Below are 115343 nucleotides of genomic sequence, written 5' to 3'. Positions count from 1 at the left end.
CGGGCCCGATATTTATAGTTTTGTTTATCCTTATTACTTGGTTTCAGCTGGGGAGGAATCGTGAACTTTGACTTTTTACCGAAATTACCTTCTTCCAACTTAGACGATCGCGCCTTCGATGATTTGGTGGAAGAATGTATTATGCGTATTCCTCGCTACTGTCCAGAATGGACAGACCATAACCTTAGTGATCCAGGGATTACGCTAATTGAGTTATTTGCTTGGTTAACTGACCAGATGTTGCTCAGATTTAACCAAGTACCTCGAAAAAATTATGTAGCTTTCTTAGAATTACTAGGTATTCGTCTCCAGCCTGCCGCCCCAGCCCGCACGGAATTAACTTTTTATTTAAGCGCTGCACTGCCTGAAGCCTACACTATTCCAGCAGGATTAGAAGCTTCAACTATCCAAACTGAAACCACAGAAGCTATTACCTTTAGTACAGATTCTCCTCTAATTATTGGCATACCCAGGATACAGCATTTCTTAACTGCCCAAATCGCCGAAGACATTCCCCAAACTCTGCGAGAAAGAGTCACAAGTTCATGGACTCGTGAATCTGACGGTTTCTGGACAGGTAGTGAACTATCGATATTTGAAGAGGAACCCCAGCCTGGTAACTGCTTTTATTTAGCGATCGCTTCTGATGATCCAATAGAAGGTAATGTTCTAGATATTACTTTCCAAGGAGCCGCAGCTACGCCTGCTGGTATTAACCCCAATCAACCGCCTCGGAAGTGGGAAGCCTGGGATGGAGAACATTGGCAACCAGTTTTATTGCAAGAGTCAGATGATGACACTCGTGGCTTCAGTTTTTACGAACTAGCTGAACAGGGCGGAAACCCGTCTCAAGGAGCAGATGTCCGTCTGCATTTACCGCAAAATTGGCCTGTTACCAACTTTACCTCTTACCGGGGTCGCTGGCTACGCTGTACCTTTACTGTCACAGAAACTAATCAATCTGGTTACAATCGTCCACCACGAATTATTGGTTTAGCAGTGCAATCAATGGGTGGTACGGTACGGGCTAGTCACAGTACTTTCATTCAAGATGAGCGTCTAGGAATCAGTGAGGGTAAACCCGGACAGACTTTTGAATTACAAAGCGCACCGATTTTAGAACGTAGAGAAAATGAATATATCTTAGTTACTCCGGCTGGTGGATTGCCTCAGAAGTGGACTGAGGTGAGAGATTTTGCTGATTCAAGGTCGCATCACTTTCATTACACCATCGATTCGATCACTGGTACAATCCAATTTGGGCCGCTGATTCGTGAACCTAGCCAACTTAAACAGCAAACACAGGTGCGAGGCCTGCGGCAGGCTCCGCCAACACGAATCCAGCAACCATCACTAAATGATACATTTGTACAAGTTAGTACCCTGGAAAACAATCAATCTGAACACCAGTACGGGGCGATTCCTCCCCGTGACTCAGAGATTAAAATGGTTGCTTATCGTACAGGCGGTGGTAGAGAAGGCAATGTTCAAGCTGGAACAATCCAGTTTTTGAAGTCTGCATATCCGTATATTACTAGTGTGATCAATCATGTACCAGCAGTCAATGGTGCGGATGCGGAATCATTGGAGCAAGCTGTGATCAAGGCTCCCCGCATCCTCCGCACCCGCGATCGCGCCGTCACTGCCGAAGATTTTGAAGTTTTAGCTCAACAGGCGGGGAATGGTGCGATCGCGCGTGTCCGCTGTTTGCCAGCAAATTCTCAAAGACAAGCTGGTATAGTTAGTTTGCTGATAGTTCCATTCGCAAATACAGATGCGATCGCCCAAGGCAAAGGGATGACACCAGAAGAGTTTGCTCTGAGTAATGCACTTCAAGAGCAAATTATGAGTTATTTAGATGAAAGACGGTTATTAGGGGTACAAATAGAATTAGAAGAACCGAATTACGTAGGTGTTTCTGTACAGACAGAAGTTGCTTTAGAGCCTGCTTATGATAACCCTTTTGCCAGAGAAGAAATTCGCAGCAATTTAAGGCGATCGCTCTATAAATATTTAAATCCATTAACTGGAGGAATCGATGGCAAAGGTTGGCCATTTGGGCGACCTGTTTATACATCGGATATTGTGGCATTATTACAACAAACCCCGGGCGTGCGTCATTTAGGCCCCGTTTTGCTGTTTCCCATCCGCAAGCAAGGAGAAAATTGGCGACGACAACCATCGCCAGAACAATTGATTGACCCAGGATCGGAAGGTTTAATATGTTCTTGGGCTAATACCAATCTGCGTTCAAATCATGATATCCAGATCATTAATCGCTGATACTAATAGCTAGAATAATACCTAATTTAATTAACCACAGAGGCGCAGAGAACACAGAGGAAGAGAAAAAGAGGAATTGGGTAATCTTGCACCGGGAACAAAGTAATCCAAAATCCAAAATCTAAAATCCAAAATTGGTAGAGGAGTTATGGTTCAAAGTCGCTCTAGTCCATCTGTACGCATTCAATTAACGCCAATGCAAATTCCTGAAGCTTTACCTGTGGCAGGTTTAGCATTTGCAAATGCGGAAAATATGGATGTATCTGGACGTAGTTTACTCTTGCATCCTGGGCATCCGAGCGAGATGATTGTGCAAGTGCAAAACTTAGAACAACGTCCTTTGCAGGTGAGCTTAAGCGTTGACGGAAATTTTCCTAGTGAGTGGTGTCAGATTGGCACAGAAGGTAGTGAGATACCACCTCGCGGACAAATGGATGCTGTCCTTTACTTCTCAATTCCCGACACATTTTTTGAAGACCAAGAAGCGATCGCTCCTGGAAAAAAAAACAAACTAACTCTCAATTTTCGCAGCTTAATTACTCTACATATAGACCGAGGCACTGACAACGAACAAATCGAGAGAAGTGAGTATTTTGATTTATATATCCGTCCTTACACAGCCTACATGGAATTCTTGCCAATTTTGTATCGGGAGGTAGACTTTATTGGTCGCTTCATCAAAATATTTGAGCAAGCTTTTCAACCAATAGTTGATAGTTATAACGTCATGTGGGCAAACCTCGATCCCTTAACAGCACCACAAGCACTGCTACCCTTTATGGCTCATTGGGTTGCTTGGCAAGTAGATTCAGTTTGGGATCTCCAGCAACAGCGGCGTTTAATTAGCCGGGCTGTAGAACTTTATCGCTGGCGGGGAACTCGTAAAGGATTGCGTCTCTATTTACATCTTTATACTGGTTTACCTCTAGACGAACATTTACCTAATGAAGCTGATAAACATATTAGTATTACAGAACCTTTTGGTCCAAGTTTCATTATCGGAGACGCACAACTAGGAAATGCAGTTTTAGCAGGTGGGCAACCATATCACTTTATAGTACGTTTGCGTTCAAATATTTCTAGTGGCATCATCAATGAAGAACTTATTAAAAGAATCATAGAACAAGAAAAACCTGCTTTTTGCACCTATGAACTATCTATAGAAAATCCTTCTAATTAAATAATTTGTAATTTGTAATTTGTAATTAAGTAAGTAAAATTAAATTGTAGGGTGTGTTATCGCCAAGAGTACGGCATCATCAAGAATTAAAAGTGCGTTAGCCTTTAGCAGAATACAACGCCAGTTGCTACAACTCTATAAACCAAAGCAACACATTGGCTTTCCTACATTTAATTTAAAATCCAAACTTGAATAGTTAGTATTGTTGGAGATTCCTGGAACAGGCTTTTAATCCCAAATCCCAAATCTAAAATCCCAAATCTAAAATCCCAAATTGATATGTCCCATCCTTTCCCACCCCCACCAATTAAATCCTTTGAACGCCTGCAAGCCGCAGACGGGTTACTAATCAATGCGGAACGCTGGCGCACAGCCCATGATTACCACCGTAATCGGCAAAATGCCCAATATCAAAGTTTAAACCAACCAGGAATTGTCTGCGGTTTAGGTGTCCGAGATGTGACTGCCCCAAGCCAAGTTGAAGCTAAATATCGAGATGGGCGCTGGGTGCAAATTCAACCTGGTATTGCAATTGATTTAGCAGGTAATCTAATTGTTGTACCGACTTCTTATGATTTTCCAATTGATATAGAAGTAGCAACTTCTGAACCAATCATGATCTACTTAGTAGTTAGCTATGTAGACCCTGATGAATTGCGGCGCGGACAGCAAAGAGATATTGTTCAAGAAACTTATCGAATTGACCAAAGAAACTCCATACCAGGCAGTTCAGAAATAGAAATATGCCGGATACTTCTACAACCCGGACACACTGATATTAACCAACCTGCGGATGCTTTCTTTCCTGGATATAACAATATTGATTTGCGTTATCGCCGTCAGGCACAAATGCGTCCCCAAGCACTTGTGTGTATGGCGCAGGCGAATCATAGTGATCCTGAATGTGCGCGTAATTTTTTCAGCCTTTCTTATTTGTTACAAGCAGTAGAACCCCTATATCCCAGTTTGCGAGGGGCTGATGAACCAGGTCAGGTTTCTTTGGGAGAAAATATTCAAGACTATGACATACTTTATCTGACAGGTGGACAGGCCATATCTTTAAATAGTCTCGAATTTGAATCTCTAAAAAATTACTTAAATTTAGGTGGTGTGCTTCTCATTGATGCACCAACAAATGCTACTGCTTTAATTGAGAGTACTCAAGCATTAGCACAACAGTTAGATAGTCCTTTAAGACCTTTAGAAGAATTGCAACGGAGTCATCCTTTAAGGACAAAACCTTTCTTATTTGCTGCCTTGCCAATGGTTAATCAACATCAGATTAAACTATTAATTGGTGGAGGAATTATTCTAGCAATTGGTGATTTAGCAACTGCTTGGGGACTGGATAGAGATTTGAGTTTACCTAGATTGACCATTCGTACAGCTCAGGAACTCGGAATTAATATTCTTCATTTTGCTTGGAAGCGGCGACAGTTGATAGGTTTGCAACAGGAAGATAATTCAGGGCAGTGGTGAAAGCCAAGTTAGTAGAGTGGGCATTGCTTTAAATAATATTGCACCTATTCCACATTTTTTGGCAATGCCTACTCGATAACCATATCTTGTACTTTGATATCTAATGCTGAAGCTGTTATGCTTCAAAAACACAATATTTTGCGATCACACGTGCGGAATGCGGGTTACTATGCTAAATCCAAATTATCAGAGAACTGTTGAGCAACTGCGTAAGTTAGCCTCTATGTTTTGGCCTTCAGAATTATCTAGACAAGAAGCTGAACTTAGCATAATTCCAAAACTCATTGAAACTCAAGACCAATTTATTGCCATTTTGAGCGTTGACGTGTCTAGCTTAGAGGGATTTTTTCAAATTGTTAATTCTTCAAATATGTCAGCAAATCTATTTCTAAAACATTTACTGGTGCTAGCTGACTTTGGCGGTGAAATGCTTCAGCGATTAAACAGTCAATTTAGCTCCATCTTTCCTTTAGGAAAGTTAGATTATTTATGGAATACACAAAATTATAACTATAGTTTTCGAGTTTTACCTGTGCTGGGTCAACTCAATAACAGTAAGCTTGGCATCAGTGGCAAAAAACTACTAGAGAATCAACCTCTTTCGGAACTGCATAAAGACATAATAGCCGTAGTTTTGTTTAGTAGTAGTTCTATTGATGAAAAAACAGCAGAAATACTAGCAAAGTGTGAAATCGGTAACTACATCGGTCTACCAGATAAATTGCAAAAATTTATTAAGCAAAGATATATATGGGTTAGTCGTATCACTGCTGGCTCTCAATCAAATACTTTAGGGCAAATTACTCAAACTTTGGTTAAAAAGTATTTAGAAGACAACCTTGATATTCCTAGTGTTAATATTAAGGCAAATGGTCATTTACCAGGCATAAGCCATACCGAAGTTAATGATCGTCCGACAACGTTTGATATTGTAGCTTCTAATGAAGATAAGTATGTAGGAATAGAAGTCAGCTTTCAGGTAACTACAAATAGTGTGATCGAGCGTAAGGCAGGACAAGCTAAATCTCGCTTTGAGCAAATTGAAACACTTGGATATAAAATAGGTTATGTCTTAGATGGTGCTGGCAACTTCCAAAGAGAAAATGCCCTGAGAACAATTTGTTCATATAGTCATTGTACAGTGGCATTTTCTCTTAAAGAGCTTGATGTACTTTGTAGTTTTTTAAAGGAATATTTTTTGTAAAAACAAGTAATTATACGTAACATATTAAACTTTGGGATAAAAGTAACTTATTATCTATGCATAAAATTCGGTTTGTGGATTTATTTTCGGGGATAGGGGGAATTAGATTAGCCTTTGAACAGGCTGCTGATTTTTTAAATATAGAAAGTGAATGTGTTTTCAGCAGCGAAATCAATTCAGATGCTCAATTAGTTTATGAAAAAAACTTTGCTCAAAAATCCTTAGGTGACATTCGATTAATTGATCAATTACCAGAACATGAATTTTTATTAGCTGGGTTTCCTTGCCAGTCTTTTTCTCATGCTGGCAAAAAAGAAGGGTTTCTCGATACACGAGGCACACTATTTTTTGAAATAACAAGATTACTCGATACCTATAAACCACAAGCTTTTATTTTTGAAAATGTCCGAGGGCTTTATAGTCATGATCAAGGACGAACCTTAGCAACAATTAAGCATGAAATTCAAAAAAGAGGTTATAGTTTTCATGCTTTTTTACTCAATAGTGCAAACTTTGGCTTACCGCAAAATCGTGTCCGCATTTATCTGGTAGGAATTTTAGATGCTTCTCCCACTTTTGAATTGATTTCTGACGTGGGGCCTAAAGACTCACATTCATATAATCCTCAGCAGTTATCTTTGTTTTATCCACCACAAAAATCTGTGACTGTTACCGACATTTTGGAAAGTAATCCAGATGAAAAATATAATTGCTCACAAAAGTTTATCAATGCGTTGAAACGAATATTTAATAATGATTTAAATCGCTTACATGGGATAAGGCTGATTGATTATCGGGGTGGAAACTCTATTCATTCCTGGGATTTAGGATTGCGTGGCGAGTGTAGTGCTGAGGAAATTGAACTAATGAACCGTTTCATATTAAAGAGACGAAATAAAGAATTTGGACAAGAACAAGATGGCAAACTATTAACTCATGAGCAAATAGCTAGCTTTTTTGAACATCCCAATTTAGGGACAATTTTGAATTCACTAGTTACCAAAAAATATCTAAAACTTATTAATGATAAATATAAACCTCTATCGGGTAACTTTTCATTTGAAGTTTATAAGTTTGTAGATCCAAATAAGATTTCGGTAACGTTGGTTGCTAGTGATGCTAATAGATTGGGAGTTTATCACAATCAGAGAGTGCGGCGACTAACTCCGCGAGAAGCTGCAAGGCTACAAGGTTTTCCTGATAGCTTTATACTTCATCCCAATGATGAGAAGGCTTACCATCAACTAGGAAATTCTGTGAGTATTAATGTAGTGAAAGCTGTGGCTCAGGAAGTGATCATGAAAGCCTTATATTATACTCAAAAAAGAACAGATAAATCTAAGCTTACGCTTGCTCAATCTTTGAATTATGTTCCTTAACTGGTAGTCAGTCCAACAGCTTGGTCTTAAGTAAGTGGCATTCTATTGTAAAGTAAATAAATAAGCAGGAATAAACAGAACAATTTTTTTGGCAATCAGTATCAATCTTCTGCCCGTAATAACCAAAAGCCGCTATAAGTCATCCCGGAATCATCTGGTTGCACTAACAAAAAATGCAATCCTCGGCTTTGCTGTTTCCGTTGTTGATATGTTTGGGCTGCTGTTGTCACTTCTGAATCTTCAAAAGTGGCAACAATCCACCTATCTACCAAGCCAGTTTCTAGTACCAAGCCATCTGGTGCGCCAGATATGTAGTTCAAAGCTACAGGGCGGGCTTGCTGCAACCACCGTGCTAGGCGCATCGATTGGCGTCCACCATAAATTACCACACCAGGGACGGGCACTGTTGACGCTAAACCCAAGTTGATGGGTTTCAAAAATTCTGGGATGTGCAAAATGGGAATGGGGCGATCGCTAAATCTGGTTTCCACATCACTAGCAGCCATCGCAAAACGCCATTTTTCTCCCCAGAGGTTTTCTGGTAATGGTGCTGGGGGTGGTTTATCCAGCGCTGAGGGATACTGCTTTTCCTGCAACCACTGCTTCAGTGCCAAAGTGTGGCGGGTAGGTTCGATATTTATACTTAAATTGCGTCCCGCCGCCTCAATTAAACTTAGAGACTGAGGACGAAACACCTGAATCACATCTGGCAATTTTTCACCAGCAGCCAATTCAAGTTGAGTCGCAACCCAATTAGAATTTGCTGCTGATTGGAGACAGGTGGCTTCATACTCAAAGCTGCGAGTTGCGTCACAAATCAACAACTCCCATAAAATTTGTCCAGATGCATCTTGTAAGGGACGACGATAAAAATCAGCCTGCCAAATTTTCATACGCTGGAAGTGGGAAGAGGTGGGGAGTGGAGTTCAAAAACTCATTCACGAGTATCAAAGACTCGTCAGCGAGTATAAAAGACTCATCGGCGAGTATAAAAGACTCATCGGCGAGTATAAAAGGCTCGTCAGCGAGTATAAAAGACTCGTCAGCGAGTATAAAAGACTCGTCAGCGAGTATCAAAGACTCATCGGCGAGTATCAAAGACTCATTCACGAGTATAAAAGACTCGTCAACGAGTATAAAAGACTCGTCGGCGAGTATAAAAGACTCATTCACGAGTATCAAAGACTCGTCAGCGAGTATAAAAGACTCATTCACGAGTATAAAAGACTCGTCAGCGAGTATCAAAGACTTATCCCCTATTCCCCATACCCAATTCAAAAAGCTTGAATCCACTCTTTGACAGAGTATTCAGTCCAGATGCCATTTTTCCAGTAGGGGTCATTTTCAATCAACTGGCGCACGGTGGTTTCGTCTTCAGCCTCGTAAATTCCAAAAACTTTCGTAACATCTTTGGTGGGGCCAATAGTAATCAACACACCGGATTCTTTCTGTTTTGCTAATCCGTCTAAATGAGCTTGACGGTGGGGGACGCGTTTTTCGAGAACGTCTTCGCAGTAACTTCCCCAGACTACATATTTGGGCATGATTCCTTGTAACTCCTACTGGTTAATAAGATATTGTGCCAAAAGCTTGAGTCAATCTCCTTCTAAGAGGATGTTTGAAAAGTCATGATTGATGTATCAAATATTTTTATCCCACCCTAACCATCCCCGATGTATTGGGAGGTAACTAAATTTTCCGGTTTCCCCCCTTGTAAAGGGGGGATTAAGGGGGGTAAGAATTTAATTAAAATCTAACTTCTCAGGTTAACGCCGAATTTTTCCACCAAAGCTTCACGGACTTTATTGTGTACTGGTTCAACTTCAGCCTCAGTGAGAGTGCGATCGCTAGCCCGATAAACTAAACGGAATGCTAAACTCCGCTGTCCTTGGGGGACATTTTCGCCACGATATTCATCAAATAATTCCACCGATTCGAGCAAATCTTTACCCGCTTTGGTAATTACTTTTTGAATTTCGCCAACTGAGATTTTCACGGGTGCGAAAAAGGCAATGTCGCGATCGCTAGCTGGATAAGTAGAATAAGGCTGGAATGTTGGCACGAGAACTTCATCTTCTCCTAGAGAATTTAAAAGCACATCTAGATCCAACTGGAAAACATAAACGGAATTTGGTAAACCTTTTTCTCGTCGCAATTGGGGATGGAGTTGCCCAAAAATACCCAGGCTGTTACCCTGAATCCACAAAGAAGCGGTACGTCCTGGATGTAAGCGATCGTCGCGGCGATCGGGTTGAAATTCTACCTGCAAGCCAAGTTGCCGAAATACACTTTCTAAAATGCCTTTGGCTTCAAACCAGGTGATGGGTTCTTCGCGTCCACTTTTTGACCATTTGCCAAGGGAAATATCCCCTCCCACAATCCCAGCAAGGGCTTCTGTTTCTTGCAAGCCGTCTTCTTCTCGCCAGAAAATTTGCCCGATTTCAAAGCCGTTCAGGGCACCATTACCTTGCTCTAAATTGTATTGAAAGGCGTCAATCAACCCAGATATCAAATCGTTTCGCAGCGCTGAATATTCGACAAATAACGGGTTTGACAATACTATCTGTCTATCTTCTCCTGGTTTGACTAAAGAATAGTGGATTAATTCTGTCAACCCTTCAGCCCGGAAAAAAGCTCGTAATTTGCGAATCAGTTCCTCATCTAAAGGCAGATAACCAGCTTCCGCTTTTTCTGGTAAAGTATCGCAGAATTTGTTATAGCCATAAAGACGGGCAATTTCTTCAATTAAATCAATTTCTCGCTCTAAGTCGCGGTAACGATAAGGTGGCACAGAAACTGACCATGTAGGTTGATGGGTGGTATCTTCTCCTGGAACATTGTCTGAAGGAGTCAACTGACATCCTAATGCAGTCAGGATGCGCTCAACATCTTGTTCTTGGAGTTCACCTGTATCCTCTCCCAACTCGATTGGCCCCAATATCTGATTAACTCTGTCTAAACGCAGTGCGATAGAACGACGCCAGGTAGAGGGTTCCGGGCGGGTGTCGGCAATTTCCTGCTGGACAAGAATTCCACTAGCTAATTCGCTAATTAAGGATAAGGCGCGGCGATTAGCTACTTCCAACTCAGCCCGGTTAACTCCCCGTTCATATCTGCCAGAAGCTTCACTTCTTAAGCCTGCACTCCGGGAAGAACGGCGAATTGCCACCGAATCAAATAAAGCTGCTTCTAAAATTAGACTTTGAGTCCCTAGATGGACTTCTGTTTCTTCTCCACCCATGACTCCCGCCAGTGCAACGGCTTTGTCGTTGGCGGTAATTAACAAATTTTGGGATGCTAGGGTGCGAGTTTGTCCATCCAGGGTTTTGAGGGATTCTCCATGATTGGCGAAGCGGACGCCGATGGTTAAATCGCCATCTGCAACAGATTGTAGGCGACTCAAGTCAAAGGCGTGCAGTGGTTGTCCCCATTCCAACAAAACGTAGTTAGTAATATCCACGACATTACTGATGGGACGGACTCCAGCAGCCCGCAAACGCTGTTGCAACCATTCGGGAGACGGAGCAATTTTTACCTGTTCAATTACCGTACCAATGTATGCAGGACAAGCTTGGGTATCAGCAATTTTTAAAGCTAAATTTCCGGGATTTTTGGGAATAGAGACTTCACCAGGTTCAGGAATGCTTAATTTTCCACCAGTTAAAGCTGCTACTTCTCTAGCTACGCCTACCATACTCAAAGCATCAGCACGATTCGCAGTTGCGGTAAGGTCTAAAATTACATCATCTAAACCCAACAACGGACGCACATCACTACCTAATGGTAAATTTCCCTGAGTGAAAATATGAATTCCGTCTACATCGGTGGGCAAACCGAGTTCCTTTAAGGAGCAAATCATCCCCTGAGATGGGACACCACGGAGTTTTGCAGGTTTAATTTTTAAGTCGATGTTGGGTAAGTAAGTACCCGTAGTTGCCACTGGCACATAAATATCTGCCTTCACATTGGCAGCACCACAGACAATATTTAAAGTCTCATCCGCACCGATATCTACTTGGCAAACACTTAATTTATCGGCGTTGGGGTGGGGTTGACGCTCAAGCACTTTCCCGATAACCACGCCATTTGCCCAAGTGCGGCGGTCTTCAATCTCTTCAACCTCAAACCCTGCCATTGTCAGGGTTTCAGCTAATTCTTCTGGACTAAGTTTTATCTCTACTAGTTCGCGCAGCCAATTTAGAGAAATACGCATGGAATGTGATTATTTTAGGAATCGTCTTTTGTTCTCATTTTAGGGTGCCTACTAGCGATCGATGGCTACTCATCGCGCAAGGCGTACCCTTTCACTTGAACAATCCTACTACGTTAGACTAGCAGAACAATCTCTGATGCTAATCTTTTCTTAGCATCTTGGCTTCTCTGAATGTGGAAGATATGTTTGAGCCAACTAGATACACTGTTTCTAAATTTTGGAAAGAAAGAAGTTAACAGCATCAGCGATCGCAAAACTTAAATCTTTAAAACTCGATAAAACCTCATAGGTAATATTTTGTCACTCCAAAAACTACAAAAATCAAGCTTTACTCTTTTTTGTAGTGTAATTGCATTCTATTGTAGTACTCAAAAGAGGTAAATTTGCTCTGTTTGAGCCGAAAAATTACTACCAAAACTACCTCTAAAGCATTCACCAGAAGGATTATCGGGCAATTTTGCTGAAATTTGCATAAACAATATCAAAACAATGGCCAATCCAATCTAAATTTTGTTCATTTTAAATGCAAATCTGATTTTCTATAGTTTTACTAAGTGTGGTACTTGCTGTTTTTATTCGTATTTCTTTTTTGAAGATGAAAGTCAAAAAATGCTTTCATTCATATCGTATATCTTCCTCTTGATAGAGGAATTTAAGTTTGAGTAATAGGAGTTTAATTCTAATGGCAACTTCTAACAATAGCAATCAGACTACTGGGTCACAAGGTAGCAGCAACAATTCAACTGGTAATGGCAATTTTTCTTTCAGTGATGGCAAATGGCAGTCCACCGATGGCAGCAGTTTAGATGGTGGCGGTAGCTCTGGTAGCGCTGCTAGTGATAGTAATATCTTCGCTTCCTTCATTGGTGGTGGCAACTCATCCACAATCAGTAAAGATGGAAAGTACGCCTACAATTACGAGCGACCACTTGACGAGCGGGCTTTAACTGATACTAATAATCCGTTCAATCAACTCATCGGAGTCCTTGGCGGTGATACCAGCGCATTAGGTGGTAGCAACCCCCTTGCTGGTGGTAGCACATCTGGTGGCGGTAGCAAGCCCCTTACTGGTGGTAGCACATCTGGTGGCGGTAGCAACCCCCTTACTGGTGGTAGTACCTCTAGTGCTAACAATACCGCCGCTAGCGGCAACCTCCCTGGTAACTTACCATTTGGCAGCACTCCTCCCTCCAAGGAGAGTGGTAGCAACCTACCTAAAACAGGCAACGGTCTACCTGTACCTTATAACAGCGACAACTGGATATTTGATATTCAAAACTTACATGGTGTAAATGCTACTAATAACAGTGGTCAAGGTAACGGCAACTGGTTATATGGTAGTAACAACACAACCGATGGTAATGGTAACTGGAATTTTGGTAGTAGCAACACAACCAACGGTAACGGTAACTGGAACTACGGTGATGGTGGCAAAACCAAAGGTAATGGCAACTGGGGCTTTGGTAACGATAACACAACAGATGGTAATGGTAACTGGAACTTAGGCAATAACAACGACATCTTTGGTAATGCCAATACACAGACTCATAGTAACAATGACATCTTTGGTAACGGCAACACTGCCAGTGTAAGTAACAGCAATCTCCTTGGAAATCGGATTGAAGCCAGTGGTGATGGCAAAACACTCGTTGGTAATGAAGGCTGGAATTTCTCTGTTAGTGGTAAACTGATATCGCTAGGTAGTACTACGCCCAATCAAGCTATCGGCACTGATGTCAGCAGTTTACTCAGCAGTCCTGACCTTATAACATCCGCCATATCAAATCCAGGCTACAACAACCCAAATTATAATTTCTCTGCCATATCCTAAAACTTTCTAGCAGACAGGAGCCAGTTTTTGCATCGGCAAGCCTGTCTATAGTGGCAATGGGCCTTTTGTCAACTTGAGTTGATTACATTTTGAATACAATACTTCTCCGTTAAGGTAAGGTACATTCCTGTTCAAACTCACGGACACTATAGCGGTTACCGCATGGGTAAGGTACAGAAAAAATAATTAACCGCAGATGAACACAGATACTCGCACACCTAACCCATGTACCTCATTAAAATGAGAATCCCTATATTCCCTTTTCACTCTACAAGAGATTTGAGCGCATGTAGTAATTGCTGTTTAGTAAAAGGCTTAGTTAAATAAACATCTGCACCTTGTCGCATTCCCCAAATTCGGTCAATTGGCTGATTCTTAGAACTACAAATAATAATTGGTACTTTTTCAGTCGCTGGATTTTTTTTGAGTTGACGACAGAATTCAAAACCGCTAATTTCTGGCATTACCACATCAGTAATAATCGCATCCAAACGATGAGTTATTGCCTTACTCATCCCATCTTTGGCATCATAAGCTTTAATTACCGTGTGTCCATTCTCTCTTAAAAAACTATTGATTAACTCCAACTGAGAAGGAGCATCTTCAACAACTAAAACTGTAGCCATATTGATTGATTCTCACTAGCTCAAATTTGTTATATTTTGTGGTTAATTTAAGTCAAATGCATGAAGACTGTTTTCAGCAATTCGGCGCGTGAAAACGGTTTAGTGAGATATCCAGATGCCCCTACCAGTTTCGCTTTTACTTTGTCTACAATTCCTTTATTCCCAGTGACAAAAATGATCGGAGTTTTTTGAAAACTTAAATTATTTCGTATAATCCGGCACAACTCATAACCATCGATTCCTACCATATTTAAATCCAGCAAAATTAAGTCCGGTTTGTGCCTTATAATTGACAAAATAGCTTTTAGTGGATCGTTAATAGTCACTACAGAAAAGTTTTCATTTTCTAAGAAATGGCTAATTTCTTTGAGAATTGTGGGGCTATCATCTACAGAAACGATTTTGTGGAATTTTTGTGCCGTTACAGTAGCAGCTGTTACTCTTTGGTAAGCAGGATTTATATTATTTGATATTGTTGGTTCCTGAAAGTTTTCTTCTGGAGGAGCAGAAGTCTGTGGTAATCGGTGAACAGGAGCTACATTCTCTTCAGAAATATCTGGGTATGGCTTGACGGTGGTATTTAGTTTTTCTTTGGTATCAACTAATGTAACTAATTTTGAGAAAAGCGTAGGCGTAGCCCGTCGTAGACATCGCTCTTCAAATATCTTTGGTAATTTATCAAATGGTGGATCAGGTTCATGCAATATAATCCTGCCCTGAAGTATGTAAGGGTATAAATTACGAGCCAGTTGGATTTCATCTTGATTCAAAATTACCGCCAGATGACACAGGCTAAAACCCTTCATCCAATTAATTAAATCTGGCTGGAGTGTTGGTAAATCTTTTTCATCAATTTTGCTGTTAATTAACAGATATGGACGTTGATATGGAGAAGAAATTTGGGGAACAAAAGTTTGCCAATTATGTAATCTTACTTGGCAACGTTCGAGAATTTTTTCTACATCTAGCCTGCAAATTTTTGGCATTATATTCAGTGGTTCTATTAATTCATAAGTACCTTCTTTGATTAGTGAAAATGATTCAATCACCTCTTTAACCAATTCTTGAATTAGCACTCCTGCTTGTGTAGAATGTAGATGTTGTTGACTAACAAGCCAGGATATAGCTTGATACTCAGGAGGGTGGTTTCTCAAATTGCTGTCATGTTCGATTAACTGACTGTGTGAGTCAGGTTCAAACATCAAACGTAATTGAACACGAACCTCAGTAGTCAGTAGTGGAATTTGGTGGCTGAGGCGACGCAAATGACGTTCTAATCGATCAAACGGTTCCACTGAATGGGTAGCGTAGGTTATTTTGCCTTGTTCTAAGTAAATCGACCAACTGACTGAATTACTCAATGCTTGTAAACAAGTAGTATCAGAGCAATTGGATAACTGTCTTAACAAACTTAAAGGACGTAGTTTAGTGAATGCACCGGAATTATTCATATTCTTTCAGTTTTTTGCGGAATCAACAACCGAACATTTGTAAATGGAAAATATCAGCTATGAAGTATTTTCTTCTTTGTAATTTTTCTCTATGCAAAAATTATTTGTTTTAAAATATGTAAATATATTAAAACAAATAATTTTTATAACTTTTTTGTTGTCTTTAGCACATTCTACTTAATTTATCTCAAAAAACTAGTAAGTGAGTATGAATAAAGGTAAACACATATCATAGCTAGACTATCAGTAAATGCTAGTTACTTCTAGATTTTACTCACTAGCGACAACTCTTGGCTGAAGACCTGAATAACGACGTTTATTTATACCCACTTACTGAAAGAAGCAAATTTGAATCCAAATTCAGGCAGCTACACTGGTATACTTCTAGAGTTAATGATCTTGATTGTGGTTAATCACTTTCCTATAAAAGAACAATTCTCCTATATAGAATCTTTAAAAACTTATTTAGGAAAGTTTAGGTATTTATTGTACTGTAGGTTTAAGGGATATAAATTTTTGGTAGATACATTACAACAGGTAATTCTGGGTTTTGATAAACTATTTTTTGCTAAACTAAGCTGTACTCAAGTTCTTCTTAAATATATAGTGAACTTCATGAAAATAATTTGTTTAATAAAGATTAGAGCATCTACCACTAAATATTATATTCTGTAGTCGTCTCGGCGACTGAAATTATATACTCTGAGAAAAGGGAAATAAAGCATTGGACTTTAACATAACACAAAAAGTTATGCATGATACATTAAGACTTGATGAAGTAGTAGAATTTGCTGAGAATCCAGAACCACGTTGTCCTTGTGTGCTATTGCTAGACACATCTGGCTCGATGCAAGGAGATCCGATTGAGGCTTTAAATCAGGGTTTACTAAGTTTAAAGGATGAATTAGTCAAAAATTCCTTAGCCGCAAGACGAGTGGAAGTGGCGATCGTAACTTTTGATAGTAATATCAATGTAGTACAAGACTTTGTGACTGCCGATCAATTCAATCCGCCGATTTTGACAGCCCAGGGCTTGACTACGATGGGTGCAGGAATTCATAAAGCTTTAGACATAATTCAAGAGCGTAAATCTCAGTATCGTGCCAATGGGATTGCTTACTATCGTCCTTGGGTATTTATGATTACCGATGGAGAACCCCAAGGCGAGTTAGAGCATGTGGTAGAGCAAGCAGCCCAGCGTCTACAGCGAGATGAAGAAAATAAGCGTGTAGCATTTTTTACAGTAGGTGTAGAAAATGCGAATATGACGCGTTTAAATCAAATAGCTGTGCGTACCCCGCTGAAACTCAAAGGATTAAATTTTATCGAGATGTTTGTCTGGCTATCAACTAGTATGTCATCTGTTTCTCATTCGCAGGTGGACGAACAGGTAGCATTACCGCCGATTGGTTGGGGGACTGTTTAATTAAAGATTGCAGCTTGATGTTTACACAGCTAGCTGTTGGAAAAAAATCTATGAATATATCAAAACAGATTGCTCAATGGCGAATTGTGGCTGCGTCTGTATGTGGTACAAGTCACTTAAAAAACAATCAGTTATGTCAGGATGCTCATCACTGGCAGATATTGTCAGATAATGTTTTAGTGGCGGCCGCAGCAGATGGCGCAGGTTCTGCTAGCCTTGGGAAAGTGGGAGCGATGGTTGCTGTGGAAACAGCAATCGAAAACATTTCCACTAAAGGACTCACCCGGAAAATTCTGACTGATGATGCCTATGTGCGATCGCTCTTAAATGATGCCATAATAGCCGCCAAAAAAGCCGTGGAGGATGAGGCGGCTACTTGTGACAAACAGCCTCAAGATTTAGCAACTACCTTAATTATGATGGTTGCCACACCAGAAGTTGTAGCTGTGGCACAGATAGGTGATGGTTTGGCAGTGGCAAAAGATCGGATGGGCAACCTCCTGGCACTTACCATGCCTGACAGTGGCGAATACATTAACGAAACCACTTTTTTAACTTCGCCTACTGCCTTAGATGCAGCGCAGATGAGAGTCTGGCGCACAGACATAGTAAATGTTGGCATCATCACCGACGGACTACAAATGCTGGCTTTGAATATGGTTGTTGGCGAACCTCACAAACCCTTCTTTTTTCCGTTGTTTGAATTTGTAGCCAATACTGACGATAAGACAGTAGCCAAGGAACAGTTGATAAAATTTTTACGCTCAGAGCGGATTACCCAACGCACTGATGATGATTTGACACTCATTATAGCTGCATTCAACGACTCATGAGCAATAAATCTACAGGTTTGACATCTTACAATAACTCCCGTTAGCGGTAATTTCATTATGCAGGTACTACGTTGTTCCCCTAGAAAAGAAATCCTCAGCCTCAATGTCAGTTTGGGGCGTGGCGGTGAAGCTTGTGTTTATGCAGTGCCATCTGATAACAACTTGGTGGCGAAGATTTACCATAAGCCAACGACTGCCCATGCTGCAAAACTCCAGGCGATGCTTGCCAACCCGCCAGAAAACCCTACGGCTAGTTTGGGGCATATCTCTATCGCTTGGCCAGAGGATTTATTACGGGCAGCAGATGGCAAAAATAGCATCGTGGGATTTTTGATGCCACGGATTCAAGGGATGCGTCCAATCATCGACTTTTACAACCCCAGAACCCGTCGCCAACACTGCCCCCTATTCAACTATCAGTACCTGCTCCGCACGGCTCGCAACTTGGCGGCAGCTTTTGCAGCTTTGCACGCTAGTGGATATTGCATTGGCGATGTGAATGAGTCAAATATCCTCGTCAGTGACACAGCACTGGTGACTTTGATAGACACAGACTCTTTCCAAGTACTCGACCCAAACAACAATGTTGTTTATCGCTGCCCAGTAGGTAAACCAGAGTTTACCCCACCAGAACTACAGAATAAAACTTTTGCCCAGCACGATCGCGAAATTTCTCACGACTTGTTTGGGCTATCGGTGCTGGTATTTCAACTTTTAATGGAAGGCACCCACCCATTTTCTGGGATTTTCCAAGGCGCTATTGAGCCACCATCCTACGAAGCCCGAATTGCATCGGGTCATTTTACTTACAGCCAAAAGCGGTACGTACCCTACCTTCCTACACCCATTGCACCCCCTTGGGAAATTCTCCATCCCAGCTTACAGGAACTATTTGTCCGTTGTTTTGAAGAGGGTCACAACAACCCACAGCTGCGCCCCAGTGCCCAGACTTGGCTCTCAGTAATAGCTGAAGCCGAAGATTCTCTGATTACCTGCACTACAAATCCCCAGCATCGCTACAACAACCATATGCGTAGCTGTCCGTGGTGTGAACGGACTGTGCGATTAGGCGGACGCGACCCCTTCCCATCACATCGGGCTATAGAAGCAAGAGAACATCTACAACCGCGAATCAAACCGAAAAAGCGCTACACTCAGACACCGTATTTGCCACAGCGAGCGACGGCACCGCACTTAGCTAATTCTTGGCAGCCAGTAATTACCCCAAGCGGTTCATCTTATAAACGTTCCAAGAAGTCAAAATTGTACCCGATTATTTTTTGCTTAATGGGTTTTGGTTTATTGGGATATGCGGACGTAATGATTAAATTTACTCAGCCGTTGGTTTCCCAAAATGCTTACACCCAACAAACATTGAATTCTCGCCAGACAAATAACAAACTTAGCTTCGCTGATTATTATCAGCAGGGTGACGCTGCTTACAAAGACCGAGACTATGAAAAAGCAATTGTCAACTTTAGCGAAGCAATTAAACAACAACCTACACATGCCAGAACTATTGTGAATCGTGGGAATGCCCGCTATAACATGAAAGACTACGAAGCAGCAGTTGTAGATTATAGCCAAGCTCTCAAAATCAACCCCAATCAAATCAAAGCTCTTGTGAATCGCGGTAATGCCCGCTTTATGCTTTCCGAATATAGCAACGATCCTGATCAAGAATATAATCTAGCGATCGCCGACTATAATCGGGCCATCGGCCTGGATAATAATGAAGTTGAAGCTTATATCAGACGGGGAATTGTCCGCACCCAAATGGCTAAATACAGCGGTGAATCTCAACAAGCTTACAAAAATGCGATCGCAGATTTTACTCAAGCGATAAAACTTAATGTATCCAAAGCAGAAGCTTACTTTCAGCGGGGTTTTGTCTATTATCAAATTGCCCAATATAGCAGCAATTATGAGCAAGAATATAATCTAGCGATCGCTGACTTTAACCAAGCACTAACTATTAGCCCCAGATTAGCAAAAGCATACCTCAAACGAGGTATGGTTCGTTATGAACTGGCACAATATGGCGGTAGTGAATCTACCAAAAACCAGACGAAAGCTATCGAAGATGTACGGATATCTGCCAAAATCTTTCTTGAGCAAGATGATATGGAAAATTATCAACAAGCACTCAATAATGTATGCGTAGTTGTGGAAAATCAATGTGACCCTTTATTCCAAGGCTCAAGTAATCTCCAAAAAACTAACTAAAAAAAAGTAATTTTTTTACTGGCATATTATTGGTTTTGATCAACTAAATCATATCATGTCAGGTAAACTACTTGTGATTTCTCAACAGGGGAGCATCCCACATGTGTAAAAACATAATTTTTCATTGCGTAAGGTACAGAACACACTCAACCAAAGCAATCGCTTTGTACAGATGAAGCGAATTGCAACATTTGGGCTAGCCTACCGATTCTGGGTTCGCAAAGCGTCTGGTAAAGTTGGAGTAGGCTTCATTCACAATTGACTTGTAATGATTTTGGTAAATTTGCTTGCATTGGGATGCTCCCCCTCTCAAGAGCAGCCCCTCTCTTAATAGCTACGGTGTACAAGTCAAATTACCCCCCTTAATCCCCCCTTAGAAAGGGGGGAAACAGGAATCTAGTTCCCTCCCCTTAGAAAGGAGAGGGTTAGGGTGGGGTAAAACTGACGTTAAAAACCAGGTAAATAAACTATTTCAGACTTGTGTATACACCGTAGCTCTTAATAGGGGAACTCGTAGCCCCTACGAAGTGGGGATTAGGGGAATAGAGCTTGTAGCTTTAGCTGTAGGCTTTTTAAGGTTATTTTATTATAAGTAATTCAACGGACATTATATCAAGCCTGACTAGGATTAGCGTAAGCTAACCCTAGTTATTTATTGGGTAACATTATTTATTTAATTCAGTAAGTTATTTTCACTTTTATAAGTATTCATAGAGCTTTTATATAGAAAAGATTTTATTTCATATCACCTTCATAATTTTGCCAAAAATTACAGTTAGATTATTGACGGAGAAAAAGAAATCAAAAACAAATTTTTCTCTATCTAAGTGCATCCTCTTCATGTCGAGAAAGTCAAATAATTTTGGATTTTAGATTTGTGTTAGTGAGTCTTGTCTGCAACACGCTACTCACGAACGAGCAGATGAGTAGATTTATTTTGCCCACTTTCAGAGTGGAGCATGTATCAAAAAACTCTTTTAATCAAAAATCCAAAATCTAAAATTGGCACGGCACGGTTAAATAATAATATTCCTACAAATCTCCGAGGTAATTGCATGAAAGCGGTGATTTTGGCTGGAGGGCTTGGTACACGCCTCAGTGAAGAAACTAGTATCAGACCCAAGCCGATGGTTGAGATTGGTGGTAAGCCAATTCTCTGGCACATAATGAAGACTTACTCCGCCCACGGTATTAATGACTTCATCATTTGTTGCGGTTACAAAGGTTACATAATTAAAGAGTATTTTGCTAACTACTTCTTACACATGTCAGATGTTACCTTTGACATGCGATTTAATCAGATGAACGTGCATTCTGGTTATGCTGAACCCTGGCGTGTTACCTTAGTAAATACGGGTGATAATACCATGACAGGCGGACGCTTAAAGCGGATTAGCGAACATCTTGGTAATGAGACTTTTTGCTTTACTTATGGTGATGGTGTAAGTAATATTAATATCACCGAGCTAGTTAACTTTCATAAAGAACAAAAGACCTTAGGAACACTCACAGCCGTTCAACCAGCAGGACGTTTTGGTGCCATTTCCTTAGGATATGAGCAAACTAAAATTACCAGCTTTCGGGAAAAACCTGAAGGTGATGGAGCTTGGATTAATGGTGGTTTTTTTGTGCTAGAACCAGAAGTAATTAACTTAATCACCGATGACTCTACGGTATGGGAGCAAGAGCCATTAGAAAAGCTAGCTGATATGGAACAGCTATCAGCTTTCAAACATAATGGTTTTTGGCAACCGATGGATACTTTACGTGATAAAAACTACCTAGAGGGGCTATGGAAGAACAGTCAAGCTCCTTGGAAGGTATGGTAAAGGAGAGTTATGAGTTATGAGTTTTAACTTCTAACTTCTAACTCCTCACTTTTTTGTAATTTAAAATGCGATAATACTAATGTATGATTTTGCGATTATAGGTGGGGGAATAGTTGGACTCTCGACAGCGTTGGCTTTAGGAAAACGCTATTCTAATGCGCGTATTTTAGTACTAGAAAAAGAGAGCCAATGGGCATTTCACCAAACAGGCAATAATAGCGGGGTGATTCATTCTGGTATTTACTATCAGCCAGGGAGTTTCAAAGCTAAATTTTGTCGTGACGGTTCTCGCTCAATGGTAAAATTCTGTCAAGAGCATGAAATTGAGCATGAAGTTTGTGGTAAAGTAATTGTTGCAACTGAAGAACAAGAGTTACCACGCCTAGAAAATCTCTACAAACGCGGCTTAGAAAATGGCATAGAAGTTAAGAGAATTAGCCCCGAAGAAGTTAGGGAAATTGAACCTCACGTAAAATGTGTAGGTGGACTTCGGGTATTCTCAACTGGTATTGTTAATTACAAGCAAGTTTGTTTGAAATACGTCGAGCTAATTCAACAGCAGGGTGGGGATTTACACCTCAACAGAAAAGTTCTGAAAATCTCCCCAAGTGGTAAAAATCAGGTACTGGAAACAAACAACGGTAGCTTTGAAACACGCTTTGTAATTAATTGTACTGGATTGCATAGCGATCGCACTGCCAAATTAGGTCAAGTTGAACCCCAAGCAAAAATCATCCCATTCCGGGGAGAATATTACGAACTCACACCAGAAAAACGCTATCTGGTCAAGACACTAATCTACCCAGTTCCCAATCCAGATTTCCCCTTCCTGGGTGTTCACTTTACCCGGATGATTGATGGTAGCGTCCATGCAGGGCCAAACGCGGTTCTATCGCTCAAACGCGAAGGTTACAAAAAAACCGACTTTGACCTGCGGGATTTTGTTGAGGTCATCACCTATCCTGGTTTCTGGAAGTTAGCAGCCAAACACGCTGATGAAGGCATCCAAGAAATCATTCGTTCGTTTAGCAAAGCAGCCTTTACCAGAAGTTTGCAAAAACTAATTCCCGAAGTCCAAGCAGAAGACTTAGTTCCCACCCACGCAGGAGTCCGCGCTCAAGCCTTAATGAACAATGGCAAGCTTGTAGACGACTTTTTGATCGTTTCCGGTCAAAACTCCATCCATGTTTGCAATGCTCCTTCTCCTGCGGCCACATCTTCTTTAGAAATCGGTAAAGCCCTTGTGGCAGAAATTCCCCAATTCTCGCATCTAGACAGTGTAGTAACTGCATAGATAGCATAGTTATTACTTCCGGAACTGCTGAATTAAGGGATGAATCTTGTATGGTGGGCATCTTTGCCTGGAAATACAAGGGACGGGCAAGATACCCATCCCACAATAAAAAAGTGTAGTGCATCAATTAAGAAATGCTATAGAGTGCTGCTAGCCAATGGGTAAGTCTGCAACAGGTTCTAGTAACTACGTAATGACTGTTAGCTTCATATATAGCGCTTCTGTGTTGAATCCAGTAACCTAACCCCCAACCCCTTCTCTACTAGCGTTGAGGAGTAAAATTCAAAGCCTCTCTCCTAAGAAGAGAGGTTTGGAGAGAGGTTATTGCATACAAAGGAAAAATATAGCGGTTCCCTTTTCGATGCAACACGCTGTAGGGCGTACATCTGTGCGCCCCTACTAAACGAAGAATTTAACTCATCAATATAAAGGCATTAACCACAATGAAAATATTAGTAACTGGAACAGAAGGCTATTTAGGTTCGTTATTACCACCTCTGTTAATTGAACGGGGACATGAAGTTATCGGTCTAGATACAGGTTTCTATAAAGTTGGTTGGCTGTACAACGCTAATGGGGTGACACCCAAAACCCTCAACAAAGATATCCGCAACATCAACCCTGAAGATTTAGAAGGTATCGAAGCAATAGTTCACATGGCGGAACTCTCCAACGACCCAGCCGGACAATTAGCACCCAATATTACCTACGAAATTAATCATGTAGGTTCAGTTCGTCTAGCTAGTCTGGCTAAAGCTATGGGTGTGCGTCGCTTTGTATATATGTCTTCGTGCAGTGTCTACGGTGTTGCTACCGCAGGTGATGTCACCGAAGAATCCCCAATTAATCCCCAAACAGCTTACGCAGAATGTAAAATTTTGGTAGAACGAGATGTCAGACCACTCGCTGATGATGACTTTTCTCCCACCTTTATGCGGAATGCCACTGCCTTTGGTGCTTCTCCCAGAATGCGCTTTGATATTGTTTTAAACAACTTAGCAGGCTTGGCATGGACTAGCAAAGAAATCAAAATGATTAGTGATGGTACACCTTGGCGTCCATTAGTCCACGCATTGGATATTTGCAAAGCAATAGTTTGCACCTTAGAAGCACCACGGGACATTGTACATAACCAAATTTTTAACGTGGGAGATACAACAAACAACTATCGCGTCAAAGAAATCGCTGAAATTATTGCTGATATTTTCCCAGATTGTAAATTGTCCTTCGGTGACAACGGCTCAGATAACCGCAGCTATCGGGTATCCTTCGAGAAAATCAACACAATTCTGCCCGGATTTAAGTGTGATTGGAATGCCCAACTTGGTGCCCAGCAGCTATTTGATTTGTTCAGTCAAATACATATGGCTGAAGATACTTTCTTATTTAGAGGATTTACCCGCTTAAAACAGCTAGAATATCTGATTCGTACTGAGCAAATTGACAAAGATTTCTTCTGGAATAAAAAGTAGCTAAAGTAGCCTAGCAGCAGCGAACAAATAATCTAAGCCTCCGAATCAAATATTGTTGATTCGGACTTATTTACCCTATCGAATTATTTGCAATTAGTGAGTTGAAGTTTATGGCGATCGCAAAATGTCGATTCAGTGGTCAACCTCTACACAAAACTTTTATTGATCTAGGAATGTCACCTTTAGCCAATGCTTATCTGACAGCAGAACAGCTAAATCATGCAGAAAAATTTTATCCTCTGCACGCTTATGTCTCTGAAGACACTCTTTTAGTCCAATTAGAACAATTTGAAACTCCAGATCAGATTTTCAGTGACTATGCTTACTTTTCTTCTTACTCAACCAGTTGGCTAAAACATGCCAAAGCTTATACCGAGATGATGGTAAAAAGGTTTGGTTTTAATCATCATAATCAAGTTATTGAAATTGCCAGCAACGACGGCTACTTACTGCAATATTTTTTAGAAAATGGAATCCCAGTTTTAGGAATAGAACCAGCCGCAAATATAGCCAAGGTTGCTGAAGCCAGAGGCATTCCTAGTATCAACAAGTTTTTTGGAGTTGAAACTGCTAAAGAACTTGTGATACAAGGAAAACTCGCTGACCTTTTGATAGGCAACAATGTTTTAGCTCATGTACCGGATCTAAATGATTTCATAGCTGGAATGAAACTCATCCTCAAACCCAATGGCATCTTGACGATGGAGTTTCCTCATATTTTGCGACTCATTCAACAAAATCAGTTTGATACTATTTATCACGAACATTTTTCTTATTTCTCACTCCTCACTGTCGAAAAAATTTTTTCAGCCCACAAATTGCAACTTTTTGATGTAGAGGAATTACCAACTCATGGCGGTTCTTTAAGAATTTATGCCAAACATAACCACGCTGATAATCACAACATTAGCGACCGAATAAGCCATCTCAAAGAGAAAGAAATTGCCGCCAGACTGGATCGCATAGAAACTTACATTACATTTGCTGAAAAAGTCAAAGAAACAAAGCACAAGCTATTAAATTTTCTCTTGACGGCTAAAGCAGAAGGTAAATCAATCGTGGGTTATGGCGCACCAGCTAAAGGTAACACCTTGCTTAATTATTGTGGAATTGCTAAAGATTTTATCGATTATACAGTAGATTGCAGTCCCTACAAACAAGGCTTATTTTTACCTGGGACTCATATTCCCATCTTCAAACCAGACAAAATCCGCGAAACTAAACCAGATTATGTCCTAATTTTACCTTGGAACCTCAAGGAGGAAATTATGGAACAAATGGCATTTATTGGCGAGTGGGGTGGACAGTTTGTTGTGCCGATTCCTGAAGTAAAAATTTATCCTTGTCCTATTCCGGATAGGCTTTTAATAGCATCGTAATTACTAATTATAAGCAACAAAGCTGCCTATTGTTACTGTTTTTATATTGTCGCTATGATAATGGGCAATATAGTTCAGTTAAAGCTTAATTCTCCTAACCATCCTTTTGAAGTAGGGAATTAAAAACCGTAACCAAAAGTGGGCAAAATCATCATTCTACAAGATTGGATAACTTATTTTTCGGGAATCAATAAAAAGTAATTAAAAGGTGTATCTACTATAAAATTTTGTGGTTTGGCGACAAAAATTAGACTGGAAAGCAGTTGATTAATTACTAATACCAATTATTTGTGAAACTGCACAAAATCAAGTTTGTGCTTAAGTCCTTTGTTAGCAACCTCACAGATAATCGTTATCATCTGCTGCTGCTAGTACCTTCTTAACTACAGATTTGAGCTTAATATGAATAAATTACTTACCATCGGTATTCCTACATTTAATCGTGCCCAGCTTTTAGATAAACAACTTACTTGGTTAGCTAAAGCTATTAAAGGGTTTGAGTCTGAGTGCGAAATATTTATTTCTGATAACTGTTCTACAGATAATACCCAAGAAGTAATTAAAAAATGGCAGATAATCCTTAGTAATGTTACATTTACATCAAATAAAAATAGTGAAAATATAGGCGTAATGGGTAATATCGCTTGTTGCCTAAAAGCTGCAACTAGCGAATATGTTTGGACAATTGGTGATGATGATCCAATTCAGGAAAAAACCCTAAATTATGTGTTAACAACACTAAAAAAATATTCAGATTTAGCACTAATGTTTTTAAACTTCTCTGGTCGCCAGAAACGAACAGGTCAACTTGTTGTAGAACGCTGGTTGAATAGTGATAATGACGAGCCAAGAGTTGACGGAAAAGCTGTATTTCAAGGTTATCTGAACGAAAATTTTGGTGGTGTACTTTTTATATCAGCAGCAATTTATCGAACAGATTTAGTGCAACGGGCTGTACAAAAATGGCCATCTGCTACTAGTAATTGGGCATCTCAAGCATATTGGACTGGGTTTTGCGCTGCTTATGGAAGTGTGATTGTTACTAAAGATATTTATTTAGAATGTACTATGGGCGCTAGTCTTTTGGATCTTGATCCAACATGGAACTTCAGAATGCGATATGCTTACATACCTGAAGTTTATATAAAACTATTAAGGGTAGGATATCCTCAGAAATTTTGTCAGGAAATGATTTGGCAAAATTTCCAACAAAAAACTGACTGGAAAATCTTATTAGGTGCTTTAAAACGTTGGCCTTTCTTGACAATAAAGATATTTATTCCTTACCTCCGTTTGCTAAGTATATCAGCTTGGGCAATTCTTTTTCCACCCAAGCAGCTAGAAAATAGTACAGCACGGCTTAAATCCACCTAGCATCTCAATTAACAAGACTTGGCACAAAATACCCTAAAGGTAGGTAAACTTCCACCACAGTCTACTAGGCGATAATTTAGTATGTTAATTGTCAAGAAATTTATTGTTAATCCCAATTATTGACAATGACTACTCATATACGAATTTAATTAATTACTATTTATTCCCATGCAAAAATTACTGACCATTGCTATACCGACTTATAATCGTGCTGAGTTACTTAATAAACAGTTAGCATGGTTGGCTCAAGCTATCAAAGCTTTTGAAGATGAATGTGAAATTTTAGTTTCTGATAATTGTTCAACAGACAATACTCAGGAGGTGATCCAAAAATGGCAACTAACACTCAGCAATATTACATTTAAATCAAATAAAAACTCTAAAAATTTAGGCGTAGTCAAAAATATTATGTATTGCCTAAATTCTACTACAACAAAATATGTTTGGACAATCGGTGATGATGACCCAATTCAAGATAAAGCCATTGCTTATGTCATTAATAAACTCAGACAACATGAAAATTTATCATTATTGTTCCTTAACTTTTCCGGTCGGAACCAGATTACTGGAGAACCAGTCCATCCACCAAAAATTGTTGGTAATCGCTGGTTTGATATTGATAGTGAAGGTGGTGATGGTGATGGTAAAGCCATATTTGAACATTGTTTTTCAAAAAGTGTTGGTGCAGTAATTTTTCTGACTGCTACAGTCTACCGCACTGACTTAGTAAAACGCGCTCTCAAAAATTGGCCAGACGCTGAGAATAACTGGATATCTTTAGCATATTTAGCCGGATATTGTGCTGCTAATGGCATTGTAATTGTCACTAAAGAGATTTATTTAGAATGTGTTGTTGGTGTGAGTTATTGGCAGAAAGAACCAAAGTCTGCACTGTTAATGCAATACAAACACATCCCCGAAGTGATTTTGAAATTAGAGCAGAGTGGATATTCTAAGAAGTTTTGTCGGCGGATGCTTTTGCAGAACGGCAAAGAAGTCAACTTGAAAGTTTTCTTGGGTGCTTTAAGAAGATGGCCGATGTCCGCTATCAAAACAGTAGTTCCATTTTTAGCTTTAGTCAGCTTGTGTGCTTTGGACGTGATGGTTTCTAAAGAGTTTAGGTTAGCAGAATCAAGTGAAATATCTACTCAAGAAGTGCAAAGCTATAAGCCATAAACTACTAAATTACTGATAAATATACATCGAAACTAGAAGGAATGTACGACATGTTTAGTGTAATTAAACGCAAAATAGCTACACTGTCTTCTGACTTTGAATATTACGTAGCCCGTTGGAAGCATAGCAAAAATCTGCCAGCATTGGAAAGAAGCGATCGCCATATCCTTAATGCTCTCAATAAAGATGGCGTTTGCGTTACAACACTGGCAGATTTAGGGTTAAACTCTAGCTCAGAACTGCTCAAAGCTGCTTCTCATCAATTGTCTCAGATGGAAAATCTAAACAACGACCATCTAGAGCAAAAGTTGCCACAAATTTACACAGTTACAGGTTTACCAGAATTTTATGCCTGGGGGATCGAGAAAAGGCTGATAAACATCATCGAAAATTATATTGGTCTTCCCATTGCTTTTCATGGTGTACATTTACGCAAAGATTTTAATAATAAACATCAGTTTGGAACGCTACTATGGCATAGTGATGCAGAAGACCGCCGGATTATCAAAATCTTTATTTACTTGAATGATGTAGAAGAAAAAACTGGGCCTTTTGAATACATTCCCCGCTCTTTAACTCCCTTATTTAGTTGGAATTATTTTCAGCTTTACTACAAACTTTGGAAGTCAGGCTATATGGGTATCGATGATGAAGAAGTAAAACCAGTCATCCCCAAATCTGCTTGGAAATCTTGCCCAGGCCCAGCAGGTACAGTCATTATTGTAGATACGAAAAACGCTTTGCATCACGGCACAGTCCGCACAGAAGACCGGTCAGCACTATTCTTTTGTTACACCGCTAACCCTCCCGAAAGACCAGACCTCTGCACCCAATACTGGGATGATACTTATCCTAGAGCAGAATTACGTTCTTCATCAGATGCAGTTAAAATTCCGACTTAGTACCCTTTCATAAAAGGAAAGGATGTTTTAAAAGTACTTTTAGATCCCCCTGGCTACCGTGTACACACAAGTCGAATTGGTAATCAAATGGACGAAAAAGAACGGAAAATTATTTTTAACCCTTTTGATTTTCTGTGAGAACTCTATCAATAAACTGACGCTAATGATAATCAGTTTGCTCAACTCAAAACTTTGCCAATATACGGCTTGTATCTTACCAGGCAAGGATTTTAGTACTTGTGTGTACACTGTAGCCTTTGGGGGATATTGATATTTTCCAAAATCCTCTAAGGTGCGTTACGTTCCTAACGACCCCTACAAAATTGTAGGTGATTAAATTCACATTCATTACTGTTATCTTCTGGTGCAAATACTAAGCAGTTAGCAAGCATTTTCTGTAATCAACATTAAGGAATCATATGATTTTCACTGAAACCGCACTCAAAGATGCACTCATTATTGATTTAGAAGAAAAACCAGACCACCGTGGTTTTTTTGCTCGCTCTTTCTGCGCTCAAGAATTTGAAGCACATGGCTTAAAGCCAACAGTTGCCCAATGTAACCTGTCTTTTAACTACAAAAAAGGCACTATTCGGGGAATGCACTATCAAGTTCTACCAGCAGCAGAAACGAAATTAATTCGCTGTACTAAAGGCGCTATCTATGACGTAATTATTGATATGCGTCCTGAATCTCCTAGCTTTTTATCACACATTGGTGTAGAACTAACTCCAGAAAACCGCCGCGCTTTGTATGTTCCAGAAATGTTTGCTCACGGCTATCAAGCACTCACAGATGAGACTGAAGTCGTATATCAAGTAAGTGAATTTTACACGCCAGGGTATGAGAGAGGTTTACGCTATGACGACCCATTCTTTAATATTGATTGGCCTCTAGATGTAACTGAAATATCTGAGAAAGATTTAAGTTGGCCTTTGTTGAGAATGATGACTGTTGGCGGTACAACTTCAAGATAAATATAGCAATATTGAAAAATTCGTGAAATTACTTTTTTAACTAAGTTAAAAGTACGTAAATAGTGTAACTTAAACAAAAAACTATTTCATGAGTGAATTAGGATTGATGTATATAGAACTGTAAGTGCTAATTAACATCTGAGATATTAACTTAATCAAATTGGGTAGAAATAAATGCCAAATAGTATTCTATCTCGTGTCGGTGATACTATCTCTTTTGTCTCCAAAAAAATCCAAACTCGGATCAACTATGCCAAGACCTTACAAGTTGTTTCACTGAAGCCCAAACAGCCTTCCAAAGGAAATGTACTTCTTTCTTATCGGATTGAGCCATTCCTGATAAAACCAGGTCAGCCTATCCCCAATGACCAGAGTTGGAACTGGGAATGTCTACTAATCGCACAAACTTTTTTAGACATGGGCTATAACGTTGATGTTATCCAGTTCCATAATGATAAATTCGTTCCTGAAAAACACTACGCATTTTTCATTGATATCCGTCATCGTCTAGAAGCACTTGCACCAAAACTGAATAAAGATTGTATCAAGATTTTCCACGTTGACATTGCTAATATGGTGTTTCGCAATGCAGCTGAATGCAATAGACTTCTAGAACTCCAACAGCGTCGAGGAATTACCTTACGTCCACAGCGATTTGAAACGCCTAACTTGGGAATTGAATATGCGGATTACGCTACCATATTGGGCAACAATTTCACAGTTGATACATTCAAATATGCCAACAAAGCAATGTATCGTATTCCGATTTCTTCGTCACTCGTTTATCCCTCTCCTGACGAGAAAGACTTTGAAGCGGTAAGAAAGCGTTTTCTGTGGTTTGGTGGTAGTGCTTTAGTTCTCAAAGGATTAGACTTAGTTTTAGATGCCTTTGCCCAAATGCCGGAATACCATTTAACAGTTTGTGGGCCGGTAAGTAATGACAAAGAATTTGAGCAAGCTTTCTATAAAGAACTGTATGAAACACCTAACATTCATACTTATGGTTGGATTGATGTTAGCAGTCCTGAATTTTTAAAGATTACAAATAATTGTTTGGGACTTGTTTATCCTTCCGTTTCTGAAGGACAGGCAGGAGCAGTTATAACTAGCTTACAAGCTGGGTTAATTCCGATTTTAAGTTACGAATCTGGTGTAGATGTTCACGATTTTGGTGTGATTTTTGATAACCTTTCCCTTGAAGAAATTAAGGCGAAAGTTAGAAGTATTTCCAATTTGCCTGTAGAAGACCTAAAGCTGATGTCTCGTCAGGCATGGGAATATGCAAGAACAAATCATACTAAAGAAAAGTTTGCTCAAGCCTACAAAAATGCTGTGGAGCAAATTATCGAAAATCACAGCCAGAAAAAACAGACTGATTCCGTAGCATCTAGCAAACAGCTAGTTAGTACCTAGTTCTGGTGATTAGAAATCGCAAAACCATACAAACTGCGTCTGTCGGCGTGGACTGATGAAAATTAATAAGGGCAAAATCCCCTTGTTAAAATTCGCGCAGGTGGGTTTTGCCTGTACAGCCATGATTTATAGTCGCTTGGTGCAAGCTAATCCTAATTCCCATGAAAATGTACTTAATATTTAGCTGTAACAAATTATTAAGTGCAAATTTATAGAGAATTTGTATCACAACCAACAGTTCCAAAAAGGAGTTTAGTTCATGATTATTATCGATCGCGCCTTACAAGCCCGTGCAGCAGCAGGAAATCCCATCAAAGTGGGAATGATTGGTGCTGGTTTTATGGGTCGAGGAATTGCCAACCAAATTGTCAATTCAGTGCCAGGAATGGAGTTAGTTGCTATCTCCAATCGTCAGATTGATGCAGCTAAACAAGCTTATTCGGAAGCCGGAATTGAGGATATTCAAGTTGTTGCAACTGTCAGCGAATTAGAAGATGCGATCGCTAACGGTAAGTATGCAGTCACAGAAGACGCTAAATTACTGTGTCGGGCCCAGGGCATCGAGGCCATAATCGAAGTCACAGGTGCAGTGGAATTTGGCGCTCACATCGTCATGGAAGCGATCGCCCATTGCAAACATGTGATTATGATGAATGCCGAACTCGACGGCACCATTGGCCCCATCCTGAAAGTGTATGCCGACAAAGCAGGTGTCATCCTCAGCGCTTGTGATGGCGATCAGCCAGGGGTACAAATGAACCTTTACCGCTTTGTGAAAAGCATTGGTTTAACTCCCTTATTATGCGGTAACATTAAAGGACTCCAAGACCCCTATCGCAATCCCACCACCCAGGAAGGATTTGCTAAACGTTGGGGTCAAAAGCCTCACATGGTGGCTAGCTTCGCCGACGGAACCAAAATTTCCTTTGAGCAAGCGATCGTTGCTAATGCCACAGGCATGAAAGTTGCTAAACGGGGAATGTTGGGATATGACTTCAACGGTTATGTCGATGAAATGGCCCAGATATATGATGTTGAACAACTCAAGGAACTGGGCGGTATTGTCGATTATGTAGTTGGAGCAAAACCTGGCCCAGGCGTGTATGTATTTGCCACTCACGATGACCCCAAACAACGCCACTATCTCAACTTATACAAATTAGGCGAAGGCCCTCTTTACAGCTTCTATACTCCTTATCACCTCTGTCATTTTGAAGTTCCCCTGTCCGTAGCGCGCGCTGTCCTATTCGGTGATGCCGTTATGTCTCCACTCGCAGGACCGCTAGTAGATGTTGTCACCACTGCCAAAATTGACCTGAAAGCAGGAGAAACCCTAGATGGCATCGGTTACTACATGACCTACGGACAATGTGAAAATTCCCCCATCGTTCAACAGCAAAATCTCTTACCAATTGGTTTAGCCGAAGGATGTCGCCTGAAACGAGATATTACTAAGGATCAAGTCCTCACATACGAGGATGTAGAATTGCCTGAAGGCAGACTCTGCGACCAATTAAGAACTGAGCAAAACACTTATTTCGCCACAGAAAAAATCTTAGTAGCAGTTGGGTAATATCGGTTCCAAAAATATTCACAACAAATTAATTGGCTGTAGGGGCGTACAGCTGTACGTCCCTAGCAACGTATTTGTAACAAGAATTTCGTGAAGAGGATAGGAAATTATACTGCTGAACATTAGCCACTTTTCACACCATGTGGAACCTAACCCCCTAGCCCCCAACCTTACAAGGGTTGGGGGAAATTCAAAGCCCTCCCCTTTTAGGGAAGAGGAATGAAAGCGAGGTCTTCGCTATACCGTGAAAAGGAAGCTGAACACTAAAGTTGTTGATAGTAACTTGCTGGGGAGCGTTGAAACAAACCTGATCGAAACTTTAGGTCAAATTCATGAAAATTGCTCTAGTCCATGATTATTTAACCCAGCGAGGTGGGGCAGAGCGTGTGTTTGAACTGCTTTGTAAGCGCTATCCCGAAGCAGATATTTTCACATCTCTATACGATCCACAAAAAACTATTGATCTAGGCGATCGCATAGTCAACACAACTTTCTTACAAAAGATTCCCTATGCAGCAAAATATTTCAGGTCAATGGCTCCTCTATACTTTCCTGCATTTCGTGCCCTGAATCTGCAAGACTACGATCTAATTATTAGCAGTAGCACTAGCTTCGCTAAAGCAGTGCAAAAAAATCCCAATGCCCGCCACATTTGCTTTTGCCATAACGTCACCCGTTTCTTATGGGATACAGCAACTTATTTAAGAGAATACGGAGACTATAGATATTTTGCTCCTTTAATCGAACAAGTATTTCAAGTAATGAGAAAGGTAGACCTGAAATATGCACAGGAACCTGACCTTTACATTGCTAATTCTAGTGTTGTTGCCCGCCGGATAAAAAATGTTTATGGCAAACAGGCAATAATGGTTAACTATCCAATTGATACTAGTAAATTTCTTTTTTCAGATATAAAAGATGAATATTATCTGGCCTCAGCCCGGATGATCAGCTATAAGCGTCTTGATATAATAGTCGAAGCTTTTAATTGGCTGGGGTGGCGGTTATTAATATCAGGTGACGGGCCAGAACAAGCACGATTAAAATCCAAAGCATTACAAAATATTGTGTTCTTGGGACACGTAAGTGATAGAACCCGCAAAGACTTGTTTTCCAAAGCCAAGTCTATTATTGTCGCAGCCCTAGAAGACTACGGATTAGTTCCAGTGGAGGCTAATGCTAGTGGCACACCAGTCATCGCCTACGGAGCCGGTGGAGTATTAGATACTCAAATACCAGGTGAAACAGGAGTCTTTTTCAAAAGACAAACACCCGAATCTCTACAAATTGCATTATTAGAAGCCAATGGCATTTCTTGGAATTACGATCGCATCCGTAATCATGCAGTAGCAAACTTTTCAGAGAATGCCTTCTTTAATAAAGTTGAGCAAATTATTAACCAAACTTGTGGTAAGCATCAATTATTCATTTAATTTTTGAATCTATTCCCACTATAAGATTACCTATTTATTTTCTCTCTCGTCTTTGGCGGTTTGTTAAAAAATAGGTATTCTTCGGAGTATCTCTTAGCCTAAGTCTTGTTGGTGTAGCCTTTCGTAGAAAAGACAAGGATAATAAAAGTGGTTCAAAGTAGTCTAAATCCTCATATAACTCCAGCTTCTGAAACTGAACCAAGTTACGGACAAATGTTTGCCGTATTTGTACGAAGATTTCCTTGGTTCTTAGCAGTATTAATTAGTTGTATTGCTCTTGCGGGTCTGGTAACTTTTAAGACAAAACCAACTTATAAAAGTTCGATGCAACTGCTAGTAGAACCTAACTATCAAGGTAAGACAGAAGGAGCAGGGTTAGACAACCAGTTTACCGACTCTAATGTTGTGATAGATACTGCAACTCAGCTTAACCTGATGCAAAGTTCAGGACTCATCCAAAAAGCAGTTGATAAACTTCAGTCTAATTATCCCGATATAACTTCAGCAGAAATTAAAGCTTCTTTGGTCTTAACTCAAATAAGGAGCAAAGAAGATAATGTCGCTACTAAAATCTTTCAAGTTGAATACACTGCTGGAGATCCAGAAAAAACACAAAAAGTTCTAAGTGCAATTCGACAAGTTTATGTGGAATATAACAAAGAACAACAGAATTCGCGTTTACAAAAAGGTCTGCAAATTATCAGGGAACAGTTAAGTAAAGCCAGTGAAGAAGTAAACGCGGCTGAGACAAATCTACAAAGATTTCGGAGAAATCAGAACTTAATTGATCCAGAGTCACAGGCCAAAGCTATTGAGACGGCTTTGAACAATATTGCCCAAGAGCGACAGACAACTCGTTCTCAGTATGGGGAAGCTTTGGCACGCCAAAAATCTTTGGAAGAACAACTTAACCGTTCTCCCCAAAATGCTCTAGTTGCTTCCCGCCTGAGTCAGTCTACTCGCTATCAAGGCTTACTGAACGAAATCCAAAAAACAGAACTGGCATTAGCACAAGAACGCTTACGTTTTACAGATCAGACTCCGAGTGTGCAAAAGTTCAAAGAACAGCTTCAAAGCCAGAAGGAATTATTGCAACAAGAAGTAGGAAGGACTTTAGGCCCAAAATCTGCTGGTGCATTCAGTTCTGGAGACTCTCTCCTCGAAAAAGGACAGCTCGGTGAAATTGATCTCAGCCTTGCTGGTCAGCTAGTGGAAACACAGACCAATATAGTTGCTTTAACTGCTCGCGATCAAACTTTGGCCCAGAAAGAAAATGAGCTGCGTTTAGAAATCAAACGCTTCCCGCCTCTGTTGGCTTATTACAATCGGATGCTACCCCAATTGCAATTTAGTCGTGAAAGGTTAGAGCAGCTTTTAAGAGCAGAGCAGCAATTACGGCAAGAACTTTCCAAGGGTGGATTTAATTGGGAAGTGGTAGAAGATCCTCAAAAAGGCGCACAATTAGGCCCCAATCTCCAACAGAACTTGCTATTAGGTGCTGTCGTTGGGTTTATGTTAGGAGGCATTGCTGCCTTTATTCGGGAATCGGCTGATGATGCAGTTCACACCACTGCTGAGTTAGAAAAGCAAATGGCCATGCCGTTGTTGGGAACAACTCCCAAGTTACCGCCAGCCAAACCCAGAGAATCAATGATCAAGTTGCCTTTTGGTAAGCCAGAAGTTCTCGCCCCCTGGACAATTCAGGTATTGCAATCTCCACCGCGTTGGGAATCGCTGGATCTGATTTACAAGAATATTGAACTTTTAAATACTGTTACTAACTTGAAATCTTTGATGATTACCTCGGCTTTAGCCGATGAGGGTAAATCAGCTTTGGCCTTGGGTCTGGCAATGAGTGCTGCCCGTTTACACAAAAGGGTGTTACTGATTGATGCCAACTTACGTGATCCCAGCCTGCACCAACAACTGAATCTTCCTAATGAACAGGGGCTTTCAACTCTATTGGCTAGTGATGCAACTTTACCCAACCAGATTAGTTTTCAATACTCAGGTTCCGCCTACATCGATATTTTGACCGCTGGCCCCAAACCTACTGACCCAGCTAATCTGTTAAGTTCCCCTCGGATGATGCAATTAATGGCAGCATTTGAGGAAAACTATGATTTGGTACTCATAGATGCTCCCCCAGTTCTCGGTTTAGTGGATGCCATGCTTACCGCATCATCTTGTCGTAGCGTGGTCATGGTGGCAAGCATTGGTATTGTGACGCGAAGTCAGCTTACTCAAGCGACAGCTATGTTAAGTAAGTTAAATCTGATTGGGGTTGTAGCTAATGGAGTATCAAACTCTAGCAGTAATTACGTACCCTATATCAAACAACAACAATTAGCCCTGCGTCAAGCTGTAGAAAAGTAGCTAGTATGGCTACGATAGATCCCCAGATCCCCGACTTCTTAGAGAAGTCAGGGATCTAATTAGTTTAAATACAACACGGGGTAGGGTGGCACAACTGTGCTACCCTACTTTTTGATGAACAAAATTTAATTTTGATGCGATCAGGAAAATTCCAGTATATTTATACTATCTTTATGAGTTTTCAGAGAAATCACTGGCTCTTTAAAGAGTAAATAAAGAATTTATTTGAGCGATCGCTATTTCTATATAGTCTTATATTCTAGAGATTAAAGCACCTTCATAAAGGCTAGAAGACAAGAGTGGACTGGTTTTGTTAAATATCTCGCTCCAATCAACACCTCAGTGCAATTAAACGTAAATATAGATTCATGGGTAATTTCCCTCTACATTTCTCTACTGTCAGTAGTTACCGGAAAATATCGATTGCCCATGAATATTGATAGTAACGTTGATTACTACACCTTTACACCAGCAGAATTCTGCACGATATGTGCTTGGCTGAGTGGCAAATAGCAATAACATATTTTTGCCCTCAATTATCTCCAACTTTTTTGACTTACAACAAGATTCGGATTTGGGTCTTTGGCATCAATAGCCTTTGATAACGCCTCAGCAATTCACTCCTGTATAAACCCAAAGACATATGACAACTTCAATAATTCCAACTCTAGAAAATTTATATGATGTAACCCAGGAACACCAAGAGAATCGTGGGTACTGCACACTCCAGTGGCGGCGGGGTAAGCTGTTGGTGAAGCCGCCTGGACGAGTTAAACAACCATATCTGCCTTCATTAGATAGTAAGCGATCGCTAGTAGAATGCTTACAACATTCTCCTGTAAGTTTGGTAAGCATAGATCCAAAGCTGGGTGAGGCTTTGCTCAGGTTTTGGGCAGATGCATGTGAAGAAGCTAAAAAACCAATATTCCTAAGCATATCTGCTGGCAATAAAGTGCCTAAGCAACCCTTGAGGCAATTGCAACGACTAATCGATTGGATTGCTGCTTTGGTGTTGTTGCTATTAGTAAGTCCAGTCATGTTGGGATTGATTGTGTTAATCCAGGTTTACTCACCAGGATCACTTTTTTGCCGTGAGTGGAGTGTTGGAGAACGGGGTAAACTCTTTCGGGCGATGAGGTTTTGCACATACAACATCACACCGCTAGGGCGTTGGATGGGTAAATCCAGTCTGGACAATCTGCCCCTGTTATTTAACGTGCTACGGGGTGACATGAGTTTGATCGGATCTCGTTGTTGGACTTTAGAAGATGCAGTACAGCTAAATAAACTACCAGAAGTTACAGCTTCATGGGAAGTAGAAGCACAGCCCCACTTGTTACATCTGGATAGCCAAACACTTTGAGAATTCAGAAGTCATAATTCTGACTCCTAACTCCTGAATTCTTTGTGAAACTACAGAAAATCAGGCTTAGTAAGACTTGGGGCAAAATTTTTTTGTTCTATGCAACCTCACAGATAATCGGTACTACATACCAAATTATTGTTAGAAAAATCCATGCATTTCCAACTTCCTCAACAACTTCGTAGTCTGTTCAAAGCTAGCAGCTTTTGGCAGGACAACTATTTGATATTGCAAGAATTTAAACACTTTCGCAAAATTGCAACTTTAGCTCTGATATTCTCTATTTTGGCAGCAACTTTTGAAGGTGTTAGTATTGGTTTTTTACTTTCCTTTTTGCAAAGCTTAACTAGTCCCAATGCTCAACCTGTCCAGACAGGAATACACTGGTTTGATATTTGGATTTTGGGAGCCAAGACATCGGCAATTAATCGTCTGTACCGCGTATCTCTGTTAATTTTATTGAGTACTTGGTTACGTGCAACCTTTAATTACTTTTCCCAAGTTTACACTGAATTATCTCAATTACATCTTGCCGATCGTTTACGTAAACAAATTTTTGAACAGTTGCAATCCTTGTCACTAAGTTACTTTGCCAAAACTCGTTCTGGTGAACTAATTAACACAATTACCACAGAAATTGAAAAAATCAGACAGGGTTTTAGTGGCACAGCCTTTTTAGTAACTAGAGGATTAACAACCTTTGTTTACTTAATATCAATGTTTTTGATATCATGGCAACTGACCCTGATTTCGGCATTACTATTTACACTTTTAGGTGTAGGTTTGTCTAATCTGAACGCTAGAGTCAGAGAATCAAGTTTTGGCATGACAACTGCTAATGCTAATTTTACATCAACAGCCATAGAATTTATTAATGGCATTCGCACTGTTCACTCCTGTGGTACTCAAGAATTTGAACGTCAGCGTTACTACAAAGCTAGCGACAAAGTAATAAGTAGTACAACTAAAGTTGTATTCACCTGGACACTTGTTAAGCCAATTGCCGAAGGCGTAGCGACTACCGTATTGATCGGAATGATTATTTTGGCGTTCACTAGCCTTGTTACCAATGGAACCCTACAAGTTGCTTCTTTGCTAACCTTTTTCTTTGTGCTATTTCGCTTTATCCCGTTTGTTCAAGATATTAATGGTACGAGAGCATATCTCAGCACTTTACATGGCTCGGCAGACAATATTAAAAATATGTTGAAAAGTGATGATAAATATTACTTTAAAAATGGCAAACTTGAGTTTAAAGGGTTAAAAAGGTCAATAGATTTAGTATCTGTAGATTTTGGCTACGATGATGATAATCTAGTGCTACATAATATTACCCTTACTCTTGAAAAGGGAAAAATGACAGCATTAGTCGGAGCATCTGGTGCTGGTAAAACAACCCTTGCTGATTTAATTCCCCGATTTTATAATGCTACAGATGGATATCTTTACATTGATGAAATTGATGTGCGGCAGTTTGAAATTCACTCGCTACGTCGGAAAATAGCTGTCGTCAGTCAGGATACTTTTATCTTCAATACTAATGTTTGGCAGAATATTTCTTACGGGACTCCAGAAGCCACTAATGATGAAATTCAAGAAGCTGCTAGACTAGCGAATGCACTAGAATTTATTTTGGAAATGCCCGAAGGTTTTAACACCCAGCTTGGAGATAGAGGTGTTAGATTATCTGGAGGACAAAGGCAGCGAATTGCTATTGCGCGTGCTTTACTGCGAAACCCAGAAATTTTGATTTTGGATGAAGCAACTAGTGCTTTAGATTCTGTATCTGAGCGCTTAATTCAAGATTCATTAGAAAAGCTATCTGTTGGGAAAACAGTAATTGCGATCGCTCACCGTCTTTCTACCATTTCTAAAGCAGATAAAGTTGTAGTTTTAGAACAGGGACGGATAGTAGAGCAAGGTAAGTATCAAGAACTCTTGGAACTCAAAGGTAAGCTTTGGAAATATCATCAAATGCAGTATGAAGTAAGGCAATCAGATTAGAAATAATATCAAATTACCAAAATACTTGCAACATATAAATCGGCTGTATATCCCTACAGCCGTAAGCCCCTACCTGTATATGTCAGTAATTTGGTGAGATTACATTGCAAAAAAAATAGTATTATCATACTCATTATCTCTAAAAATAATTTATTAAAAATTATTATAAATAGTGCTATAGCAATATTTATAGGACTTACGCAAAAATCGCCCAAAAGCTTAATTTGTCGAACCGCCAAGACGCCAAGAACGCCAAGAATTCGTAGAGTGTGCGTAAGTCCTAATTTAAATAAGTCGTCAAAATCTCCGATTCATCTCTCTGCTGCTAATTTATTTTTATAAATGATTTAGGACTGCTATATATACTGAACATAAACGAAAAATATGTACCAGAAAATATTTGACAAAAACCTGATTTATCAATGCTCCAATTTTGAAGTAGGTGGGGGCGGAGGTGTCGAAACTTATTTAGCTTCTCTGTTTGAACATCGACCACCTGATATTAGCGATCGCGTGATAAAATCGCTAAAGAATGTTGATCAAAGCCAGTTTAAACTGCTGCATATCCACAGCCCAGATTTACTCTTGCAGCTTACAGGCGAATGTCCTACCGTCTTCAGTGTTCATAATCACTCATTCTACTGTCCTAGTGGCACAAAGTATTTAGCAGGACAGCACACAGTCTGCGATCGCAATTTCTCTTACTTAGGATGTACCTGGGGTAAACTAATAGATAAATGTGGTAGCCGTAGACCTTTAAGAACTGTTAGAGAACTTCAAAAAACTCAGAATTTTTTAGATGTATTAAAAAAGGTAAAAATTACTTTTATCGCTAATAGCGAATATGTACGACAAGAGTTGATTCAAAACGGTGTACCGCCTGAACAAACTGTAACACTACACTGTGGTATATCCGTACCAAAAACAGCAACTACACCTCTGAGTTTAGAAGTCCACCAAAATCATAGAATTTTGTTTGTGGGACGGATTGTTTCTGATAAAGGTCTGGAATGGTTACTCAAAACTTTAATACATACAGATCCACAAATTAAACTTGATATTGCAGGTGAAGGATGGGAACGACCACAGTTAGAAAAGTTAGCAAACACACTCAGATTAAGTAACCGAATTACTTGGCATGGGTGGTGCAATCCTGACAAAATAAATAAACTTTATCAACAGTCTTTTGCAGTCATATTTCCTAGTGTCTGGCCTGAACCTGCCGGTCTTGTAACTCTGGAAGCTTATGCTAATTATCGACCTGTAATTGGTAGTGCAGTCGGAGGTATTCCAGAACATTTACGAGATGGAGAAACGGGTATTATTGTTCCAGGTAATAATATAAAAAAGCTGGCTGATGCCATTCATGAGTTGTATACAGATTATCAAAAAAGCCGATATATGGGCGAACAAGGTCATGCTTTATTGATGAAGGAATTTACAATGCATACTCATATAAATAATCTGCGAAAAATTTATGCAAAAACAATAGCTGAATTTTCTTCTCAAGAGGAAAAAATATATAGCATCTCTCAAGCTAAATAACATTATTTTAGTAAAAAGTTCAAGTGTACATCTTTCATTTCTGAAAGATAAATATGAAGTAAAAAAATATGTCATTGCATCAAGAAAACCAACAACCTTTAGTCAGCATTGTTATCCCCACCTATAATCGACCAGAATATTTGAAGCAAGCGATCGCTAGTGCTATTAAACAGACTTATCAAAATATTGAAATCATTGTTTCTGATAATTGTAGTCCAGAAAATCCTCAAGCTATTGCCGCATCTTTTGGCGACTCACGCATCAGATTTTGGCGGCATCAGCAAAATGTGGGTATGTTAGCTAATCAGCAGCATGGTTTCAAAATGGCGCGAGGTAAATATGTTGCTAGCCTTCATGACGATGACATCTGGAATGAAGACTTTTTAGCAAAGCTTGTACCAATACTAGAAGCAAATTCCGAGTTAATTATCGCTTTTTGCGACCAATATATTATAGATGCTAATGGCAAAGTTAATCATGTCGGAACTGAAGAAAACACACGTGGTTACAAGCGAGATAAGTTAACACAAGGGATTCATCAACCTTTCTATAAAATTGGGTTAATAGATAAAAGTATACCCACTGCGGCAGCTTGTGTGATTCGCAATAATTTTGTGGATTGGGATAGTATTCCCCCAGAAGTTGGCGGCATGTGGGATTTATATTTAACTTACCTCTGTTGTGTATCTGGTTGTGGAGCTTACTACTATCCAGAAAAGCTGACGCGATATCGTGCCCATGAGCAAACTGATACCATGCTCAGTGGTAGTCGAGATGTGCAGGCAAAAATCCGCAAAGCTAAAAGCGAAATATTTTGTTATCAAGTGTTTATGGAAGATACTCGTTTACAGCAATTTAGGACGTATTTTCAACATAAATGGTTAGAAGCTAATACAACTTTGGGAATTGGTCTGCTACGAAGTGAACAGATAGCAGCAGCACGTCCTTATTTTTGGCAGGTATTGAAAAAACAAAAATTTAATGCTAGAACTCTTGCCGCACTTACTCTTAGTTTTTCTCCACAAATTTTAGCAAGTAAGTTAATGAAAATATCGAAATACTAAAGCAATCGCATCTAAATTTTGGAGTTTATTTTTTAACGAACCACAGAGACGCAGAGGACACTGAGAAAATCAAAATAAGATTATTTTAAACTCTTTATTTACACTTTTGCGTGAGTTTATCTTACTCAGGAACATAGTTGATGAAACTTTGTATTGTTACTCATAAAATCAAAAAAGGTGATGGTCAGGGACGGGTAAACTATGAGGTTGCTAATGAAGCAATTCGTCGTGGTCATCACCTGACATTATTAGCTAGTGAAGTCGCACCAGAACTAGAAAACAATAGCCAAGTTAATTGGATTAAAATTCCAGTCAAAGGCTATCCCACAGAGTTTGTACGTAATTTCATATTTGCCAAAAAAAGTGCAGATTGGTTACGTCAACATCGCTCTAACATTGATTTAGTTAAAATCAATGGAGCAATTAATATGGCTGCGGCTGATGTAAATGCTGTACATTTTGTCCACAGTTCATGGTTGCGATCGCCTGTTCATATTTCCCGCAATCGCCGAGATTTATATGGTTTTTACCAATGGCTGTTTACGGCTTTCAATGCCCGTTGGGAAAAACAGGCTTTTCAAAAAGCGCAGGTTGTTGTAGCGGTATCAGAAAAGGTAGCCCAGGAATTAGTCAACATTGGTGTGCCCCGTTCTCGGATTCGCGTAATTGTTAATGGCGTTGACTTAGAAGAATTTGCCCCAGGCCAAAGCAATCGCCTAAAGTTAGGTTTACCGGAGAATGTCACCCTAGCACTGTTCGCTGGAGATATCCGCACACCCAGAAAGAACTTAGATACAATACTGCACGCCTTGGTGAAAGTTCCCAATTTACATCTGGCGGTGGTAGGACATATCGAAGGTAGCCCCTTCCCGCAGTTAGCGGCATCCTTGGGGTTAAGCGATCGCGTGCATTTTGTGGGATATCGCCGTGATATCCCCGAAATTATGCGAGCAGTAGATTTATTTGTTTTTCCTTCCCGATACGAAGCTTGCAGCCTCGTATTGTTAGAAGCACTTTCTTCAGGACTGCCAGTAATTACTGCCACAGCCACCGGGGGCGGAGAGTTGGTGACACCAGAATGTGGCATCGTCTTATCCGACTCAGATGATATTAATGCTTTGGCTGGGGCGTTGATGTCCTTGGTGAGCGATCGCGCCCTTATACAACAGATGGGCAAAGCTGCTCGCTCTGTGGCAGAACAACATAGCTGGACTACTATGGCACAAACTTATGTGGATCTATTTGAGGAGTTAAGCAAGAATGCGGAACACCGTTCTCATACCGACTTATCGCCGTCCACAAGACCTCTCACGCTGCCTTTTGGCGCTACAGGAGCAAATTAAACCCGTTGATCAGGTGATAGTGGTTGTCCGCGATACGGATGCAGAAACTTGGCAATTCCTTGCCCAATACAAAGCGCACAACTTGCCACTGCATACCGTGAAAGTGACACAATCGGGGGTAGTAGCAGCCCTCAACGCCGGACTAGCAGCAGTGGAGGGCGATATTGTTTCCATTACTGATGATGATGCTGCACCCCACCCGGATTGGTTAGAGCGCATCGCCGCTTACTTTACCTGTGATAGTTGCCTCGGCGGTCTGGGAGGGCGTGATTGGATATACCACGGCAGCAAATTAGAAGACGAATCCCGCTTAATAGTCGGACAGTTGCAATGGTTTGGGCGAGTGATTGGCAACCATCATCTGGGAGTGGGAGAACCCCGCGAAGTCGATATTCTCAAGGGCGTAAACATGAGTTTTCGTACCCAGGCAATCGGGCAATTGCGCTTTGATGAGCGGATGCGTGGGACAGGAGCGCAGGTACATTTTGAAATGGCATTCACTCTGGCATTAAAGCGGGCTGGTTGGAAGATAATTTATGATCCTAACGTTGCTGTAGATCACTATCCGGCACAACGTTTTGATGAAGATCAGCGAAATAACTTTAATGAAATTGCCTTTATTAATTTAGTCCATAATGAAACTTTAGTTTTACTAGAGCATCTGTCATTTATCCGCCGGATTGTATTTTTGTTCTGGGCAGTATTCGTGGGTACATGCGATAGTTTGGGCTTTGTACAATGGCTAAGATTTTTGCCTAGCCAAGGGCAGTTGGCGGGGAAAAAATTGCTGGCATCCTGGCGTGGGCGTTGGCAAGGATATAAACAATTCAAAATTCAAAATTCGTAATTCAAAATGAATACTATTTCTTCTTAGCTCTAGTTCCCAGGTTCTATATGGTAATTAAGACGGGTGGTGCTTCCAGAGAGCCAGTACAAGAGGCGGAGCCTCCAGTGACTGCATTCCCTGGCTGGAGCCAGGGAACGAGTTGATTTATTTATGTGTACATCTAAAATTGAATGAATTCTAAGCAGATACTTTTCAATAGTTTTTTACAAGAAAACTATTCTCCCGAAGAGCGATCGCTACAGGGTTGGATGGCGATCGCAGGTTTTGTACTACTGACTGTAGTTTGCTATTTTGCTGGTGCTACTGCCGCATTGCGCCTAATTTACCCAGTAACAGCTTTAGTAGTAGCTGTGTTTTTATACTTGCGGCATCCCATTCTCTACATCAGTTTTACCTGGTGGATCTGGTTTCTCACGCCCTTAGCTACCCGCTTAGTTGACTATCGGGTGGGCTGGGACTCTACCCGGCAAATGCTCATAGCACCCTATTTAGTGGTTTTTGTAACTATAGCAACATTCTTCCGCCACTTTCCCCGCGCCTCTGCTCAAGGGGGCTTGCCGTTTGTTTTGGCTTTTATCGGAGTGTTCTATGGCTTTCTAGTCGGTCTGATTTACAATCCACCAATCCCTGTAGCACGCGGATTGATGGATTGGCTCAGTCCGATCATCTTCGCTTTTCACTTATTTATAAACTGGCGAGATTATCCCAGCTATCGCCAGAACATTCAGCGAACATTCCTCTGGTGTGTCTTGATTTTAGGAGCTTACGGCGTATATCAATTCGTCGTGGCTCCTGAGTGGGACAGGTATTGGCTGATCCAATCAAAACTATTCATGAGTGCTGGAAATCCTGTACCTTTTGGGATGCGTGTCTGGAGTACATTGCACTCAGTCGGCCCCTTTGGTTCAGTCATGCAAGCTGGTTTACTGTTGTTATTTACAAGTTCGGGAAATTTAATTTTTCCGGCTTCAGCTGTTGGTTATTTATCCTTTTTATTGACACAAGCACGTACTAATTGGGGAGGCTGGTTATTTGGAGTAATCATGATTATGGGTTCAGTCAAGGCGCGGATTCAAATGCGCTTAGTTACCATAATTGTAGTGATGGCAATTTGTGTTGTGCCATTGACAACTATCGAGCCAATTTCTGGGGTTTTAGCAGCGCGTTTGGAAACTTTTTCTAATCTTCAAGAAGATGGCAGCTTTAAAGATAGATCGGGAACTTATGACAAAAACCTTGGTCTAGCTCTTTCTAATGGTCTAGGTAATGGATTAGGAAATATCTGGAAGGTCAACGAAAAAACCGGTCAAATTGAAGTAGTGGTGATTGATAGTGGCATTTTAGATATGTTTTTCACCCTTGGTTGGTTTGGAGCCATTTTTTATATGGGTGGATTAATCTTGTTAATTATTAGTGTCAGCAGCTATGGTGAAGGTCGTTTCGATAGTTTTATCAGTGCTGCCCGCGCCATTGGTATTAGTTCTGCTACACAGTTAGTTATCGGTAGCGGTATGTTGAGTGTGGCAGGGATGATTCTTTGGGGATTTTTAGCTATGGCTATGGCAGGACATAAATACTATAACAATCCCAAGAACTCCAACTTCTCTAATAAGTCGGGGTTCTGAGCTTTTCAAGTTTATTAAAAAACAAAATCTTACAACTTAAATCGGACTGATATAAATTATGAAAGCAATTATTGTAATGCCACTAGCCGAGCAAAGAGGCGGTGGTGAAATGATGCTTTGGGATTTGGTGCAACAAGGACGTAATGCTGGTGTAGAGTGGCTGGTGATATTTTTAGAAGACGGCCCGATGGTAGAAGAAGTAAAGTCCCTCGGTATTGATGCGCGAGTTGTGGAAAGTGGACGTTTACGCCAAATCCACCGTTTTATTGGCGCTGTTTTTCGGATAGCTGCGATCGCCCGCCGCGAACGTGCAGATATAATTGTCAATTGGATGTGGATTACGCATATATCTGGAGGTTTGGCAGCAATACTGGCGGGGTTGCCTGCTGTGTGGTATCAACTAGAAGTGCCTAGTGACAAGACTTGGTTGGTGCGAATCGCTACTTTAATCCCAGCCCAGGCAATTATCACCCTCTCCCAAGATGGCAAGCAAGCGCAAGCAGAGATTTGGCCCCACAGACCAACACCCTTGGTTTATCCTGGTGTCGCACTAGACCGATTCGAGCCTGATGCTTTGCCAACTCCAGAAGAAGCACGGCGGAAGCTAGGCTTACCTTTAAACGGGCCGTTGATTGGAATTGTTGGCCGATTGCAACGATGGAAAGGAATGCACGTACTAGTGCAAGCAATGCCCAAAATTTTACAGAAGTATCCTGATGCCCATTGTGTAGTAGTTGGCGGTAAACACGATTTAGAACCGGATTATCAGGACTTTTTAAAAGCAGAAATTGCAAACTTGGGCTTGAAAGAGCAGGTAATTATGACTGGGTTACAGCGTAATATCCCGGAGTGGGTGCAGGCGATGGATGTATTTGTCCATGCATCAGATAAAGAGCCATTTGGGATTGTGATTATTGAGGCGATGGCGCTGGGTAAACCTGTGATTGCTGGCAATGCAGGCGGCCCGACAGAGATTATTACCGATGGGATGAATGGACTATTAACACCTTATGGCGATGCAGAGAAATTAGCGATCGCAATTCTCCGCTATCTTGACGAGCAAGAATTTGCCCGAAGTGCGGGAATAGCTGCCAGGCAACGCGCCCTCGATTTCTCAACGCAGAATTATGCCCAAAATTTTATTAGTGCAATTCGTTCTGCCATGCCAAGTGTTTCATAGGCTAAATGAAACGGTCAACTTATTCCAAAAGCAAATTTTATGAAAATGAAACCACAGATTTACATCATATATGTGCATTTGTAGTTAAAAATAATAGATCAAATTAAAAGGAATTAAATAAATGTTGATTGATAGCCGTAAATTGCCAATCAATGAAGTTATAAATACTGAAGTTTGTATAGTTGGCGCTGGCCCAGCCGGAATTACACTCGCACGAGAATTAATTGGGCAAGACTTTCGAGTTTGCTTATTAGAAAGTGGTGACATTGAATTTAATCAAGAGACTGCATCTCTTGGTGAAGGTGAATCTGTTGGAGATCCTTTTCCACCACTGCAAGATATGCGTCATCGTCAATTTGGTGGACTAGCTAATGTCTGGAATATTGAAATCAATAAAAATCAACTTGGTCTGAGGCATGTACCATTAGATGAGATAGATTTTGAAAAACGAGATTGGGTGCCATACAGTGGCTGGCCTTTTACTAAATCTCACTTGAATCCATTTTATGAGCGTGCTCAAGCAGTCTGTAAACTCGGTTCTTTTGCTTATGAAGCTGAGGCTTGGGAAAATGCTCAATCTCCTCGGACACATTTCACAAGTGACCGAGTTACTACTAGTATGTTTCAGTTTGGCCCACGCGATATTTTTACCAATGAATATCGCCACCAAATCAATCAATCTCCTAATATCACCACATTCCTCAACGCCAACGTGGTAGAAATTGAGGCAGATGAAACAGCCCAAACGGTGAAACGCGTGCAAGTAGCTTGTTTATCTGGTAATAAATTTTGGGTGGTTGCAAAAGTATTTATTTTAGCCACAGGTGGGATTGAAAACGCACGTTTACTTTTGCTATCGAACCGGATTCACAAGAATGGATTAGGGAATCAAAACGATTTAGTGGGTAGGTTCTTTATGGATCATCCTTTTATCCATTGTGGTATGCTTGTTCCGCAAAATCGCAAAATCTTCAATTCGATGGCTTTGTATGACTTACGCCGCGTGAATAATCTTACAGTCATGGGAAAATTTGCTCTGACAGAACAAGTGATGCACCGCGAAAAATTACTAAATATGACTGCGTTGTTATATCCCAGAGATGAAAGGTTTAGATCGGCAGCAAAAGCTTCTGCAAGAACTTTGTTATCTTCAGTTCGACAAGGGCAGTTACCTAAGAATGTTTTTCAACATTTGCAAAATGTAATTATGAATATTGATGATTTAGTAGCTGATTGGTATAAGTATAATGTCAAAAAAGAATATTTGTTCCCTGATTTGAGTCATGGTGGATGGTCTGACCATGAAGGTAATGAACAGAAATATACAAAGTTTGAAGTTCTCAGCCAAACTGAACAAACCCCAAATCCAGATAATCGGGTGACACTCAGTAATCAACTAGATAAGCTTGGTTGTCCGCAAGCAAAATTAACTAATCATTGGAGCGAAATAGATATTTGCAGTGTGAAGCGATCGCAGCTAGTATTTGCAGAAGAGTTTGCTAGGGCAGGTCTGGGTGAGTTACACATTGAATTAGATGGAGATCGTCCGGTTGCTTCGCTGAGTACCCATCACAATATGGGAACAACGCGTATGCATCATGACCCAACACAAGGAGTAGTAGATGCAAATTGTCAAGTTCACGGCATCTCTAATTTATTCATGGCAGGTAGCTCTGTTTTTCCTACAGGAGGCTATGCTAATCCTACGCTCACCATTGTTGCCTTGGCAATTCGATTGGCAGACCATGTGAAATCACAATTTTGTCACTAAATATAGCAGCAAGGTGTAGGGGCACGGTATACCGCATTGGTGTCAACTTAACGTGAAAGCCTGTCTAGATAAGTCCTTCAGAGATTGCCTCGTTGCCTCGTTCCCCTGCTCTGACTGGGAATGCCTAATGAGAGGCTCCGCCTCTTACTTGCGGCAGAGCCGCAATTGATTTACATTTCTAGCCAGAGGCTGAAAACGAGATTTTAAAGGGGTTTGCGCTTAAGTTGACACCAATGGGTATACCGTGCCCCTACTTGTCTCTTACGGAATGTTGCACTAACCAGTAATGTAAGCCCACCATTAAGAGCGCCAACGGCAGCATCAACATTGGGATGATTTCTAAATTTGTCCAACTTGCAACCCAGCCTGCTCCAGTGGGTATGATCGCTGCCCCCAAACTGGCAGCACTAGTGGCGATGCTAACAGCCGCAGGAACATGGGGGTCAGGCAATCGTTGAGGGATTAACCAAATGGTCGCAGGAAAGATGGCTGCCAACCCAAAGCCAATCAACGGTAAGCTAATCCATTGATCTGGCAGTTGCCACCAAGCAAGCAATCCAATGATCACCAAACTAAGCGACATACTGATTGTACGGACTGCCCCAAGCGATTGTAAGAAATAACCTAAGAGGAAACGTCCCAATGTTAATCCCAGCCAGTAGGCACTAACGCTATAACCAGCAATCAGCGCGGGAGTGTGACGAGCGACGGATTGCACAGTATATGCCCAGTTACCGACGCAGGCTTCAGTGCCAACATAAACCAGCAAAAGTAGCCCAGTTAATAGTACTATCGGAGTTTGGAGCGCTCTGCCCAGATTTTCTAACGCAGTTGTATTCGATGGCAATACCCGTTGTGTCATTGGTGTGTAGTTGAAAATGATTACGCCCATCACACTCACAATCAATAAGCTGACAATCCCGGCTAATACCCCATAAACCTGTCGCCAGTTCATGCCAACTGCTAACAAAGTAGTAGCGATCGCCGGACCTAAGAGTGCGCCAATACCATAGAAAGCATGAAGCAAACCAATCCGACTGGCACTGCGGGAATCTTGTACAATGTAGGTGTTGATCCCTGCATCAATCAACCCAATGCCCAATCCCAACCCTGAACCAGCCGCAACCATGACAAACCAGGAGGGTGAGGTGGCATAGATTATCAGTGCCATCGTCAGCTCACCCGCAGCAATCAACAGCATTCGGGCTAACCCCAGCCGACTACTCACAAGACTGCTGGTGAATGCTGCCAGAATGTAGCCGCTAATTTGACTAAGAAACAGCAGGGTGACGGTTGCTGGAGTCAGGTTATAGGTAGACAGAATCGAGGGCAGAAGAACTCCTAATCCTGCTTCAGCGATGCCAATGGCAATAAAGGCATAAAAGGCGATCGCCTCCCCAATCCATACAGGCGGTAGGGTGCGTTGATAGTCTCTCATCGGCTGGAATACTCCTGGGTCAGACAATTTGACTGCTGAAATAGCGACATCGAGGGAGGAGCATCTATAAAAGAGCAATAAGTCCAATATTAGAGAGGATGAAAAAATTATAAGAAATCGCCTGAATCAATAGTTATGTATTTTTCTTCTCTAAACTATTAGTAACCATCTCAAAAACTGATCACCACGTTGCTAAAAAGCATACAAGGATTTATTTCAAATCCTTGTAAAAACCGGATTGCAAATTTTCGCACAGGTCTATCTATGCTTCCTTTTTGAATACTTGAGCTGCTAAAAACGCTAATGCTACTGTACCAGCGATCGCACCCCACTGGAGAAGCGGATTTTTTTCTAGCCAGTCAGAAACACTCGGTATAACTAAGTTACCAAAATCCCCGTTAACTCTGTCGTCTTCAGCAACAGATTGGTAAAAATTATTTGGTGCATCTTCAGACTTCGGCTCAGAACTACGAAGTAAATCGAAGCCGACGAGCAGTAACAGTGAATCTACTAATGATGGTGAGACGCGCTGTACCACATCTAATATTTTAGCTACATCTCCAACCAAGTAGTCACGAGTTGGATGTTCGGCTACGTAGAGGATAGCATCAGCTACAAGTTTAGGCTCGTAGTAAGGTGGTATCCCGGAAGGCTTTACGCCTAATTTCGTCAGACCATTGTTCCAGAAGGGAGTGTTGATCACTGCTGGCTTCACACTCGTGACGCTGATCGGCCATTTTTCATATTGCAACTCAACGCGCATAGCTTCAATAAAGCCCTCAACCCCGTGCTTGGCTGCCGAGTAAGCACTTTGGTAGGGGAGCGATCGCCTACCTTCCATTGAAGAAACGTGGATCAGTGCCCCCCGTCCCTCACGCTTCAGATGGGGTAGGGCAGCCATTGCACCATACACTTGTCCCATCAGATCGACATCAATTACATGCTTAAACTCTTCCGGTGTTGTGTTGTCAACAGTGGCAAAGATGCCGATCGCGGCGACATGTACCCATGTATCGAGTCGCCCGTATACTTCCACAGTTTTATCTGCGATCGCCTTAACTTGCTCAAATACTTCCACATCGGCTATGCAAAAAGTTGCCTCACCACCAAAGCCGCGAATCTCTTCCACTAAAGACTTTAGCTTCGACTCACTACGAGCGGAGACTACTACTTTTGCCCCGCGTCTAGCAAACTCAAGAGCTGTGATCCGTCCGATCCCACTAGAGGCTCCAACGACAGAAACGACTTGCTGATTGATTGGCTTTAATTTCATAAGTGTTACTTCTTAAAATAAATTAGGGATTGGAAATTGGCTACTATGAGTTGGAGATTATAGGACTTACGCACACTGTACGAATTCTCGGCGCTCTTGGCACGGCAGTTGCTTCAAGTCGGCAGAGCCGCCCAACGCACTGCCTCGTCTTGGCGGTTCGATAAATTAAGCGAAGTTGGCAATTTTTGCGTAAGTCCTAGATTAAAACAATTCTTTTCAACACTGGTGCTGTTTAAGGGAGCCATTGTAATCCCTTATTCTGTAATTTCTGCTCGATATGCTGCATTTCTTCGATAGTTTCTCCAGTAACGATCGCATAAATTTCGGTGTAAATTTTTCCGTATTTGACCTTCTCTAAAGCCGACAGAATAATCAAGTCTTTGCGATCTAGTTCTGGTTTTAAGGTCACTAAAATTGAATCAAACGTTCCTTCCATGCGGTAGTCGCTGGAATATTTAGCTACTTCTTTTCCCAGTCCTAGTAAGGTATGGCGCTGCAAGCACAACGGAGTCGAGCCATTGACTCTAAAATTGGCATCGATCGCATAAAATTGTCCGTCATGATCTTCTAACACATCGAAGCCAATCACACCAAAATAACCCTGTTTTTGAGCATACTGACCAATGGCGGCAATCATTTCAAAGAACTTGCTCATGTCAGTGTTGCGGTAGTCAATCAGTCCCCCTAAATAGTTACCTTCTGGAGTGACGAGTTGCCTGGTAGTACCGATGAGGGTTATCTCTCCCACCTTGTTGACATAGAACTGTACGCAGTAATTCTGCACCTGATTCTTGACGAACTCCGAGACAATAATTTTATCGAGCAATTTAATATTGAGATAATTCCTGATTTCTTCAAGGCAGTAGTTCAAATCGCTGAGGCTTTTGATGATATAAGTGCCTTCTCCTGAGAGTCCGTGGGACGTTTTAATTAAGTAGGGAAATTGTGGTAACTGAATATCTTCCAAATTACAGGTGTGCAGATTGTAGGTCTCATATTTTGGACATTGCACCCCCAATTCAGCTAACGTTACTTTGCTGAGTAAGCGGTAATGGGTGTCTGAATCAATAGCGTGTTTTTCTCTTTTGAGGTGATCAAAGGGAAATAGAGTGATGAGTTTGTCAAAGTATTCGCTGTGGCTAAGGTCATCCAAATAAGTCAAGCGATCCATCATCTCAATATTCGAGTAGCTGAAGCCGAAATGCTCTTGCCAGTATTCAAGCAGCGACTTTGGCGGCGGAATAATCACAATTCCTTGAATGCGATCGCCTAATACAGCCAGAATTTTCCAAGGTTCCTTTTGGCAAATCTTGTCAAAGGAAGTTTTAGTGGCTTCACTACTGCCATCTTGAATAAAATATTTTTTCAGGTTGGGATAAGCAGCCCAACCGGCAGTTGCAGGATAATTTAGGATAAACCCATAAGATGCATCTGTGATATCTTGAGCAAACAGATCAGAAAGAGAACTCCCTTGAAAGTATTGAAAGTTATATTTTGAGTTCATTTAGACATTATTATGAACCTAGCAGTTGATAATTTGCTTTTTAGCTATCTATACTCTATTCTGCTATTTTTTATCTTAATTAACTCTATCAAACGAAATAAAATTAGTTGATTTATTGTCTTAAAATAACGTTGATCCTAAATTATTGTTCATACATAGAAGTGATGAAGCTACAAGCATAAATGTGTATATGTGTAAATATCGCTGTGGTTAAGATATTTAACCTAATTTTTCTACTTGCTAGTGCGATCGCACTTTTAAAATATTCAAGCGGCGATTTGAAAGAGGTATAACTCTAAAAATTGCTTTTAATCTTTGCTATGGCTCCTTGGGTGAAGTATCATGTTGTCCCAATATTGAGTGAAACGTACCTAAAAGCTGATCTTAGCTATGGGTAAGGCACCAACCACTTCAGATTATAAATAAATGCGATCACAATTTCCTTTCAAAACTGTCGAATCGAGGCAATGGCAATCTAGACTGATAATTGCTTATTTATATGCCATTACCTCATATATTTGTTTTAACTGTACGTGACAAAGAGCGGTATAGAATCTTTCCCCTCCTTTGCTAATTGAGTGACTTCTTTTTCAAATCCCTGAAACCGTTCGGGTGTCAATACAATACATCCCATTGAACCAGGAACATTAGCATCTTTATGAATACCAAAATCATCTCTTACACCTCCATTATCAGTCTTGACTTCAGATGGAAGAATTTGGTAAAAATTACCTTCTACACCTTTTTTCTCTTTCATTGAGATAGGTTTAGTATTAACACTCCAAAATTTTAGTTCCAGTACTCTGTACTCAGGTGGTATCATACTTCCTTTCTGATGAAAGCTCTCTGGAAATTGCTTTTTGGCGGTAGCTGATGTAGCTACCCAAACTTGTAACATACCCTTTTCAAGATGACGTAAATACAAGCGACCCTCTTCTAAACCTGGGTCTCTATCGAAGTTCAACGAAAAAGTTAAGAAGTGCATTTTTAGGAGGTTTACTTGAAATATACATAGATTCATCGGGTGTGAGTTGAAAATTTATGCAAGCTCATATAAAGTTTAGATTTATTAACTACATGTTGTCTAAATACACAGTTTGCTGTAAAGACGTATTCTCACAACTCAATGATGAAACTATCCCGCAAATGAAAGTCAGCCTCTGCACTTGGATGAGTTAACGCCCAGTAAGTCACTTCACTATTTCTGTATTTAATAACAGTAGTAATGCCAACTTCAATCGCTTGTGCCGAGACAATTTTACCTAAATCGACATCCAACGTAAGTGCTAAACCGTCGGCTTGATTCTGAACATTAAACGGAAGTATTGTAAAGGCTGTTTCTTCTTGCATTCCTTGACGGTAGGCATCAAAGCGATAGACATTCCAGTATCCGGCGGGAGAGAGGTTGAATTCCCAATATTGTAGAGAATCTTTGATGCTAACGAAAAACTCAAAGCAAGTGTCTTTCCACAATTCATGCTTGCGTGATGGTGTATTTGATAGTGGAGCTATACCTCCGGTAGGCTTTGCCAACGCAATTTCTTTGAAATTGCCCTCTAGCATATAGCAGATGGCAAGTTGATTAGAATTTCGGGCGATATTGCCTGCAATTTTCAAATTAGGCAAGGATTTTGTAGAAGGAAAGGGTTGCAGGGAAAATGTCTGATCATTCATTTCATGTCTTTGATAATGTTACGAATCTGCGTTTCTTGAGATTCAATACTTTCGGTAAGCTTAAACTGGGCGATCGCTCTTGCTAAATTATGTTCTGGGTGCTTAACTTTGAAGTAGATATTTCCTGCTAAATAATCAGCAAAAAATCTCAGTCCTAGTTCAAAGGCAATGAGACGAATTGCATCATAAATATAGGCATAATCATTCTCAGTAAGAAATGCCTTTGCTACCGAGAGATAACCTTTGAGGATTCCCTGACACAAATCGGTATCGAAATAAATACTTTCCCAATTCTCGGTTTCTTCTCCAGCAGGATTACAACCCGATCGCAGGCAATCGCCAATATCGTAATGTACCAGACCAGGTTTAACAGTGTCGAGGTCGATGATGCTGACGGCTTGCTGGGTAGTAGTATCAAACATGACATTGTTAATTTTTGGATCTCCATGCATCAAACGCAGAGGTAGCTTGCCTTCAACTTTGGCATTTTCTAAGATATGTGCAAAGGTTTGGCGATCGCTAACAAACTGTAAGCAATAATTCACTTCAGCAGATTTACGCACACTAATTTTCGCCAACACTTCCTCGTAATGCTGGAGATAAAGCGGTGTAATATGGAACCCTTCAAGAGTGTCGGCGAGTTTTTCTGGTGCTAAGTCGCTGATCAGATTGTGGAACATCCCCAAGGCATAACCGATTTCTTTGGCGTGAGAGCGATCGCGCATAGTATCGAAAGACTGGGAGCCTTCAATAAAGCTGATTGCCCGCCAAAAGGAGCCGTCTGCATCCCTCCAGTGGTCTTGAGCATCCTTAGTTAATAGTACGCGTGGTACTTCCCAGCGACGATTCAGGGGTATGTACTGTAACCGTTTATGAACATGCTCAGTGAAGGTACGCATATTCTCCATAATCAATTTGGGCTGACGAAATACCTGTGTATTGATGCGTTGCAGGACAAAATGTTGTTCTTCTGAGGAATCTAGACTTACCAAAAAGGTGTCATTGATATTACCACTTCCAAATGCTTTAACGTCTGTAACCTTTCCCCATTGGGCAAATTGATTAGCGATGGCTGCGCCCGCCGAAGGCATCGCAACTAGATTTTCTGCACCCTGTGTATTAAATTCTTCTGTCATGTTCGTGTTTAACCTGCATTACTCCTCACGAAGATTTTAGGCTGATAAGTAGATCCAACAAATAGTCAAATTGCAGGCTTGCTTCAACACATGCTCACGATGTTGGACGATTTAACAAATATTGAATGACAGATATTGATTTTTGTCATTCGTTTGGATATTATAGTTTTATCACCACAGTGGAGAGGTTGCTATGTTGTCGCGTCAACTTGGAAAAAACGGTTCAACAATATCGGCACTTGGGCTTGGCTGTATGGGCATGTCTGATGCTTATGGCCCAGCCGATCGCCAGGAAAGTATTGCAACGATTCATGCAGCCCTTGATGCAGGCGTTAACTTACTGGATACAGGCGACTTTTACGGCATGGGGCACAATGAACTACTGCTACACGAAGCCCTCGCAGGACGGCGGCGGGAAGATGTCTTCATTGCTGTTAAATTCGGTGCCCTGCGATCGCCTGACGGCAAGTTTATTGGCTTCGATGGTCGTCCAGAAGCCGTGAAGACTTCACTTGCCTATACATTGAAACGACTGGGAACCGATTATATTGACCTCTACCAGCCAGCCCGGCTCGATCCGAGGGTGCCCATTGAAGACACCGTTGGGGCGATTAGCGAAATGGTGAAAGCTGGATATGTTCGCCAGATTGGTTTATCTGAAGTGGGTGCAGATACAATTCGGCGTGCTCATGCGATTCATCCGATTACCTGGCTTCAGATCGAATATTCGCTGCTGAGTCGTGGTATTGAAAATGACATCCTCCCAACAGTGCGTGAATTGGGCATTGCTGTCACCGCTTATGGAGTCCTCTCACGGGGGTTATTGAGCGGTCACTGGTCGAAAGAACGCTCTGAGCAAGACCCTCGCGGACATCTGCCCCGCTTCTCTGGAGAGAATCTGGATCGCAATTTGTTGCTGGTCGAAGCCCTTCGCCTGATTGCCCAAGAACACAATGCCACGGTTGCTCAAGTAGCAATTGCTTGGGTGCTGTCGCGGGGAAACGACATTGTGCCACTGATTGGGGCACGGCGTCGCGATCGCCTGAATGAAGCGCTGGGGGCGTTGGATCTGCACTTAGGGGAGGATGATCTCGCCCGGATTGAGGCAGCAGTGCCACTGGATGCCGTGGCTGGCGATCGCTATGCTCCAGAACAAATGGCGATGCTGGATAGTGAAAAAAGATAAAATATCCTTAGCATGAATGATTCATGCTGGATAGTGAGAAGAGATAAAATATCCCTAGCATGAATGATTCAGCTTTGACACCGGAGCGGATTCTTGACGCGGCGGAAGAGGTTTTGCGTCGTTACGGTCTGGCAAAGGCAACAGTCGTGGATGTGGCTCGCTTTTTAGAGGTGAGCCACGGCACGATTTATCGGCATTTTCCCAGCAAAGCTGCCCTGCGCGATGCGGTAGCAGAACGGTGGCTGCATCGGGTTTCCACACCGCTAGCAGCGATCGCCGAAGAGCAGGGTTCCGCCGTTGAACGGTTGCGCCGATGGTTTGAGCAACTCATAACTCTGAAACGTCAAAAAGTCCTGAGCGATCCAGAGTTGTTTGCAACCTATTCAGCGATCGCTCAAGAGGCGCGAGGGGTGGTTCAAGCTCACATTGATGAACTGGTAAAGCAAGTAACTGCGATCGTCGAGAGCGGTATTTCCAGTAACGAATTTAAGGTAACAGATCCGCAAGTAGCGGCGAAGGCAGTCTTTCAAGCGATGGTTCGGTTTCATCATCCAGCTCACGCGTCTGAATGGAGTCATCCAGACATCGACACGGACTTTGCCCAAGTATGGCGCTTGATAATTGCTGGTCTTGTGGTGAGTGAGTAAATCGTTTAGGTGCTTGTCAGCATTGGGTGAAAGCAGGCGCACGCCACCGGGGATAGAAACATCCCCCTTAGGGGAAGTGGTTATGTATTGTCAAGTGTATTGCCTATTTTCCCGTCTCCAGTTGCTCCCGTTGCTTACCATACTCCCGCAGCTGCTTCAAGAGGTCTTCTTGGGATGAGTTAGAGATAGACGCATTGGGGGTTGGTTCAAGGTTGGTGTCGGTGCTTGCAAAATTAGCAGGTGAGGGATTAATTACATAGACGGGTAGGGACTTGTCATTAAACATCGCCTGTTGGGTTTGTGCTGGGGTAGGAATTAGATTCTTTGGTTTGCTCACAGCAGCTTTTACAGTATCTAGAGTCGTAGCAACTTGCACTTGTTGCTGCATCTGTTGTGTAGAAGATACTAAACCACTTAGACCATTCACCAATTGCCGCAAATTTTTTCGGAAACTAGGATCACCTGTCAATTCATCCAAATCAGATGTAATTTTTTGGCTATTTTCAAATGTTACTCGTGCTGAATCTAAAGTTTGTTGCAGCAGCACTACATTCTTTGGATCATTTAAGGTTTTAGAAGCATCACGTAAATTAGCTGAGGCTTGCGCTGCATTTGCTGAAAGAGTTTCTAAATTGTTGAGTAATTGTCCTTGAGTCAATCGATTCACAGATGGGGATAAGCTACTGACTGTAACACGCAGTTGGTTACTGGTTTCGGTGATATTGTTCAAAGCGCCAACCAGCGAAGAGCGATTTGTTGTCAACAGGTTATCCAGGTTGTTCAGCAAACGACTTGCTTGAGTTGCAGTTGCATCAAATTTATTTAGTGTTTGAGTCGAGGATGCATTAAGTTGGTTTGTTGCTCGTTGCACTGAATTAGCAGTGGCTGAAAATGTATTTAGTTGTTGTCGCAAGCTTTTGGTCAAACCTTGTAAATCCTGACTTAGCCCAGTAAAACTGGATGCTGCGCCTGTGGTAGTTTCTAGAACCCTATTGACATTTCTATAAAATTTTGGGTCATTGTATGCAGTAGCTAGTTCAGTTGAACTGCGAATTAAGTCATCAACACTGATGCCAACCTGACCTTTTAACCGAGAGCCATTACAGACGATGAGGCTGCTATCACAATTTTTATCTAGGGGTTTAGCAAGCACAATCCCAGCAGGTAAGGTTACTTTTGGTGTGATGTCGATAATACTTTCGCTAATTAATCCGCTTTGATTAGCTTCCACCACTACATTCCGGGGCATAATTAGGTCAGCTTGGGCAATTTCAATCTCTACATCAATGGCATTTGCTTTTGGTATAATCTGCCAAATAGTTCCTACTTTAACGCCTCGATAGCGAACTGTTGCTCCTTTTTGCATTCCGCCAGCGTTAGCAAATTCCACAATAGCTTTGTATGAACGACCAGGAGCAGTAAATCTATGTAACCACAGAAAGAGTAACCCAAATACTCCCAGTCCTAACAGGAGTAACAACCCCACAGAGCCTTCTCTAAATGTTCGCCCAGACGCGAAGCCGCTTGTCATAAGTCCTCGCATTTTTTTGCCTCCACCAACAACCAATAAAGAGTTAGGAGTGACGAGTTATAAGTTGAATTTAACTCATAACTCCTGTACAGACGAGATTAATCGCGTCTCTATTCCTAACTCTTCACTTTTAAGTTTCTAGCCGACAAGGTGAATCGGCCCTTTCACACTTCCACTGATAAATTGTCTGATCAACGGATTTTCTGTATTGTAGATTTCACTAACTGTACCCTGCCACTGCACTTTACCTTCATAGAGAAATATAAGTCTATCAGCTGTATGGCGAATAGTGCTGTCTTGGTGGGTAACAACGGCATAGGTACTACAAACTCCATGTAAGCATTGCAAATAGCGGATTAAATCTTCGATTACTGTTGAGGCAATGGGATCAAGTCCGGCTGTTGGTTCGTCGTATAGTAGAACTTCTGGGCCTTCTGAGGGATTATCGGGGTTAGACATAATCGCACGCGCAAAACTTACCCGTTTTCGCATTCCCCCAGAAAGTTCGGATGGGTAGAGATTAGCTATTTCTGGCAAACCTACCATCTCCAATTTTTCTTTTACCAAATCTCGAATGCGCGATCGCGGTAACTTTGAATTTTGATAAAGTAAAAATCCCACATTCTCCTCCACCGTCAGCGAATCAAATAGCGCCGCCTGCTGAAACACCATGCCAATGCCAACCTGCTGGCCACCATCCTCAATCAAACCGTTTCGCCGCACTCCTTGCACATAAATTTCTCCTTCATCGGGAATAAGTAACCCCGCCATTACCCGTAAAATTGTTGATTTACCAGTCCCTGACGGACCAATAATCCCCAGTGCTTCTCCCCGGTAAATGGTCAAATCTACATTATCTAGAACTTTATGGCTACCAAAGGACTTAGAAACACCTTTCAGTTCAATCAATGGTTCAGGTTCAGTCATTAGTTATTAGTCATTGGTCATTGGTGAGCCAGTGGCTTGGGTGGGTTCCCCAATTTGTACCCCTACAAGGAAGCAAGCTACGGGTAGCGTCTCCCCTTCTCCCCAAAGGAGAGACTTGCGCCAAAGAAGCAACTGGCGTGGTTTCCCTGATGAGCAACTGGTGAGTCCAGTCCTGTTCGGCTTTGCCGTTCCTACGGTAGGCTGGTTTCCCGCCCACCGTAGAGAACTGGCTGTCTTCTCAACCCTTGGAGAGGCTGCGCCAACGAGACGCCCAAGGGACGCAGGGGTAGTGAGTCTTGTCCCAAAGGGAGATGCCAAAAGCGATCGCGCAGCGTTAGGGAGTCATCAAGCGTCACAAGCGTCACCCTAAGGGCGTTAGCGACGTACCTTATGAGGATCTTGCTACACGTAGCGGACACACCAGAAGGAGCATTACATAAAGAGTCATTAGTTAGTACAAATATCCAAATGACTACTGACAACTAACAAAGCACAAATATGCCCAATTAGTTATGTGATAGTTATTGGTAGAGCATTGTATGGTACATTATAAGTATATGATTAGCATTCTGATTAGCAAACTTTATTTTTTAGCATAATATTTAGTGATTTGCGATGTTTAAGTCCTATAATTCCCTCAACGCAAAGCTGACGAAGACACCGTAGTAATTTAACGTCTCAGTAAATAAAAACTAAGTACAGTGTTGCATTAATTCGTAGCGAATTTATCAATTATCTGTGCGACTGTATATGAGCATCTGATTGGTTTAGCAAAGTCGTTGTGACGAGAAGTAAAATTGGTGATGCGCTGCTGTAAAGTCTTGAGGTCAGGAAAATCATTCGGGGTCAGTAATTTACGTGCTTATAATGCTGAAGCAAATTTCAATTTTATCTAACTAAGAAGTTCTTGTAATTAGCAGAGTTATTATTTATTAGATAATTTTAGAGGTTAATCGCATCTGCCGTTAATCTTGGAGTTGGCAAGTGCCAAAATTATTAACTAGTATTATACCAATTACTGATAAAAATCAAAGTAGAGATTATGAGTAGCAACTTAGAGCAGTTTGCAAGTGATAATTCCTCTGGTATTTGTCCAGAAGCGCTGGAATACATGATTAAGGCAAATCAAGGTAGTGTTCCAGCCTATGGAAATGATGAATGGACTCAAAAAGCCACAGATTATTTTCGGGAACTCTTTGAAATTGATTGCGAAGTATTTTTTACCTTTAATGGTACAGCCGCCAATTCTTTATCTTTAGCTGCCCTTTGTCAGTCATATCACAGCGTCATTTGTCATGAAACATCTCATATAGAAACAGATGAATGTGGCGCACCGGAATTTGCATCTAATGGCTCTAAACTGTTACTTGCTCAAGGTAAAAATGGCAAGTTAACATCAGAGGCGATAGAGGCAATTGTCACTAAACGTACTGACATTCATTATCCTAAGCCTAAAGTTATTAGCATCACACAATCAACTGAATTAGGAACTTTATATTCTATTGAAGAACTTTTGAAAATTAAAGAAGTTGCGAAAAAGCATAACTTAAAGATTCATATGGATGGCGCTCGTTTTGCAAATGCAGTTGCCGCGATGAATAAAAGCCCTGCTGAAATTACTTGGAAAACTGGAGTGGATGTGTTGTGCTTTTGCGGTACAAAGAATGGAATGGCATTGGGTGAAGCCATTCTTTTCTTCAACAAAGAGCTAGCAGAGGATTTTGATTATCGATGCAAGCAAGCAGGTCAACTAGCCTCAAAAATGCGGTTTATTTCTGCTCCCTGGTTGGGTTTATTGGAAACTGGTGCTTGGCTAAAAAATGCCAGACATGCCAATCAATGTGCTGATTACTTAGAAAATCAACTATTAAATATAGAAGGTGTTGACTTGATGTTTCCTAGAGAAGCTAACGCCGTATTTGTTAAATTACCTGAACAAGTCATTCACGCCTTAAAAGCAAAGAGCTGGCAGTTTTATACATTTATTGGTGTGGGAGGAGTACGTTTTATGTGTTCTTGGAACACAACTAAATCAAGGATTGATGAGTTAATTAGTGATATTAAAAACGCAAACATTTCCAAAAATTAAATATAAGAAATGAGATATAGCAGTCCTAAATCATTTGTAAAAATTATATGTCTCTTTCTTCTTTCTTCCCTTTGCGTCCTTGGCGTTCTTGGCGGTTCGTTTCATTATCTACATTTTTCAAAACTCAGATAGGATTGCTATATGTCAAAATTATGAATCTGCAATAAAGTAAAACCATTATAGGTGGTGGAGAAGTAGTTGCCGGATCTAGAGGAGGGATCGCTAACTAAACGAATCAACAAAATTAAATAAATTCGTAACTAAAATTCTGACTACTCTATTCTTCCCCCTTTGATTTGCCAGAATATAAAAATTTGGTGCAATGAGTGAGTATCATCGTTTGCCCACCTCACGCAGAGGATAAAGTTGCATATACAACCTTTGATGTCAAACGAGAATTTAATCTACGTAATTAAGTAATTAAGAAATGTCTTAAAGAATCGTTTAAAGGCATATTAACTTCTACTTACATAAATGTCTGAGAAAAGTACTAGTATTTAATATTACTTAAAATAATAAATTTTAGCTTTGATTAACAGTTAAGATTTTAGTGGGGATTAACCGATCTCAGCACAGTAGAGGATTCATAATCGATAATCCAGATATTGATTCCAAGGAAAAATGTTAATTTTATGTGTATAGAATTTGGGCGGGAAATCTGCGGCAATCTCGACACCGCAGAGTCACGGGAGTGGTTAGTTACTAACGGTATTGGTGGTTACGCTTCTGCAACTGTGGCAGGTTTATTGACCCGCCGCTATCACGGACTACTGGTAGCGGCATTGAAACCACCTTTAGGTCGCACTTTGCTGCTGGCAAAACTAGATGAAACTGTCCTGTATGACACTCGCTCTTATTCTCTACACACCAATCGTTGGGCAGATGGTACTGTCAATCCCCACGGTTATCAACATATTGAACGTTTTTCTCTAGAAGGTACAATACCCGTATGGCGGTTTGCTGTTGCTGATGCCTTATTAGAAAAACGCGTGTGGATGCAACAAGGCGCTAACACAACCTATGTCCAATATACTCTGCGTCGTGCCACCCAACCGCTGAAGTTAACACTCAAAGCAATGGTCAACTACCGCGATTATCACGGCGACACCCAAAGCAACGGTTGGCAGATGTCTGTTGAACAGGTGGAACAGGGAATTTGTGTAACTGCTTATTCGGGCGCTGTACCACTCTATCTGTTGAGCGATTCGCCTAAAGGCGATAGCAGCGCTTCACGCGGTAGTGCATCTGTTGCCCACAATTGGTATTATGGCTTTGACTTAGCAGTTGAACGCTATCGGGGATTGAGAGATAAAGAAGACCATCTCCACGCTGCCACCTTTGAAGTTACACTGAATCCTGGGGAAGCGATTGCATTTGTAGCCAGCACAGAAAAACAACCAAATCTCAATGTCGAAGCTACACTTAAGTTACGTCGCGCTCAAGAGCAGAAGCTAACAGGACTTTGGAATAGTAACCAACCCCTCAAGACTAAGGAATCACCTAGCTGGATCAACCATTTAGTACTAGCTGCTGACCAGTTTATTGTTAACCGCCCAGTGCCAGAAGACGCCCACGGTAAAACCATCATCGCTGGTTATCACTGGTTTAGCGACTGGGGACGCGACACAATGATTAGTCTCCCTGGTTTGACAATTTCCACTGGTCGCCCAGAGGTTGCACGCTCAATTCTTCGCACCTTTGCCAGATACGTAGACCAAGGAATGTTGCCGAATCGCTTTCCCGATGCGGGTGAGCAACCAGAATATAATACTGTCGATGCCACTCTCTGGTACTTTGAAGCAGTCCGTGCCTACTACAGCGCTACGGACGATGATAATTTACTTGGTGAACTCTTTCCAATACTTGCAGACATCATTAATTGGCACTGTCGCGGTACACGCTACAACATCCATCTCGATGCAGCCGATGGCTTACTTTATGCAGGCGTTGCAGGTGTACAACTGACCTGGATGGATGCCAAAGTTGATGATTGGGTAGTTACGCCCCGAATTGGCAAACCGATTGAAGTTAATGCCCTGTGGTATAATGCTTTACGCACAATGGCAAAGTTTGCCCGTCAGCTTGGTAAACCACATCAAGAATATGAGGCAATGGCAGACCGTGCTCAGTATAGATTTTCTCGCTTCTGGAATGACGAGACAGGTTATTGCTATGACGTTCTAGACAGTCCTGATGGTGATGATTCGGCGTTGCGTCCTAACCAAATCTTTGCTGTTTCATTACCAGAAAGTCCGCTAACACCTGCCCAGCAAAGGAGTGTGGTGGAAACTTGTGGACGATCGCTGCTGACCTCTCATGGGTTGCGATCGCGTAGCGTGTCCGCAGGACTCTCGCTTGCCCCCGATCATCCTCAATATCAGGGTAAATACGGTGGTAATCAGTATCAACGTGATGGAGCTTACCACCAAGGGACAGTTTGGGGTTGGTTGTTGGGGCCGTTCGTCTTAGCACACCTGCGCGTCTACAAAAACCCTGAACAGGCTCGTCAATTTTTGGAACCAATGGCTAATCATCTCACTGTACACGGTCTTGGCAGTCTCAGTGAGATTTTTGATGGAGATGCCCCGATGACTCCACGGGGATGTATTGCCCAAGCGTGGACAGTGGCAGAGGTTTTGCGTGCTTGGTTGGCAACGGAGAGTTGATGCGGGTAATAATTCAGGACTTACAGCTATTTTCAGGAAATAACCCGTACAATAATTCCGCTCAATATCCTGCCAGAGATGTCATGGATGTGATTTGCAATCGATTTGAAGAAGAATTCAGAAGTCAGAATTCAGGAGTCAGAATCAATCAGTGGGGGATTCAGACCCGCCACTGATTGTAGACCACCAAATTATAGATTTGGTGGGGGTTTTAAACCCGTTTATTCATCCGCCACTCGTACAGAATTCATGCTGAATTCTGACTCCTGACTCCTGAATTCTTTTTTGATAAAAGACAACCAGATGTTTTACTCAACCTGAGTTCGATAAATCTCTCCCTGCCTTGAACTAAAGCTAAAGTCTGTCCCTCTCTGATTCGGCTACGGTGTATACATAAGTCGGAAAAACTTCATCCACCAAAGATTTGCGGTTCAGCAGCGCTCTTGGTAGGGTTCCCGGAGCAGGCGACTGCTGTTAGCGTAGCCTCTTCTCCTTCGGAGACGCTAAAGCGAACGACGCAGGAGCGTCACCCGTACCCTTCGGGATCTTGCATAGGAGAAGGGTGCGTCACGCTCCCGCGTCAAAGCTAAATTGTTGCAATCATGGCGATGCCTGCGATTCTTGCTAGCCAACGCATTTGTTATTTCGGGGTACTCATTTGTTATTTCGGCGTACTCATTTGTTATTTCGGCGTACGCATTTGTTATTTCGGCGTACGCATTTGTTATTTCGGCGAACTCATTTGTTATTTCGGCGAACGCATTTGTTATTTCGGCGTACGCAATTGTTATTTCGGCGAACTCATTTGTTATTTCGGCGAACTCATTTGTTATTTCGGCGAACGCATTTGTTATTTTGGCATCTTCATAATGCACCCTACGAAACAACCAAAAGAGTTGAAACCTATGCTGGTCATACTTGTGCGTACACCGTAGTCTCTGACCCGTCGAACTCACGTTTTACTCAAATGGATACCAGATAATTTAAATTTTTCTCATCCCTTGTAGCAAGCCTAATTGCAGATTGCTACTAAACTGGTCTAGCTACTCCCAGTAACCCCAAAAATCTTGATGCGTGACGCTACAACTAAGCTTTTTTTGAGACATCATCTGTTGTTTTTCAAGCAACCAGGTATTTAACTCATTCTGCAAAGTTGCTTTTTCAATAATTTCTGGAATCGATTCTTCCATAAACCCTAAGATGAACTCAATAAAGACAGGATCGCTGTTACTGATTTCCCACGGACTTTCTCCTTGTAATACCTTCATCCCAATACCCTTCATTGCTTCCCACATCAAGGAACCGCACTCAGGGCCCATCCCCCTGCCGAAGTATTGATGGCGCTGCATATGCTGATGGTAGTATTTAATAAAGTCCGAATCATTATCGGTTTGAGGAATAAAATTCATGCCAGTATAGTTAATAGTAGCTAGCATCGGCAATTGGTACTTTTTTAAACATTCGAGTAGTGTCTGAAACTGCTTTTCGCTAAACAAATCGAACACTGCATTGGCGACAGCTAAATCGAAAGTATTTAAGTCTATCAGATTTTCCAAATCCAAAATAGAGCCGACAATTCTGTGGATGGTAATTTTATGAACTTGATTTGTCAAGACCAATCTTGAGTTTTGCAATTGTGACTCATATCCATTTTCCTGCGCCCAGATGATTAACCTATCAAGGGCGATTTCCAAAAGTTCTTGATTTTGTTCGATTAAAAACCACTCCTGATCTTGGGAAATTTTACTAAGGTAGTAGCGACAGTTAGCTCCCGTACCTGCTCCTAAATCAACGATTTTAAGGCTTTTGCGCTTTTTCAGGTATTGTTGGCAGCTAGCTTCCACAATTGAGTCACGCCCCTGGGCATCATAGGGGATGCGTAATTCCAGCCATTGGGCTAATTTATAGTTTTTAGTCATAGGGTATCGAGAGTAAGCAGAGAACGTGCATAGACATCACCGGAGTTTATATTCACAGGTAGGCTTTTGAGGTGAGTGATCATTTCGTCAGAATTAAGCCAGTTAGCTGACTGTAATCGATACGATTCGCCGAACTTTGCAGGTTTCCAGTTGAACTCATAATGTCCCAAATGGTTCAATTGTTCAATGCAAGCCACAGCAATGTTTATTGCACTCGGAGTGTATTCAAACGAAAGAGCACGAATAGGTTGCGACAAGCCACGCAAAACTTCGAGTTCGTTACCCTCTACGTCAATCTTGCAAAAAGCGGGTTTACCATACTGAGTGATGAGGCTATCAAGGGTTGTTACCGAAACAGACACGGTTGTATCCCAGCGCACATGAGCGAAAGAGTCAACCTGTTGAACAGCTTGCATCCAATCACGGGAGAGGGTGGTTACAGTTGGGGTACGTCGGCTCACCAATAAGTCTTGCGTCCCAGAAACTACACCAACAGCCTGTTCAACAAGGGTAATCTGGGAATTATCACCGTACCAGCGTTTCAACAGTTGCATACACTGAGGTTGAGGCTCAATGCCGACAACGTGGGCACCAAGACGAGAAAAGGCAAGAAGATGATTGCCAACATGGGCACCGATGTCAAAACAAAGATCGCCTGGTTGAACGAACAGTGAATAAAAGCGTGATAACTGACGGATGCGAAAGGGAATACCGTAATACATTAATAATGAGCGAAAAATCCCTACCTGCTGCGAGAAAGATGACATATTAATTGTTTCCTGATGATTGAGTAGTTCTATAGGACTATGATTTGATTTTTGAAACACACTAAGAAAATATTCTCGCAAAAGCAGATCAAATGCTTAGTGAATTTTAGCAACCATTAAATCAAGCCTTAGAATTATTTAAAGATTATAATTTTTCTGGTATTTCTATTAGGTTGGAATTTTTTAGTTCTATAACAGCTAATCCATTAGCGCAATTATAAGGAGAATCATAACAAACATTTTTTAGATCCTCTTGATTTGTCTGTATCCAAATTTGATAAGGATTATCAGTTTCTACTTCTGAAGCAATACGTTGGAAGTAACTTACTTGAATAGCTCTTTCAGGCAATTTGTATTTTTTTATAAGCAATTCTAAATAATCTTGGTTAAATTGAATATACCAAATTCCATCAGTAAATTTGCCAAAAGGGACAGTAATAATAGCTTTTCCAGCAATATTCAACAGACTGTAAATTTTAAAACTAGCTTTAAGAGGAGCTTCTAAATCTCGCTCTATAGAACTTTCAAAATTAGCCCAGTTTTGTCCTATATGCTCAACTGTTGATATGCTTACTATCAGATCATATTTTTCCACAGCAGAGACATCCATTAAGTCTATATTTACAACACCTGCGGCTACCTCATATTTGTCAACTACTGTGCGAGATATTTTATTGTATTCGTTCTCATAGTTACAAAGCACATTTCCTACTTCAAGTAATTTATCTCCTACCTTACCCTTAGATAGAAAATCTAGTATGATTGGTATTTCAATTGCGCGTTCTGCTGTATTATTATAAGGAATTCGATTGTATGGTAAAGATTTTCCGTTCCAAGTAAAAGTTTTTTCCCACTTCATTATTAACCCCCGATAAAATCATAATTTAGATATTACTATATCTGTCTAGTTACACTAGTCATTTGTAAATGCTTGTAAAAAATCTCTATAAGTTTGATCCCAAGTGTTAAACGATAAGTTATCAATACGATTCAAAGCTTCTTTGCGTAACTGATTAAGTTGATTACGATCTGTAAGCAACCTTTTGAGTGCCATAAAAAATTGTTCCTGCTTACCTAGCGGTAGGACTATCCCATTGACTCCATCCTCAATCCAGTCAGCTATTGCTCCTGTTGCATAAGCTAATACTGGTAGCCCGTGAGCAACTGCTTCAGCAGTAGCCATAGAATAACTCTCATAGGTAGCTGGGGAGATATAAAGATCGGATTGGGATAACAACTCCAGCATAGTTTTTTGAGGAACAACCCCATGAACAATTACGGCATCTTGCAGTTGTGCACGCTTGATCAACGCCAGAGTCTTCTGTTTGTAGTCTTCTTCTTCGCAGTCGCCAACTAAATGCAGCCTAAAATTCTTTGTTTCCATCTGGGCTAACATTTCTACTAATTCAAGTTGCCCTTTGCGTCGATAGAAGGTTCCTATGGTAATTAGAGTTATCGGCTCATTTTGCGATCGCTCTTTGAGATTAGGCAAATGGCAAGCTTGAGCCTTATCCATACCTGGTGATGCTACCACTATTTTATCTGTTTCTATGCCACCACTTAAGATATAATTCCGTAGTTGGAAACTAGGAACGATAATACCCTTCATAGCTTTTAACCACTGCGCTTCATCACTCCAGAGCGCTTTCTTTTCCTGAGTTGAGTAGTAGGTATTCAATGACTCAAGATGGTGGAGCATGAGGTAAGTTCGTTGAGCATAGGGAAGAAATTCCTTTAAGGAAGCATTGAACTCAGGAATTGTCAAGTAGAGTGCGTCAATTACAAGGATACAATTAGAGGGCAAAGCAGTTAATTGTTCAAGGAGCCACGAAACAGATCCATTTAAGGGATAAAAAAAATTCTCTCCTTTACCTTCCTCCTGCAAGCGCTTGACAATTTCTAAATTGTAGAGCGAGCCTCCTGATGTGAAATTTAGTTTAGGCTGAATAAAATAGATCATATTCAGTTCATACCTCGGCTTCATAGCTTCCCCAAGCGATATGGCTTTCCTCCAGAGTCACTTTAAGAACGCCTTTGAAAAAAGAGCTTACCTGTTTGCTAATTTGCTGGTGAATATAATAAGCCATGTGTTCCGTGGTTGTATTTACCCCCTTAAATTGTTCAAGAGTATCCAAGTTTTGGTAATTTAACGGTTCTAGAACTTCTTTGAGAATTGCGATCGCTTGACCGATATCAATTACTAAGCCATCTTTATCCAACTGAGGTACTTTGAATTCAGATGTGATTATATAGGTTGCTCCGTGCAGCTTTTGAGCGGGGCCAAAAATTTCCCCTTGGAAGCTATGGGCAATCATAACGTGGTCTTTTACTGCTACAGAAAACATGATTTTTAATACTCAATTAACGGTGAAACTGGATGCACTTGACGCTGATATAACTGTGACATAAATTGTGGCAAGTCTTTAAAAGAAATCACAGGTTCAAGGAGAATATCTACGGCTGCATCTGCCAGCAAGTGCAAAACTTGTTCTTTGCGCTGGCGATAGTCAATTAGCTTTCGCATGGGTTTGGCGATCGCAGAAACTTGAGAAGCGATAATTTGTTTGCGTTGGTAATGAAAAGAACCCCCTAATTGCAAGGAAACTGATTGTGTTCCGTACCAACTTAATTCGATACAGCGACCTTCAAAAGCTAGAGCATTAATTGCACTTTGAAGTCCAGAAGCAGAACCACTGGTATGAAAAACGATATTGTAATCGCCTTCTTGATAGTCGGTTGTTAAACGGGAATTTTGCAGCCAAGGTAGTTGTTCTAAGTATTGAATTCGCTGCTTATCTTGTTCTAAAAAGTCTGCCCCAATACCATACTCTTTGCTGAGGACAAAGCTAATGAGAATACCGATAATGCCTGCACCAACAATTAGAATGCGATCGCCCTGACTAACTTCGGCATCCCAAACCGCATTCAGGGCTGTTTCTGTGTTGGGAATTAAAGTCGCCCGTTTGCTAGGTAACCAATCTGGTAACTCTAAAGCATCAGAACTCTCGACGACGACTCTCGATTGGTGGGGATGCATGACAAAAAATCGTTTCCCCTGGTTGGAACCTTCATCAGCTTGACCAACAAGACTGTAACCGTATTTTAAAGGCAAGGCAAAACTGCCTTCCATATACCAACAGCGCATCGTTTCCCAGCACTCTTCGGGGACTTTTGCTAGACCTACCAGCCGCTCTGTACCGGGACTAATCCCACTGTAGAGCGTGTCCAAAAATAGAGGATCTTTAAGGGACGGCGTGACTGAGGTTTCTCTAATTTCACCCTTGCTTGGAGAGACTAACCAATAGGCATAAGCTGGAGAATTTGTAGACATCTTTAAGATTGTTGTACATTTTAATTGCGGAGTCTTAACCGAGCAAATTAAATGCCTGACTACTTATTTATAAGCAATTCCACCAGAATTTCTCCATCGAGATCGAAGTGTTTCATTTTAAAGCGGAGTCCTTTATCGATCGAGTCTATAACTGGAAGGGTGATCGACCGTCCAGAACCTAAAATCAAAGGAGAAAAATGGAGATGCAGTAGCTCTATGCAATTAGCTTGCAAGAAATAGGATACGGTTTGTCCTCCACCTTCCAAAAAAATACTAGAAATGCCATTTTCGTATAGAACTTTTAAAATTTCTGAGGGAGCTAAAACGGGTCTTTCTTGAGAATCTTTTGTTGAAGAGATCGGAAGCTCTAAAATTTTTTCTTTAGCTGCTTGTGGTAGTACTCGATGCTGCTTTTCTTGAGGACATAACACAATCACTCTTTCATGAAGCGCCATCATCTGCAAATCATCAACCCTCAAATCGTTTTGACCTTTTATAATTACAGGAGTTGGATGCTTGCCAGGTACTAAACGAACCGTTAACTTAGGGTTGTCAAGTGTTGCAGTTAGTGCCCCTACCATGACGGCATCATGAAGGGCACGCAGACGATGGGCATGTTTCAAATTAGCCTCGTTACTGAGCCATTGAGAGTTTCCATTGACTGCTGCAATTTTGCCGTCAAGAGATTGTGCCAAGTGAGCCATCAGAAAAGGACGCTTTTCTAGGTAAGCTTCTCTTTGAGCAACTAAAAGCCTTATATATAAGGAAAAAGTTTGCCATCCATTGCTGCTCCACATTCCTTTAAAACATTGGGCATCTTGCACGATATCGCTTTTAAAAGGGGAGCCGCTTTTAAATACGATGGCAGATTGTACTTGAGAAAATAGTTGATTTGCAAAATTCAAGTTTTGACAGAAATCATTTGGAAAATCGACGATAATCAAGAAATCACTTTCTGGAATATTAGGGATCTTTTTGTTATAAAGTTTTTGGAAACTCCACGGACTTTTTGCATTACCAAAAAAAGCCCAATATTCATTAAGTTGGGGAGGTTCATTTTTCATGACCTCTTTGCATTCTAGCAATGCTGGCCAAATATCTTCTAAGTATTCATCAATTTTCAATGCATTTATTGCTAGAGATTGTCGGTGTTTTACTTTTAGAAGATGCCCCAGCTTCTTTGCCTTAGTCGTCAAATAATTTAAATTGTAGTCATTGGGTTCAATCGCTAAAGGAATTCGTTCGACTACCTCAATACCGTAGTTTTGTAAACGAGCAATTTTGCGAGGATTATTAGTAATCAAGCGAATTTGATTCACCCCTAAATCCTTAAGTATTTGCGCCGCCATGCTATAGTCTCGGAGGTCAGCAGAGAATCCCAGACGTTCATTTGCTTCGACTGTATCCAATCCCAAATCTTGCAAAGAATAGGCTTTCACCTTATTCAACAGACCAATACCTCTTCCCTCTTGCGCCAAATAAATTATCACCCCTTGACCTGCTTTATCAATCATCCTCAGTGCTATTTGCAACTGCATTCCACAATCACAGCGCAGAGAACCCAAGGCATCCCCTGTTAAGCATTCTGAGTGTATTCTTACCATTACCGAGTTGTCGAACTTTGTCGGTTCACCCTTGACGATCGCAACGTTTTCTGAGTTGTCCAGAGTATTACGGTAGCCATAAATTTTGAACTGACCAAATTCGCTGGGTAATTTGGCGATCGCTACAGTTTCTGCAAATGCACTTTCGGTAATTGGTTTTAGGTCGCTCATAATTTATGACAATATTTTGGATTTTTTGTCGAAGTTAACCCAGTCAGAACGTAAAAATTATACCTTATTGGACTTTTAAAACATCCTCTAAAGACAGAACACCTGCTAGCCATAATTCCTAACAAACGATCCGCCTACTTTGGTCTATATTATTTGCCCCAAAAGCTTCGGCTACCAGAGATCCTCCTGCTGTGAGAATACCATATTCCATAGATAAGCAAAAAGATTAGCGAGATTTTTTTAATGACCAAATTTTTGATATTATCTCATGATTTGTATATAAATTATCAAATTTTATCTGTCATATTTATTCATACGACAGGTTGTCATAACTCAAACAACCAGAGGCTTGCTCTCTACCAGACCGAGGAGAATAAAGTAGGCACATACATGCCACCAGTCTTACGGCTATCGCCTGGTGATACTATCAAGCTGAAGCTGAACAATAATTTGACTGGTCAATGGACTGAAAGCGCTCCGCAAGATACTAATTTTCCTTATCATGAACGGAGTCGTATGTTATTTTAAAAATATACCCCAAGTTTTGAAATCTCTAAAAGCCCTTTTAAAACAAGATGGGAAACTGATTATTATCCATCACAATCCCAATAATTTGACTAATCTTGTTCTGAGAATTCAAAGTCTATTATAATCTGAATTTATCTGGTTTAGAAATTCTTCAGAAAAATAAATCACAACTTATGCTGAAACAGAAGGCTATTTGTTAAATAAATCTCAAGTTTTACCTTGTGGAGGTATACCGTATTTATTTTATAGTCTAGATAAGATATTTTGGGATGGTTACGGTTTAGTCTTTACCCTAAAATAGGATTGTTTAATTAATCTTGATATTTTTAAAACATCACTCAATCACTCACTTGTATGAATATTGAAGTATAAACATGGGTTGGGGAGCGACTCCAGGGACAAATATCACTAACACCAAGGATATTGAATTAAAACAGACAAATAAATTAAGGAATGCGATTATTATTTAAAATATACTATCTCTATTAAATAGCAAGATTAACTTTCAGCCCTGCGTTCAAAAAAGAGTAGGACTTACGCACACTCTACGAATTCTCGGCGCTCTTGGCGTCTTGGCGGTTCGAGAAATTAAGCTTTTTGGCAATTTTTGCGTAAGTCCTAAAGAGTATAACGTTAAGGCAGATAGAATTATAAATTTTAAGGAAATTCTCAGCAGAAATTAATTTAATTACTAGTAAATGCATTTATATTATTAGATAAAGATTTATATAATTGAGAGGGCGATGAAATAAAAACATTTAGCAATATTTTTGGAATCGCTGCCTTTTTCACTGTAGGTATACAACAGAGGTAAGTTAAAATCAGCTATAACTAAAGATGTAGCGGTTGAAAGTAACTTTACATTTAGCAGTCTGATTTTATTGATCAAGCCTTCTTAAACACCTAAAAAGCAACCAGAACAGTGAAGCAAATCATAAAAGTTTGGATAAATATAGACCCATTTTCCTTACAGTCACGCCTCACGGTTGGTATTGCAGCATTTTCAGCTTTGGTATTAGGTAGCCTCGCTACATGGACTAGTTGGAAAATGCAGCAAATTTTAGTTGATAGTCATAAGTATAATATAGAGCAAATCGCCAAGCGCTTGCCACAAGATGTGCAAATTTATAGTGAAATGATGCAACCTGAAACTGGATTGCAAAAGGCTATTAATAATTTGGCAAATACTAATACATTATTATGGCTAAAAAGTCCTGATAATAAAATTTTAGTAAAATCTGCCACTTTAAATTTGTTATCTGATACTACGGTAGCTGAGTTAATGTCCCTGACTAAGATGCCGATTAAACCACAAGTTTACAAAGTAAACCAAAGCTACTTTGTTTTATGCGGTAGTTCTGTGCAAGTGCAGGGTAAGTTACTCGGTGAGTTATTTGTAGTCAAAGATATTACTCGCGAACAGAGAATGTTTGTAGTAATGGTGCAGAGTTTAGGTATTACTAGTGTTTTAGCAATTATTGTTTTAACTGCTGCGATCGCATTTTATATTAAGCGTTCTCTGCAACCTCTGCGCCAGCTAAATCAAATGGCTTCTGTGATTTCTGCTGAAGATTTAGGACAAGCACAGCTATATCTTGATAATGCACCCAGTGAAGTTAAAGAATTAGCTCAAACTTTAACTATGCTGTTATCGCGTCTTTCCCAATCATGGGAGCAAGAGCGAGAATTTGTGAGTAATGTTTCTCACGAATTACGTACACCCTTGACAATTGTACATGGTTATTTGCAAAGCGTTTTGCGAAGGCAGAATAACTTAACCCAAACCCAACAAGAAGCTTTAGAAACTGCTGCATCGGAAGCTGATCGCACTATCCGCTTACTACAAGACTTACTTGATTTAGCACGAGCAGATAGTGGTTACTTATATTTTCAAATGAAATCTTATGTACTGAATGACTTGGTTGAAGAAGTTGTCATGATGGCAGAAAGTTATAGCGATCGCATAATTACAATCGAGTCAAAAGCTTATCCAATTGAGATAAAAGCAGACTACAGTCGCCTGAAACAAGTATTATTAAATTTAATTGATAATGCTGTTAAGTATTCTGAAACTGATACACCCATAATTTTAAAATTGAATCAACTTCAAGACAAGGCGATTATTCAAGTTTGTGACGGAGGTTATGGGATTCCTTTGCAACAGCAAGCACGGATATTTGAGAGATTTTACCGCGTAGATGAATCCCGCTCTCATACTACTGGGGGTTGTGGTTTAGGTTTATCTATTGTCAAGACACTTGTAGAAGGTATGGGGGGTAGTGTAAGTGTGCAATCAAAGTTAGGGGAAGGAAGTACATTTACAATCATTTTACCTACATATAAGAGTTCCATCTGACTTGGTAGAGAAATTCTTAGGTCTTGCAGTATTAAATGATTTGGTTGCAGACATAATGCAAATGACAGATCAATTTAAGCATCGGGCAATCAATTTGGAAGTTGTTCCGTTTCCTGTGAGAATGAAGGCAGAGTGGAATCAACTTATACAGGTATTAAGCCATTTAATTAGTAATGCAGTTAAATACTCGCATGTGAGTGATCTAGTTATCTTGCAACTCACTCAGGCTAGTGGTTGGGCAATCATTCAAGTTAGCGACAAGGGTGATGGCATTCCCTTGTCACAGCAGTCCCGCATTTTTGAACCCTTGTACCAAGTTGACCCTTCCCGCGATCATGCGACTGGCAAACCAGGCTTAGGTTTATCTATTGTGAAACACCTAGCCGAAGGTATGGGAGGCAAAGTTGCCATCCTTTCAGAGCCAGTTTATGGTAGCACTTTTATTCTCAGATTACCTGCTTTAGGAGCAAAAATATGACAGCACATATCCTTTTGGTGGAAGATGAAGTCAAACTGGCACGATTTGTAGAATTAGAACTTTGTAGCGAAGGATATCAGGTAAGTGTAGCCCATGATGGTATTGCTGGTTTAACCCTGGCGCGAGACTCATCGCCAGATTTAGCGATTCTGGATTGGATGCTACCAGGGCTGACAGGTTTGGAAATTTGCCGCCGTTTGCGAGCAACAGGCAGTACAATACCAGTGATTTTGTTGACAGCAAAAGATGAAGTGAGCGATCGCGTCGCAGGTTTAGATGCGGGAGCCGATGATTATGTAGTTAAGCCCTTCAGCATCGAAGAACTACTAGCTAGAATTCGCGCCCATCTCCGCCGCACACAAGAAACAGAGGAGGATTTGTTGCAATTTGAAGATTTAAGCTTAAATCGTCGCACCCGTGAAGTTTTTCGGGTGAAACGAAGCATTGAGTTAACAGCAAAAGAGTTTGACTTATTAGAATATCTCCTCTCACATCCCCGTCAGGTGTTTACTAGAGACCAAATTCTAGAGAAGGTTTGGGGTTATGACTTCATGGGTGATTCTAATATTATTGAGGTTTATATTCGTTATTTGCGACTCAAGTTGGAAGAAAAGAATGAAAAGCGTTTGATTCATACAGTCCGTGGTGTAGGTTATGCACTACGGGAGCAATCGCAATGACTTAGTGATTTAGACAAAAAGCAACATATTAAAGACAAAAGAGGATCATAAATAAAAAATAGGAATTATGGGTTGAGGGTAACACCAAAAGGGAGGCTAACTTAACAATATTTACTGTTAAGCAGGCCATTTTTAAGAAAGATGTCACCCAGTTAGCTGTAGCAGAGTTTGCCAATGCAAGACAAAACCTCAACTTAAAAATAGTCGATTTGGCAGCAAAGTCTGATGCTATTAATACTCAGTTTCGCGTGAAATACTGCGTATAGGATAACTTCTACGGTTTTTCTAGTTACAAAACTGAGTATTAAAGGGATATTCCTAACGAACTTGTGACTCGTGACTACAACCGTTTTACTCTAGCTTTATATTAGGCAAGCTCAAAATTCATGACGAAACTTTAGGCTTTCGTGTCAACATTGATATTGAAGTTGTGGCAACTCGTTCTTTGGGAATACGTTCTGTAAAGCAAACAAACTATTAGCTGGCAGGGTACAATGCACAAGTATAATAAAATTTAGGAAGATTTTTTCCCATCTGAAACCATTTGCGAAAGAATATAAGCTGCAAAATCTAGTAACTGATCCAGTAAAAAGCCAATGATACCGATGTAGAGGATCACCTGGATTATGTAATCGGCATTGCCAGCTTTATAAGCATCCCAGAGGGTAAAACCAAGTCCTTTTGGACCTGTTAACATTTCTGTAGCAATAACTATAAACCAGGCTACCCAAATGCTAACTTTCAAGGCATGAAATATATGAAATATAGCTACTCGAAAGTTATTGTTCTGTCTATGAAAATGTTGCATACCTATTGCTGTATTAATAATCATCGTCCAGAGAGTTCCTAGAAAAACTACTATAATAGCAGCTGATTCTTTCTCTGGAAGCGCTATTAAGGCAAGAGGTAATAAGGCTATAGGAGGGATACTATGTGGTATCTGAAATATCAGCCTAAATAGCTGATAAATCATGCTATTGATACCGATTAAATACCCGATGAAACTACCCAATACAACGGCTGGAATATAACCCACAAATAACCGTTGCAGGCTAGCTAAAATGTCTAAAAACATATTATTTCTCTGCCTCAGTTCTTATAAAAAATATTTGGAAAATACTGCGGCAACAACACAAAATAGCGAATAGAAAAGTGATTTTAATTGCACTTCTTCTTTTCTCATACCAATTATGTATGAAGATACGCCTAGAAGATTTACACAAAACAACACCCTGTAAGGTCAATTAATGACCCTACGTGAATAAAGCACAACCTTATATAGAATTGGTATGACGACAAGATTTTCTAGATTCTTTCCTCCTTGGCTGTTACTCAAAGAAATTAGGTGTTTTTACAATGTGATAGTAGTAGTACACAGAAAAGGTAAAAGTTTGCTTTACTAAACCTTATCAGAAAAAAAAATCCTGATTAGTAAATTAAATACAATTTCCAGATTTAACTTGCTTGATGATTGAGCTAAGTGTGAACATGTAAAATTTTTAATAGAAAATAACTTCCAAAACTTGTTATTAATAATACAGATAATAAATATAATCAGAAGTATAAAGGATGAAATTTATTATTTAGTTTTCATCCTTTCCAGTTTAGCCTTTGCGATTATTTCCCTAGATTCCGCTTGATTTGGTCTAACTCATCCTGAGTTTCCCAGCGACGAAACTTATCTTCTAAATCATCAAACCCACCAGAATAAGTGCTAGTTTGATTTGACCAGCCATTAGTTTCCAAACGTTGGTGAGTTTGCGCTTTAGCATGGGCTGTCTGTGCTTCGGCTGCTTTAGCTTGCACCTCCTGTCGCCGCTGCTGAATTTTTCGCAGTAGTTCCTGAGATTGGTTAATGCGTTCTTTCAGCCCTTGCATATGTCCCCAGCGCTGATTTCCTTCGCGCAATAGGGCTGCTTCTCGCTCACCCGCCGCAGCTGCCAAATCCTCTCTGGCAGCGTTTTTGGCTTTTTGAACACGGATATGCCAACGCTGAATTTCTTGAGCGGTGGACAGAATTTCTTCTTGCGATCGCTTCTCTTGTAATTGTAAATCTGCAATCAGCTTTAATGTGTCTTCCTCTTGCTCACGCAGCTGTTCTAGCAGCGCCTCTAACTCCAAATGTGGATTGTTACGCAAGAATTCTTCTAAACGGTTTTCTAAAAACCGACTCAAATCATCAAATAAGCCCACTGCTAGAACTCCAGAGATTAGGTGCGTGACTATTTTATTGTAGTAATTATTCTCATGCGCGGAATCTAAATTTTAATAGTTACCGTCATCAAGAATGTGGGATCAGACAGCAGCGTAAGCAGCTTTGGTCAGTGCAAGAGTTCTAATATCGTTACTGCGGCTGAATTTGAGAGCAATTACCCTGCGGGTTCTCCGTTCGCGGAGCGTTTCGTATGGAAAAAGTACGCTTCATTCACAATGACTTGTAACGATTTTGGTAAATTTTTGCATTGGGATGCTCCCAAATATCTTCAGAGTTAATCTCCTCTTGAACAAGTTATGATTTTATACTTGAAGCTCTATTCCATGAGGTTTTATTCTATGCATCTTTATAGAGAATTGGTATAAGTTAAATCATGCCCAAACACCTCCTCTACTTTCAGAGTGAACATCCAGTACATCTGTTCATGTACCATCAGCTAATACCAATTCGTAATATCCTACAGGAAGCCGCACTTTGTGCGTCTACGTAATTGAGAAAGTCAGATTACATCTGGCTGGGTTTCCACCATTTGTATCTGTAGTCTGATTTTGGAGGATTGATATAACATATGTGCAAAAAAAGTCAGTTTTAAGGACGACAAAATTGCGACTAAAAACAAATTTTGAGCAATGTGGGATTATACGCTGTTTTGCGGCAGTACTGCTTTTCGGTCAAGTGTGGCTACATTTACTCAAAGGAAAAACGTATTACCGCAAGATTCTGCAACATATGGTAACTGCTGGGCCAGGTTCTATCTCTCCAGTTCTCCTTGTCAGCTGTTTTGCAGGAATGATTTTTACTATTCAAATAACGAGGGAATTACTCCGATTTGGGGCTGTCGATGCTGTGGGAGGTGCTTTTGCCTTAGCTTTTTGTAGAGAATTGGCTCCAATTTTGACCGCTAGTATTATGGCGGGACAAGTCGGTTCTGCTTTTGCAGCAGAAATAGGTGCAATGCAAGTCACAGAGCAAATTGATGCACTTTATATGCTCAAAACTGATCCAATTGATTATTTAGTACTTCCTAGAGTAATTGCTTGTAGTTTAATGGTGCCTTTGATGACGATTTTGGGTTTAGTTACTGGCATCATCGGCGGAGTTTTTGCCGCATCATACTTTTACAAAATTATTCCCGAAATATTTTTAGAATCAGTCAGAAATTTTTTAGAACCATCAGATTTGTTTATTATTTTACTAAAAGGGTTTATTTTTGGTGTATTGGTTGCTGTCATTGGCTGTAGTTGGGGTTTAACTACTAAAGGAGGAGCCAAAGAAGTAGGAGAATCTGCAACAAAAGCAGTTGTTACTAGTTGGGTGTCAATTTTTATCATGGATTTTTTGCTCTCTCTAATGCTGTTTGAACAGCCTGCATTTTGAACCCAAGCAAGTATTGAACAAGATTCCCAACTTTTTTAAGAAGTTGGGAATCTCAGCCAAAAAAAATCTTTAGGTAAGCAATATCGATTCTAAAGCAACACCAAACAGCCTAGCTTTTTTGGGTATACTTCATAAAGGTAGTGGAATTTGAGAATATATTAACTTGTAGGTTAGCGCACCCAAAGCTAAACCTCCCAATGAAAAGATAGACGCAGCTGAAAAGGCTAGCCCTTCCCTAAGACCAGCTTTTTGAAAGTCTATCTTGACTAATATAGTCGCTGAAATGATGAGTAAGGTATCAAGAAATATCCAAAACCAGGCAATCATGATAAAAAACAAGAAAGCTGCTAAGACGGCAACGGCGAAAGACCGAGTATTTGATTTAAGCAAAATACTATAGTAATATGTCATTTTCGACCAAGGAGCGGTCAACGTTACTATTAAAAGCAAGATAGCAACTACAGTTACCAGCCACACAAACAGAGGAGCATGTGTTTCAGATATTACCCAGCCCAAAGTACTGTAACTAAGCAGTACTAACGCCAGGGACACCCAAGGAACTCTTTTCAAAATTGACATGGGTTGGTATTCCTAGTACAGGGTCAAGGTTTTATTCCATTACTGAATGTTATAACTCACCGTTCGCACCGATAGGATTTGACTAAGAATAATTATCTACCAAGCCGCTATAAATATCAGGTGACAGACTGAGTAAACTAATAATTTCTTGTTGTAAGTGAATTCCTTAACAGGCGAGGGAACTGAAGAAAGTGATCCTTTTACCAATTAAAGCAGATTCTTATAACTATTGACTAATAGCTAAACAATCATTTTCTGCCCACCAAGCGTAGATGGGCGTATCGCGGTCTGGTAAAGTGCCAAAAGTATTAGGTTGCAACACATTTATGTTAATGCCATTTGTCAATTGCACAACATAATTAACGTGTGTGCCCAAATACATAACATTGACAAGGCGTCCTTCAAAGGAGTTAGCTGGCAAATTGGGTGGATAAAGCGAAAGCTGTATTTTTTCTGGGCGCACACTCACTACCACCGCTTGTGATAATTCAGATGGTGTATCTTCAGCGCGGCTAATGACAATTGAAAGTCCCGTTTTCGTCGAAATTTGCACATTAGAGGAGTCTACCGCTACGATTTCACCGCTGAATAAATTAGTATCGCCAATAAAATCAGCAACAAAGAATGTCTGGGGACGTTCATAAATTTGGCTGGGAGTGCCAACTTGTTCAATTTTGCCTTGGTTCATCACGGCAATGCGATCGCTCAAAGATAATGCTTCTTCTTGGTCGTGTGTCACCATCACAAAGGTCAATCCCAAGTCTTTGTGTAAATTTGATAACTCAATCTGCATTTCCTTACGTAGTTTCAAATCTAACGCCCCTAAAGGTTCATCCAGTAATACGACGGTGGGACGGTTGACTAAGGCCCTTGCTAAAGCAACTCGCTGCTGTTGACCACCAGAAAGTTGATTGGGAAAGCGCGATCGCAAACTTTCCATTTTCACCAGTTTTAAAGCTTCTTCGACTCTAGCTTCAATTTGCGATTTGCGTATTTTTTTTAACCTCAATCCGAAGGCGATGTTATCCCAGACATTCAGGTGGTTAAATAGAGCGTAACTTTGAAATACAGTATTGACGGGTCGGCGGTAAGGCGGCACATTAGTCATAGACTGACCCTGAATCAATACCTTGCCAGCGTCAGCGATTTCAAACCCAGCAATTAAGCGCAGTGTTGTTGTTTTACCACAACCGGAGGGGCCTAAAATACTAAAAAATTCTCCTTGTCTAACATCCAAATCGATTCCATTTACTGCTGGTTCTTGGTTAAAAAACTTGAAGACGTTACGCAGTTCAACATCAAGTGGCTGAAAAGTTGTTATCCCCCTCTGATTCTGCATGACAATTTGAGCCATAATCCTTAGTAGAATGCCGTGATCTTACGTGATGTCAGTAGTCTCTTGGGCAGACTAGATTTGACACTTTGGTTTATTGTATCCGCCAAAAACAATTGTTCAGGAATGAATATACTCGCCCGATTCTTTCGTACCCATTACTGGGGATGAGTTTGGGGTAATTGTATACAGATAATACCGCTCTTGGAATCATTCTTTATCTTATGTCTTTATTCCCATTAATTGGCAGCAAAAAAGATACCCGTACACTTGGACGTGGTTTCCAATCAATATTTTTAATCGTATTTACCCTATTAATGACCGCTGGTATTGGGGCGCGTTTGGCATATTTGCAAATTGTTGAAGGCCCAAAACTCCGGGAACGAGCCGAAGCGAACCGAATTCGGATGATTCTTAAACAACCAGAACGGGGCAATATTTTTGACCGAAATGGCAAACTTTTAGCCAGTACTCGCTATCCTAGCTCTGTATATTTGTGGCCGATGGCACATACTAAGCCTTCCTGGTCAGTAGTTGGTCCCCGTCTAGCGCAAATTATCAACATCCCGCAAGACGAGATGGAAAAGAAATTAGAACAAGCAGGTGCTAATTCTTCTTCGCTCATCCGCATTGCTCGTGATCTAAATGAAGCACAAATCACAGCATTAAAGGAGTATAAAAATGAACTGCCAGAAGTGGAAATTAATCGAGATTCTGTACGTTACTACCCTCACGGTAAGCAATTAGCGCATGTACTAGGTTATACACGGGAGTTGACCGCCGACCAGTTAAAGGACAAGAAACAGGAAGGTTATCGACTGGGAGACGTAATCGGTCAGATGGGGGTGGAAAAGGCCTATGAGAAAACTCTACGGGGCGAATGGGGCGGTCAGCAGGTGGAAGTAGATGGTGCGGGTAGACCAATCCGGGTTTTGGGGGAGAAACAGGCAAAAGCTGGTAACGATTTGCACCTGACCATAGATTTGGATGTGCAAAAGGCAGCAGAAAAAGCTTTGGGAAATCACCGAGGCGCGATCGCAGCACTTGACCCGAATAACGGTGCTGTTTTAGCACTGGTATCTTACCCCACCTTTGACCCAAACATCTTCTCCAAACAAAAACTCTCCCAGAAAGATTGGGAAAGCGTGCAAGGTAAAGACCATCCCTTGATCAATCGAGCCTTGAGTGCCTTTCCACCTGCTAGTACCTTCAAAATTGTCACCACGACAGCCGGACTCGAATCAGGTCAATTCTCTCCTGACTCAGTATTACAGACCTTTGGTTCCCTAACTGTTGGGGGGGTGACTTTTGGTGAGTGGAACCACACCGGATTTGGGCCATTGGGATTTCCCAGAGCGATCGCTATGAGTAGTGATACTTTTTTCTATCAAGTTGGTAGAAAAGTCGGTGGCCCAACTTTAATCGAATGGAGTCGCAAATACGGATTTGGTCAAAAAACTGGCATTGAATTTTCCAACGAAGAATCAAAAGGCTTGGTTCCAGATGAAACATGGAAACAAAGAGTTTTGAAGACGCCTTGGAGTGTAGGTGACACTATCAATATGTCAATTGGTCAAGGCGCTTTGCAAGTCACACCCCTGCAATCAGCGATTATGTTTTCTGTCCCTGCTAATGGTGGGTATCGAGTTCAGCCGCATTTGCTCAAAGACAACGAAGAAGCAAAAAGTTGGCGAGAATCCTTAAATATGAAGCCGGAAACCATCAAAGTTCTCCGCGACGGACTGCGGAAGGTGGTGAGTGAGGGTACAGGTAAGCGGTTAGACGTGCCGACAATTGCCCCAGCGTCTGGGAAAAGTGGCACTGCTGAAGCTGGTATTGGTCGCCCAAATCATACATGGTTTGGTGCTTACGCCCCCAGTAATAAGCCGGAAATTGTGGTTGTGGCCTTTGGGGAAAATACTGGCGAACATGGCGGTACTGTTTGTGGGCCGATGGTTTTACAAGTGCTGGAAGCTTATTTTCAGCATAAGTATCCAGGTAAGTATCAAAAACCTCAGTCTGAAGGATCAGAAGCTAAAACTCAGAGTTCAGGACATGGTACTGGAGACTAGTATGCCTACCTTGTTATGTCACTCATCAGGCTATTTTGAATACTTTAGTCTGTAGAACTTTTGTATTCAAAATTCTACGCTTTTTCTTCATGCAGTCCAGTAAACTAGACCAAATTTTAGGACTAGAACTACAGCGTCGTCGCACAGAGAAAAGTTGGTCACAGGAGTATCTTGCAGAAGTGACAGGTCTGCATAGGACTTATATCAGCCAGCTTGAGCGGGGGCTAAAAAGTCCATCTGTTAGAGTTCTCAGCCATATTACCAATGCTTTAGGTATGACAATGAGTGAGTTTTTACAAAATGTAGAGGAATCCCTGAGTGTTGACGGACAGCGAAATTGAAAGATTAAGCCAAGCCATTATTGCTACTATTGCATCTCCAGTCATCGGCTCGATAGAAGATTATACCTGGGAAGCAATTTTTCATTATGTTAAGGATATTCCTTTATCAGATCCCGCTCTGGGACGTAGCAAACTTCTCTATGATGCTGTTGATCTGGTGACTAAAACTGGTTGGTCACTCAAATCACTCCAACTGAATAGCCTCAACTTTACAAGTCCATTTTTGTTTGTCATTCAGAGAGCAGATGTCATCAAGAAGTCTGTACAACTGGGTTTTCCCGGTCTGACAGAGCAATCCTTGCCTAATGAGCTTGGAGCAGCCATTATCCAACATTGGAACGAGAAGATTATTTTGAGTCAGGCAGCACAGAGCGTTGTCAATAGTTATGAAGGAATATTACTGAAAACTATCAAAGGCTATGAGTATATTTACTGCGAATTTCCACTCAATCCTCTTGACCCAAATACGTTTTCTTGGGCTTGGACGGTAGATAAAACTACTGGGGGATTAGGGGCTGGACTACAGGGAAGCGTTGCAGGCAAAACAGAATTGGTTTGGTACAAAAATCAGAAACAACTTTTCAGAGCTAGAGCTATTCCTACACAGGCGGTTCGTATTACAGTTGCAAGAACTCGTCTTACGCTTGATCGATATGTGGAGACAGTTCTCTCTGCTTTGCAAGATCAAATCAATACGCAGTTTTCTGAGGATAGGTCTGAAGAATAGATGAAGCTATCACTTTACTTAGTAGGGGAGGTACAGATTCACCAATTTGAGAAGCCATCTCAGTATATGTTCCCAAAAAGTGAAAATCATCTGGATAAGAGTGTAATCTTGCAGCTTCACGTATTGTAATTGTTCGATCTTGAGTAGGATGAAAAAACCTACCCGATCCTGGATGGAAGACCCATCTGGTGATAGTTCTCGCTGGTTTATCCCAGTAAAGTCTCCCGTATGCGCCGCTGTAGTGTTTTTTGGGAGCTAATTCAGAAGGTAAGTCCCTAGCATCTTGTCCTTCACAAAGAGCGCGAACTCTCGAAAATTGAATTGGACTCAAAGCACGAGCAACATGATTAACAATTTTTATGCTTTCATGACGCATCATCGTTTGATATGTAGTTTGTGGAGGAGAAGGATAAACTTCAGCGTCATAGTCTTGTCCTGCATCTAGTGGTGGTAATTCTCCAATCGCATCTCTGACTGTGACAAGTGGAGAAATATTTGCCTCTAATAAATTAAGCTGATTACAAGATTTTGTAGTTCTATAGTCACTCCTAATATCACCAAAATGTGTTGGTTTAGGAAAATGAAGGGAGTGATCGAGGCTAGCTAGAAAAAAAGCTCTGGTTCTCGTTTGTGGTATTCCATAATATGCAGCATTTAATGATGAAGAGACAACTTTATAGCCCAATGATTCAAGTTTTTCTGTTATTTCTTCCCTAATTACGCCATTGTAAGCTTTCAAGATTTCAGGCACGTTCTCCATTACGACATAAAGGGGTCTAAACTCCTCTACGAATTCCAAAAACGTTCGATATAGCAGGTTACGGGAATCATTGAGGTAGCGATAACCAGCAGGAATATTTCTGGAAAATCCCTGACATGGAGGACCGCCAATCAACAGTATTGGTGCTTCTCGCCGCAAGCCTAACGCTAATCGTAAGTCATCAGGACTAACCTGACGTATGTCCTGATGAATGATTTTAGTTTTTGGGTAATTGTGCTTGTAGGTCGCCAAGGCTTTTGCATTTATATCGATTGCACATAGAGATTCAAAGCCCGCCATCTGAAAGCCTTTTGTCAAGCCACCAGCACCAGCAAATAAGTCAATAATCTTGTGTGTCATTTATGAATACTATAGTATTCATAAACTATCGTCAAGCAACTCCTTTATAAAAAGATAGTAATTTCTAGCTCAACTTTTATTGAGGTATCTTAGCGGGTTTCAAATTTCTGGCTTTATAGAACATTTCTAAACTACTGCGATCGCCTACAAAACGCCAGTGCCAAGGCTCATAACTCACACCTTGAATATTATCTTTGGGAAATGACATTTCAAAGCTGAAACGTGCTGCATTTGCTTGCAGCCATTGATAAGCCTTGGTCTTGTCAAAGTTAGTTTGGGTATCAGTTGCTGGTACTGCTCCGTCTCCAACATCCACAGCATAACCTGTGTGATGTTCGCTATGACCAGGAGGAGCGCTGAGGGCAGCTCGTTCTGCTGGCGTCTGATTTCGCTGGGCACCGACAGCAAAAAACAACTGCTCTTGGTCTTTGACTGAGCGAAAGCCAGAAATTGGTACTAAAATTACACCTGCACTCCGCGCTGCTGCTACCATCTCCTGAAACTTTTGGGCAGCAGCTTTTCGCATTCTAATGCCCCTATTTGCGGAGATGGTTACTAGTTCTGACTCAGGGGCTTCTGGGTATGGAAAATGCCCTAACACAGTATTGACATTACCAGATTCTGTAGTCGGTGTGGGTGCAGAACTAGTGGGCGAGGGTTGAGAATTGGCAGTTTTTTTGGGTGTAGTGACGAAAAACAAAAAACCGCTAATTAAAGCCAGCAAGACAAATCCTGTTATTCCCCCAATTAGGATAATTCGGGGTTGCAACCAAATTTTAGGTGTTGCATCAGGGGTATCGCGTACAGCCACTGGAATATCATCACCAAGGTCATTCGATGAGTTTTGCGGTTTTCCAGAAAACCCAGCCTTATTCAAGGGTAAACTCCTGTTTTTGTGGGATAACCATAACAGATTTTGCACTGGACAAAAGTAGACGGAACAGGTAGCATTTTACATCTGTGGTTTTAGGCGCAATCTTGACAAACCTTTTAGAACTATACGTCAAGCTGGGAGGATTAGTCCTGGTAGGTTTTATTCTGGGACGCAAACTACCTGTGACAGTTCCTACTCGTTTAGGACAGTTTCTTTTTTGGGTGGGAGTACCCATAAGCATAGTATCCTTTTTGCGTCAATCTAGCTTGTCGGGGCAAATTTGGATTGCACCTGCCTTCGCTTATCTCGCCATTTTACTAGGAGGATTTTTAGCTTGGTTAGCCATTAAAGGACAAGTCTATTTTAGAAATCCCGTCCCCCAACAATCGACTCAGGCTAGCTTGATATTAGCAGCAATGTTGGGTAACACAGGTTATCTTGGCTTTCCTATTACCTTAGCAATGGTAGGCAAGGAATACTTTGCTTGGGCGCTATTTTACGATTTGTTAGGTTCATTCCCAGGAACTTATGGCTTGGGTGTGTTACTAGCAGCGCGTTTTGGCGGTGGTGTACATAATCATTGGCAGACTGCTAGGGCTATCTTAATTAATCCTGCCCTGTGGGGTTTCGGATTTGGCTTGCTGTTTCGACAGGCGACAATTCCCACAGTCGCGGAATTCTGGTTAGAGAAATTTGCTTGGAGTGTCGTAACTTTATCTTTGACGCTAATTGGGATGCGACTAGCGCTGCTGAAATCTTGGCGTAGCCTACCACAAGTAGGGATGAGCTTGGGAATCAAAATGCTGCTAGTTCCCTTGATATTGGGCAGCATTTTACCACTATTTGGATTAACTGGGGCGATCGCAAAGATCATCGTGCTACAAATGGCCATGCCTCCAGCTTTCGCCACACTGGTAATTGCTGAAACATTCAATCTTGATCGCGATCTGGCCGTTACTGCCTTAGCTGCTGGGGCTATAGTATTGCTGGTTACTCTCCCAGTTTGGCTGTGGCTGTTTTGATTTGGGATTTATGCACCGTGATGCGATCGCTTAAAACCCCAGGAAAAACGTATCTTATCGTTTTAATTTAAGTTCTTCCTTCTCTTACTTTGCCTTCTTCTCTACGAGACGCTACGCGTTCACGTGGTGTCTCGTAGAGAAGGCGATTGCGGCAAGCCACTTTGCGTCTACGTAAAAAATAATTGACTTTGACAAATAGTTTTAGCCTTAACGCAAGGGTATTGCTCAATAGGTAAGTTATTTCCGCACGATTCCTTAGCATTGGGACTGACAAAAAATAAATTATCCAAAATTATTTGTACATTTGTAGGGGATCTTGGCCTTGCGCCCCTACGTTCGCGGAGCGTCCCGCAGGGATGGGATGTTTTTTTAACTGCAAGTCCCTTATTAGAGCATGGCAAAGGAATTGACCTACAATCGACCTCTTGCAAAAATCCTTGAATCACCCCTCCCCAACCCTCACGCCACTTGCTTCAAGTCGGCAGAGCCGCCCAACGCAGTGGCTCCCCTTATGAAGGGGAGGGGGCAAGATTTAAAGTTTCCCCCCAATATATCGGGGAGCCACTGCGTTGCGGAGGTTCCCTCCGTTGTAGCAAGTGGCGTGGGATTAAGGGGGGTCTATTCGACTTATGCAAGAGGTCTAATCAGTTAAACTTCTACTGGATGCTGCCCATAATATGGCAAAGCCTCTGACCAATTAGGACACTTGCCCTCTTGCCAATCGAGATTAGCTAATTCCAAAATACTTGTCACCGTTGCTGCTAACCCAGATTGGGCGTGAATCAGCTGATAATCAGTGTTCCAATTCGCTAAAGTTTCCTGCCATGCTTCTGGTGTCAACACTCTATCTGACAAACACACTTTTAGTTTAGAAGTATCTGGCTCAAACTGATAAATAGCAACAAAAATTTGACCTCGTTGTGCTAGCATTTCCACAGCAAGAGTTTTTGGATTTTGACTTTTGCCTGCTTCTGACCATGCTACCGCAGCCAAAGTTGAAATCGCAAATACAGGAATATCTAATTGTTGCCCTAAAGTCCGAGCAGTGACAACACCAATCCGAGTTCCCGTAAAGCCGCCAGGGCCTTTTGCAACTGCGATAAAGGACAAATCTGCCCAAGTTTGCGGTTTGATAAATTCAATTAAATATTGATGTACTAAGCTAGATAAATCACGCCCCAAATTCCAAATTTGAGAGCGAGTTTCCCCAGCAAAATTAGTAATTGCCAAACCCAATTCGGGAGTACTGGTGTGTAGTGCCAAGGCGGATTTATTGATTGCAAAGTCTTCTAGTTGCGTTGTCAAAGTTACTTAAAATATCTGTTTTTATAAATTTAACGTAATTTATTCAAGCATATAATACTTCGACTCAGCAGCCCACATGAATGTACTCCCATGTGGAGCATGGGAGTGAGGCAAGCCTGATATGGTTTGCACTTGCACACTCTCTGCCTTAACGATCGCCGTTCTTAATTGTTTGGTGAGAGTTGCATTCGGGACACTTCATCTTTCCATTTTACAACTTTTACCATTCTCTTTCCCGCAACGCCGGATATTCAATCTCTCCTTTAATCTTCTGGGGTACGAAGTCTGGGATGTCAGTAGTGTCAATTGCGAAGACGAAGAACTTGTTTGGGTTATCGATACCCCCTGGATGGAAAGTGTCCGACGTTATAGTCCCAACGAAGTCGTTATCGTTGGTAATGAAAAGCGTATGCTTGATCACGCGGTTGATAACCACATCTGGCCCAAATGCCAAACCTTCAAGCTTGGCAGGTATGTCCTCTGCTTTGATCCCATTCTGAGTCAGCGTAGCTACTACATCGAGGAACAAGGTCTTGCTAACTGCCTTGCCAGCCAGGTTGCTTTCGCCAGTGATATTGCTTACTTCTTGAGCATTCGTCAGATCGATATGGTATATCTTCTTAAAGGCAGCCTGAGAGCCGTCGCCCAACCCCTTGCCATCTCGTTCGTCTACCAGAAATTCGCGATCGTTGATGGACAAAATCTCACTTACTGTTGGGTATTTCGGTTTAGCTGAAGTGCCGATATTATCTAGCTGATAGGCGTATTCCTGGATAGCACCTGTTGCAATGTCAATCTTAACAATTCTGGTGTAAGCGCCATTCGTACCCCCGTCCTGTAATAGTGGACTCTGTATTATGCCAACTAGAGTCTTGCCATTAGGGGTAATCGCGAGACCTTCCATACCCTTGTTCGCAACACGTCCAGATGTGTTATTGCTAATCTCTATAGCACCAACGGGATTTAGGTTTTTGACTGCGAATTTGCTGTTGAGCGTAAAGACCTTGATCCGCTTACCTGTCTCCCGGTTGAATTGGTACACATAGGGGCCGTATTCATCGGAGATAAAGATGAACTCACCGTCATTGGATACACGCACACCCTCAGGATCGAAGCGGGCATCATTGGGATCGGTCGATATCTGGGTAGGGTCGAAGTTGTCTGAGCGTCCAGTGAAATAGTAGGTATTCTTGGCATTCAGGGCAGGGACACCACTGGGTACTCCTAGTCCCACCCCAGTACCGTAGTCGAGAGGCTTCTTGCTCGATAACAGGGTTGTGGCAATTAGCGAAGGAGTAAGAGTAAAGGGCAATGCTGAACCAAGCTGGCTTGGCACAAGTTTCAAACGGATGGTTTGGAAGCGGTTGATATAGGATGTTGTGTCATCCACTGCGCTATTGTATGGCTTGGCATTCGGACCCCGATCTGGGATAGCGATGAAGGTATTACGACCAGCGTAGGCTAGTCCCGATCCAAAACCACCGAGGAGGTTTCCCGGAACACCGCTTTCGAGCGGAGCAGAGGTTTCGCTGGAGAGATCTGTGATGTTACCACTCAAGCTCCCAATTGCGACCAATTTAACCTCTGCGTTAGCAGCGGGGGCAGCAAAAAATGAAGCTAACAAGAACAGAATGAGATTTCTCTTAAGCATATTAATATTTCAATATTTACTGAGGGATATTGTATTTTTTCCACTTTGTTATTATCTATGCCTAATGATTAAGCTATTTTTAAGCAAAGATTAAGTCAGAATTAATTCAAAAATGACTGATGCCCACCAGTATTACAGCTATTTTCAGGTAAATAGACCACGCGGTAGGGGCGCAAGGCCTTGTGCCCCTACGACAGATGTGGTTCAAATACTTGAATTCTGCTGTAAGTGAGCCTGTGGAGGGGCACAATAAGGCAAACGAGAGGACAAACTTTTTTAGCCACATTTCTCACTTGTGAAAAATGCGGCTAAAGTTACCCTTATAGTTACTTGCAAAAATATTTACGACTACTGCTGTTTGGTGCAGTAGTCACCTTTAAGATATACCAATCATTTTCTATCAAGTCGGCACTAATTCACCAGGACGCAACTTCGACCATTTACCGGTTTCCCGCTTAAAGCTCAGACAACCAACAACATCCCATTCCATTTCAATTACATCCTCTTTAGTGCGAATGTTGACATTGATAGAAGGTTCATTCGGATCAAAATTTGGTGTTTCAGTCAAGTGAGGCTGTTGGTGCTGCCCTTCTACGGCATGATAGGTAAAACAGCTGTCTACATAGTGGCAATTCACGCAAATACACATAATAGAACCAACTCCAGGGGCCTTTATTGTTAATCTAACTTAAGCGCAACTGTTATTCATGAGTTGCTGGGTTGATTTTTATTACAATGCACGAATCAGTTCTTTCTACCTTAGCTCCCGAAAATTGGCCTTTCAGCTTGGAATTCCTGCCACAACCGGCTTACATGGTAGGTGGTGCTGTCCGAGATGCGCTCCTTGGCAGAACTCGCGAATATCTGGATCTAGATTTTGTTATCCCATCTAAGGCGGTAAAGGTAGCGAGAGCGATCGCTCGTCATTACAAAGCTGGTTTTGTGTTACTCGATGCAGAACGACAAATTGCCCGTGTGGTTTTTCCCCACGCCACAGCTGACTTTGCCCAACAGGAAGGAAATAGTTTAGAAGTTGATTTGCACAGACGGGATTTTACGGTAAATGCGATCGCTTATAATCCCCATACACAAGAAATTATCGATCCTCTACAAGGTTACGTAGACTTACAACAGGGCATTTTGCGAATGGTATCACCCGCAAACTTAGAAGATGACCCTTTGCGGTTAATGCGAGGTTATCGCCAAGCCGCCCAACTAGGTTTTACTATTGAGCCAGCTACCCAAGCCGCAATTCGTTCTTTGGCATCACATATCAGCAAAGTTGCAGCTGAACGAGTTAGGGTAGAAATTGGCTATCTGCTGGCAAATTCTCAGGGTACTCCTTGGATTACAAGTGCTTGGGAAGATGGGTTACTTGCGCCTTTCTTCAAAAATGCCACCCGTGAAAGCTTGATCAAATTAGCAGCAGTTGACAATGCAGCTGCCTTACTCATCCAAAATTGGCAACAACTAGGGGCACAACTGCAAGAGTATGTCCGCGATAGGATCAAAACCACTTGGTTAGGTATTGCCAAACTTGCTTGTCTTGTCAACCCAAATCCAGAATTAGCAGAAATAGAGTTACAGAAACTAACTTATAGTCGTGCCGAAATCCGGGGTGTAACCACTGCCCTCAAACTGTTACCGCAGCTTCAAATAGTCGATATGTCATTGCGAGAACAATACTTTTTGTTCCATGACGCAGATATTGTGTTTCCCGCTACGGCAGTGCTAGCTGTAGCATTTGATAATTTGGTAGAGGCGATGTCTGGTGACAACCCACTACAGGCAGGAGTTGCTACAACTTTGGAAACCAAAGCAATAGGTTGCCTTGTTTTGGCACCTTTAATCAACCGCTACCTGAACCCTGATGATCTGGTCGCTCATCCCATTCCACTAGTGAGCGGGAAGGAGTTGATTATAGCATTAGATATTCCAGGTTCGCCAATCATCGGCCAACTGTTGAGAGAAATTGGCGTAGCACAAGCTGAGGGGAAAGTTTCAACGCCAACAGAGGCGATCGCATTTGCACGTCAGTTAGTTGAGGGGCTGTGATATTGAGTTTCCGAGTCAATACTAGATATTTATGGAATAGCCTGAGAAAATTATTAATATTGGATATAAAGTTAGTGAATTAATATGATGTATTTGCGATAAATTTGTCTGCAACAATTCCCAAATTTGACGAATGTAAAAGTTGTTAATCAACGATTCATACAGTGTCAGGTTAATTACTCCATTGTTGCTCATTTGCTCATGAGTAATCAGCTTATTTTATGTCAAATAAGCGATTGCCTTTATCTCCCAACCCAGGAATAATATAGCCATGTTCATCCAAATGGTCATCAATAGCGGCAGTATACAGCGGCACATCAGGAAGTAGCTCATAAAAACGCTCGATACTTTCTGGTGCAGCGAGTAAGCAGATACGTGAGTCAAACATGTTTCAACCGTTGCATTAATCATGAAGCCGCACAGCTACAGCTTTGTTGAGATTGGCGATCGCAGCGATTTCACCGACAATATACACTGTTACGCCCCCAATTGGCGGCAAAAACCTTCCAAATCCGATTCTGTCACCAATTCTGGAAGCATCCCCCCAGTTTGTTCAAATAAAGTGCGACGCAACTGTGCTTCTGCAATGTCAAAGTGCTTGACAATTCCTGGTAAATCCAAAACCGGCATAGTCATTATTTTTTTAGGGATGTTTTGATCAGCTATTACTCATTAGGGATCTGTCAACTACCTCTAGTCAGTTTTGATTTTTATGACTCTAAATGTCGAGTGTGGTATTAGTCGTATTGCTGAATACAATAAATCACACATAAATTTCATAATTAACAATTAATCTCTGCAAATTTAAAGATGACTTTAAAAATGATTTAATGGAGATATTTTGTGAGAAAGTTAATACAAAGGTATATTCACTGATCTCAAATTTATGGATTCTTTATCTATCAATTCCTTACTTGAAGAGTTGAAAAACCCGGATGCTACAGTCCGCGACAAGGCAACCAGAAAAATCTGGCGGATCTGGTTTCAGCAAAAGGGAATTTATGGGCTGGAAATAATTGATCGCAGTCAAAAGTTACTGGATGCAGGTGAATTTACTGAAGCCGAAACAACGCTGACAGCACTAATCGAAGAGCAGCCAGATTTTGCCGAAGCCTGGAATCGTCGTGGTTTTCTCTATTACAGTATTGGTGATTATCAAAAATCTCTGGCAGATTGTCAGATGGTTGTGCAGATAAATTCGATACATTTTGGAGCGCTTCATGGGATGGGATTGTGTTATGCGGCACTAGGTGAGTATGGTGAAGCGATCAAAGCTTTTCAACAAGCTCTAGAAATTCAGCCCTATTCGCTAGTGAATCAAAAGTTGATTCTAGAATGTACATTTAGATTCAGCTACAACCGTAAATAGGAGAGAGCATTATCTACCCTGTTTTATGAATCGGTCATCACCCTCATCAACAGCAATTCATTGCCTTAGTCGCCGCAATTTTATTCAATACGGTTCTATCTGGATTAGTAGTAGCGTCATTGCTGCTTATAGTAATAGCAACCAACCGTCAACTAGTAATTCTCGGTTGGATAAAGTTATATTTGGCACTTAATGGATAGTACAATCACAACACGGCGGATTTTACCAGGCGATGTCTACGACGGGCTGCGCCTACGCCACTGATATTTACAAAAACTATGGTTTAGATGTAACTATCAAAATGGGTAATCCCCAGGTTCTCAGTGGTACTTAATTGTTGATGGGGGGTGGGGTAGATTTTTTTAGTTATAAATATGTAATTATCATACGCAAAGATTGCTAAAAAGCTTAATTTATCGAACCGCCAAGACGCCAAGATGCCAAGCAAGAGCGCCAATAATTCGTAGAGTGTGCGTAAGTCCTATCCAAATTCAAAATTAGGAAACTACAGAAACACTATCAGAACTTTCTATGTATATTTGTGTAACCTCCCTCCGAAAAGCTAGCTACTAGGCGTCTATAATTTGTGGTTTGATTTCAAAAGCCGTGGGGATAACCTAAAATCCAACATCCCAAAATCACCCATGATTGAAATTGACGGTTCCTACGGAGAGGGAGGCGGACAAGTTCTTCGCACTTCCTTAAGTCTATCGGCTATCACTGGCGAACCCATACGAGTTACAGGCATTCGTGCCGGACGCAAAAAGCCAGGATTAGCAGCACAACACTTAACAGCAGTTCGGGCTGCGGCGAGAATTTGTAATGCCCAACTACGGGGTGATGCTTTGGGTTCAATGCTGCTGGAATTCATCCCAGGTAGTGCTGTGCAAGCTGGAATTTATACCTTTGATGTTAGTAAAGCACAACTTGGTGGTTCTGCGGGTGCGATCGCTCTAGTTTTACAGACAATTCTCTTACCTTTGGCACTAGCAGCTGGGAATTCCCAGGTAACACTAAAGGGTGGAACTCATGTAAACTTTAGCCCGACAGTGACGTATATTGAGCAAGTTTATCTGCCGATATTGCAACGCATGGGTGTAGAAGCCCAAGTCAAGTTAGGCGCTTGGGGGTGGTTTCCCCAAGGTGGGGGAGAGGTACAGTTGCAGGTGGATGGCGGTAGTCAACTAGGCGGGATAAACTTGCTGGAACGGGGAGAGTTACAACAGGTGCGAGGACTAGCAGTGGTGACGGAATTGCCTTCGCATATTCCCCAACGCATGGCGAATCGTGCGGAGAATTTATTACGGGAAGCGCATTTGAAAGTTGCTGTACACGCTTTGCGAGAAAGAGGTGTGGCACCTGGGGCGGGAATTTTTTTAACTGCTGAGTATCAGAATAGCTTGAGTGGCTTTGGTGGATTTGGGCGTTTGCGGTTGTCGGCGGAGACAGTTGCAGAGATTGCTTGTCAGCAGCTGCTTGAGTTTCATCGCACTGGTGCAGCAGTAGATGAACATTTAGCAGACCAGTTATTATTACCAGCTGCTTTAGCGTCACAAGGAAGTCAATATCGAGTGGCTGAGGTGAGTAGACATTTGACGACAAATGCAGCGGTAATTGAACAGTTTGGACTAGCGCAGATAACAGTAGATGAAGCTGAAAAAATAGTGTTTGTAAAGAGTTTGACAAGATAAAATAAGGATTTTTAGTTTATTAATCTCTTCTGCTAGAGTATTAGAAAGCACTAATATGTAAATCAAAATCAATCTTGTGCTCCCTTTTGCCTTCAACTACAAACTACAAGTTTGACAGACAATTTTGATAAAAATTTAAAGCTTATTTAAAATGCTTCGCTTCGCTTGCAACGATAGTAAATACAGCGTATTTCAGGTAAATGAAGTACACGGGTAGGGGCACAACATGTTGTGCCCCTACGATTATCTGTACCTCACTAAGTTGCAATCTGCTGTATTTCATTAGTTATTCTTTTTCCCCTACTCCCCACTCCCTTAACTCCCCCTCTTCTCTTGCCGTTCTTTAAGTTTCAACATGATTTCTGCGTGCATTTCGCGGGTAATCGGGTAAAAATACGTTAAAACTAAGCCACAAATCAAACAAACTGTAGGTATGGGCCCAACGGCAATGCGAATAGCAAACAATGCCGATTCCGGTTGAATGGGTGGTGGACTTCCGGCTACAGATTCTTTGAAACCGGCTACTTGCAAAGCATTTCCTACCAAAAACAGCCCAAAAGCTAAACCAAATTTTTGCAGCAAAACCATGAAGCCATAAAAAATGCCTTCTCTGCGTTGTCCGGTTTGGAGTTCATCTAATTCAATCACATCTGGAATCATCGACCAAGGAATTAGATAAGCTGTGGATACACCAACACCTGCCATGATAGCCATCAAATACATCAAAGCTATTTGACCGGGCTGTAAGAAAAATAGTCCGGCAGCAGCTATGATCCATAAACTCATTCCCATAAAATAAACAAGTTTCTTGCCGATTTTTTTACTCAGCGTCCCCCAGACAAATAGCATCAGCAGGGCAGTTCCTTGGACTGCAATCAGCAGTGTGGGCACATCTGATTCTTTGAGACCCATACAATTGACTACAAAATAGGGAATAATGCTGGCTGTAATCTGCACACCTAGCCAAGAAAAAAGATATATACCAATAACAAATAAAAAAGGTCGATTGCTAAAGACAATTTTTAGCTGTTCCAAGAAGGAGAGAGATGCAGGTTCTTCAGCTTGAATGCGTTTGGACTCAAAAGCCAGGATGCGATCGCGGACTCCAAAAACGCACCAATATAATCCTAAAATCGAAATTACAGTACAAACTGCTGCTAAAACGAGATATCGTTGTTGGCGATCGGCAATTTGAGAAAAAACAATTTGCGCTAAAATCAACGACAGAATGCTACCACCAATGGAAAATGTAAATCGAAAGCTGTTAAGGCTGGTGCGTTCGTCATAATCTTGAGTTAGTTCTGGAGTCATCGCCGTATAAGGCAAATTCACAACCGTGTAAAAGGACTGAGATAGCACCCCAATCACTACGTAATACCAGAACATGGGCCAAATATTATCACTTTGATTTGCCCTAAATTGCGGTACAATCCACTGCAATAAAAAGAAAATTCCAAAGGGAATTGCTCCATAAAACATCCAAGGAAGACGACGGCCCCAGCTACGAGATTTCGTTTTATCACTCAGAAACCCGATAACCGGATCATTTATCCCATCCCAGATTTTGCCAATCATCAAAATACTGCCAGCTAAACCCGCAGGGATACCAGCAACATTGGTAAAGAAAAACAGCAGGTAAAAAACGGAGATATTTGCTGTAATTGCTGGGCCTAAATCTCCTGCACCGTAAGCCAGTTTTGTTTTAAAGTCGAGTTTTTCACTGAGAATATCTCGTTGGGCATCGCCATCAGCACCAGAATCATTCATAAAACTTTGCACTCAGATTAAAATAATAAAGTTTGCGAGGCCGAATACCCCGTCCTAGACATCGCCTTCAATACTAGCTATCTACGACTCCCTTTATACTTATGCCAGACCTTTATCTTTCTTGGTCAGATTATCACCAAAAAATTGAACAACTGGCTATTCAGATTTATCAATCCAGTTGGGAATTTAACCAGATTATCTGTCTTGCTAGAGGAGGACTACGAGTTGGAGATATTCTCTCCCGTATATACCAGCAACCATTGGCAATTTTAGCAACCTCATCTTACAGTGGCACTGGTAAGCAAGAAAGAAGTAATTTAATTTTCTCCCGCCACTTAACGATGACTGCCGAAAAGTTAGGTTCGCGCATTCTCCTAGTGGATGACTTAGTAGACTCTGGGATTACACTCCAACAGACTATACCTTGGCTCAAGCAAAATACTGATTTCCCGATTGAGGAAATTCGCACCGCCGTACTTTGGTATAAAGCCTGTTCAGTTATAGCACCCGATTATTATGTTGATTATCTGCCTGACAACCCCTGGATTCATCAACCTTTTGAACACTACGAGCAGATGAACCCCGCAGAACTTGCGGCTAAGGTAAGTCCGTATTTATAAATACTTAGTAAGGCTACGTATAATTCAAAATGAAGAATTCAAAAATGTTATAGAAAGAATGACAAACGATATTTCGCACAAACGAAACCTTCACCGATTTGATTTTGTTGCGTATCTAGTAATTGAAAAATTTCGTCTTTCTCCTCTAACTTTTGGACTGTTGGCAGCAGTTACCGCTACTGTAGTTTATTTGTTTACTGCATGGATAAGTGATACGCTATGGTCTAAACAGGGGCAGATGGGATTGCTTAAAGACTGGATTCCCTGGTAATATCAAGTTCGGTAAATCACTTACGATATGTCATTGCGAATGCAACGAAGTGGAATGTTCGCGTAGCGTCTCGTAGAGAAGCAATCACAAAGGTTTGGGATTGCCACGCTTTGCTCCCAATGACATAAGTATTAAGTCGGACATGATATAAGAGGTTGTTTGAAAAGTGGCATTTTGTGATTTTAATCGAATTATTACCCCCCTTAATCCCCCCTTATAAAGGGGGGAAACAAGAAAATCCGGTTCCCTCCCCTTTATAAGGGGAGGGTTAGGGTGGGGTGAAATGAGCAGGATAACTTTAGTTAAGTTTTTGATATCTCCCCAAACTTAGGACTCCACCACCCTTTTTGCGTACTAAAATAAGCCACATCTTTATGTTTGGTATCCTTACGCGATCGCGGGTCACAACATCGCAACATTGTCTTACTCTGCCCATCTTTTATATAACTGTACTCCTCTAGAGGTTTCTTACATACTGGGCAGGGATATGCCGTCGTTTTCACAGGAGGTTTTTGTTGATTCTCAGCTTGGACTGCTTTAGTTTGTGGTGGCTGCCAAGTTTTGTTAAAGTCGCTCCAAAACAACACGACATTTTCACAACCTGTTGTACATTTGAGGAAATATTTCTTTTTAACCTTACTGCTGGGAATTTTGGCGAGAAAATTTTTGCATTCAGGGCATCGCGTTTTAGAAATTTCATATTTGCGCTCATTTATCGCATTAACTTTACCTGTTGGAGAACTCGCAACTACAGTTTTAGCTTTGGAAAGTGCTGGTAGAAAGTAATCCTGATTCCAACTAGTTAAATAATGCTGCCAAGAGTTTTTTCCTTCAGAAATTGCATCAAGGGCATCCTCCATTTTCGCTGTAAATTCCGCCTCTAGTAAATCTGGCAGTGCTTTGAGCAAAAATGCGTCAACTTCTAAGCCTAAGGCTGTCGGTTGCAGATGATCTTTTATCAACTCGACATAATTTCGTTTTTTTAAAGTAGCAACAGTCGGAGCATAAGTACTTGGGCGACCAATTCCTTTACGTTCCATCAGTTGCACTAATTTGGGTTCACTATAACGGGGTGGTGGCTGCGTCTGCTTCTGCTCATGTCCAGCATTCTCTAGTTTCAATGCCTGTCCCTGTTGTAATGAAGGTAAAAGACTATCCTTGCTGAGATTGTTCCAGTACCGAGCATAACCGTAAAATTCAATCACTTGCCCTCTGGCTGACCACAGTAGAGAACCAGACTGAGTAATCACCAAAGTTTTACGCAATTGGGCAGCCCGACACTGAGAGGCAATTGACCGTTTCCAAATCATCACATACAGATTAAACTGATCATCAGGAAGTTCAGAGCGTAACTGAACTGAGGGACGAAACACATCCGTTGGGCGAATCGCTTCATGTGCTTCTTGAGCGGATTTGCTACTGCGATGCTTGGCGACTTGCTGCGGTACATTCTGCGGATCATTTTGCTCTAACCATTTACGGGCGCTGGCGCAAAATTCTGGACTCAGCATCACTGAGTCTGTTCGCATATATGTGATAAGCCCAGCCTCATAGAGCTTTTGGGCAACAACCATAGTTTTGTCAGGAGCAAATCTCAGCTTTGAACCAGCTGCTTGCTGAAGGCTGGAAGTTGTAAATGGTGGTGGTGGCTGGCGGTTAACGATTTTTCCTTCAAAATGAATCACTTGATGAGAATGTCGCCGTGCTTCTTCAACTAAACGTGTAGCCTCTGCTTCGGAAAGAACGCGTTTAGATTCTGGTGTTTCTGGACTATTACCTACCTTTGCGTCATCGTGTGTTTCAGTTTCTTGGTCTGCTGCATCTTTTGCAGAATTGACTGTCCCTTTGTAAAAAGCCCGGAATCCTTCAGCATAATCTACCCAGACACTCCAGTAATCTTGGGGGACAAAAGTCAGAATTTCGTTTTCTCGCTGACAAATCAAATGCAAAGTCGCGCTTTGAACTCTGCCAACACTTTTAGCGCCGTTATTTAATGCCCAAACTAAAGGACTACCTTTATAACCCACCAACTTATCTAGGCAATCTCGGCACAGCCCAGCACCAATTAAATTTTGGTCTAGCTTTCTAGGATTAGCGATCGCACTCTGCACCGCCGATGCTGTAATCTCAGTATAAATTACTCGTTTTGGTTCCCTTAAACCCAGCGTTTCTTTGAGATGCCAAGCGATTGTCTCGCCTTCCCGGTCTGGGTCAGTTGCTAAAACAACTTCATCAACCTGCCTCACCGCAGACTTTAGCTTCTGAATTGTTTCCTTCGCTCGTTGGTCACGCGGGATGTAATTGCACCGGACATTACTGCCATCCATGACAAAGCCCAAGGAATCGTCGCCTTCATTGCTGAGTTCTCGGATGTGACCACAACTGGCGAGAACTTTCCAATCTGCACCCAGAATTTGACTGAGTTTTTTGACTTTTCCGGGAGACTCGACCACAAGCAGGCGTTTGATCATAGCAACTGCATTCTCGATTTTGAGCAATAAACTGGCAATTGCTTTTGAGCGATCGCCTATTCTCGTCATGTGGATTTTCTAGAATACTGTACCAAAAAGCTTTGGAAATTGCTCAACTCAGTTTAGAGGTAAATCATCTCAACGCGATGTTTCGATTGTGCGATCGGCCTACGTAGAACAAGGTTGCTACAAAAATATTATTTGATAAATCTTTTTATGCTCCAAGTTCTGCTTTTTGTTGAACTCATCCTTATCAGCAAGCTACGTTGCGATCGCGCTTCCTGTTTGTCTACCAGGTTGACTTACAGCAGTAATTAGCGAGAATTGATGCTGTCCACGCCAAGCAATTCTCATGGAGACGGTTTGCGATGTCTACGCACTATAGAGCAACTTATAAGTTAATTACAACGATTGCTGCAATTATTTAAACGTTTTTTATATATGAAGGAGCAATTGTTGCAAAGTATGAAGTATTTGCAGCAACAGCTTATACATTTCTTGGAAATACTTAAACGTTTCTTATACATGAAGGAGCAATTGTTGCAAAGTATGAAGTATTTGCAGCAACAGCTTATACATTTCTTGGAAATACTTAAACGTTTCTTATACATGAAGAAGCAATTGTTGCAAACGCTTCAATTTTGACAACTAGTTTTGAGGGTTAAGCGGTTAGAGTGGGGTAAAATTTACGCTCAAACCCAAGTTGATGAGCTACTTCAGACTTGTGTGTAACCGTAGCCTTATTCTTGGGGAGGGGAGACAAAGCATAGCTTTGTCTATTGGTGTCAACTTAAGCCCAAACCCTTTTAAAACCTCGTTTCCAGCCTCTGGGTGGAAATGCTCTTTTATTGCGGCTCTGCCGCTAGTTTTGAGGCGGAGCCTCTCATAGGCATTCCCAGTCAGAGACTGGGAACGAGGGAAACTTTAAATCTTGCGCCCTCCCCTTTACAAGGGGAGGGTTGGGGAGGGGTGATTCAAGGATTTTTGCAAGAGGTCTATTGTTAATGTGTCAGCTGGCGCGGAGGTTTTTGTAATGAATTTGGCGAAAATTTTCTGTAATTCTAGGTTCTGTGTAAGTATCTAAATATATCCTGGCATTTACCTTGAGCTAATAGTGTTGTCTATGGCAGTCATCACGATTCGGGAAAATCAGCCAACAGAGACGGGTTTTGCCGCAAGTTTGATTTTTGAGGGTGGCGAATACTCAATCAATCAATTCCTGAATTGAATTTGCAAATAAACCTCAAGTAGCGGCAAATGTCAAGCGATCATTTCCTCTTCGATGTTGTCTGTGCCAGCCTCACGTATGCGTTCCTCACCGAGATTTTCTGGTAGAAATCCACCTGCCTGCATTTTCTATAACCTGTGGTAAGCGCCGCCGAGTGCCAGTAGTTTGGCGTGGGAACCATCTTCGATAATGCCACCTTTGTCGAACACCAAAATCCGGTCTAGATGGACAATGGTAGATAGTCGATGAGCTACCACAATCACCGTTTTCCCATTCATTGCTAAGTCGAGGGTATCCTGGATCGCTTTTTCAGTGATTGAATCGAGACTGGAGGTAGCTTCATCCAAGATCAGGATCGGCGCATCTTTGAGAATTACCCGGGCGATCGCAATGCGCTGCCTCTGCCCTCCAGACAACTTGACACCACGTTCACCCACCATAGAATCGTAACCATCCTTACTTTGGGCGATGAAATCGTGAGCATTAGCTTTTCGTGCCGCCTCGATCACTTCTGAGTCGGTTGCATCTAAGCGTCCGTAACGAATATTTTCTAGCAAAGTGCGATGGAACAGAGACGGATCTTGGGGAATCAAGCTGATCTGAGCGTGTAGGGCATCTTGAGTCATGTCTCGAATATCGACCCCATCAATGATAATCTCTCCAGATTGTGGGTCGAACAAACGCAGAATCAGATTGACAAAGGTGGATTTTCCAGAGCCGGATAAGCCCACCAGTCCGATACGCTGTCCCGCTAAGACGGTAACAGAAAGGTTGTTGAAAACTTTCTTCTCATCCGAGTAGTTGAAATTCACCCGCCGAAACTCAATCTTACCTTGAGTAATTGAGTGGGCGATCGCGCGATCGCGATCAATCAACTCGTGGGGTTGAACAATAATCAAGACACCATTGGCGACATTACCGATATGTTCAAAAAATTCCAGAAAGCGGCGGCTCAAAGTGCGGGCTTCACTGATAATTAACAGCGACAGGCTGGTTGCCACAACGAAGTCAGCAGTAGCAATCTTCCCATGACTCCAAAGGGAGAGCGAGTAATACAGGGTGCTGATTTTCAGAATGGCTGCTGAGATGAACTGAAACCAGCGAATTCGCTCTGAGTACCAGTTGGACTCTCTCACCTCTTTAATTTCGCGCCTTAATTGCTCATTCAAATAGCGTCGTTCAAAACCCAAGCGAGCAAATAATCTACTACTAGTAATATTTGTTACTGCATCTACGATGATGCCAGTTGTCTCACTTCTTGCAGCTGCGGCTTTTCGGGAGTAAAATCGGCAGCGAGTTGCCAGCCAGAACGAAATACTGATGAAGAGAACTGCCCATATCCCCACGAGTGCAGCCAGCGGAGGATATGTGCGGTACAGTATCGTCGTGGCGACGGTATACACGACGATTACTGGCATAAATTCAGTAATCATCATTTGCATCGTTTGGGTAACACCCAGAGAAGTTTCGCTAATCCGATGCGCCAATGCCCCGGAAAAACTGCTGCTCATGTAGCGATGTGAATGGTGCTGCAAGTAGGCATATAGCGATCGCACAATGTGCTGTCGGTGGATGGGATGAAGGATGGTTTGCAAGAGTCCAGCCGATCGCCCGAATACTACTTCACCCACACTCAAGGCGGTGAACAGCATCAAAGGTTGCCTCATGGCATCAAAAATGGGTTTGGTGTCGCCCGCCCCTCGCGTTACGCCCCGGATGATCTCACCAATGGCATAGGGCAACAGAATGCCACAGGTTGCGTGTATTATCTCCAGGATCACTGCTGCGACATACCACCAGCGGAACTGGTAAACGAAATAGCAAATGAACCTGAATGGAGTTGATGGCAAATCTGGTGCATCAGCAGCACGTTGAAAGAATTTGGATTGTCTGGCTTTTTTCGTCATGAAAGTCGGTCGCGTAGCATTGTTTTAGCTTTTCATAGCGAATTGGTATTAGTATGACTTTGCAAGCATGAGGTTTGGAGTTTTCATAAATAGAAACTAACGAAGAGAATCTCCCCTTCGGTATTCGGCGGTTAGGTCATCTAACTTTTGTTTTAAACTATCATCGAGTTTTAGTTCCACTGCCTTCAGGGAGTCAGCAAGTTGTTCTGGGCGGCTAGCGCCAATTATGGGCGCAGTGATAATCGGATTAGATAAAACCCAAGCCACTGCTAGAGTGGTGAGGGAAAATCCAGCGAGATCCGCTACTGTGCGTAAAGCCTCGACACTATTGAACTCGCGATCGTGCCAGTAGCGATCTTGATAACGTTCTGCGGCAGCACCTAGCGTGAAACGGGTGCCTGAGGTGGGGCCTTCGGCGAGAATGTGTTTGCCGGTAAGCAGACCGCCTGCCAAAGGATTATAGGAAATTACACCCAATCCTTCTTCTTTCGCCAGGGGCAATAGTTCTCGCTCAATTTCGCGAAACAACAGGTTATAGCGGGGCTGAATTGAGATGAACCTAGTTAGATTGCGCGTCTCGGCACGACCCAAGGCACGGGCGAGTCGGTAGGCTAAGAAGTTGGAAACCCCGATGTAGCGCACCTTGCCAGCACGAACCACCGCATCCAATGCTTCCAGAGTCTCATCGAGGGGGGTTGAGGCATCGTCGGAGTGCAATTGGTACAGGTCGATATAGTCAGTTCCCAGCCGCCGCAGGGAAGCATCGATCGCATCCAGAATATGTTTACGCGAAGCCCCCTGATCCCAAGGTGCAGGGCCAACCCGACCGACGCACTTGGTAGCCAAGATAAAATGTTCACGTTTGCCTTTGAGCCAGCGCCCAACGATTTCTTCGGTGCTACCAGCAGTGGCAAGGCCGCCGCCGAGGGGATAAACGTCGGCTGTATCCAAAAAGTTGATTCCGCTATCAGCAGCAGTATCGAGGATGTCTCTGGAAGTTTCTTCGTCGGTCTGCAATCCAAAGGTCATGGTGCCCAGACAAAGGCGAGAAACAGTCAATCCAGTTTTACCGAGATTGGTAGTTGGTAATGTCATGGAGATGTTGTTGATTGAAAGTAGTTGATTGAGAAAGTGTTGAAATTTATAAATAGAATGCCACGTGGGTTCCGCCCCGCTGACGCTCCTAAGTCGCTAACGCTAACGCAGAACTAAAAGCCTCTAGGACACATCAACTAAGTACAGCATTTTATTAATTCGCTACAAATTCATCAAAGGCAATACCCTGCAATGCCAATGCATCGGCTTACATTGTTAATGTGTGAGCTTACATTGTTAATGTGTCAGCTTACATTGTTAATGTGTGAGCTTACATTGTTAATGTGTCAGCTTACATTGTTAATGCGTCGGCTTACATTGTTAATGCATCGGTTTACATTGTTAATGCGTTGGCTTGCATTGTTAATGCTACGCTTATTACGCAAAACTGTACTAAGCCATGATTAACTAATAGGATAACGATGTCAGCATTTTTTAATGTGTGAACCAATTTAACCAACCTTCCCAGTTTTGTACGATCGCTGCAAATTCTGCATAACCATCTGCTTTTGGGTGAGCGCCGTCATTGGCTTTTGCTTCTGCTAGCCAGATTGGTGACTTCACCAAACTGGAAAACACATCAAGATACGAAACATCTAGTTGATCACAAACTAATGCAAATTCCTGTGACAGATTTGCAAGAATTTGATTTCTTTTTTCTTGAGCAACATCACCACAGGGTGGCGGACTGACCATCAAAATCGGATAGAGTTGCTTTGCTTGGCTTAAGATACTGTGAGCATTTGCAATTGACTCTGACAATTCGATTCCTTGTTGTTTACCCGCCCATCCTGAATCGTTTACACCAAAGGAAAACACTACTCGACCATCGGATTCTCTTGGCAGACGATAAGAGACTTCTGAGTACCAACGTTGTTTAAGAAACCGACTCGTCTCTGCCCGCACCCCCAAATTGTAATGGGTGATAGCGTATCCTCTTGATTCAGCATTACGGCAGACTCTACCTGTCCAACCCAGAAACTCTGGATCACCTGTGCCATTGACAAAGGATTCACCAATAAAACAAATTCTGATTTCTTTGCGAGAATCTGATGTAACTTTGGATCGCTGTATACCTCATCTGCAATAAAATGATCGCCTTCTGGCAGCACTGTCAAATCGACTTTCCCCCCGACTTTGCGTAAGCGCTCAACAAAATTTTCCGTATCCTCAATTGGCAGATTTTTATCCTGTCCACCTTGAAATATTTGAACGGGAATGTTTTTGAGTGCGAAACAGGCGAGAAAAGATAAGGCAAGGAACCATTGCTGGTGTCGTGACGTTGTTCGACGGGCATAGTTGTGACTCCTAGTTTGATTTGGGCAATTCAATTTTGGATTGGAATTGAATCTAAAATCCAAAATCTAAAATCAGCTAACTGCCGCCTTGGCTGGCTGTTTCCATAATGCGGCGGCGTACAGCGAGGCATCAAAGTCTGGCGCAATGTTGTCACCTGTGATCCGTGTCTCGTGCTGTGCCCAATCAGCGAAGAACAAGTCGTGGCTGATGCGTGCCACCACCGCCGGCACGTCGCGCCGAATGCTGGGCACGTCGCCGATGGGCAGACCGAAACTCACAAAGCCTGCGGGGTTGAAGACGTGGATATCCTTCAGGTAAGGTGCGCTACCGGACACCTTCTCTTGGTATTCGTGGGCGCTGCCGAGGTAGGGGTGCGTGCCCAGATCGTCGTCGCGTTGGTCAGCCGGTGGTTCGTAGCGATCGCGCCAGAGGGCGATGTGCTGTGCAAAGTCGGCTAGTTCAGGCCGCTTCGTCGGCCGCGTCGATCACCGTTACGCGGCCGATGCCGGCACGCCGCAGCGCAAATGCAAAGGTGCTGCCACTGCCACTGCCACCCACCACCGTGACGTTCTGATCGACGCCTGGGCGGTCGGGTATCCAGTTATCGGGATCGGGGCCGATTAGGCGTAGCGCCTCGCGGGCCCCAACATCAGGGTCAGTCGTTATCGTCATGTCGATCTCCCAGGCTGAAAGTGTATATCTTTGTTATCGAAGAAGGTGATGAGGGAGAATATTCTTCATGTTTCTCCCTCATTTTGCCTTTTAGACCACCACTAGGCTCTTGTCCACTTGTTTAGATTCGGTGTTACCTACCTTGGATTCGATCGCCGTACCCTTGAAGAATTCGGGGTTGGCTTGGGTGTAAAACTTGTAAGGATTAGCGAATACATAAGACTTGAAGTCGGCTTCGGAAATAACGCCTTCTTGAACCAAATCCCAGCTTTCAGCCAAGGGGGCGGTGAGGTCTGGCACATCCCAGTGACCAACATCGGAGGAATAGATGGCGTTAATTTTGACTCCCAAGGGATTAGCTTTGTCATTGAATGCCGTAGCGATCGTGCGATCGTCGGACTCGGAACCAAAGAAGAAACTGTTCACCCAGCGATCGCGGATGTCCTCGGTTGTTTCAATGCCTGCTGCGGCAAAATCTTCCAATTCGCTACCAATCGGCGCCCGACTAAAACGGCTGAATGAAGATCCCAAGACACTCTTGGTCAATTCCTCCTTATCGAGGGAATGCCCTTGAGTGATTTCCGCACCGTAGCGCTCAAATATCTCAAACAACTCATCGGCATTCGTCAGCGCTGGATTGTAGTTTTGCAGCGCCTTCAGATTGCGCTTGGAGAAGCGATCCACCAGATGTATGTAGACGTGGGCACCCCAATCTGCACCACCTTCGAGCATAGCTACTCGCAACTGCGGAAAACGCTTGGTAACACCGCCAAAGAACAACGCTTTAGCAAAGGCTTGCGAACCATCGGCGAAGTGACCGATATGGTTGTTCATGTAGTTACTAGTGGAGGAGCGTCCAGTCCAACCCTGACTGCCGTAATGGGTGGTGACGGGTACGCCTAGTTCAACGACTTTGGCCCAGAATGGATCATAGTCGTATTCACTATCTAGTCCGTAAAAGTCGATATAAGAAGCATACTTGGCGATTTCCGGGAATTTATCAGCTGGATACTTATCAGCGATCGCTTTAATTGGCCGTTTCACACCCCCGGTTATATTAATAACCTTTAATCCCAGTGTTTTCACAGCAAACTCTAGCTCCTCAATCCCTTCTTGGGGAGTAGTTAATGGGATGCCAGCTACCGGTGTCAGGCGATCGCTATATTTCCGGTAAATATCAGCATGATAGTGATTGACCGCACGTTGCAGTGCCTGACGGTTCTCTGGACTTGCTCCAGCCGGTGCCAGGACATTGTTCGGAAATAGCACCGAATAGTCTGACCCCTGCTCCGCCTGACGCTCATAGAGAAGTCCGGGGAGGGTGTAAGTAGCGAGATCCAGGGTATTTTTGGTGACTCTGGCCCACCAAGGCGATCGGATTGTGCGGTTGTAGTGACGTTCTTCAGGGGTTTGTTGATACCAGTCTTTACCGTTGCTCTTGGAGTTGAGACGCGAAGCTTCGGTCTTGCGTAATTCATCCACCAGTTTCACGCCGCCGTAATTGGCGATGTAATCCTCAAACGCCGGGGTGAAATCATTGGTGTGAACGTCGGTATCGATTACTGGATAATCGAGGGTTGCTTTGATTGCCGCAGAGCGCGAAGTCTTCAATCGGCTATATTCACTCATGTTTTTTCCTTCAAAAAAAATTACAGGGTTTTTCTCGCAGCATGGGATGCTGGTTAATTTGTATTAGTCCATGTCTGCAAAGCCGCACAACAGATTGCCTCCCCGTTGCATAGGAAAAGGCAAGGGAGTAAGCATATTTTGTGTCAAGTTATTTGGCTACAATCTTCAGATTCTATAGGGCGGCGATCTACAGAAGGTGGGCTGCTTAAGCACAGTGCAGATATTAAAAGTCATTTATGCCAACACCAATTTTTCATTTACTTGTTTGGCAACAAAACGATTGCCCGGACGACGCAATCCCAGGTTTTCACGCAAGGTACTGCCTTCGTATTCAGTACGGAACAGTCCGCGTTTCTGGAGAACGGGAACGACTAAGTTAATGAAGTCATCTAATCCTGTGGGGAGGATTGGTGGCATGATATTAAAACCGTCTGCCGCACCGTTGTTGAACCATTCTTCTAACTGGTCAGCAATGGTTTCGGGAGTACCAAGTATGGTGCGATGTCCTCGGGCGGTGGCAAGAGAGAGATACAATTGGCGCAGTGTGAAAGTGCCACGAGTAGCCAAATCCCTGACTAGTTTGAGACGACTTTTGTTGGTGTTGGTATCGGTCGGTAGTTCGGGAGCCAAATCATCTAGGGAATATTTCGCCAGATCCACACCCTGGTAATAGTTCTTTAAAATCCCCCAGGCGACATCGGGATGAATCAGTGATTGCAGGAATTCGCACTTCTCTTGAGCTTCTGACTCAGTGCGGCCAATGATTGGGAAAGCACCAGGCATAATTTTTAGATCGTCTGGAAAGCGCCCATATTCTGCCAGCCTACCTTTAACGTCAGCATAAAATTCCTGGGCATCAGCTAAGGTTTGATTGGCAGTAAAAATTACCTCGGCAGTGCGTGCAGCCAAGTCCCGTCCTGATTCGGAGGCTCCAGCCTGAACAATCACTGGGTAGCCTTGGGGCGGACGACCGACATTTAAAGGGCCTTTTACGGAAAAATATTTGCCCTTGTGGTTGAGTGTATGTAGTTTATCTGGGTCAAAATAGATCCCAGATTCTTTGTCACGGATGAAAGCATCATCTTCCCAGCTATCCCACAATCCTTTCACGACTTCCACAAACTCTTCGGCGCGTTCATAACGCTGGCTATGTTCTGGGTGATGCTCAAGTCCGAAATTAAGAGCGGCATTCTCATTCCCTGTGGTGACTACATTCCACCCCGCCCGGCCATTACTCAAGTAGTCCAGGGAAGCAAACTTCCGCGCCAGGGTGTAGGGTTCTTCATAGGTAGTCGAGGCGGTGGAAATGAAGCCGATGTTTTGAGTCACGGAGGACAAGGCTGAGAAGAGAGTGACCGGCTCGAAATGGACGATTTTACCGTTGCGATGCTGAGTTTCTGGAGCGCCGCCCCAGACTCCTGGGCTATCAGCAAGGAAAACTGCATCGAACAAGCCGCGTTGGGCAGTTTGAGTAATTTCCTTGTAATGCTCGAAATTAAATCCAGCATCTGCTTGTGAATTGGGGTGACGCCAAGCGGATATGTGATGACCAGTGGCTTGAATGAATGCACCTAAACGAAACTTGCGTGTTGTGCTCATATGCCTTTTTCTTTTTTATAGTGTGATTGCTGATTTGCGTATAACTAATGGCTTTTCATGTAACGTCAGCTATTACTTTCACTACTGCTGCGCTTGGCTAATTCCTAACTACTCAAATGCCTGACACATCTTGGTCAAACCTTCATAGCGGCAAATATCTGATGAGTAGACAACAGCATGTTTGCTTTCAACAGCTGACACCCGCCCAAAAAATACAAAGGATGGCAGATCGATAAAATACTTTCCCTATAAAGCTTTGAAGTACTGGTGTCTGGCTCCCAGGTATTCACCTCTTGCTAGACACTGAATTTAATAATGGAATGCTTTGGCAGCAACTAAACTTACACTTTAGTTGCCTACTAGTTCCTCTATAAGGAATGAAATAACAGAACTTTAAATCAGGTTAATAACACAGCAGAATTCGGAATGCTGCTGCTTGGCGCTCGAATTATCATAAATTTATCTAGCAATGTTACTCCGCAGATAAAGTTTACACGATGGATACAAAAAAATATGTACTGAAGAACACAATCTCATGAAATACTAATTATTAGTTTCTCTAACATTAAGTATCGCAAACTGATTGATTGCTCAGTATGTAGTATGTATGCTGCCCTTAAGAAGTATCTATCTCAGATCAACCGTCCGCAGCAGACTGGAAAAAAGGGCGTTGCATACACAACATGAGGTTGTGTACTTTGCAATGTTCATCCTGTCAGTCTACGGAGATTAAGGAGAATAGAAAGCGACTATAGCAGTCCGATTTGATTTCGTTCAAATTTACGGCATCCAGATCCCCAACTTCTATGAGAAGTTGGGGATCTAACTTTTCACGAATGATTTAGGATTGCTGATGATTGAAACTGAAATGTTTCATGAAAAAGTTTCTCCCGGCAGTAAGGAAGAACAGCTATATTCAAGTATGATTGCAATGCGTCGGTTCGGTCAGCCCAAAGAGATTGCTGCTGCGATCGCCTTCTTCTGCTCTGAGGAAGCAGCGTTGATCACGGGACAAACCTTATTTGTCGATGGTGGAGCAAGTATCGATCGCAGTCTTATTTGAACACAGGTCATCAGTAAAGCGTCTGTCTCAAACAACGAAGTAGCTAGTCAAGCGTATTTATCAACTAACAAGGGGTTTAAGCCGTAGAAAGGCTGAGGTAGCTTTCTGATTTTTGTACAAAAAGATTCCCGACTTTTTAAATAAGTCGGGAATCTGAGCTTTTGGATTTTCACTAGTACACCACGGCGTAAATCCAGCTAGCTAACAAGGGGCAATTATTCGTTGGGTACATGGTTGGGTGATTTCCGAAGAAATTGCGATCGGACAAAATCCCTTGTTAAACCAATTCGCAATTCGCAATTACGTTTTGTGACGGGGATTTAGACCCCGACACAAAACGTGCTGCCTATAGAAGCAGGGGACTTAAACCCCCAAGGTTTGTTAAAGGTACGCAAACTGACGCCACACTATACTAGTAGACCACGACGTAAATAGAGCAACCATTTAAAATCGCTAAAAAGCCCATTTCATAATACTTTTGACTTTTGACTTTTGAATGAGTGACTTCCACCTTGCGGTACTAGTCTAAAGTTGATAGACTATTGACTTTTGCCTATTCCCTAATAAGGTACAGCCAATTTTGCATCGGCTACCTGAGCATTATCGGCAACAATTTTGCGGAATAAATCACCTTCAATAGTCTCCTGTTCTGTTAACAAATCTACTAAACGCTCTAAAACTATACGGTTGAGTTGCAACAGTTCTTTTGATCTGATATAGCAATTGTTAACAATTTCGCGCACCTGCGAATCAATTTTGGCGGCAATTTCCTCAGAATAGTCTGATTTATTCATCCAGTCGCGTCCCAAAAATACCTCTGCACTCTGATTTTCTAAGGACAATGGGCCTAATTCTGACATCCCGAACCGGGTCACCATCTGCCGGGCCATAGTTGTCACGTGTTGCAAGTCATTTCCTGCACCTGTGGTCACTTCTGGCTTCCCAAAAACAATTTCCTCGGCGGCGCGACCACCTAAAGTAGCTGTTATTCGGGCTTTGAGTTGGGAACGGGAAATTAACCCCTGTTCTTCGTTGGGAGTAAACCAAGTTAATCCCAATGCTTGTCCTCGTGGAATGAGTGTAACTTTCTGTACAGGGTCATGGTCTTTGAGCAATGTGCCCACTAAAGCATGTCCAACTTCATGATAAGCAATCAAGCGCTTGCTCTTGCTGTCTACCAAGGCGGTACCTTCCATACCGGCAACAACTCTATCCACAGCAGCATCAATTTCTAAAAGGGTGACAGCTTCTTTCCGCCTTCTAGCAGTGAGAATGGCAGCTTCGTTGAGTAAGTTGGCTAAATCTGCGCCAGTAAAACCAGGAGTGCGGCGAGCGATCGCTTCTAATGATACGCTGGGATCAATTTTCTTATTCCGCGCGTGGACTTTCAAAATATCCAGTCGTCCTTTAAGATCGGGTGCATCCACCATCACTTGTCTGTCAAAGCGTCCTGGTCTGAGCAGCGCTGCATCTAGAACATCGGGGCGGTTAGTGGCAGCAATAATAATGATGCCTGTGTTACCTTCAAAACCATCCATTTCGGTGAGCAGTTGGTTGAGGGTTTGTTCTCGCTCATCGTTACCACCACCGATTCCAGCACCCCGTTGTCTACCTACTGCGTCAATTTCATCGATAAATATTAGACATGGGGCATTATCTTTGGCTTTTTTGAAGAGGTCACGCACACGGGATGCACCCACACCGACGAACATTTCCACGAATTCTGAACCAGAAATGCTAAAGAATGGTACACCTGCTTCACCTGCGATCGCTTTTGCTAGTAAAGTTTTACCTGTACCAGGGGGGCCAATTAACAGTACTCCTTTGGGAATACGTGCGCCTACAGCGGTAAATCTTTCTGGCTGTTTGAGGAAAGTAACAACTTCTTCCAGTTCTTCTTTAGCTTCTTCAACCCCAGCTACGTCTTCAAATCTCACTCCAGTTTTGGCCTCCATTTGGAAGCGAGCTCTGGACTTGCCGAAATTCATCGCTTGACTAGAAGCATTAGTAGAGCG

92 protein-coding genes and 5 pseudogenes (2 of these 97 cut by a window edge) are annotated in these 115343 nt (G+C 41.8%); 51 read left to right on the top strand and 46 right to left on the bottom strand.

Annotated elements, in window-relative coordinates:
- The 6 genes from V7K35_RS18170 to dcm form a co-directional block, all read left to right on the top strand.
- A protein-coding gene (locus V7K35_RS18170; protein WP_273769682.1) for a GPW/gp25 family protein crosses the window boundary here: on the top strand, positions 1-64 show its 3' end. It extends 350 nt beyond the left edge of the window; only the last 64 of its 414 coding nucleotides appear in the window; its start codon lies beyond the left edge, outside the window; it ends in the stop codon at positions 62-64.
- Entirely contained in the window at positions 61-2283 is a 2223-nt protein-coding gene (locus V7K35_RS18165) for a putative baseplate assembly protein (protein WP_335080598.1), read from the top strand. The genes V7K35_RS18170 and V7K35_RS18165 overlap by 4 nt, the downstream gene beginning before the upstream one ends.
- Positions 2284-2431: 148 nt before the next feature.
- Positions 2432-3463, top strand: a complete 1032-nt coding sequence (locus tag V7K35_RS18160; RefSeq protein ID WP_335080597.1) for a phage tail protein — start codon at positions 2432-2434, stop codon at positions 3461-3463.
- 279 nt (positions 3464-3742) lie between these two features.
- A complete protein-coding gene (locus tag V7K35_RS18155; protein ID WP_335080596.1) occupies positions 3743-4942 on the top strand; it encodes a DUF4159 domain-containing protein in 1200 nt (399 codons plus the stop codon).
- A 169-nt stretch (positions 4943-5111) separates the two neighbouring features.
- Positions 5112-6146 (top strand): restriction endonuclease, encoded by a 1035-nt coding sequence (locus V7K35_RS18150; protein ID WP_335080595.1) that lies wholly within the window; start codon positions 5112-5114, stop codon positions 6144-6146.
- Positions 6147-6220: 74 nt separating this feature from the next.
- Positions 6221-7525 carry a DNA (cytosine-5-)-methyltransferase gene (gene dcm, locus V7K35_RS18145; protein WP_335080594.1) on the top strand — a complete coding sequence of 435 codons (1305 nt, stop codon included), beginning with the start codon at positions 6221-6223 and terminating at the stop codon, positions 7523-7525.
- A gap of 101 nt (positions 7526-7626) precedes the next feature.
- Here the strand turns inward: dcm and V7K35_RS18140 are convergent, their stop codons facing one another.
- The 4 genes from V7K35_RS18140 to pheT all read right to left on the bottom strand — a co-directional run bounded on the left by V7K35_RS18140 (position 7627) and on the right by pheT (position 11738).
- Positions 7627-8418: a Tab2/Atab2 family RNA-binding protein gene (locus V7K35_RS18140; RefSeq protein WP_335080593.1), complete on the bottom strand. Its 792-nt coding sequence runs from the start codon at positions 8416-8418 to the stop codon at positions 7627-7629.
- The gene (locus V7K35_RS18135) at positions 8399-8803 is read right to left on the bottom strand and encodes a hypothetical protein (RefSeq protein ID WP_335080592.1); all 405 of its coding nucleotides are present in this window, start codon (positions 8801-8803) and stop codon (positions 8399-8401) included. Before V7K35_RS18135 ends, V7K35_RS18140 begins: the two co-directional genes overlap by 20 nt.
- Complete coding sequence (locus V7K35_RS18130) at positions 8800-9069, bottom strand: YciI family protein (RefSeq protein ID WP_273765426.1); 270 nt, start codon at positions 9067-9069, stop codon at positions 8800-8802. The genes V7K35_RS18135 and V7K35_RS18130 overlap by 4 nt, the downstream gene beginning before the upstream one ends.
- A 209-nt stretch (positions 9070-9278) precedes the next feature.
- Positions 9279-11738, bottom strand: a complete 2460-nt coding sequence (gene pheT, locus V7K35_RS18125; protein ID WP_335080591.1) for a phenylalanine--tRNA ligase subunit beta — start codon at positions 11736-11738, stop codon at positions 9279-9281.
- A gap of 682 nt (positions 11739-12420) precedes the next feature.
- Between pheT and V7K35_RS18120 the strand changes: the two genes are divergently transcribed.
- Entirely contained in the window at positions 12421-13569 is a 1149-nt protein-coding gene (locus V7K35_RS18120; protein WP_335080590.1) for a hypothetical protein, read from the top strand.
- 263 nt (positions 13570-13832) lie between these two features.
- On the opposite strand, the gene V7K35_RS18115 is transcribed toward V7K35_RS18120, so the two are convergent.
- Complete coding sequence (locus V7K35_RS18115; protein WP_334795935.1) at positions 13833-14195, bottom strand: response regulator transcription factor; 363 nt, start codon at positions 14193-14195, stop codon at positions 13833-13835.
- A 47-nt stretch (positions 14196-14242) separates the two neighbouring features.
- Entirely contained in the window at positions 14243-15646 is a 1404-nt protein-coding gene (locus V7K35_RS18110) for a response regulator (protein ID WP_335080589.1), read from the bottom strand.
- A gap of 751 nt (positions 15647-16397) precedes the next feature.
- Here V7K35_RS18110 and V7K35_RS18105 point away from each other — a divergent pair.
- From V7K35_RS18105 to V7K35_RS17985, 25 genes are all read left to right on the top strand, one after another.
- On the top strand, positions 16398-17072 hold the full coding sequence (locus tag V7K35_RS18105; RefSeq protein ID WP_273765413.1) for a vWA domain-containing protein: 675 nt from the start codon (positions 16398-16400) through the stop codon (positions 17070-17072).
- A gap of 50 nt (positions 17073-17122) precedes the next feature.
- Positions 17123-17905: a PP2C family serine/threonine-protein phosphatase gene (locus tag V7K35_RS18100; protein WP_335080588.1), complete on the top strand. Its 783-nt coding sequence runs from the start codon at positions 17123-17125 to the stop codon at positions 17903-17905.
- A gap of 57 nt (positions 17906-17962) precedes the next feature.
- Positions 17963-20131: a tetratricopeptide repeat protein gene (locus V7K35_RS18095; RefSeq protein WP_335080587.1), complete on the top strand. Its 2169-nt coding sequence runs from the start codon at positions 17963-17965 to the stop codon at positions 20129-20131.
- Between the two features lie 1055 nt (positions 20132-21186).
- Entirely contained in the window at positions 21187-21960 is a 774-nt protein-coding gene (gene rfbF, locus V7K35_RS18090; RefSeq protein ID WP_334795957.1) for a glucose-1-phosphate cytidylyltransferase, read from the top strand.
- Positions 21961-22039: 79 nt separating this feature from the next.
- Complete coding sequence (gene lhgO / locus V7K35_RS18085; protein WP_335080586.1) at positions 22040-23254, top strand: L-2-hydroxyglutarate oxidase; 1215 nt, start codon at positions 22040-22042, stop codon at positions 23252-23254.
- A 443-nt stretch (positions 23255-23697) separates the two neighbouring features.
- Positions 23698-24726 carry an NAD-dependent epimerase/dehydratase family protein gene (locus tag V7K35_RS18080; RefSeq protein ID WP_335080585.1) on the top strand — a complete coding sequence of 343 codons (1029 nt, stop codon included), beginning with the start codon at positions 23698-23700 and terminating at the stop codon, positions 24724-24726.
- 110 nt (positions 24727-24836) lie between these two features.
- Positions 24837-26105 carry a class I SAM-dependent methyltransferase gene (locus V7K35_RS18075; RefSeq protein ID WP_335080584.1) on the top strand — a complete coding sequence of 423 codons (1269 nt, stop codon included), beginning with the start codon at positions 24837-24839 and terminating at the stop codon, positions 26103-26105.
- A 402-nt stretch (positions 26106-26507) separates the two neighbouring features.
- Positions 26508-27479 carry a glycosyltransferase family 2 protein gene (locus tag V7K35_RS18070; protein ID WP_335080583.1) on the top strand — a complete coding sequence of 324 codons (972 nt, stop codon included), beginning with the start codon at positions 26508-26510 and terminating at the stop codon, positions 27477-27479.
- Between the two features lie 168 nt (positions 27480-27647).
- On the top strand, positions 27648-28655 hold the full coding sequence (locus tag V7K35_RS18065; protein ID WP_335080582.1) for a glycosyltransferase family 2 protein: 1008 nt from the start codon (positions 27648-27650) through the stop codon (positions 28653-28655).
- A gap of 50 nt (positions 28656-28705) precedes the next feature.
- Entirely contained in the window at positions 28706-29557 is an 852-nt protein-coding gene (locus V7K35_RS18060) for a phytanoyl-CoA dioxygenase (RefSeq protein ID WP_335080581.1), read from the top strand.
- 419 nt (positions 29558-29976) lie between these two features.
- Entirely contained in the window at positions 29977-30534 is a 558-nt protein-coding gene (gene rfbC / locus V7K35_RS18055; protein ID WP_335080580.1) for a dTDP-4-dehydrorhamnose 3,5-epimerase, read from the top strand.
- Positions 30535-30708: 174 nt separating this feature from the next.
- Entirely contained in the window at positions 30709-31947 is a 1239-nt protein-coding gene (locus V7K35_RS18050) for a glycosyltransferase (RefSeq protein WP_335080579.1), read from the top strand.
- 259 nt (positions 31948-32206) lie between these two features.
- Entirely contained in the window at positions 32207-33520 is a 1314-nt protein-coding gene (locus tag V7K35_RS18045) for an NAD(P)H-dependent oxidoreductase (protein WP_335080578.1), read from the top strand.
- A 332-nt stretch (positions 33521-33852) separates the two neighbouring features.
- Positions 33853-34953: a glycosyltransferase gene (locus V7K35_RS18040; RefSeq protein WP_335080577.1), complete on the top strand. Its 1101-nt coding sequence runs from the start codon at positions 33853-33855 to the stop codon at positions 34951-34953.
- Between the two features lie 147 nt (positions 34954-35100).
- A complete protein-coding gene (locus V7K35_RS18035) occupies positions 35101-37329 on the top strand; it encodes a GumC family protein (protein ID WP_334795916.1) in 2229 nt (742 codons plus the stop codon).
- A 342-nt stretch (positions 37330-37671) separates the two neighbouring features.
- The gene (locus V7K35_RS18030) at positions 37672-37842 is read left to right on the top strand and encodes a hypothetical protein (RefSeq protein ID WP_335080576.1); all 171 of its coding nucleotides are present in this window, start codon (positions 37672-37674) and stop codon (positions 37840-37842) included.
- Positions 37843-37972: 130 nt separating this feature from the next.
- Entirely contained in the window at positions 37973-38692 is a 720-nt protein-coding gene (gene hepC / locus V7K35_RS18025) for a heterocyst development glycosyltransferase HepC (protein ID WP_335080575.1), read from the top strand.
- 153 nt (positions 38693-38845) lie between these two features.
- On the top strand, positions 38846-40696 hold the full coding sequence (gene hepA, locus V7K35_RS18020; RefSeq protein ID WP_335080574.1) for a heterocyst formation ABC transporter subunit HepA: 1851 nt from the start codon (positions 38846-38848) through the stop codon (positions 40694-40696).
- A gap of 384 nt (positions 40697-41080) precedes the next feature.
- Positions 41081-42241 (top strand): glycosyltransferase family 4 protein, encoded by a 1161-nt coding sequence (locus V7K35_RS18015; RefSeq protein WP_335080573.1) that lies wholly within the window; start codon positions 41081-41083, stop codon positions 42239-42241.
- A 68-nt stretch (positions 42242-42309) separates the two neighbouring features.
- Positions 42310-43305, top strand: a complete 996-nt coding sequence (locus tag V7K35_RS18010; RefSeq protein WP_335080572.1) for a glycosyltransferase family 2 protein — start codon at positions 42310-42312, stop codon at positions 43303-43305.
- Between the two features lie 140 nt (positions 43306-43445).
- On the top strand, positions 43446-44648 hold the full coding sequence (locus tag V7K35_RS18005) for a glycosyltransferase family 4 protein (protein ID WP_335080571.1): 1203 nt from the start codon (positions 43446-43448) through the stop codon (positions 44646-44648).
- Positions 44566-45495 (top strand): glycosyltransferase family 2 protein, encoded by a 930-nt coding sequence (locus V7K35_RS18000; protein ID WP_335080570.1) that lies wholly within the window; start codon positions 44566-44568, stop codon positions 45493-45495. Before V7K35_RS18005 ends, V7K35_RS18000 begins: the two co-directional genes overlap by 83 nt.
- 170 nt (positions 45496-45665) lie before the next feature.
- Positions 45666-47120, top strand: coding sequence for an O-antigen ligase domain-containing protein (locus V7K35_RS17995; RefSeq protein WP_335080569.1), 1455 nt, complete (start codon positions 45666-45668; stop codon positions 47118-47120).
- Between the two features lie 58 nt (positions 47121-47178).
- Positions 47179-48300: a glycosyltransferase gene (locus V7K35_RS17990; RefSeq protein ID WP_335080568.1), complete on the top strand. Its 1122-nt coding sequence runs from the start codon at positions 47179-47181 to the stop codon at positions 48298-48300.
- A gap of 121 nt (positions 48301-48421) precedes the next feature.
- Positions 48422-50071, top strand: coding sequence for a GMC family oxidoreductase (locus tag V7K35_RS17985; RefSeq protein ID WP_335080567.1), 1650 nt, complete (start codon positions 48422-48424; stop codon positions 50069-50071).
- Between the two features lie 250 nt (positions 50072-50321).
- On the opposite strand, the gene V7K35_RS17980 is transcribed toward V7K35_RS17985, so the two are convergent.
- The 6 genes from V7K35_RS17980 to V7K35_RS17955 all read right to left on the bottom strand — a co-directional run bounded on the left by V7K35_RS17980 (position 50322) and on the right by V7K35_RS17955 (position 57096).
- On the bottom strand, positions 50322-51509 hold the full coding sequence (locus V7K35_RS17980) for an MFS transporter (protein WP_335080566.1): 1188 nt from the start codon (positions 51507-51509) through the stop codon (positions 50322-50324).
- Between the two features lie 262 nt (positions 51510-51771).
- Positions 51772-52782 (bottom strand): SDR family oxidoreductase, encoded by a 1011-nt coding sequence (locus V7K35_RS17975; RefSeq protein ID WP_335080565.1) that lies wholly within the window; start codon positions 52780-52782, stop codon positions 51772-51774.
- A gap of 232 nt (positions 52783-53014) precedes the next feature.
- On the bottom strand, positions 53015-54286 hold the full coding sequence (locus tag V7K35_RS17970) for a carbamoylphosphate synthase large subunit (RefSeq protein ID WP_335080564.1): 1272 nt from the start codon (positions 54284-54286) through the stop codon (positions 53015-53017).
- Between the two features lie 523 nt (positions 54287-54809).
- Entirely contained in the window at positions 54810-55184 is a 375-nt protein-coding gene (locus V7K35_RS17965; RefSeq protein WP_335080563.1) for a hypothetical protein, read from the bottom strand.
- Positions 55185-55402: 218 nt separating this feature from the next.
- Entirely contained in the window at positions 55403-55960 is a 558-nt protein-coding gene (locus V7K35_RS17960) for a DOMON-like domain-containing protein (protein WP_335080562.1), read from the bottom strand.
- Positions 55957-57096, bottom strand: coding sequence for a phosphotransferase enzyme family protein (locus tag V7K35_RS17955; protein ID WP_335080561.1), 1140 nt, complete (start codon positions 57094-57096; stop codon positions 55957-55959). Before V7K35_RS17955 ends, V7K35_RS17960 begins: the two co-directional genes overlap by 4 nt.
- Positions 57097-57289: 193 nt before the next feature.
- On the opposite strand from V7K35_RS17955, the gene V7K35_RS17950 reads away from it, so the two are divergent.
- Positions 57290-58282 carry an aldo/keto reductase gene (locus V7K35_RS17950; RefSeq protein ID WP_335080560.1) on the top strand — a complete coding sequence of 331 codons (993 nt, stop codon included), beginning with the start codon at positions 57290-57292 and terminating at the stop codon, positions 58280-58282.
- 59 nt (positions 58283-58341) lie between these two features.
- Positions 58342-58929 (top strand): TetR family transcriptional regulator, encoded by a 588-nt coding sequence (locus V7K35_RS17945; RefSeq protein WP_335080559.1) that lies wholly within the window; start codon positions 58342-58344, stop codon positions 58927-58929.
- 103 nt (positions 58930-59032) lie between these two features.
- Here the strand turns inward: V7K35_RS17945 and V7K35_RS17940 are convergent, their stop codons facing one another.
- The 3 genes from V7K35_RS17940 to V7K35_RS17930 form a co-directional block, all read right to left on the bottom strand.
- A complete protein-coding gene (locus tag V7K35_RS17940) occupies positions 59033-60472 on the bottom strand; it encodes an MlaD family protein (protein ID WP_335080558.1) in 1440 nt (479 codons plus the stop codon).
- A 126-nt stretch (positions 60473-60598) separates the two neighbouring features.
- A complete protein-coding gene (locus V7K35_RS17935; RefSeq protein ID WP_335080557.1) occupies positions 60599-61387 on the bottom strand; it encodes an ABC transporter ATP-binding protein in 789 nt (262 codons plus the stop codon).
- 191 nt (positions 61388-61578) lie between these two features.
- Complete coding sequence (locus tag V7K35_RS17930; RefSeq protein ID WP_335080556.1) at positions 61579-61743, bottom strand: hypothetical protein; 165 nt, start codon at positions 61741-61743, stop codon at positions 61579-61581.
- Positions 61744-62429: 686 nt separating this feature from the next.
- Between V7K35_RS17930 and V7K35_RS17925 the strand changes: the two genes are divergently transcribed.
- Positions 62430-63476 (top strand): threonine aldolase family protein, encoded by a 1047-nt coding sequence (locus V7K35_RS17925; protein ID WP_335080555.1) that lies wholly within the window; start codon positions 62430-62432, stop codon positions 63474-63476.
- A 632-nt stretch (positions 63477-64108) separates the two neighbouring features.
- Positions 64109-66142: an amylo-alpha-1,6-glucosidase gene (locus V7K35_RS17920; protein WP_335080554.1), complete on the top strand. Its 2034-nt coding sequence runs from the start codon at positions 64109-64111 to the stop codon at positions 66140-66142.
- Between the two features lie 503 nt (positions 66143-66645).
- On the opposite strand, the gene V7K35_RS17915 is transcribed toward V7K35_RS17920, so the two are convergent.
- The 9 genes and pseudogenes from V7K35_RS17915 to ribA form a co-directional block, all read right to left on the bottom strand.
- On the bottom strand, positions 66646-67017 hold the full coding sequence (locus tag V7K35_RS17915; RefSeq protein ID WP_335080553.1) for a hypothetical protein: 372 nt from the start codon (positions 67015-67017) through the stop codon (positions 66646-66648).
- 168 nt (positions 67018-67185) lie between these two features.
- A complete protein-coding gene (locus V7K35_RS17910; RefSeq protein ID WP_335080552.1) occupies positions 67186-68061 on the bottom strand; it encodes a class I SAM-dependent methyltransferase in 876 nt (291 codons plus the stop codon).
- Positions 68058-68828 carry an FkbM family methyltransferase gene (locus V7K35_RS17905; protein ID WP_335080551.1) on the bottom strand — a complete coding sequence of 257 codons (771 nt, stop codon included), beginning with the start codon at positions 68826-68828 and terminating at the stop codon, positions 68058-68060. Before V7K35_RS17905 ends, V7K35_RS17910 begins: the two co-directional genes overlap by 4 nt.
- A 145-nt stretch (positions 68829-68973) precedes the next feature.
- A complete protein-coding gene (locus V7K35_RS17900; protein ID WP_335080550.1) occupies positions 68974-69687 on the bottom strand; it encodes a hypothetical protein in 714 nt (237 codons plus the stop codon).
- A gap of 54 nt (positions 69688-69741) precedes the next feature.
- Positions 69742-70788 carry a glycosyltransferase family 4 protein gene (locus V7K35_RS17895; protein ID WP_335080549.1) on the bottom strand — a complete coding sequence of 349 codons (1047 nt, stop codon included), beginning with the start codon at positions 70786-70788 and terminating at the stop codon, positions 69742-69744.
- A gap of 7 nt (positions 70789-70795) precedes the next feature.
- Complete coding sequence (locus tag V7K35_RS17890) at positions 70796-71173, bottom strand: 6-pyruvoyl trahydropterin synthase family protein (RefSeq protein ID WP_335080548.1); 378 nt, start codon at positions 71171-71173, stop codon at positions 70796-70798.
- A 5-nt stretch (positions 71174-71178) separates the two neighbouring features.
- Positions 71179-72159: a zinc-dependent alcohol dehydrogenase gene (locus V7K35_RS17885; RefSeq protein ID WP_335080547.1), complete on the bottom strand. Its 981-nt coding sequence runs from the start codon at positions 72157-72159 to the stop codon at positions 71179-71181.
- Between the two features lie 59 nt (positions 72160-72218).
- Positions 72219-73334, bottom strand: coding sequence for a RibD family protein (locus tag V7K35_RS29770; protein WP_442939741.1), 1116 nt, complete (start codon positions 73332-73334; stop codon positions 72219-72221).
- Positions 73319-73883 (bottom strand): annotated as a pseudogene (gene ribA, locus V7K35_RS17875) (GTP cyclohydrolase II); the annotation flags it as partial. The gene V7K35_RS29770 and the pseudogene ribA, both read right to left, overlap by 16 nt.
- Before the next feature lie 1501 nt (positions 73884-75384).
- Here ribA and V7K35_RS17870 point away from each other — a divergent pair.
- From V7K35_RS17870 to V7K35_RS17860, 3 genes are all read left to right on the top strand, one after another.
- The gene (locus V7K35_RS17870; RefSeq protein WP_335080546.1) at positions 75385-76818 is read left to right on the top strand and encodes a sensor histidine kinase; all 1434 of its coding nucleotides are present in this window, start codon (positions 75385-75387) and stop codon (positions 76816-76818) included.
- Positions 76819-76879: 61 nt separating this feature from the next.
- Positions 76880-77296 (top strand): sensor histidine kinase, encoded by a 417-nt coding sequence (locus V7K35_RS17865; protein WP_335080545.1) that lies wholly within the window; start codon positions 76880-76882, stop codon positions 77294-77296.
- Entirely contained in the window at positions 77293-77976 is a 684-nt protein-coding gene (locus V7K35_RS17860; protein WP_335080544.1) for a response regulator transcription factor, read from the top strand. The genes V7K35_RS17865 and V7K35_RS17860 overlap by 4 nt, the downstream gene beginning before the upstream one ends.
- Before the next feature lie 514 nt (positions 77977-78490).
- Here V7K35_RS17860 and V7K35_RS17855 read toward each other — a convergent pair.
- Positions 78491-79051: a nitrate transporter gene (locus V7K35_RS17855; protein ID WP_273765293.1), complete on the bottom strand. Its 561-nt coding sequence runs from the start codon at positions 79049-79051 to the stop codon at positions 78491-78493.
- A gap of 542 nt (positions 79052-79593) precedes the next feature.
- Positions 79594-80169: a TIGR04376 family protein gene (locus V7K35_RS17850; RefSeq protein ID WP_335080543.1), complete on the bottom strand. Its 576-nt coding sequence runs from the start codon at positions 80167-80169 to the stop codon at positions 79594-79596.
- A gap of 625 nt (positions 80170-80794) precedes the next feature.
- Between V7K35_RS17850 and V7K35_RS17845 the strand changes: the two genes are divergently transcribed.
- Complete coding sequence (locus tag V7K35_RS17845) at positions 80795-81568, top strand: MlaE family lipid ABC transporter permease subunit (RefSeq protein WP_334795859.1); 774 nt, start codon at positions 80795-80797, stop codon at positions 81566-81568.
- 129 nt (positions 81569-81697) lie between these two features.
- Here the strand turns inward: V7K35_RS17845 and V7K35_RS17840 are convergent, their stop codons facing one another.
- Together V7K35_RS17840 and V7K35_RS17835 are read right to left on the bottom strand one after the other, a co-directional pair.
- Positions 81698-82147, bottom strand: a complete 450-nt coding sequence (locus tag V7K35_RS17840) for a hypothetical protein (RefSeq protein WP_334795858.1) — start codon at positions 82145-82147, stop codon at positions 81698-81700.
- A gap of 226 nt (positions 82148-82373) precedes the next feature.
- Positions 82374-83501 (bottom strand): ABC transporter ATP-binding protein, encoded by a 1128-nt coding sequence (locus tag V7K35_RS17835; protein ID WP_335080542.1) that lies wholly within the window; start codon positions 83499-83501, stop codon positions 82374-82376.
- A gap of 203 nt (positions 83502-83704) precedes the next feature.
- On the opposite strand from V7K35_RS17835, the gene mrdA reads away from it, so the two are divergent.
- From mrdA to V7K35_RS17820, 3 genes are all read left to right on the top strand, one after another.
- Positions 83705-85552: a penicillin-binding protein 2 gene (mrdA, locus tag V7K35_RS17830; RefSeq protein ID WP_335080541.1), complete on the top strand. Its 1848-nt coding sequence runs from the start codon at positions 83705-83707 to the stop codon at positions 85550-85552.
- 89 nt (positions 85553-85641) lie between these two features.
- On the top strand, positions 85642-85893 hold the full coding sequence (locus V7K35_RS17825; RefSeq protein WP_335080540.1) for a helix-turn-helix domain-containing protein: 252 nt from the start codon (positions 85642-85644) through the stop codon (positions 85891-85893).
- Positions 85871-86620, top strand: coding sequence for a hypothetical protein (locus V7K35_RS17820; protein ID WP_335080539.1), 750 nt, complete (start codon positions 85871-85873; stop codon positions 86618-86620). The genes V7K35_RS17825 and V7K35_RS17820 overlap by 23 nt, the downstream gene beginning before the upstream one ends.
- Here V7K35_RS17820 and V7K35_RS17815 read toward each other — a convergent pair.
- Positions 86583-87740: a DNA cytosine methyltransferase gene (locus tag V7K35_RS17815; RefSeq protein WP_335080538.1), complete on the bottom strand. Its 1158-nt coding sequence runs from the start codon at positions 87738-87740 to the stop codon at positions 86583-86585. The genes V7K35_RS17820 and V7K35_RS17815 overlap by 38 nt on opposite strands.
- A 76-nt stretch (positions 87741-87816) precedes the next feature.
- Positions 87817-88617: a M15 family metallopeptidase gene (locus tag V7K35_RS17810; RefSeq protein ID WP_335080537.1), complete on the bottom strand. Its 801-nt coding sequence runs from the start codon at positions 88615-88617 to the stop codon at positions 87817-87819.
- A 101-nt stretch (positions 88618-88718) separates the two neighbouring features.
- On the opposite strand from V7K35_RS17810, the gene V7K35_RS17805 reads away from it, so the two are divergent.
- Positions 88719-89636: an AEC family transporter gene (locus tag V7K35_RS17805; protein ID WP_335080536.1), complete on the top strand. Its 918-nt coding sequence runs from the start codon at positions 88719-88721 to the stop codon at positions 89634-89636.
- Between the two features lie 648 nt (positions 89637-90284).
- On the opposite strand, the gene tsaB is transcribed toward V7K35_RS17805, so the two are convergent.
- From tsaB to V7K35_RS17790, 3 genes are all read right to left on the bottom strand, one after another.
- Positions 90285-90941: a tRNA (adenosine(37)-N6)-threonylcarbamoyltransferase complex dimerization subunit type 1 TsaB gene (gene tsaB, locus V7K35_RS17800; RefSeq protein ID WP_335080535.1), complete on the bottom strand. Its 657-nt coding sequence runs from the start codon at positions 90939-90941 to the stop codon at positions 90285-90287.
- 220 nt (positions 90942-91161) lie between these two features.
- On the bottom strand, positions 91162-92592 hold the full coding sequence (locus V7K35_RS17795; RefSeq protein WP_335080534.1) for an esterase-like activity of phytase family protein: 1431 nt from the start codon (positions 92590-92592) through the stop codon (positions 91162-91164).
- Between the two features lie 400 nt (positions 92593-92992).
- Entirely contained in the window at positions 92993-93241 is a 249-nt protein-coding gene (locus tag V7K35_RS17790) for a Ycf34 family protein (protein WP_292790237.1), read from the bottom strand.
- A gap of 86 nt (positions 93242-93327) precedes the next feature.
- On the opposite strand from V7K35_RS17790, the gene V7K35_RS17785 reads away from it, so the two are divergent.
- Positions 93328-94647 (top strand): CCA tRNA nucleotidyltransferase, encoded by a 1320-nt coding sequence (locus V7K35_RS17785; protein WP_335080533.1) that lies wholly within the window; start codon positions 93328-93330, stop codon positions 94645-94647.
- 214 nt (positions 94648-94861) lie between these two features.
- Here V7K35_RS17785 and V7K35_RS17780 read toward each other — a convergent pair.
- Positions 94862-95020 (bottom strand): annotated as a pseudogene (locus V7K35_RS17780) (uracil phosphoribosyltransferase); the annotation flags it as partial.
- 33 nt (positions 95021-95053) lie between these two features.
- Positions 95054-95274: pseudogene (locus V7K35_RS17775) on the bottom strand (GTP cyclohydrolase II); the annotation flags it as partial.
- A 259-nt stretch (positions 95275-95533) separates the two neighbouring features.
- On the opposite strand from V7K35_RS17775, the gene V7K35_RS17770 reads away from it, so the two are divergent.
- The 3 genes from V7K35_RS17770 (at position 95534) to rtcA (ending at position 97707) form a co-directional block, all read left to right on the top strand.
- Positions 95534-96016: a tetratricopeptide repeat protein gene (locus V7K35_RS17770; RefSeq protein WP_335080532.1), complete on the top strand. Its 483-nt coding sequence runs from the start codon at positions 95534-95536 to the stop codon at positions 96014-96016.
- Positions 96017-96041: 25 nt separating this feature from the next.
- Entirely contained in the window at positions 96042-96209 is a 168-nt protein-coding gene (locus V7K35_RS17765) for a hypothetical protein (protein ID WP_335080531.1), read from the top strand.
- Positions 96210-96660: 451 nt separating this feature from the next.
- Positions 96661-97707 (top strand): RNA 3'-terminal phosphate cyclase, encoded by a 1047-nt coding sequence (rtcA, locus tag V7K35_RS17760; RefSeq protein ID WP_335080530.1) that lies wholly within the window; start codon positions 96661-96663, stop codon positions 97705-97707.
- Positions 97708-98022: 315 nt separating this feature from the next.
- Here the strand turns inward: rtcA and V7K35_RS17755 are convergent, their stop codons facing one another.
- Entirely contained in the window at positions 98023-99474 is a 1452-nt protein-coding gene (locus V7K35_RS17755; protein ID WP_335080529.1) for an MFS transporter, read from the bottom strand.
- Between the two features lie 101 nt (positions 99475-99575).
- On the opposite strand from V7K35_RS17755, the gene V7K35_RS17750 reads away from it, so the two are divergent.
- Both V7K35_RS17750 and V7K35_RS17745 read left to right on the top strand, forming a co-directional pair.
- The gene (locus V7K35_RS17750; protein ID WP_335080528.1) at positions 99576-100094 is read left to right on the top strand and encodes a phosphoribosyltransferase; all 519 of its coding nucleotides are present in this window, start codon (positions 99576-99578) and stop codon (positions 100092-100094) included.
- Between the two features lie 58 nt (positions 100095-100152).
- Positions 100153-100365, top strand: coding sequence for a hypothetical protein (locus tag V7K35_RS17745; protein ID WP_335080527.1), 213 nt, complete (start codon positions 100153-100155; stop codon positions 100363-100365).
- 302 nt (positions 100366-100667) lie between these two features.
- Here the strand turns inward: V7K35_RS17745 and topA are convergent, their stop codons facing one another.
- From topA to V7K35_RS17700, 9 genes and pseudogenes are all read right to left on the bottom strand, one after another.
- A complete protein-coding gene (gene topA, locus V7K35_RS17740; protein WP_335080607.1) occupies positions 100668-102836 on the bottom strand; it encodes a type I DNA topoisomerase in 2169 nt (722 codons plus the stop codon).
- A gap of 1359 nt (positions 102837-104195) precedes the next feature.
- Positions 104196-105971 (bottom strand): annotated as a pseudogene (locus tag V7K35_RS17735) (ABC transporter ATP-binding protein); the annotation flags it as partial.
- Between the two features lie 96 nt (positions 105972-106067).
- Positions 106068-107066, bottom strand: a complete 999-nt coding sequence (locus tag V7K35_RS17730) for an aldo/keto reductase (protein ID WP_335080525.1) — start codon at positions 107064-107066, stop codon at positions 106068-106070.
- A gap of 435 nt (positions 107067-107501) precedes the next feature.
- Complete coding sequence (locus tag V7K35_RS17725; protein ID WP_335080606.1) at positions 107502-108044, bottom strand: GDSL-type esterase/lipase family protein; 543 nt, start codon at positions 108042-108044, stop codon at positions 107502-107504.
- A 134-nt stretch (positions 108045-108178) separates the two neighbouring features.
- Positions 108179-108397: pseudogene (locus V7K35_RS17720) on the bottom strand (hypothetical protein); the annotation flags it as partial.
- A gap of 39 nt (positions 108398-108436) precedes the next feature.
- Complete coding sequence (locus tag V7K35_RS17715) at positions 108437-108700, bottom strand: hypothetical protein (RefSeq protein WP_335080524.1); 264 nt, start codon at positions 108698-108700, stop codon at positions 108437-108439.
- A gap of 124 nt (positions 108701-108824) precedes the next feature.
- Positions 108825-109037: a hypothetical protein gene (locus V7K35_RS17710; protein WP_335080523.1), complete on the bottom strand. Its 213-nt coding sequence runs from the start codon at positions 109035-109037 to the stop codon at positions 108825-108827.
- A gap of 90 nt (positions 109038-109127) precedes the next feature.
- On the bottom strand, positions 109128-110666 hold the full coding sequence (locus V7K35_RS17705) for an amidohydrolase family protein (protein WP_335080522.1): 1539 nt from the start codon (positions 110664-110666) through the stop codon (positions 109128-109130).
- A gap of 234 nt (positions 110667-110900) precedes the next feature.
- On the bottom strand, positions 110901-112265 hold the full coding sequence (locus V7K35_RS17700) for an LLM class flavin-dependent oxidoreductase (protein WP_335080521.1): 1365 nt from the start codon (positions 112263-112265) through the stop codon (positions 110901-110903).
- 853 nt (positions 112266-113118) lie between these two features.
- Here V7K35_RS17700 and V7K35_RS17695 point away from each other — a divergent pair.
- Positions 113119-113328 (top strand): SDR family oxidoreductase, encoded by a 210-nt coding sequence (locus V7K35_RS17695; RefSeq protein ID WP_335080520.1) that lies wholly within the window; start codon positions 113119-113121, stop codon positions 113326-113328.
- A gap of 560 nt (positions 113329-113888) precedes the next feature.
- Here the strand turns inward: V7K35_RS17695 and ftsH are convergent.
- A protein-coding gene (gene ftsH, locus V7K35_RS17690; RefSeq protein WP_335080519.1) for an ATP-dependent zinc metalloprotease FtsH crosses the window boundary here: on the bottom strand, positions 113889-115343 show its 3' portion. It continues 435 nt past the right edge of the window; only the last 1455 of its 1890 coding nucleotides appear in the window; its start codon lies beyond the right edge, outside the window — the gene reads right to left on this strand; its stop codon occupies positions 113889-113891.

The sequence above is a fragment of the Nostoc sp. genome, from assembly GCF_036917275.1.
Lineage (GTDB): Bacteria > Cyanobacteriota > Cyanobacteriia > Cyanobacteriales > Nostocaceae > Nostoc.
The sequence above is the reverse complement of the archived record's forward strand: the minus strand, read 5'-3'. Positions and strand labels throughout refer to the sequence as shown.

What these genes read in the sequence shown, in the direction of transcription:
- V7K35_RS18160 (WP_335080597.1), top strand. Translation starts at nt 2,432, where the DNA reads ATGGTTCAAAGTCGCTCTAGTCCATCTGTACGCATTCAATTAACGCCA.
- V7K35_RS18155 (WP_335080596.1), top strand. Translation starts at nt 3,743, where the DNA reads ATGTCCCATCCTTTCCCACCCCCACCAATTAAATCCTTTGAACGCCTG.
- V7K35_RS18150 (WP_335080595.1), top strand. Translation starts at nt 5,112, where the DNA reads ATGCTAAATCCAAATTATCAGAGAACTGTTGAGCAACTGCGTAAGTTA.
- V7K35_RS18140 (WP_335080593.1), bottom strand. Translation starts at nt 8,418, where the DNA reads ATGAAAATTTGGCAGGCTGATTTTTATCGTCGTCCCTTACAAGATGCA.
- V7K35_RS18130 (WP_273765426.1), bottom strand. Translation starts at nt 9,069, where the DNA reads ATGCCCAAATATGTAGTCTGGGGAAGTTACTGCGAAGACGTTCTCGAA.
- pheT (WP_335080591.1), bottom strand. Translation starts at nt 11,738, where the DNA reads ATGCGTATTTCTCTAAATTGGCTGCGCGAACTAGTAGAGATAAAACTT.
- V7K35_RS18120 (WP_335080590.1), top strand. Translation starts at nt 12,421, where the DNA reads ATGGCAACTTCTAACAATAGCAATCAGACTACTGGGTCACAAGGTAGC.
- V7K35_RS18115 (WP_334795935.1), bottom strand. Translation starts at nt 14,195, where the DNA reads ATGGCTACAGTTTTAGTTGTTGAAGATGCTCCTTCTCAGTTGGAGTTA.
- V7K35_RS18110 (WP_335080589.1), bottom strand. Translation starts at nt 15,646, where the DNA reads ATGAATAATTCCGGTGCATTCACTAAACTACGTCCTTTAAGTTTGTTA.
- V7K35_RS18105 (WP_273765413.1), top strand. Translation starts at nt 16,398, where the DNA reads ATGCATGATACATTAAGACTTGATGAAGTAGTAGAATTTGCTGAGAAT.
- V7K35_RS18100 (WP_335080588.1), top strand. Translation starts at nt 17,123, where the DNA reads ATGAATATATCAAAACAGATTGCTCAATGGCGAATTGTGGCTGCGTCT.
- V7K35_RS18095 (WP_335080587.1), top strand. Translation starts at nt 17,963, where the DNA reads ATGCAGGTACTACGTTGTTCCCCTAGAAAAGAAATCCTCAGCCTCAAT.
- rfbF (WP_334795957.1), top strand. Translation starts at nt 21,187, where the DNA reads ATGAAAGCGGTGATTTTGGCTGGAGGGCTTGGTACACGCCTCAGTGAA.
- lhgO (WP_335080586.1), top strand. Translation starts at nt 22,040, where the DNA reads ATGTATGATTTTGCGATTATAGGTGGGGGAATAGTTGGACTCTCGACA.
- V7K35_RS18080 (WP_335080585.1), top strand. Translation starts at nt 23,698, where the DNA reads ATGAAAATATTAGTAACTGGAACAGAAGGCTATTTAGGTTCGTTATTA.
- V7K35_RS18075 (WP_335080584.1), top strand. Translation starts at nt 24,837, where the DNA reads ATGGCGATCGCAAAATGTCGATTCAGTGGTCAACCTCTACACAAAACT.
- V7K35_RS18070 (WP_335080583.1), top strand. Translation starts at nt 26,508, where the DNA reads ATGAATAAATTACTTACCATCGGTATTCCTACATTTAATCGTGCCCAG.
- V7K35_RS18065 (WP_335080582.1), top strand. Translation starts at nt 27,648, where the DNA reads ATGCAAAAATTACTGACCATTGCTATACCGACTTATAATCGTGCTGAG.
- V7K35_RS18060 (WP_335080581.1), top strand. Translation starts at nt 28,706, where the DNA reads ATGTTTAGTGTAATTAAACGCAAAATAGCTACACTGTCTTCTGACTTT.
- rfbC (WP_335080580.1), top strand. Translation starts at nt 29,977, where the DNA reads ATGATTTTCACTGAAACCGCACTCAAAGATGCACTCATTATTGATTTA.
- V7K35_RS18050 (WP_335080579.1), top strand. Translation starts at nt 30,709, where the DNA reads ATGCCAAATAGTATTCTATCTCGTGTCGGTGATACTATCTCTTTTGTC.
- V7K35_RS18045 (WP_335080578.1), top strand. Translation starts at nt 32,207, where the DNA reads ATGATTATTATCGATCGCGCCTTACAAGCCCGTGCAGCAGCAGGAAAT.
- V7K35_RS18040 (WP_335080577.1), top strand. Translation starts at nt 33,853, where the DNA reads ATGAAAATTGCTCTAGTCCATGATTATTTAACCCAGCGAGGTGGGGCA.
- hepC (WP_335080575.1), top strand. Translation starts at nt 37,973, where the DNA reads ATGACAACTTCAATAATTCCAACTCTAGAAAATTTATATGATGTAACC.
- hepA (WP_335080574.1), top strand. Translation starts at nt 38,846, where the DNA reads ATGCATTTCCAACTTCCTCAACAACTTCGTAGTCTGTTCAAAGCTAGC.
- V7K35_RS18015 (WP_335080573.1), top strand. Translation starts at nt 41,081, where the DNA reads ATGTACCAGAAAATATTTGACAAAAACCTGATTTATCAATGCTCCAAT.
- V7K35_RS18010 (WP_335080572.1), top strand. Translation starts at nt 42,310, where the DNA reads ATGTCATTGCATCAAGAAAACCAACAACCTTTAGTCAGCATTGTTATC.
- V7K35_RS18005 (WP_335080571.1), top strand. Translation starts at nt 43,446, where the DNA reads ATGAAACTTTGTATTGTTACTCATAAAATCAAAAAAGGTGATGGTCAG.
- V7K35_RS18000 (WP_335080570.1), top strand. Translation starts at nt 44,566, where the DNA reads ATGCGGAACACCGTTCTCATACCGACTTATCGCCGTCCACAAGACCTC.
- V7K35_RS17995 (WP_335080569.1), top strand. Translation starts at nt 45,666, where the DNA reads ATGAATTCTAAGCAGATACTTTTCAATAGTTTTTTACAAGAAAACTAT.
- V7K35_RS17990 (WP_335080568.1), top strand. Translation starts at nt 47,179, where the DNA reads ATGAAAGCAATTATTGTAATGCCACTAGCCGAGCAAAGAGGCGGTGGT.
- V7K35_RS17985 (WP_335080567.1), top strand. Translation starts at nt 48,422, where the DNA reads ATGTTGATTGATAGCCGTAAATTGCCAATCAATGAAGTTATAAATACT.
- V7K35_RS17980 (WP_335080566.1), bottom strand. Translation starts at nt 51,509, where the DNA reads ATGAGAGACTATCAACGCACCCTACCGCCTGTATGGATTGGGGAGGCG.
- V7K35_RS17975 (WP_335080565.1), bottom strand. Translation starts at nt 52,782, where the DNA reads ATGAAATTAAAGCCAATCAATCAGCAAGTCGTTTCTGTCGTTGGAGCC.
- V7K35_RS17970 (WP_335080564.1), bottom strand. Translation starts at nt 54,286, where the DNA reads ATGAACTCAAAATATAACTTTCAATACTTTCAAGGGAGTTCTCTTTCT.
- V7K35_RS17965 (WP_335080563.1), bottom strand. Translation starts at nt 55,184, where the DNA reads ATGTTACAAGTTTGGGTAGCTACATCAGCTACCGCCAAAAAGCAATTT.
- V7K35_RS17960 (WP_335080562.1), bottom strand. Translation starts at nt 55,960, where the DNA reads ATGAATGATCAGACATTTTCCCTGCAACCCTTTCCTTCTACAAAATCC.
- V7K35_RS17955 (WP_335080561.1), bottom strand. Translation starts at nt 57,096, where the DNA reads ATGACAGAAGAATTTAATACACAGGGTGCAGAAAATCTAGTTGCGATG.
- V7K35_RS17950 (WP_335080560.1), top strand. Translation starts at nt 57,290, where the DNA reads ATGTTGTCGCGTCAACTTGGAAAAAACGGTTCAACAATATCGGCACTT.
- V7K35_RS17945 (WP_335080559.1), top strand. Translation starts at nt 58,342, where the DNA reads ATGAATGATTCAGCTTTGACACCGGAGCGGATTCTTGACGCGGCGGAA.
- V7K35_RS17940 (WP_335080558.1), bottom strand. Translation starts at nt 60,472, where the DNA reads ATGCGAGGACTTATGACAAGCGGCTTCGCGTCTGGGCGAACATTTAGA.
- V7K35_RS17935 (WP_335080557.1), bottom strand. Translation starts at nt 61,387, where the DNA reads ATGACTGAACCTGAACCATTGATTGAACTGAAAGGTGTTTCTAAGTCC.
- V7K35_RS17925 (WP_335080555.1), top strand. Translation starts at nt 62,430, where the DNA reads ATGAGTAGCAACTTAGAGCAGTTTGCAAGTGATAATTCCTCTGGTATT.
- V7K35_RS17920 (WP_335080554.1), top strand. Translation starts at nt 64,109, where the DNA reads ATGTGTATAGAATTTGGGCGGGAAATCTGCGGCAATCTCGACACCGCA.
- V7K35_RS17910 (WP_335080552.1), bottom strand. Translation starts at nt 68,061, where the DNA reads ATGACTAAAAACTATAAATTAGCCCAATGGCTGGAATTACGCATCCCC.
- V7K35_RS17905 (WP_335080551.1), bottom strand. Translation starts at nt 68,828, where the DNA reads ATGTCATCTTTCTCGCAGCAGGTAGGGATTTTTCGCTCATTATTAATG.
- V7K35_RS17900 (WP_335080550.1), bottom strand. Translation starts at nt 69,687, where the DNA reads ATGAAGTGGGAAAAAACTTTTACTTGGAACGGAAAATCTTTACCATAC.
- V7K35_RS17895 (WP_335080549.1), bottom strand. Translation starts at nt 70,788, where the DNA reads ATGATCTATTTTATTCAGCCTAAACTAAATTTCACATCAGGAGGCTCG.
- V7K35_RS17890 (WP_335080548.1), bottom strand. Translation starts at nt 71,173, where the DNA reads ATGTTTTCTGTAGCAGTAAAAGACCACGTTATGATTGCCCATAGCTTC.
- V7K35_RS17885 (WP_335080547.1), bottom strand. Translation starts at nt 72,159, where the DNA reads ATGTCTACAAATTCTCCAGCTTATGCCTATTGGTTAGTCTCTCCAAGC.
- V7K35_RS17865 (WP_335080545.1), top strand. Translation starts at nt 76,880, where the DNA reads ATGACAGATCAATTTAAGCATCGGGCAATCAATTTGGAAGTTGTTCCG.
- V7K35_RS17860 (WP_335080544.1), top strand. Translation starts at nt 77,293, where the DNA reads ATGACAGCACATATCCTTTTGGTGGAAGATGAAGTCAAACTGGCACGA.
- V7K35_RS17855 (WP_273765293.1), bottom strand. Translation starts at nt 79,051, where the DNA reads ATGTTTTTAGACATTTTAGCTAGCCTGCAACGGTTATTTGTGGGTTAT.
- V7K35_RS17840 (WP_334795858.1), bottom strand. Translation starts at nt 82,147, where the DNA reads ATGTCAATTTTGAAAAGAGTTCCTTGGGTGTCCCTGGCGTTAGTACTG.
- V7K35_RS17835 (WP_335080542.1), bottom strand. Translation starts at nt 83,501, where the DNA reads ATGGCTCAAATTGTCATGCAGAATCAGAGGGGGATAACAACTTTTCAG.
- mrdA (WP_335080541.1), top strand. Translation starts at nt 83,705, where the DNA reads ATGTCTTTATTCCCATTAATTGGCAGCAAAAAAGATACCCGTACACTT.
- V7K35_RS17825 (WP_335080540.1), top strand. Translation starts at nt 85,642, where the DNA reads ATGCAGTCCAGTAAACTAGACCAAATTTTAGGACTAGAACTACAGCGT.
- V7K35_RS17815 (WP_335080538.1), bottom strand. Translation starts at nt 87,740, where the DNA reads ATGACACACAAGATTATTGACTTATTTGCTGGTGCTGGTGGCTTGACA.
- V7K35_RS17795 (WP_335080534.1), bottom strand. Translation starts at nt 92,592, where the DNA reads ATGCTTAAGAGAAATCTCATTCTGTTCTTGTTAGCTTCATTTTTTGCT.
- V7K35_RS17790 (WP_292790237.1), bottom strand. Translation starts at nt 93,241, where the DNA reads ATGTGTATTTGCGTGAATTGCCACTATGTAGACAGCTGTTTTACCTAT.
- V7K35_RS17785 (WP_335080533.1), top strand. Translation starts at nt 93,328, where the DNA reads ATGCACGAATCAGTTCTTTCTACCTTAGCTCCCGAAAATTGGCCTTTC.
- V7K35_RS17770 (WP_335080532.1), top strand. Translation starts at nt 95,534, where the DNA reads ATGGATTCTTTATCTATCAATTCCTTACTTGAAGAGTTGAAAAACCCG.
- V7K35_RS17765 (WP_335080531.1), top strand. Translation starts at nt 96,042, where the DNA reads ATGAATCGGTCATCACCCTCATCAACAGCAATTCATTGCCTTAGTCGC.
- rtcA (WP_335080530.1), top strand. Translation starts at nt 96,661, where the DNA reads ATGATTGAAATTGACGGTTCCTACGGAGAGGGAGGCGGACAAGTTCTT.
- V7K35_RS17755 (WP_335080529.1), bottom strand. Translation starts at nt 99,474, where the DNA reads ATGAATGATTCTGGTGCTGATGGCGATGCCCAACGAGATATTCTCAGT.
- V7K35_RS17750 (WP_335080528.1), top strand. Translation starts at nt 99,576, where the DNA reads ATGCCAGACCTTTATCTTTCTTGGTCAGATTATCACCAAAAAATTGAA.
- V7K35_RS17745 (WP_335080527.1), top strand. Translation starts at nt 100,153, where the DNA reads ATGACAAACGATATTTCGCACAAACGAAACCTTCACCGATTTGATTTT.
- topA (WP_335080607.1), bottom strand. Translation starts at nt 102,836, where the DNA reads ATGATCAAACGCCTGCTTGTGGTCGAGTCTCCCGGAAAAGTCAAAAAA.
- V7K35_RS17730 (WP_335080525.1), bottom strand. Translation starts at nt 107,066, where the DNA reads ATGACATTACCAACTACCAATCTCGGTAAAACTGGATTGACTGTTTCT.
- V7K35_RS17710 (WP_335080523.1), bottom strand. Translation starts at nt 109,037, where the DNA reads ATGACGATAACGACTGACCCTGATGTTGGGGCCCGCGAGGCGCTACGC.
- V7K35_RS17705 (WP_335080522.1), bottom strand. Translation starts at nt 110,666, where the DNA reads ATGAGTGAATATAGCCGATTGAAGACTTCGCGCTCTGCGGCAATCAAA.
- V7K35_RS17700 (WP_335080521.1), bottom strand. Translation starts at nt 112,265, where the DNA reads ATGAGCACAACACGCAAGTTTCGTTTAGGTGCATTCATTCAAGCCACT.
- V7K35_RS17695 (WP_335080520.1), top strand. Translation starts at nt 113,119, where the DNA reads ATGATTGAAACTGAAATGTTTCATGAAAAAGTTTCTCCCGGCAGTAAG.